This window comes from Embleya sp. AB8 (assembly GCF_049739465.1).
Lineage (GTDB): Bacteria > Actinomycetota > Actinomycetes > Streptomycetales > Streptomycetaceae > Embleya.
Map to the genome: position 1 here is coordinate 1 of NZ_JBMHHY010000029.1, position 115,343 is coordinate 115,343.

The window sequence follows — 115,343 nt, forward strand, 5'->3', positions numbered from 1 at the left end:
CAGCAGCCTCGGCTACCGCACGCCCGTCGAATACGAAGCCACACTCGCGGCCTGACCACCACAACGACGGTGTCCGTCAAAGCGGAGCAAGCTCAGGGGCCGGAACGCGGCGATTGGCCTGGGCACCGCCCCGAACGGGCGGGAGGTCTCTCGGCTGTTCTCCGGTGCGCAGCACGGTGCACGACGTTGGGCCGGACGCGCCGTCGGGGTGTGGTCAGTTCGCCCTGGTCGGCCATCCGTGCAGCGTGACGCCGGCCGTTCCGGCGAGGTAGCCGAGGATTCCGGCGGCCGGGTAGGGGATCAGGGCTTCGGGTAGGTCGTGAACGATGAACCAGTCGAGTCGGAGGCACTTGTCCGGCTCACGGTTGACCGGTTCGCCGATCCATCGGGTCGCCTCGAAGAAGAACCCGATCCGGTCGGCGGCCTCGCCGCCTTGGTGGTGGTGAACGGTGTGCACGAGTCGGATGTGATCGGGGTCCACCACGACGCCGGTCTCCTCGTGCGCCTCGCGGACGGCGGCGACGGTGAGGGGTTCACCCGGATCGAGCTTGCCGGAGGGCGAATCGTATCGACACTGTCCGAACGGCCTGGACCCCGCGCGACGGATACGGGCGGGCGGGCCGTCCCGCGCGGTCACAGCTGCCAGGTGGCCCCGTCAGGAGCGTCCAGCCAGACAATGTTGGACTCGGGGGTCACGGTGAGTCCGTAGCGATCCAGGCCGGGTCGGCCGTTCGACCGCCATTCGGACAGCGTTGCTTCCAGGCTGGTGCCGAGGTTGCGTGGGCCGCCCTCGCGGATCGTCCGCGAGCCGTCGCCGGCCTCCTCCAGTACGGCCCAGGAGCCGTCACGGTGGAGGAACCAGCGACCCAGGACGTCCTGTTCGACGTAGCGGAGTCGGATGGTCCCGGGCAGGGCCAGTTGTGCGGACCACAGGAACCCGGGGTCGTCGAAGGCGGCGGGGTCGACATCCGTGGCGACCCGAACGGCCTTCTCCCGCGCGCCGATCGCGGCTCGCATCAACGGGCCGACCTCTGGTCGGGCCGCCTCGCGCGAGGACATGAACGACACGTCGGAGTCGGTGAAGCGGCCGATCGCGCGGTCTTTGGCGGTCGCCCGGAGCTTGACGTACCCGTACGCGCCGAGGGTGCCGCCGAGCGCGAGCAGGATGACGGCGTTGTCGTCGGCCTGCGCCAACCAGTCGGCGGATACCGAGTCGGGTGAGTAGGTGGCGATGATGCGTTGGTAGGGGGCTCGCTCGGGATGCCCGAGGGCACCGTCCCCCACGACCAGGGTGGGGTGGTAGCCGAGTGCGGCCAGGCGCCGCCGATCGGCCGCCGAGAGGTCGGCGTCGTACTCCACGCTCGTCACCCGCTGATCGCCGAGCCGCGCGCAGAGCAGAGCCGTCGAGTATCCGGTGCCGGTGCCCAGTTCGAGGATGTTGGAATCGTCCTCGACATCCAGGTCTTCGAGCATCCGGACCACGGTGGCGGGAAGCGTCGATGAGCTTGTCGGCGACCCCTTGATCGCATTCGCGCCGGGTTCGGCAGCTGTTCCGTGGTCGAGCTGCGTTACCCACGTGCGATTTTGGTAGGCGAACCGGAGCCACTCCCCCGAGGCGGTGTCCTGGCTGATCGCCGTGTATTCGGTGATCCCATTCGCGTCGGGCTCGTCCACGTAGAAGGCCGGCAGCAAGACGTGTCGAGCCACGCCGAGGACCGCGTCTCGCCAGGGGGTCGTACGCAACGCCCCGTCGTTCTCCAACTCGCGCGCCAATTCTTCACGGAGCATCCGGGCCCGAGTGTCCACTCGCGTGGTCGAGTCAGTCATGGGTCGCGCCTTCCTTCAACAAGTCCGCGATGGCGCGCGAGATCGGCACGCCCGTCTCGTGTTCCAGCCAGGACCACTGGCCGTTCGGGTTCACCTCCAGGAACCGCCAGTAGCCCTCGGGGGTCACGATGAAGTCGAACGCGCCGAAGACCAGCCCGAAGTGGTTCATCAAGGCGGCCACGCGGTTGCGTACGGGTTCCGGCACGGTCGTGGGCTTGTAGATGAGGTTGGCGTAGTCCGTCCGCCAGTCGACCCTGGCGGCGTCCGAGTGGGCGTGGATCTCGATGGCGAAGTACTGGTGACCCGCCACCGTCAGGCGGACCTCGTGGCGCTTGTCGATCCACTCCTGGAAGAGGTGGGCGCACAGCCGGACCGAGTTGTCGAGGTCATCCGGATCGATGACGGCCGTGCTGACGGCCGCGCCCAGGCTTTTGGTGATCATCGGGCCTCCGATCTCGGCGGCGAATCTCCGTGCCGTGTCGGGATCGTTGGTGATGACCGTGCGCGGCGGGTCGAGCCCCAAGTCCCGTGCTGCCGCGAGTTGCCAGGGTTTGCGGTTGGCGTCCAGGTCACGCGAAGGGTGGTTCACCCATAGGCACGGAAGCGCGCCGACGACACCCAGAAAGCCGGCCCGCGACTGGGCGGCGGCGAACCGCCGCCCGGCCTCGGACATGCCGTCCGGCATACGGAACTCTTCGGGCCTGCGGAAGTACGCGGAGCGCACCGCAGACAGGTCGAGGGATCGAGAACCGTTGTCCAGGGTGCCCGCCCAGCCGTCCGCGAGAGTGCCCGACAACGCCAGTTCCGTCGGGAACTCGGCGGTGTCGCAACGGAATACGGGTACGCCTTCACGATTCAGGTGCTCGACGACCAGGTCTGCGGCGGGGTCGAGCCGGTTCGTCAGAACCAGCACCGTCCCGTTCGAGTGTTCCGTCGCTACACCCCTCCTACCAGAGGTCGGTGCCCTCGTCGTTGCGGCTGTCGGAGTTGGTCAAACTGCTCGTGTCCTGAGGGGTCTTGTGCGCCCACGGGTTGCCGTCCGCCGCCACGGCGATCTGCAACTCCCGGTCGTACGTGACGCCGTCCGCGTTGGCAGGCCGACCGGTCTGCGGCGGCGCGTAGCGCATGGCGAACGGGATGCGTTTGCTGCTCAGGGTGGTCATTTGCCCTCCTTGGTTCGTCGATACCGCTTGGTGCGGCCCTTACCTGGCGGTCTTCCCCCGGCACTGGGCGGGGCGATTGTGGGGGTCAGCGCGGCGGCCTGACCGGATACAACTCGGATGCGCGCAACAAGTACGGCATGCCGTCCGCGCCTGCCTGGACCATCACCAACTGGTCGTCCTTGAGCCCGTAGCACTCCTCGGCTCGTGTAACCCGGCCAGCGGCGCAGCCGTCGTGACCCTTGCCGGGCAGCGGTGCGACCCAGTCACCGGACGTATATCGCAGCGGAGCGGAGGGCTGCAGTTCGCGCGGCGGTAGTTCGCGCGCCTCTACGACCGGCGCCGCCACTCCGTCCGAACCGACGACGAAGCCCGCGTCGCGACTCACGACGGCCACCGCGTTCCACAAGGCCGCCGAGCAGCCAACCGGGGGTATCGGGCACGGGCCCGGCGGATGATCCATCCCCGCACGGCGTATTGATCCGGGCTCAACGTCCGCAGCACCCCGGGCAGATGCGTCGACTTCGCGTTACGCATTCGGATGCTCCTCCCTGAAGCCAGGCTTGTATATCCAAGCTCAGAGTAGGGCTGCATCACTTGTATATGCAAGTCTGATCGGTGCTTGGAGCGAAAGATCTCGCGATCGGCTTCAGGGAACGTCGATCACGTACTGGAAGACGTGGCGATCGCACGGGACTCGTGAGTCCAGGACTTCCAGCACCTCGCCGGAGCTGACGTAGGCAGTCCGGAACACTCGTGCGAGCGGAACGCCGGGTGGGATCACGAGGTCCGCCGTCTCCTCGGGGGTTGGCATCCGGATTTCCAGGTCTTCAACGAACTGGACGATCCGTTGTCCGATCGGCCCATGGGGGTCCTCGATCAATCGACTGACGCCTCCGCGAATCCGAGGCGACTTCGCGACCGCAGTCCCCGCAAATCGCTTGGCCGGGTAGTAGCCGTCGACGAGCTGCATCGGCTCTCCGTTCACGAGGAATCGGCGACGGCGGACGATGGAGGGAACACCGGGGTCGATCCCCAGACGCTGCGCGATCTCCGGTGGCGTCGGCACCGTCTCCACGGCAAGGATTCGCTGCTCTGCCCTCAGACCCTGCGCCGCCGCCTCGGCATTGAAGTTCGCGACCCCGCTATCCCTGCGACGGCGGAAGTTGGCTCCGGTCGTGAGCACTTGGACGTTCGGACGCGAGCGGACGAACGCGCCCTTTCCCTGGTTGCTGACCAGAAGGCCATCGGCTTTGAGCAGAGCAAGCGACTTGCGCACGGTGACCCGCGTCGTGCCGAAACGGTCCTTGAGGTCGTTCTCGGACGGCAATTGCGCACCGGGCGACAGCTCGCCGGAGAGAATCGATGCTCGAAGTTCCTCAGCGATTCTCCGGAACAGCGGAACAGCTTGATCGGACATGACAGCAAAACCTTCCACTTGGCTATGCAAGCAGGCTATGCCATCACACAGTAAGCTTCACGCGGCGAAGGACCAGCCGCTCAGAGTGTGCACCGTGATCGCCACCACAGGCCCCGTGGGCAGCTGCTCTCGGTACTGGGGGTACCGCTCTCGCAGCAGGTCCAAGGCCCTAGCGCGATCCGCGCCGTCATCCCAGATCTCCGCACTGCCATCGGCGCGGGCCCACCAGAGTTCGGACCAGTCGTCGGCGTACCGATCGACGAGAACCGACACGCGATTGTTCTCACGAATATTGCTCAGTCGCCGCAGGTTCGACGATGTCTTCGGCTTGTGATCGATCGCGAAGTACAAGGCATTTCCTGTCAATACGAATGTAATCGGCACCAGATGCGGCTCACCGCCGCCGGACACGGTGGCCAAGCGGGCGACACGTGACGTCTGGAAACGAATTCGCGCTTCGGCGGAACTCAATCGCATACCCCAACCGTACCGAGAAACCAGCACTCGGGCGTCAGATGCCCATTCGGGCGGCGATGCCGTCGAGGACTGCGTCCAGGCCGGTTTCGAATTGCCATTGGGGGTCGTCTTTGCGTTGGGCGTTGGTGATGTAGGCGGCGTAGGTCGGGTAGCGGCCCGTTGAGATGAGCCAGGTCATTTCCGGGGCCAACGACGTGCGCAGCGCGTTGCCGTCGGTGGCGCCTTCCGCGGCCATCAGGCAGCGGGTGGCCACCTCCGTCGCGGTTCGGCCGTGGACGTACGAGCCGACCGTGTCGACCACGGCCATCATGTCGTCGGCGGACAGGCCCACATCCGCCAGGGCGACCATCCCCCACTCGGCGATCGCCACCCGGTTCGGGGTCGGGGTGATCGCCGCGCGGGCCGACGGCAGTTGCACCAACCACGGGTGGCGCAAGGCCAGTTCGCGCAGGCTCAGCGCCGTCCCGCGCAGCGCCTGTCGCCACGGGGTGCCCGCGACCGGCGCGGTCAGTTCGCCGTACGTGCGATCGACCATCAGCTCCAACAGGTCGTCCTTGCCCGACACATACCGATAGGCCGCCATCGGCGCCACGCCCAGTTCGGTGGCCAACCGCCGCATCGTCACCGCGTCGATGCCCTCCGCGTCGGCGATCCTGACGGCGACTTCGGCGATCCGTTCGGAGGTCAGGACCGTACGTGGCGCCGGGGCCGGATTCTCCAGCCGTTCCCACAACGATTTCCTGGGCGCGTCCGGCTGCTCCTCGGCCGGGGACGGCTTCCTCTTCTGGCCGGCCATGAGTGGGGGCTCCTCCCGGATACGGATACAGATACGGATACAGATACGGATACGGCGTGCTGCGTACAACGTATCAAGAGTGGACGACGTACACGGTGGTGTGTACGTTGTATCTCAGTCGATACGTTGTACACAGATCCCTTCTGGAGCCCCCATGTCCACCACCCCCCTCCGCCTCGTGATCCTCGTCGGCAGCACCCGCGACGGCCGGTTCGCGCCCATCGTCGCCGAGTGGGTGCGCACCCGGGTCGCGGCCCACACCGACGAGTTCAGCGTCGACGTCGTCGACCTCGTCGAGACCCCGCTGCCCACCGAGCTCCCGGCCTTCGGGCAGCCGCCCGCGCCCGGCGCCATCGAACTGCTCACCGCCGTCTCCCCCCGCCTGGCCGCCGCCGACGCCTTCGTGGTCGTCACGCCCGAGTACAACCACAGCTTCCCGGCCGCGCTGAAGAACGCGATCGACTGGCACAACTCCGAATGGCACGCCAAGCCGGTCGGGTTCGTGTCCTACGGCGGGGTCGCCGGCGGGCTGCGGGCCGTGGAGCAGCTTCGGGTCGTGTTGGCCGAGCTGCACGCGGTCACCGTGCGGGACACGGTCAGCTTTCACGGGTGCTGGGACAAGTTCGACGGGGACGGCAACGCGGTCGACCCGGCCGCGGACAAAGCCGCCGAGGCAATGCTCGATCGGCTCGCGTGGTGGGCGCACGCCCTGCGCGACGCGAAGGCCGTCCGCCCGTACGCCGCCTGAGCCCCGGGGACACCGACACATGCGCACCAAGATCCCGTTCGGCGTGCTCGGCCTGGTCCTCGGCATGTTCCTGGGCATGCTCGACGGCACCATCGTGGGCACCGCCCTACCCACCATCGTCGGCGACCTCGGCGGCCTGGATCGGCTCTCCTGGGTGGTCACCGGCTACCTGCTCGCCGCCGCCGCGACCACTCCGCTCTGGGGCAAGCTCGGCGATCTGTACGGCCGCAAGGGCGTGTTCATGACCGCCATCGGGGTGTTCCTGGTCGGCTCGATGCTCTCCGGACTGGCCCAGGACATGAACCAGTTGATCGCCTTCCGGGCCATCCAGGGGCTGGGCGCGGGCGGGCTGATGGTCGGCGCGTTCGCGCTGCTCGGCGCGCTCGTCCAGCCCCGCGACAGCGGCCGCGTGCAGTCGTTGTTCGGCGCGATCATGCCGATCGCGCTCGTCGGCGGGCCGCTGCTCGGCGGGTTCCTGACCGATCACCTGGATTGGCGCTGGGCGTTCTATGTGAACGTGCCGGTCGGGTTGGTCGCGCTGGTGATCGTCGCGGTCGGCATCCGGCTGGAGCACGTACGGATCCGGGCCCGGATCGACTACGCCGGCGCCGCCCTCCTCACCACCGGGATCGTCGCCCTCACCCTGCTCGCCGGCTGGGCGGGCAGCACCTACGCCTGGACCTCCCCGCAGATCCTCGGCCTGGCCGCGCTCACCGTCGCCACGCTGGCCGCCTTCGTACCGGTCGAGCGCCGCGCCGCCGAACCGATCATCCCGCCAAGGCTGTTCGCCAACCGCAACTTCGCCGTCGCGCAGGTGCTCAGCTTCCTGGTCGGCGCGGTAATGCTCGCCGCGATGAACTACCTGCCGCAGTACATGCAGTTCGTCCGCGGCGCGTCGCCGACCGCGGGTGGTCTGCTGCTCCTGCCGTTGATGTTCGGCATGCTCGGCGTACAGATCACCACCGGGCGGCTGGTCAGCCGCAACGGCCGCTACCGGATCTATCCGATCCTGGGCGGCGCGGTGATGATCGTCGGCGCACTCGCCCTGCTCGGCCTGGGCGTACACACCCCGACCGCGCTCGCCTCGGCGCTCACCCTGGTGATCGGGATCGGGATCGGTTTCGTCATGCAGAGCACCATGTTGATCACCATGACCAGCGCCGATCCGCGCGATCTGGGCGCGGCGAGCGGTACCGCCACCCTCACCCGGACCATCGGCGGCTCGCTCGGCGTCGCGCTGTTGGGTGCCGTGTACGCCCGCCGCCTGGACGGCACCGGCAACGACGCCCACCTCACCCCCGCCGCCCTGCGCGACCTCCCCGCCGCCGCCCGGGACACCTTCCACACGGCGGTCACCGACGGCCTGCACGGTGTGACGATCGGGCTGGCGGCCCTGGCCGTACTGGCCTTCGCCCTGTCGTGGTTCGTCCGGGAGATCCCACTTCGCGCCGCACCCGAGGCCGGGTCCGACGTGGCCGCCGAAACGCGGGTCGGCTCGAACTAAGCTTCCGGGCGTGGACACCCCAGAACGTACTTCTCCCTGGTCACCCGGCAGCGCCACCGGGGTCGGTTCCATGCCGGGTGAGGACATCCGCGAGACCGTCAAGATGGTGCTCGGGCTGCTGCCCGACCTGCCGCACCTGCCCGAGTTGCCCGCCCGCGGGCCGGGCGCCGACCTGACCGGTCGCTCGGCCGGGATGTTGGTCGACCTCTATACCGACGTACAGCCGTCCGGGTGGCGCTTCGTGGACCGCCCGGGCCGCGACCACCGGCGGGCCCGCTCGTATCTGGGCGAGGACCTGGACGCCCTGGAGGAGTTCACCCAGGGCTACACCGGTCCGCTCAAGATCCAGGTGGCCGGCCCGTGGACGCTCGCCGCGACGATCGAACTGACGTACGGCGACAAGGCGTTGGCCGACCCGGGCGCCTGCCGGGACCTGGCCGACTCGCTCGCCGAGGGGATCCGACTGCACGTGGCCGAGGTGGCTCGCCGAATCCCGGGCGCCGCGCTGCTCCTGCAACTCGACGAGCCCGCGCTGCCCGGGGTGATCGGCGGCGACGTGCCGACCGCGAGCGGATTCGGCCGGCTGCGCGCGGTGGACAAGGCGGTGGTGCGCGACACGCTGCGTGACGTGATCGCCGCCGCCGGGGTCCCGACGATCGTGCACTGCTGCGCGCCCGGCACGCCGATCACCCTGCTTCGGCAGGCCGGCGCGGTGGGCGTGTCACTCGACTTCTCCCTCCTCCAGGAGGCCCAGGACGAATCGATCGGCGAGGCGGTCGAGGCGGGCTTCCGATTCCTCGCCGGCGTGGTGCCCAGCCTGGCGGTTCCCGAGCCGGAGGCGGCCGAGGTCAAGCCCGGTGTGGGAGCGCGGCCACTGTCCGACCCGCCCGGTACCGTCAGGTCTGTCGGAACGTTGTGGAACAGGCTCGGCTTCGCGCCGGAGTCGCTGGCCGAAGCCTTCGTGGTGACCCCCACGTGTGGCCTCGCCGGCGCCTCCCCCGCACATGCCCGAGCCGCTCTGTCACACAGCGTGGCGGCCGGCCGGGTGCTTCGGGACGATCCCGAACGGGCCATGCGGAAGTAGGCGGTCCGCAAGCGGAAGCGGCCGATCCGCATTCGACGAATGCCAAGAATTCGAACTGGTGGCGCTGGAGGGCGACGACGTGGCTGGTGCGACGACCGGAGTGGACGAGATCCCGGCCGAGGTGCGCGAACGCGCCGCGACCCTCGCCCGTGAACTGGAGGAGCACCGCTTCCGCTACTACGTGAAGGACGCGCCGACCGTCAGCGACGGCGAGTTCGACGCGCTGATGCGGGAGCTGGAGGCGATCGAGGCCGAATACCCGGCGCTGCGCACGCCGGACTCGCCGACCCAGAAGGTGGGCGGCACGTACTCGACCGACTTCACCTCGGTGGACCACCTGGAGCGCCTGCTCAGCCTCGACAACGCGATGAACGAGGAGGAGCTGGACGAGTGGGACGACCGGCTCACCCGTGAACTGGGCGCGGGGACGTTCCACTACCTGTGCGAGCTGAAGATCGACGGGCTGGCGATCAACCTCCTGTACGAGAACGGCCGGCTGGTGCGGGCGTTGACGCGCGGAGACGGGCGCACCGGCGAGGATGTCACGCCGAACATCCGGACCATCGCCGAGATCCCGACCCGGCTGCGCGACGACGGCGGGCACGACGTACCCGAACTGGTCGAGATCCGCGGCGAGGTGTTCTTCCCGATCGAGAAGTTCGAGGAGTTGAACGAGCGCCTGGTGGCGGCCGGCGACAAACCGTTCTCCAACCCCCGTAACGCCGCCGCCGGCTCGTTGCGGCAGAAGGACCCTCGGGTCACCGCGTCCCGCCCGCTGCACATGATCGTGCACGGCATCGGCGCCCGCCGGGGCTTCGACATCGACTGCCAGTCGCACGCGTACGAGCGCCTGCACGCCTGGGGGCTGCCCACCGCGCGGCACAACAAGGTGGTCGACACGATCGACGAGGTGAAGGCGTTCGTCCGGCACTTCGGCGAGCAGCGCAACTCGGTCGAGCACGAGATCGACGGCATCGTGATCAAGGTGGACGAGATCCCGATCCAGGGTCGGCTCGGCGCCACCTCGAAGGCGCCGCGCTGGGCGATCGCCTTCAAGTATCCGCCACAGGAGGTCAACACCAAGCTGCTCGACATCGAGGTGGGCATCGGCCGCACCGGGCGGGTGACGCCATTCGCGGTGATGGAGCCGGTCACCGTGGCCGGTTCGGTCGTCGCCCGCGCGACGTTGCACAACCAGCAGGTGGTCAAGGCCAAGGGGGTCCTGATCGGCGACACCATCGTGCTGCGCAAGGCCGGGGACGTGATCCCGGAGATCCTCGGCCCGGTGGCCGATCTGCGCGACGGCAGCGAACGCGAGTTCGTGATGCCCACGGCGTGTCCCGAGTGCGGGACCGAGCTGCGCGCGATGAAGGAGGGCGACATCGATCTGCGTTGCCCGAACGCACGTTCCTGCCCGGCCCAGTTGCGCGAGCGCATCTTCTACCTCGCCGGTCGCAAGGCGTTCGACATCGAGGCACTCGGCTACGAGACGGCGGTGGCACTGACCCGCCCCGACGCGGGTCCGTCCGTCCTGGACACCGAGGCCGACCTGTTCGCGCTGACCGCCGAACAACTGCGCGACGTACAGATGTTGCGCAAGGTCAACCGCAAGGGCGCGGCCGAGGACGAAAAGGAACTGGTCCCCTACTTCTGGTCGAAGGCCACCTACGACAAGGAGGGCAACGTCAAGAAGCCCTCCGAGCCGAAGGCCAACACGGTCAAGCTGATCGAGCAGTTGGCGATCGCGAAGAGCCAACCGCTCTGGCGGGTGCTCACCGCGCTGTGCATCCGGCACGTCAGCGACACCACGGCGCGCGCGATCACGACCGGCTTCCACGACCTGGACCGGCTCGGTGCCGCGTCCGAGGAGGAGATCGCGGCGGTGGACGGCGTCGGGCCGATCATCGCGGGCGCGGTGGTCGAGTGGTTCGCCGAGGACTGGCACCGGGAGATCATCGAGAAGTGGCGCGCGGCGGGCGTGCGGCTGGCCGAGGAGGGTGCGGACGAGAAGAAGGCGCCCGGCCCTCTTGACGGAATTGTGACGGTCGTCACCGGGACGCTGTCCGGCTACACCCGGGACAGCTCCAAGGAGGCACTGGAACGGCTCGGCGCCAAGGTGACCGGTTCGGTCTCGAAGAAGACGGACTTCGTCGTGGTCGGCGACAATCCCGGCTCCAAATACGACAAGGCCGTGCAACTGGGCCTGCCGATCCTGGACGACGAGGGCTTCGCCGTACTCCTGTCCGAAGGGCCCGACGCGGCCCGCGCGTGGGTGGCCGAGCGCGCCGGCTGATAACCCTCCCTCCGGGTGCCGGAACGACCTACCCTGGGCACGAGCTTGCCCGCACGGTGGGCTCGGTGCCCCACAGGCGTACCCGTCCCGGCGCCCGGGATGCCGCCCGACGAGGCCGCAGGGAGCAGGCGCATGGGTCGGATCGGCAGGACGGACCTGTCGCGACTGGCACGACCGCGCGCGTTCTTCATCCATACCGGGATCGTCGCGCTGGTCGGCCTGCTCGCACTCGTCGTACCACCGACGATCGAGCTGATCGACGGCCGCTCCCCGGTCCCGCTGACCCCCGGCGTGTGGATCATGCTCGGGCTCGTGTCGATCGACGGGGTGTACACGGCGCTGACCCGCCGGGGGTTGTACATCCCCGGCGCGATGCCCTCGATCGCCATCACGTTCGGCCTGTTGCTGGTGCACGGGTGGCAGGTCGCCGCGTTGTGGCAGGCCGTACCGGTGTTGGTGTCCGGGCTGCTCAGACGCGATTCGTGGTGGCGGATCGGCTACACGATGGGCCACTACGTACTGGCCTTTGTGGCCGCCGACCTGGTGCTCGAATTATTCGGGATGGACCCGGGACCGGATACCGCCCGGGCGCTGGATGTCGCCGACTTCCCGGTGGTCGTCCTCGCCGGATTCGCGATGGCGGTCGTGTCGCAGAGCTCGGGCTGGCTGGTCCGGGCGAGTTGGCGCGGGACCAGTGTGCTCACGCTGGTTCGGGACGAGATGCGAGTGCGCGCGGTGTCCCATGGCGCGCTGATCGGGTTGTCCCCGCTGATCGCCGTGGTCTGCGCCGAACAACCGTGGTTGCTGCCGCTGTTCGTGGTCCCGTTGCACACCCTCTACCGCAGCACGATGGTCCGCTTCGACCGTGAGCAGGAGTCCCGGCACGACGCGCTCACCGGGCTGCCGAATCGCCGGCTGCTGCTCGAACGCGGCGAGGAGGCACTGGGTCGCGCGGGTGGTCGGGGTGGCCGGGTCGCCCTGCTGCTGCTCGACCTGCATCGGTTCCACGAGGTCAACGACACGCTCGGGCATGTCGCGGGCGATCGCCTGTTGCAACAGGTCGGCGCGCGGCTGGCCACGCTGGTGCGGCCCGGGGACACCGTGGCCCGGCTCGGCGGGGACGAATTCGCGCTGCTGTTGCCGGGGTTGGACATGGGCGCCGATCGGCAGACCGCCCAGGAGGTGGTCCTGGGCCTGGCCCAGCGGATCGTGGACCGGCTCGGCGAGCCGTTCGATCTGGACGAATTGACGCTGGACGTGGAGGCCAGCGTCGGCGTGGCGATCTTCCCGGACCACGCGTCCGATGTCCTCGGGCTGTTGCAATTCGCCGACGTGGCCATGTACTTGGCCAAGCGTTCGCGCAGTGGCGTGGAACTGTACGACGATTCGCGGGACGTGAACACGCGCGACAAGCTGCTGCTGCTCGGCGATCTGCGCCGGGCGTTGGACAACCACGAGGTCGAGTTGCACTACCAGCCGAAGATTCGGCTCGCGGACGGCCGGGTGGACGGCTGCGAGGCGCTGGTGCGCTGGCGGCATCCGACCCGGGGGCAGGTCTCCCCCGAGGAGTTCGTGCTGCTCGCCGAGCAGACCGGGCTGATGCCTCGGCTCACCCGCTATGTGGTGGACGTCGCGCTGGACCAGGTCGCACGCTGGCACGCGGAGGGCATCGAGGTGCCGGTCGCGGTGAACATCTCCGCCCGGGACATCCATGTCCCCTCGTTCGCCGACTCGGTGGCCGCCGGGCTGCGCGAACACAACGTGGCGGCCGAGGCGTTGCAGTTGGAGATCACCGAACGGGTACTCCTGGAGGAACCCCAGCGGGCCGCCGAATCACTGGACGCACTGCGCCGGTTGGGGGTGCGGTTGTCCCTGGACGACTTCGGGACGGGCTATTCGTCGCTGGTGCATCTGCGCCACATCCCGGTGAGCGAGATCAAGATCGACCGCTCGTTCGTGGCCCGGCTGACGATGAACGAGGAGGACGCGGCAATCGTCTGCTCGATCGTTCAACTGGCGCACTCACTGGGCCTGCGGGTGGTCGCCGAAGGGGTCGAGGACGAGGCGACCTACCAACGATTGCGCGAGGTGGGCTGCGACGCCGCGCAGGGATGGCTGATGTCGAAGGCCCTACCAAGCGACGAGGCCACCGCATGGCTGTTGCGACACGGCGCCGGCCGCCACGGAACGAGCAGCCACGCAACGCCGGTGGGACCCACGGAAATCCACTCACACCGACGCGCGGACGTGAGCTGAGGGCGGCCGTTGGCCGTTCGCTGGTTCATGACCGAACCCCTATACTCCGTCCTCGGCTCAGTCGAGGGCGGCCAGGGCCGCCGCGATGAGCGACCGTGCCGAAGCACCGCGCACAGCTGCCTTGGACTGCCGTTCAAAGGCTCGGGCGTACAGCTCGATCTGGCTGGGCTGCATGAGGGTGGCAGCAGCATCCAAGGTATCCGTATGAACCCTGGTGTCATCAAAGATGGTGAAGGTCGACATCGGCCACACGTTCCGTTGTGCCGAGAACGGAATGATGCCCACGGCAACGTTCTGGAGGTCCATGACTCCGAGCAGATGGCCAAGCTGCGCCGCCATGGTCTCGGCGCCGCACAGCCGGTGCCGCAACACCGACTCCTCGAGCACGAACGCGAAGCGATGCATTCCGTTGTTCAGCACTGCGTTGCGTCGCATTCGGACCGCCACCGCATCGCCTACGTCGTCCGGAGTTCCCCGGAGGTTCGCGATGGTCGACAGCAAGGCCGTGGCGTATCCGGCCGTCTGGAGGAAGCCGGGGATGACGTCGGACACGTAGACCCTGAATACGCTCGTTTGTTGATATAGATCCCCTACGGACTCTTGCAGGCGGCGGAGGCCGGTCCGCTGGAGTTGCTTCCACTGCGGGTGCCACCAGGATTCGCGGTTCTCCCAGTCGATGCGCTCGCCCCGATGCCATGCCTCGAACCGGTCCGTGGGGGCGTAGGAGTCACGCAACTCCAAGTGGACAGCCGTGCGTTCGCACCGACCAAGCAGCTCGGCGAAGCCGACCACGCTCGACGGCATCACACGCCTCCCTGATCATCGGAATCATCCGGGCGGGGATCCTGACGATCGCCTCGCCGGCGGGCACCGGAGCGTTCGCAGGACTGGTTGCCTCGCACTCCGCCCGAGTCTCGGGGCTCACCTTCCACCCCTGCAACAAGATCTCTCGAGCTTCCACATCCGCCCAAGCGGTAGGGCAGTGGTCCCGGTCGGTATCAGGGTCGATTCCCACGAACTCTACGGCCACGGCCGGCTCGCCAATCCAGGTGCTTGCTCGGACTTGCATCAACCCTGCCGAGCTGTGGAGACGACGTCAATAGCGCCATCAGCCAGGCCGATTGGTGTGCAAGCTCAGGCAAGTTTGTGGAGTTCCGGGCCGGCGACTTCCTACGGTCGTTCCAGCTGGGGCGCACCACGAAGGCAGTCAGGTCCCGTACCGCACCGTAGGAGCGAGCGAAGGGAACAGCATGGCGACAGCGACGCCGTCCGGCCGAGGCGCGGCCGGGGGCATGGCGAGTGCGACCCGCACGGCGAAGCACAAGAAGCCCGCGCCATGCGCGATTTGCCGGGGCACGGGGAAGATCATCATCAATCACGATGGCAAGCAAGAGGAACGGGCTTGCGGGCGCTGCAACGGAACCGGGACGGTCGGATGAGCAACGCTTCGCGTGAGCTGCTGGGCAGGGATCGCACACCGTTTCTACCTGACGTCGTATGGCGGAGTGTCGCAGGGAACTTCGTTCGACTCGACCGACACGAAGACCCGGACGCGTGGCACGCGGCGGCGGACGCAGACTGCCCGCTTGTCACCCAATGGGACGACGGCGCGAGCGAGGACCCGGAAGGACTGCCGACCTGCTCCGCCTCCATGCCCTCACTGGTTCGGGCCATGCTCGACGAGTGCGACATCCTTCCCGGACATCGCGTCCTGGAAGTCGGCACCGGAACCGGCTACACGGCGGCACTGCTCAAAGATCGGGTCGGTAGCGCCGGCGTGGTCGTGTCGGTCGAAGTCGACGCCGGCATCGCGTCGGCGGCCCGGGAACGGCTTGCGGCGGCCGGGGTCGAGGTTGACGCCGTGTGCGCCGACGGGTTGGCCGGATGGAAGCAAGGCGCGCCCTTCGATCGGGTGCACATCACGTGCGGTATCCGGGCCATTCCCTCGGCGTGGTTGCGGCAGTGCCCGGACGGGAAGCTGGTGATGCCCTGGGGGCCGGCCAACGACGACGGCGCGGAGCGGCTGCTCAGCATTGACATGGCCGGCGGCATCGGAATCGGGCGGCTGGGCGAAAAGCTGTCGTTCATGAAAGCGCGCTCGCAACGGTCGACCCCTTGGTACGACTGGCCGGACACCGGGGAGGCCGGCAAGGCAGAACTGCCCGTCACATGGTCCGAGATCGAGGGACCCACCAGCCGCGACGACGAATTCGCCTTGGGACTTCTCAGCGGTACCACGTTCCGCCTGTCCGGCAGCCACGACGACGAGGATGGGCGTGTCCTGTGGTTGGAACGCGGCGGCGAATACGCGTCGATCGGGTTCGGCAAGCACCACGCAACCACGATCGCCGGTGACTCGACGGTCATCGGCGCGTACTGCCGAGGGTTGCGGTGGTGGCTCGACCACGGCCGCCCCCGGACCGCGCGACCTGGGACTACGCGTCACGCCGAACGGCGACCACGCCCGCCTCGAAGTGTGGGTCGGCTCTGCTGAGCACCTGGTCTCATTCGGCAACACGTAGCACCGGGCCGCGAGCCCGTACGGTAAGCGCGATCGAGATCGACATCGACCGCTGCGGGTCGACACCTGATCAGCCCGATTCGGCTGCCGCTGTCGCTGCCGCTGCCGCGCGGTCGGGGGCGCCGGCTTCTACGCAGAATTCGTTGCCGGCCGGGTCGGCGAGGACGACCCAGCCTCGGCCGTTGGGCTTGCGTTGGTCGGCGACGAGGGTCGCGCCGAGGGCGAGCACTCGGTCGACCTCGGCCTCGCGCGTGCCGTCCGGCTCCAGGTCGAGGTGGACCCGGTTCTTCGCCGACTTCGCGTCCGGTACGCGGACGAACAGCAGCGCCGGGCGGCCGTCGGGGGCAATCACGGCGGCCTCCTCGTCGCCGGGGAAGTCGTCGTCGCCGATCGGGAGTTCGAGCACCTTGCTCCAGAACATGGCCAGGTCGTAGGGCTCGTACGGCGGGGCGCAGTCGAAGGTGATGTGTCGGATGGAGGAACCCACGCGATCTCCTGACGAATGAAGTCGGTGTTGGGGTGGCCGTCGGCCGGGTCGGCAGTTTGTCAGGTCGGTCGGTGTGGTGCGTACATCGGGCGGGGCGGGTACGCGGGCGGTGGCGGGGGCGTGGGCGGGGTGGTCGGGCGGGTGCTGCGGCGGCGGAACCACAGGATGCCTGCGACGAGCAGTACGGCGGCGCTGCCCAGGACGGTGAGCAGCCAGACCGGGAAGCCGCCGACGGTGAGCAACTCGTCGTGGTAGATCGCCCGTTGGTAGCCGGTGTCGTGGGCGGCGGCGCGGAGTTCGTGGTCGGCGGCGATCCGGGCCGGGATCGGGAAGGACTGGTCGAGCGCGGTCAGGAACGGCGGTTTGCCCGCGATCGGGGCCAACTCGCCGGGTCCGGCGGGGGTTTGTGATTGCCGGCCGGCGTACAGCAGGTCCGGGGTCTCGCCGCCGATGTTCGAGACGGGCTCCATCCGATGCGCGGCGAGTACGTAGAGCCGGAGCCGTTGGGGCACCTTGGCCAGTTGGGACAGCCGCATCGGGTAGACGAGGTGGTCCGAGGCGAAGCTCAGGTGCAGCGGGTCCAGGCTGCCTCGGAGGGCGCCCGGTTGGGCGGGGGCGAGGCGGATCGCCACGTACTCCCAGTGTTGCCGGACGTAGGGCTCCAGGGCCGCAGCGAGGGCGGTGGGCAGGTGGAAGCCGTTTTGGCTGAGCCAGGTTTCGAGCGCCTGCGGGTCGGTCGCGGCAAGCCGGGCCACGTCGAACGCGCCCAACTGCTCACGCCCGACCACCTCGACGCCGGCGCCGGCGGCGTCCCCGGGCGGTCCGGCCGGGCGGGCGGCCCCCTTGTCGTGGCCGCCGCCGGAGAAGGGCCAGTCGCCCGACCTGGGCCAGAAGTAGTGCCGGGCCCGGCTGACCGGCTCCACCACCCGCTCCAGGTCGGCGAACAGCGCGTAGTTCCCGAGTGCGAGGGTGGCCCGCGAGGGCACCGGCATGATCCAGGCCGCCTGGTCCGCGTCCCCCGACACGGTCAGCCGCATGTCGATGTCCTCGACGCCCCCGTCCCAGCGCACCACGGAGGTCTCCTGGCCGACGGTCAACGTCCGCCCGCCAGCGGGGATGGCCGCACCACACCCACAGGCCCAGGCGGGTTGGGCCACCATCACGACCTGAACGGCCAATACGGCCAAGAGCAGCCGCAACGCCCTGGCCCACCAAGCGTTCCGCACATCCATCGCACACCATCCCCCGTCAACCACGGATCGAACAGCACTGCGACGCACGGCCTCGCGATCCGGTTCCGGCGGGGTGCGGGGTGCGAGACGCGGGCGGCGGGGTGCGGGGTGCGGGTGCGGGGTGCGGGTGCAGGCGGCGGAGTGCGGGGTGCGGGTGCGGGCAGCGGGGTGCGGGGTGCGGGCAGCGAAGTGCGGGGTGCGGAGTGCGGGGTGCGGGCAGCGAAGTGCGGGGTGCGGAGTGCGGGGTGCGGGCAGCGAAGTGCGGGGGGCGGGATGCGAGGCGCGGGATGCGGGCGACCAGGTGCGGGCAGCGGGGCCGCATGAGGCTGACCCGGCGCGCCTGGACGGCGGGTACACCCTCCCGAGCCGGGTGACGCGCAACTTTCGGGTCCGTACAGCCAACTTTCGTCGGTGTCGGGGGTGTTCCGTGGCCGGCATCGTTGCAAACGCGCGGATGTTCCCCGTGAGTGAAACCCATCCGCGCCAAGGTGATGTCCACGTCGAGTCGGCAACCGCCGCTGGTGGTGTGCGGCGGGGCCGTGCGGGCGTCACCCGGTCCCCGGGCCGCACACACACCCCGGCCCGGGGGCCTTTTACGTTGCACTTGGCTCGGGAGGGTGTACCCGCCCGCTCCACCGTTGCGTTCGGCTCGAGGGCTGCGGGATCAGCGGCTGCGGGGCGGCCAAGTCCGGCCTCGCGGCCCCCGGGGTGGCCGACCGGGATGTGCTGGATTGGCTGCGGTTTCGCGGCGGGCCTCCCCAAGTCGCCGACGGACGCCGCGGTTTGGCGCGTCAGCGCCCACGAGATGGGCCCGCCCAAGTGATCGACGCGCGAAGCGCGGAGAGCGGCGGAGCCGCAAGTTTGGGTGGGGTGGCCCGGAGCGAAGCGGAGGGACACACCACCCCGAGCGAGGTGCCGCTTTTTGCGGAGGAGCGAAGCGGGGGAGCAAAAAGCGGCACCTCGCGAGCCGGCGGCGAAGCCGCCCGACTAAGCAGTGCCGTCGATCGTGGCCGAGCCCACGACCCTGGTTCCGGCGTACAGGACCACTGCCTGGCCTCGAGCGATGCCTCTGATCGGTTCGGCCAGCCGTACTCGGACCTCGTCGCCGACCACCTCTGCGACCGCCGGGGTTTCCTCGCCGTGGGCGCGGACCTGTGCGGTGCAGGTCAGTTCGCCGATCGGGGCCGGGCCGCACCACCTGGGGCGGATGCCGACCAGGCGATCGACGTCGAGTGCCTCCAGCGGGCCCACCGTGACCGTGTTGCTCACCGGGGAGATGTCCAGGACGTAGCGGGGCTTCCCGTCGGCGGCCGGCCGGCCGATGCGCAGGCCCTTGCGCTGGCCGATCGTGTACGCGTACGCCCCGTCGTGTTCGCCGAGCTTGGTGCCCGTCGCGTCCACGATGTCGCCACGTTCGGTGCCCAGGTGCTTGGCCAGGAAGCCCTGGGTGTCGCCGTCGGCGATGAAGCAGATGTCGTGGCTGTCCGGCTTCTGCGCCACCGCCAGGTCGCGGCGCTCGGCCTCGAGGCGCACGTCGCCCTTGGTGTCGCCGCCGAGCGGGAACATCGCGTGGGCGAGCTGCTCGGTGTCCAGGACGCCCAGCACGTACGACTGGTCCTTGCCCATGTCCACCGACCGGTGCAACTCGCGCGAGCCGTCCGGGTGCTCGACGATCTGCGCGTAGTGCCCGGTGCACACCGCGTCGAAGCCGAGCCCGAGCGCCTTGTCCAACAGCGCGGCGAACTTGATCTTCTCGTTGCAGCGCAGGCACGGGTTCGGGGTGCGGCCCGCCTTGTACTCGGCGACGAAGTCGTCCATGACGTCCTCGCGGAACCGCTCGGCCATGTCCCACACATAGAACGGGATGCCGATCACGTCCGCGGCCCGCCGCGCGTCGCGGGAGTCCTCGATCGTGCAACAACCCCGGGCCCCCTCGCGCAGCGTCGCGGGTTTCGCGGAGAGGGCGAGGTGGACACCGACCACGTCGTGTCCGGCCTCGACCGCTCGCGCGGCGGCAACGGCGGAGTCGACCCCGCCGGACATGGCGGCGAGCACCCGGAGGCGGCGGCCGTTGGCGGGATGAAGCGTGTGATCAGACATAGCGCCTCAAGAGTACGTGGTCGACCCGGCGAGCCCCGAGGGGCCGGAAGAAAACCACTGCCCGCGCGGCACATGGCCACTATCGCCGCGCCGACACCGACCCCGCCGACCGGGCCCGGGTCACCACCGGCAGGATCGCCTCGCCCAGCTCGGCGACCTCGGCCTCCGTCGTGGTGTGGCCCAGGCTGAACCGCAACGACCCGCGCGCCCGCTCGCCGTCCGCGCCCATCGCGAGCAGCACGTGGCTCGGCTGTGCGACGCCCGCCGAGCAGGCCGAGCCGGTCGAACACTCGATCCCGCGCGCATCCAGGAGCAGCAGCAGCGAGTCGCCCTCGCAGCCGGGGAAGGAGAAGTGCGCGTTGCCCGGGAGGCGGTACCGGGGGTCGAGGCGTCGGTCGCCGTTGAGTTGGGCGTCCGGCACGGCCGCGATGATCCGCCGGACCAGCTCGTCCCGCAGCGCGCCCACCCGCCGGGCGTACTGCGCCTGTTCGCGGACCGACTCCTCCGCCGCCACCGCGAGCGCCGCGATCGCCGGGGTGTCCAGCGTGCCGGAGCGTACGTCGCGTTCCTGGCCGCCGCCGTGCAGCACCGGCACCGGGGTGATGCCGCGGCCGAGCACCAGCGCGCCGCAGTTGCCCGGGCCGCCCAGCTTGTGCCCGGTCACGGTCATCGCGTCCAGGCCGGTGGCGGCGAAGTCGACCGGGATCTGGCCGACCGCCTGGACCGCGTCGGAGTGGAACGGGATGCCGAACTCGTGTGCGATCTCGACCAGCTCGGCGATCGGTTCGACCGTGCCGACCTCGTTGTTCGCCCACATCACCGACACCAGCGCCACCGACGCCGGATCGCGCTCGATCGCGGCCCGCAGGGTGTCCGGTTGCACCCGCCCGTCGGCGTCCACGTCCAGCCACTCGACCACCGCGCCCTCGGCCGACTCCAGCCACAACACGGGGTCGAGCACCGCGTGGTGTTCGACCGGACTGACGAGTATCCGCCGCCGGGCCGGGTCGGCCGCGATCCGGGACCAGTAGATCCCCTTGACCGCGAGGTTGTCGGCCTCGGTCCCGCCCGCCGTGAAGACGATCTCGCTCGGTCGTGCGCCCAGCGCATGGGCCAGCGACTCGCGGGATTCCTCCACCGTGCGGCGCGCGCGTCGCCCGGACGCGTGCAACGAGGACGGGTTCCCGAGTTGGGCAAGCTGTACGGTCATCGCCCGGATTGCCGAAAGGCGCATCGGGGTGGTCGCCGCGTGATCGAAGTAGGCCATCGCACTGCGCAGCTTAGTCGGGTACGCGTGGACGCCGGCGCGGGCGGCCGTCCACCCGCCCGTCCACCCGCCCGCAGCGCGACCCGCCGCGGCCGGACCGGGAGGGCTTCAGTGCTCTTCGGCGCTGGTCCCGGAGTTGCGGCGCCACGCGCGTGGCGCGCGCCAGCCGCGCCGGAGCGCGAGTACGCGGAGCAGGAAGGCGAACATCACCGCCGCGGTGGCGGTCACCGGTCCGAACAGGTCGAACTCGATCAGTCCGGCGGTGATGCCCGCGCCGAGCAGCGCCGGGAAGGTGTAGATCTCCTTGTCCCAGCGCAGCAGCGTGGGTACCTCGCGCGCCAGCACATCGCGCAGCGCGCCGCCGCCGACCGCGGTGGTCACGCCGAGGGCGGCGGCCGGGATCGGATTCAGGCCGTACGCGTACGCCTTCGCGGTGCCGGTCACGCAGAACAGCCCGAGGCCGGCCGCGTCCAGGACGTCGATCGCGGACATGATCCGCTCGACCTGCGGGTGCAGGAAGAAGACCAGTCCCGCGGCCAGCAACGGGGTGGAGAAATAGCCGAGATCGGTGAACGCGGCGGGTGGCACCGAGCCGATGATGACGTCGCGGAGCACCCCGCCGCCGAGCGCGGTGACCTCGGCGAGCAGGGTGATCCCGATGACGTCGAAGTTCTTCCGGACGGCCATCAGCGCGCCCGCCGCCGCGAACACGAAGATGCCGATCAGGTCCAGCACCTGCTGGAGCGTGTGGTGGAAGATCTCGGGCGGCACCTGGGGCGACATAACGGATGTTCTACACCGCCGGGTGCGGCCTGTTACTCATGGGGCCGGTGTGTCCGGTGGGTCGGCTTTCGCATCGGCGTTCGCATCGGCCTTGGCCTCGGCCTTTACGTCGGACTTTGCCTCGGTCGCCTCGGCTGCGCCGGTAGCGGTCGCCGCCGCTTCGGCCGGCGCCTCGGGCGCCCGCTTCACCAGCTCGATCACCTCACCCGCCGGTGCCGATCCCGGCATGTTCTCCGGGAAGTGGCAGGCCACCTGGTGCCGTCCGGCCACCGCCGCCAGTGGCGGCTCCTGGGTCTTGCAGATGTCCTGCACCTTCCAGCACCGGGTGTGGAAGCGGCAGGCCGGCGGCGGGTCCATCGGGCTCGGTACGTCGCCCTTGAGCAGGATCCGGTCACGCGACTCGCGCCGGGCCGGGTCGGGCACCGGTACGGCGGACATCAGCGCGACCGTGTACGGATGCTTCGGCGCGGTGTACAGGTCCTCGCGGTCGGCGATCTCGACGATCTTGCCCAGGTACATCACCGCGACCCGGTCGCTGGTGTGCCGCACCACCGACAGGTCGTGCGCGATGATCAGGTAGGTCAGCCCGAACTCGCTCTGCAGGTCGTCGAGCAGGTTGACCACCTGCGCCTGGATCGACACGTCGAGGGCGGAGACCGGCTCGTCGGCGACCACCAGCTTGGGCCGCAGGGCCAGCGCGCGGGCGATGCCGATCCGCTGCCGCTGGCCGCCGGAGAACTCGTGCGGATAACGGTTGTAGTGCTCGGGGCTGAGCCCGACCAGTTCCAACAGTTCCTGGACGGCCTTCTTGATCCCGCCCTCGGGGGTGACCTTCTGCAACCGGAACGGCAGTCCGACGATGGTGCCGACGGTGTGCCGGGGGTTGAGCGAGGACTGGGGGTCCTGGAAGATCATCTGGAAGTCGCGGCGCAGCGGCCGCAGTTGCCCCCGGGACAGCGGGGTGAGGTCGCGTCCGCCGAACTCGATGGTGCCCTCGGTGGGGTCCAGGAGGCGCATCACCATCCGGCCGGTGGTCGACTTGCCGCAGCCCGATTCGCCGACCAGGCCCAGCGTCTCGCCCTGGTGGATGTCGAAGTCGAGCCCGTCCACGGCCTTGACCGCGCCGACCCGCCGCCGGGCCATGCCGGCCCGGATCGGGAAGTGCTTGCGCAGTCCGCGAACGCGTACCAGCACCTCGCGTTCGGCCTCCTTGGTCCCGGTGGACCCGGTGGACCCGGTGGTCCCGGTGGTCCCGGTGGTCCCGGCTGCCACGCCGCCCGCCTTCGCAGCCTTCACGTCGTCTCCTGCTCCGGCGCTCTCGGCCACTTCCGCGTTCCCGTTCCCGTTTCCGTTTGCGTCCGCGTTTGCGTCTGCGTTTCCGCCCACGTGCCCACTCGCGTTCACAGGCGCGGCCCGATCTCCTCGGTCCAGATCCGCTCGCGCTCCCCGAGATCGAGGTGGCACGCGGTGCGGTGGCCCGGTTCGATCTCGAGCAGTTGCGGGACCTCGGTCTTCTCGCGCCCGTCGTTGTGGTCCGCGTACGGGCAGCGGGTGCGGAACGCGCAGCCCGAGGGCAGCGAGATCAGGCTCGGCGGGCTGCCCTTGATCGGCATCAGCCGTTCCTGACGGTCCCGGTCGAGTCGGGTCAGCGAGCCCAACAGACCCCAGGTGTACGGGTGTCGGGGCTGTTCGAACAGGGTGCGCGCGGCGCCGTGCTCGACCGCCCGACCGGCGTACATCACCAGTACGTCGTCCGCGAGTTCGGCGACCACACCCAGGTCGTGGGTGATCATCACCACCGCGGAGTTGAACTCCCGTTGCAGGTCCCGGATCAGGTCCAGGATCTGGGCCTGCACGGTGACGTCCAGGGCGGTGGTCGGCTCGTCCGCGATCAACAGTTCGGGGTCGCAGCTGAGCGCCATCGCGATCATCGCGCGTTGTCGCATGCCGCCGGAGAACTGGTGCGGGTAGTCGTCCACGCGCCGGTCCGGGCGCGGGATGCCGACCCGGCCGAGCAGGTCGATCGCGTGCGCGTGGGCCTGCTTGCGGGTCTCCTGGTTGTGTACCTGGTAGGCCTCGATGATCTGGTGGCCGACCGTGTAGTACGGGTGCATCGAGGACATCGGGTCCTGGAAGATCATCGCCATTCGGCGACCGCGCATCAGCCGTACCTGCTCGGGCGTCGAGCGGACCAACTCGTGGCCGTCCAGCCAGATTTCGCCGCCGATTCGGGCGCTGGTGTTGCCGTGCAGGCCCATGATCGCCAGCGAGGTGACGCTCTTCCCGGAGCCGGACTCGCCGACGATGCCGAGGGTTCGGCCGCGTTGGAGCGCGAAGTCGACGCCGTCGACGCTGCGGACCAGGCCGTCGTCGGTGGGGAAGTGCACGGTCAGGCCGCGTACTTCGAGGAAGTTCTCGGCCTTCGGCGGCGGGCCGGCCGGGGCGAGTCGGGGCGTGTCGGCCGCGGTGTCCCGCTTGCGGCGCGGTAGCAGACGGGGCATCAGGTCCTCACCCGGGGATCGACGACCGCGTAGAGCAGGTCCACGACGAGGTTGGCCACGATCACGAAGATCGCGGCGATCATGGTCACGCCGAGCACTTCGGGCAGATCCTGCTGTCCGATCGCCTCGACGGCGAACTTGCCGATGCCGTCCAGCGAATAGACCTGTTCGGTCAGGATCGCGCCGCCGAGCAGCAGGCCGACGTCCAGGCCGAAGATGGTCAGGATCGGGGTCAGCGCCGCGCGCAGCCCGTGTTTGACGATGACGTCGCGTTCGCGCAATCCCTTGGCGCGCGCGGTGCGGATGTAGTCCTCGCTCATCGTTTCCAACATGCCGGCGCGGGTGAGTCTGGCGTAGAGCGCCGCGTACAGGAACGCCAGGGTCAACCAGGGCAACACCAGGTTCCAGGCCCAACTCCCGGGATTGTCCAGGAGGGACACGTAGTGCACGCCCTTGAAGATCGGCCATTGATAACTGAACAACGACAGTGCCAACAGGCCGGTGAAGAACGGTGGCAGGGATACCCCCGCGAGTGCGAAGCCCATCGAGAAGCGGTCCAGCAGGCTGCCGCGCTTGAGGGCGGAGATCACCCCGATCGCCACGCCGGAGGCCAGCCACAACACCGCGGCACCGGCGGCCAGCGACGCGGTGACCGGGATCCGGTCTTTGAGGCGTGGCCACACTTCCAGGTTGTTGCGGAAGGAGAAGCCCAGGCACGGCGGCGCGCAGTGCACCTTCCGCACTCCGGTGTCGTAGTCCTTTCCGGCGACGATGCCCTTGACGAACTTCCCGTACTGTTCGGGCACCGACTTGTCCAGGCCGAGGCTGTGCTTGACCTGTTCGATCGCGGCCGGGGTGGGTGACTTGCCGACGTAGCGCGCCGCGAGTTGGTCGCTTGTGGCGCCTCCCAGACGCGGAATCAGGAAGAAGATGGCGAAGACCGCCATGGTGACGATCAACAGGAGCACCACCGCTCCCGCCAGCCGCCTGAGCAGGTAGAAAATCATGAGCCGGCGACCCGGTCCGGTGCGGGGAGCGGGATCACCGCTCCCCGCACCGGAACTGACGGGCCTTCACCTCTCCTTCGGGCTACTGACCTCGTCGCAGGCTTATTGGATACCGATGTTGAGGTAGTCGTACATCCCGGAGTACGCGGGCGTGACGACCAGGTTGGTCACGTTCGTCGGGCGATACAGCAGCGACTTGGTCCAGCCGAACGGGACGATCACCGCCGACTCCATCACCTTCTGGTCCAACTGCTGCCAGATGGCCGCGCTCTGCGCCGGGTCGACGGTGCGGGTGGCCTGGTCGATCAGGCCGTTGACCGCGGGGTCGTTCAGCTCGGACAGGTTCGTGCCACCGGCGGGCTTGATCGCCCGGCCGTCCACGATCTGCTGGAAGAAGCCGAACTGGGTGGGGAAGTCGGGACCCCACTGCATGAACATGATGCCGACCTTGTTGTCCGCGACCCACTTGGGGACACCGGCGAACTGGGAGAAGTAGTCGCCCGAGGGGTACTGGCGGATCTCGATCTTGATGCCGACCTTTTCGAGCGCGTTCTGCACCGACGTGGCGCCCGCGACCTCCTTGGGCCGGTTGGAACGCGCGGTCAGCACGGTGGAGAAGCCGTCCGCCTTGCCGCACTGCTTGAGCTCGTCCTTGGCCTTGGCGACGTCACCGGTGTTCTTGGCACCGTTGGGGTACATGTCGGCGACCTTGGAACCGGTCAGCGTCGGCGGCATCAGGTTGGTGGCGATGTCCGAGCCGATCTCGCCACCCTGCGCGCGCTGCAGCTGCGACTTGTTGACCGCGTACTGCACGGCGCGCCGGCAGTGCACGTTGTCGAACGGCGGAGTCTTCGAGCTGATCGCCAGGTAGGCCAGCGCGCCGGAGACCGCGTCGTCCGCGTTCCCGGCCAGCTTCTGGTCGGTCAGGATCTTGTTCTGCGCCGGGGACTGCACGCCGGTGCCGACCACGTCGAGCTGCGCGGTGCCCGCGAAGAGCCGGTTGTCGACGTCGTTCGCGTCCTGCTTCTCCAGGAGCTCGATCCGGTCCGGCAGCGCCTTGCGCAGCGGGTCGGTGCTCGGGTCCCAGTGCGGGTTGCGGATCAGGTTGACGGCCTTGCCGGGCTCGTAGCTGCCGTCGACCATGTACGAGCCGGTCGCGATCGGGTGCTTGACGTACTCCTTGCCGGTGTCCTTGGCGGGCGGGACCGGCGCGGTCTGCGGGAGCGCGGCGAGGTAGTTGAAGTCCGCGAACGGTTCCTTCATCTTGAAGACGATCGTGTAGTCGTCCGGCGTCTCGATCGCGTTCAGGCCCAGCTTGTCCGGCGCGCTGTCCTTGTACGGGCCCTTGTAGGTGCCGTCCGGGTCCAGGTACTGGGCGAAGTACCCCGGGCCGTTGGGCAGGATCTCCTTGTCGAAGGTCCGCTCCACCGCGTACTTGACGTCGGAGGCCTTGACCTCGGTGCCGTCCTCGTACTTGACGCCCTTGCGCAGGTGGTACGTCCAGGTCTTGCCGCCGTCCTCGGTCTTGCCGACGTCGGTGGCCAGGTCCGGCTGGAACTCGTAGCTCGCGTTGCCCGGCGCCGGCTTGAAGGTCAGCAGCGGACGGGCCATCAGCCGGGAGAAGTTCCACGCGGACGCGTAGTACATGTCGCCCGGGTCGAGCGAGTCGAACTTGTCCGAGCTGACCAGCTTGACCGTGCCGCCCTTTTTGGTGGACGGGTTGACGATCTCGTTGATGGCCTTGTTGCTCGGGGTGTACTTCTTCGTCCCGCCACCGCCACCACCGCCGCACGCGGTGGCGGCCATCGCGGTGACCGCCACCATGCCGATCAGCGCTTGGGCCCTGCGCCTGCGAGTTACCGGGTGTTTCATCGCTGGTCGTGCCTCCTCGTGGGGACTTGCGGGATAGAGCGGGATGGAACCGGGGATGGAACGGTGTGGCTCAGTGGCTGCGCGGGTCGAGGGCGTCTCGGAGCCCGTCGCCCAGCAGGTTGAACGCGAGCACGGTGATGAAGATCGTGACGCCGGGGACGACCATGAACATCGGCGCGTCCTCGTAGTGCGGGACGGCGCGCGAGAGCATGCCGCCCCACGAGGCGGTGGGTTCCTGGACGCCGACCCCGAGGAAAGAAAGGGCGGCCTCGAACAGGATGTTGGTGGGGATCAGCAGCGTGGAGTAGACCAGGATCGGGCCGACCAGGTTCGGCATCAGCTCTTTGAAGATGATGTGCCGGTCGGTGGCCCCCAGGCTGCGCGCCGCCTCGACGAACTCGCGTTCGCGCAGCGACAGGGTCTGGCCGCGGACGATGCGGGCGATGTACGGCCAACTGAAGAAGCCGATCACGAAGACCAGCACGGTCACCCGGAGCGTGTCGCCCTTCAGGCCGAACGCCTCGCCCTGGAGGCTGCTGCCGATCGCGATCGCGAACAGGAGCAGCGGGAAGGCCAGGAAGACGTCCATCGCGCGGCTGATCAGGCCGTCGACCCAACCGCCGAAGTAGCCCGCCATGGTGCCCAGTACGACGCCGATCACCACCGAGAGCAGCGTGGCGAGGAAGGCCACGAGCATCGAGATCCGGGCGCCGTAACAGATGCGCGAGAACACGTCGCGCCCGTTGACCGGCTCCAGACCCAACGGATGGTCCCAACTCGCCCCGCCGAAGCTGCCGGTGGGGGTATTGAGCACCGGGTCGAGCAGGTCGTCGTGGTACTCGGTGGGTCCGCCGCCGATCAGGTCGGTGATCAGTGGCGCGAAGATCGCCACGAGCACCATGAAGATGATCACCACGCCACCGGCCATCGCGACCTTGTCGCGACGGAATCGGGCCCACGCGATCTGGCCGAGCGAACGACCCTCGATGCGCGCGCCGTTGGCCTCGGCGCTCGCTTCGGGGTGCGCCTCTCGGGCCACACCGGTGGTCTCGATCGGTGCCGTCATGGATCGACCCTCCCCGCTCACGGATGCGACGGCGGCTCGGGATCGCCGATCCCGTCGCCATACCCGGCATTGCGATCCCGATGATCTTCGGGATCTGTCGTCCGGGTGAGACTCCTCCGTGACGGGGGTCACCAACAGGGGTCGGCGAATACCTTTATTGAACCGTGATTAGGCGGACCCGATTCACCGGATGATCCGCGTAGATCGGTCACGAAATCACAACAAGGCAGCGGTTGATGACGTGACGTCAGTTTTTTGGGGGCATCAGTGTCTGATGTGGCGGTTGGCGCCGGGCGGGGCGCTCGGGCCGAGACGGCGCGGGTTGGTGTTGGTGGCGTGGGTTGGTGTTGGTGGCGCGGGTTGGTGTTGGTGGCCTGGGTTGGTGTTGGTGGCGTGGTGCGCGGATGGCCACGGGTGACGTGGTGCGGGTCACTGCGCGGGCACGGGTGGGCCTGGGCGGATTCGCCACGTGCGTCGGGGAGTTGGTCACCGCGTTCGGCGCGGTGGCGCGGGTCAGTGCGGCGGGAGTGGGGGTTGACCGAGGAGGTCCAGGCCGACGAACGGCCTTGTGTGGTCTCGGAGATACCCGGCGACCGGGTCGAAGGGGTCGTCCAGGGCCACCGAGGACAGAGTCAGGCCGGGTGGCGCGGCGGCCGATGCGCGGGCCATCGCGTCGCGCATCCGCTGCATCGTGGCCGGCTGATTGTCCGTCAGGCGCAGCCCGATGACCAGCCGTTCGGGTCCGACGGTGGGTCGCACCCAGGCCCGGTGCGCGGCGCGGACCACCTGCGTCCGGAACAGCTCGGCGCCCAGCATGGTGTGGAACGCCGGGTCCCACAAGGTTGGTTCGCCGACTTCGAGGGGGCCGGCCATCAGTCGGTCCAGGCCGCCGACGATCCGGCGCAGGTCGAGGTAGGGCACCCCGACGCCGCCGCCCTGGGCGTGCGGATTCAGCCACAGGCCCCAGCGGTCGGGGTAGAGCGAGCCGGCGATGTCGATGACCGGACAGATCTCGAACGAACGATCCCAGCCGCTGGCCCGCAGTTGCTCCTCGGACGTGAACGCCGGGGCGTAGCGCCACCCGGCCACGTCCATGTTCCCGTACTGTGCGTCGGGACTGCCCGGTTGCCCCTGCCACAGGAGCATCCACACGTGCGCCCCGGCGAGCGCCTGGAGCATCCGCTCGTAGGCGTCGTAGCGCCCGGGCGCCACCTGGCCCAACGCCTGCTCGACCTGGTTCACGACGACGTCCTCCCCGAACCCGCTGCCTGCCGCCCGCCACTCACTACCCGCCACCCGCCACCCGTACCGACGTCGCGCCGCGCGTGTGCTCAGCGCTGGTCGGCTCGCAGATAGAACGGCTCGGCCCGCTCCAGCATCCAGTCCCCCACAGGATCCTGCGCCACGTCGAGAAGCACCACGTTCACCGGCCACGGCGACCTGGCCCGGCCCAGCGCGCGCTCCAGGGCGCCGACCGCGGCCAGCCGGTCCTCCTCCTGCCAGCGGTCCAACTCGACGCCGATGAACAGGCACGGCGGATCGGACTCGATCACCCCGAGGCCGCGCCGGGCGCTGAGCACGACGGGTACGTGGGTGAACTCGGCGGCCGCGGCGATCAGGAAGTCCATCGGCTCCTCGTCCGGCTCGTACAGCCGTACCCGCGCGCCACGCGCCCCCACCCCGGGCAGCCGGGCCAGTTCCAGGACGCCCTGCGGCGGGATCGGGATGCCCACCTCGCCGCCCGGATTGACCGCGATCCCCACGTGCGCCGGCAACCCGCGCGCAAACTCGCGCATCGGCGCGACCGTGCACCCCATCGGTCCGGCCAGCCGGCGGAACTGCTCCTCGGAGGAGAACACCGGTACGTACGGCCGGCCGCCGATCTCGGTGGTCGGCAGCGTCAGTTCGGTGTCGGCGGGGCCGCCGCCCTCGGGCAGTGGCACCCACACGTCCGCCTCGGCCAGCGCCTCGAACAGGGCTTCGGCCCTGGACGGATCGTGCATCGCCGCGACGAGCGCGCTCTCCACGGGATTGGCCGGAAACGGCATGGTGGTGCTCCTCTGGTGTCCGCCGCAGTTTACGACCTGCCCGCCGGCCGCCGTCGGGACTGCGCTGGGACGGGATCTGCGAAAACGATTTGCCTGAGATGCCGCGCGGCGGTTCGGTCCAGCAGCACGCATGAGCCGAAGCCGTCGGGGGCCGCCGCGAGCGGGGGTCCGGCGGCCAACCACGGAGACAGTCGGGCGAGCAGTTCGCGCCATTCGCGGTGGTGCCGGGCGAACACCGACGTGGACACCCCGCGCCCGCGTTCGTGTTGGCCGGAAAGTGCCTGATGGGCCGGCACATCCAGGAGCAGGGCGTGCGCCGAACCGCCGCGCCGGCGGGCCGCGCGTACCAGTACCCGACGCAGGATCGGATTGCGCCCGCTGTCGTGCACGACCACCGCGCCGGCGCCGCGCAGCGCCCGGGCCACCTCGCCGTAGTGCGACAGGCGGACCAGCGGCCGATAGACCCGGTACGGAAGCCGGCCGGCCCGTCCCGCCCAGCGGGCCCGAACCACGTCCGCGTCCAGTACGGCGACCCGCGGCCCGGGGGCGATGGTGCGGGCCAGCAGCGTGCTCTTGCCCGCGCCCGGGAGACCGGTGACCACGAGCACGCAGGCGGCGGGATAGGCCAGCACGTCGACCACTGCGGTGGCCGCCGGAACTTCGCCCGATGTCGCCGGCCCGGGTCGCTCCGCCCGGAGATCGTGCACGGACCGGGGCACCAGCACGCCGCCCGTCGCGGCGCCGGTATGCGCCCCCGCCGAGTCCGTCCCCACGAATCCTCCCCCTGTACCGAATGCGCGCCGCACCCACGTGCCGTGCGCATGCTGCCGCACCGGGCGCACGAGCGGTCGCGAGCCGGCGCGAGCGGGCATCGCGAGGATCCCACCGGACCCGGCGGGGGATTGACGGCACGCGCTAGCATGCCGGGCACAACCTCATAACGGCCGTCGACCCCACGCGGAAGAGTCCTCGTCAGCGAGCGAGGCGCCGAAGGAGCAACTCCTCCCCGGAATCTCTCAGGCACCGATACCGCATGGGTCAGGCACTTCTGGAAAGCAGTCGCACCGTCGGTGCGGCTCACCCACGGTGCAAATCGCCTGCTTCCTCTTCTTTGTTTCGGGTCGCAGGCGGTGAAGCTCTCAGGTTCCGATGACAGAAGGGGAGGGCACCCACTTTTCGACCGATACCGGTCGAAAAGGGCCGAAAGCCATGGCAGGGAGCCCCCTTTGTCCTCGTATTCGTCGCAGTACTCGCACTCGTCGCGGTCCTCGTCTTCGCCGCAGTACTCGTACTCGTTGCAGTACTCGCACTCGTCGCGGTCCTCGTCTTCGCCGCGGCACGCGCCGCGCCGTCCGGCGCCGATCGCCGACCCCTGCGCCGCGCCGATCGAGTGCGCCCCCGACCGGCCCGCGCCCGCCGGGTGTTCGCGCCGGCGACCCCTCGAAGGAGTCTTCGCATGACCACCGACCGCCGGACCCCGCTCGACGCCGTACACGACGCGCTCGGGGCCACGATGACCGACTTCGCCGGCTGGCGGATGCCGCTGCGCTACGGCAGCGAGCGCGACGAGCACAACGCGGTGCGCACCACGGCCGGCCTGTTCGACCTCACCCACATGGGCGAGATCGAGGTCACCGGCCCGGAGGCGGCGCGCGCACTCGACCACGCGCTGGTCGGCTTCGTGTCGAAGATCGGTGTGGATCGTGCCCGGTACACGATGATCTGCACCGAAGAGGGCGGCATCGTCGACGACCTGATCGTGTACCGGCTGGGCGACGAGCACTTCGTGGTGGTGGCCAACGCGTCCAATGCCGACGTGGTCGCGGGCAGCCTGAAGTACCGCGCGCAGGGCTTCGAGGCGAGCGTGCGCGACGCGTCCGAGGAGTACACGCTGCTCGCGGTCCAGGGTCCCGCGTCGACCGAGATCGTCGGCTCGTTGACCGACGCCGATCTGCCCGCGCTCAAGTACTACGCGATCCTGCGTACCGAGGTGGCCGGCGTACCGGTGCTGCTCGCGCGTACCGGCTACACCGGCGAGGACGGCTTCGAGCTGTTCGCCGCGCCGGGCGACGCGGTCGCGCTGTGGGAGGCGCTGCTCGCCGCGGGCAAGCCGCACGGCCTGGTGCCGGCGGGCCTGTCCTGCCGGGACACGCTGCGCCTGGAGGCGGGCATGCCGCTGTACGGCCACGAACTGACCCGGGACACCACGCCGTACGAGGCCAATCTGGGCCGGGTCGTACGCCTGGACAAGCCGGCGGACTTCGTCGGGCGCGACGCGCTGGCGGCCGCTTCGGCGGACGTGCGTCGGACCCTGGTCGGGCTCACCTCGCCGGGCAAGCGGGTGCCGCGCGCGGGCTACCCGGTGGTGGACGCGGAGACCGGCGAGGCGCTGGGCGAGGTCACCTCCGGGGCACCTTCGCCGACGCTCGGCGTGCCGATCGCAATGGCGTACGTGACGTCGGAGCGGGCCGAGCCGGGCACGCGCGTGGCGGTGAACATCCGAGGCAAGCTCGAACCGGCCGAGGTGGTCGCACTGCCGTTCTACAAGCGCGGCTGAGCCGGGTTCGTCTCACTTACTCGTCTCACTTACTCGTCTCGCCTATCAGTACAAACAGCTACAAATCAACCTGAGCAACAGACCACCCGCATTCGAATGGAGAATGGACCCGTGCAAGCACCCCAGCACCTGCGCTACAGCAAGGAACACGAGTGGCTCGACGAGGCGGCCTCCCCCGCCGTCGTCGGCATCACCAAGCACGCCGCCGACGCGCTCGGTGACGTGGTGTTCGTCGAGCTTCCGGAGGTCGGCCGGGTGGTCGTCGCCGACGAGCCGTGTGGCGAACTGGAGTCCACCAAGTCGGTCAGCGACCTCTACTCGCCGGTCTCCGGCGAGGTGGTCGAGATCAACGACGCCGTCGCCGAGGACCCGGCCCTGGTGAACTCCGACCCCTTCGGCGAGGGCTGGCTGTTCAAGGTGCGCATCGACGGCGAGGCCGAGGGCCTGCTGTCGGCCGACGAATACGCCGCGTTCTGCGGCGAATGATCGAGATCGACCCGATCGAGGAGCTGACAACCGTGACGATCCTGGACCGTCCGCTGGGCGAGGTGGACCCGCAGGTCGCCGCCGCCGTCACCGACGAGCTGCACCGCCAGCAGAACACCCTGGAGATGATCGCCTCCGAGAACTTCGCCCCCGTGGCGGTGCTCGAGGCGCAGGGATCCGTGCTGACCAACAAGTACGCCGAGGGCTACCCCGGCCGGCGCTACTACGGCGGCTGCGAGCACGTCGACGTGGTCGAGCAGCTCGCCATCGACCGGGTCAAGGAGCTGTTCGGCGCCGAGGCGGCGAACGTACAGCCGCACTCGGGCGCGTCCGCCAACGCCGCCGCGATGGTCGCACTGCTCTCCCCCGGCGACACGATCCTCGGCCTGGACCTGGCCCACGGCGGCCACCTCACCCACGGCATGAAGATCAACTTCTCCGGCAAGCTCTACCACGTGGTCGCCTACCACGTGGACGAGAAGACCCACCGGGTCGACATGGAGGAGGTCGAGCGCCTGGCCAAGGAGCACCGGCCGAAGATGATCATCGCGGGCTGGTCGGCCTACCCGCGGCAGCTCGACTTCGCCGAGTTCCGCCGGATCGCCGACGAGGTCGGCGCGTACCTGATGGTCGACATGGCGCACTTCGCGGGCCTGGTCGCGGCGGGCCTGCACCCGAGCCCGGTGCCGTACGCGGACGTGGTCACCACCACGACCCACAAGACCCTGGGCGGCCCGCGCGGCGGGGTGATCCTCTCCCGGGCGGAGTACGCCAAGAAGATCAACTCGGCGGTCTTCCCGGGCCAGCAGGGCGGCCCCCTGGAGCACGTGATCGCGGGCAAGGCGGTGGCCTTCAAGATCGCCGCCTCCGACGACTTCAAGGACCGCCAGCGACGCACCCTGGCCGGCTCGGCCATCCTCGCCGAGCGGCTCACCCGCAAGGACGTCACCGACGCGGGCATCACCGTGCTCACCGGCGGCACCGACGTCCACCTGGTCCTGGTCGACCTGCGCGACTCGGAACTCAACGGCCAGGAGGGCGAGGACCGCCTCCACGAGATCGGCATCACGGTCAACCGCAACGCGGTGCCGTTCGACCCGAGGCCGGCCATGGTCACCAGCGGCCTGCGCATCGGCACGCCGGCGTTGGCCACGCGGGGCTTCGACGAGGCGGACTTCAAGGAGGTGGCCGACATCATCGCGGAAGCCCTCCTCCCCGGCTTCGACGACACCTGCAAGGCGACCCTGGCGGCGCGGGTGACGGCGCTGGCCGAGAAGCACCCGCTGTACCCGAACCTCTGATCGATCGGTCGGGTTCACCGCACCACCAACGACAACCGCAGGGCCGTCGGGGCCACCCCCCGCCGGCCCTGCGGCGTTGCGGGGTGGGGCTGCTCCGCAATGCCGCAGGGCCGGGCCGAAACGACGCCACACCGACCCTACGTGTGTCGTAGTATCGGAGGATGTTGTACGCGACCCCGCCCCTGACCCCCGACGACCTGCGGGTGATCCGCGAGATCGAGGCGTTCCGTACCGAATTCCGGCACCGCCTGGCCGAACCGCGGCGCTGGGAGGGGCAGTTGCGGCGGTCGCTCACCGCTGCGGCGGTGCGTGGGTCCACGCATATCGAGGGCTACACGATCACCGCCCAGGATGCCGAGACGTTGGTGGCGGGCGGGGAGATCTCGGCCGAGACGGACGATGCGACCCGGGGCGCGGTCACCGGATATCGCGACGCGCTCACCTATATCCAACGAGCGTCGGGCTTCCGGCTCTTCTCGTGGGATCACACGCTCCTCTCCGCCCTGCACTTCATGATGACCAGGACCGACGACGAGACCCGGCCCGGCGAGTACCGCACCGGCGGCGTGTGGGTCTCCGGCGGACCCAACCGCCCGCCGGTCTACACGGCCCCCGACCCGGACGAAGTCCCGGACCTGATGGACGAGTTCCTGGCGCGGGTGGGCAACGACGAGCCGGACGTCCCCGCTCTGGTCCGGGCCTCGATGGCCCACCTCAACCTGGTCTCCATCCACCCCTGGCGCGACGGCAACGGACGCATGTCCCGGGCCGTGCACACCCTCGTCCTGGCCCGGGACGGCGTCCTCGCCCCGGAGTTCTCCAGCATCGAGGAGTGGCTCGGCGCCGACGACTTCAACACCCGCGAGTACTACGCCGCGCTGCGCTCCGTCCAGGCCGGAACCTGGCAACCCGACCGCGACGCGCACTCGTGGATCAGGTTCTGCCTCACCGCCCACCACCTCCAGGCCCAGGAGGTACAACGCCGCTTCGAAACCGCCGCCCGCCTGTGGTTCCGCCTCGAAGCCCTCGCACGCCGGGAAGGCCTCGACGAACGCACCGTCTCCGCCCTGTACGCCGCAACCAACGGCACCCTGCGCCGCACGACCTACCAGACCGAGGAGGGCCTGACCAGGGATCAGGCGTTGGGCGACCTGCGCACCCTCCGCCGCCTGGACCTGATCGAGTCGATCGGACACGCACGGACCCAGCACTACCTGGCCGGCCCGGAAGTACGCCGGGCCCGCAACGAGATCCACAACGAGGTACACGCGGACCTCTACCGCGAGCCCTACCCCGACTGACAAACGGCCGGCCCCCGGCCCGCCCTCGACCCGATGTCCCGCCATGCCGAACAGGCGGCGGACCGCTGCTCGATCGAGGTCACACGACAACGTCGATCAGCACCAATCGCGACAACAACACCACCGACATCCAGTGCTTCGCCTACGACGCCAGGCGCCGCCTGGAGAAAGCCTGGGCCGACACTGCCGGCATCACCACCCACCCGTCACCGGCATCGGCGGCCGCGTCACCGCGAGGCCCGACCCCGACCCCGACCCCGACCAAGAACACCAACATTGCAGCCTCAAGCAATACGTGGATTGCCAGTAATGCAGTCGTCCATATGCCTTACGCAAAGAAGTAGGTCATGCAGATCAAGGTTGTTCAAAGGCATGGAATCGACCCCGAATTGGTGGCCTTCACATCCTCGGTGGGCGAGGGAGTCGGGGTCTGGTGCGGTGAATCCACCCCCGTTGTGGACGCTCATTACGATGTCGAGCTGGAGGTCTCTGATGACCTAATTGATTGGCGTTGACCCCCTGTGGGAGGGCCCACAGGCTTCGTGTATCGCCCGGATGGCGTGCTGGTCGTTTCAGGAGCCCTCGACAGCGTGGGCCGTGACTCGCTTCCCTGGGTAACGATGAGATTGGGACTGGGTATTCTCAGTTTCGAAGTGACTCGACGTGATGAGCTGCGGGTCGGTGACGTAATCAGTTTCGAGACTTCCTGGTTGTACCTATGGCCATTCGCGCTGTGAAGTTCATAGGCAATCGGCCGGCAATGGCGCTTGCAAGAATGTCTGGATGATGGCGTCATCGAGTCATGCTCTTCGATGTGCCCAGCCTGGACGATCGCGACGCGCGTGCCCTCCACGAGATCGAGGAGATGCGCACGCGACTGCTCCACATGCTTCGTCCGGAGTTGCGCTGGTCCGGGCAACTGCGTCGTAACCTGACCGCCCGCGCGATCGCCGGCTCGAACACGATCGAGGGATACGCGGCGTCCGTGGACGACGTGGAGGCTCTTCTCTCGGGAGCCGAACCCCTCCATGCGTCCGAGGAGACACGCGTGGAAGTCGAGGGGTATCAGCGCGCGACGACCTACATCCACGGCCTCTCCGACGCGGGCGACGACTTCCGCTACGACACCGGGCTCCTGAACGGCCTGCACTTCATGATGCAGGGCCACCACGTGACCAAGCGGCCGGGCCGGTGGCGCAAGGGCCCGGTCTACGTGACCTCCCCGGAGGACCCCACCGTCGCCGCCTACACCGCACCCGAGCCCGCCCAAGTCCCCGCACTCATGGGGGAATTGGTGGCGTGGCTCAACGACGGCGACCTCGACGCCCCCGTGCACGTACGGGCCTCCATGGCGCACTTGAACCTGGTGAGCATCCACCCGTGGCCGGACGGCAACGGCCGAATGTCGCGTGCGCTGTCCACGTTGGTCTTCTCGCGTGAAGCGCTGATGCCCGCCGAGTTCTCGTCCATCGAGGAGTGGCTGGGCTACGGCCAGAACACCTACGCCTACTACGGCGTCCTCCAGGAGGTCGGCGGCCCCTCCTGGGACCCCACCCGCGACGCGCACGCCTGGATCCGGTTCTGCCTGGGCGCGCACCACCGCCAGGCCCAGATGGCCGGCCGACGCGTGGACCTGTACGCCCGCATCTGGCGCGAGCTCACCGAACACGCCGAGCGCACGGGCCTGGACGAACGCGTCGCGTTCGCCCTGATGCCTGCGGCGTTCGGCACCAAGGTCCGCCGCCCGGTGTACCAACACGACGCCGACATCAGCGAGCAATCCGCCGTCCGAGACCTCCGCGAACTCGTCACCCAGGGCTGGCTCGAACCTCACGGCAACGCCCGAGCCAGGCACTACACCGCAGCACACCGCATGGCCCCGATCCTCGAGAACGTCACCAGGGCGATGCCCGCCTACGACGACCCCTACCGCCGCTGACGTCCGGGCGCGCGTCGCGAATCATGTTGCGGCGGGCGCGGTTCCGGCCATCACGTAAATGCGGGCGGTGTGCTCGGCGCAGTCGGCGGCCGGAGCCTCGGCGCCGGCTCCGGCCGCCGACGGCCGGTGCGTGCCCGGTGTCGTGCGCTTCGGGTCGGTGTCAGGGTGTGCCGAGCCAGCGCTGGGTGGCTGTGTGGAGTTGCTTCGTGGCGTCGTCGGCGGCGGTGGAGGCGGCGTCCTGGTCCGCGGCCCAGATGATGATGCCGTCGGGGCGTATGAGCAGGCTCGGCAGGTGCGGGTCCGTGGTGGGGTCGGCGGCGTGGGCGATGCGTTCGTCGAGATGCCGCACCGCGTCGGCGAATCGGCCGTCGGGTGTGCGGTCGACCAGGACGAAGCGGCCGTCGTGGGCGAAGTCGGCGAGTCGGCGGCCGGACGACAGGGCGATATCGCCGGTGATGGTTCCGACGGGTGGGATGGCATCGTCCGCGACGTCGTAGCGCTGCATGATGCCCTGGGACAGGGCGAGCATCCGGTTCGTCGCGCCCGGCACGGTGAACAACTCGTCGCCGACGACCTTGCGCAGCTGCTCGGTGCGTTCGTCCCCGCGCATGAGGGCGACCTGGGCGCGCGTCCAGTCGAGGACCCAGTCGGCGATCGGGGCGCGCTCCTCGTCATAGGTGTCCAGCAGTCCGGCCGGCGCCCAGCCGTGGACGGTCGCGGCGAGCTTCCAGCCGAGGTTCACGGCGTCCCCGAAGCCGAGGTTGAGGCCCTGCGCGCTGAACGGCGAGTGCACGTGGGCGGCATCGCCGGCGAAGAGCACCCGGCCGTGGCGGTAGCGCTCGACCCGGCGGGCGTTGTCCGACCAGCGCGTCGCCCGGCCGTGTATCGCGCTGAGGGTCACCTGCGTTTGGGTGACGTCGCGTACCGCCTCCTGTAGTTCGGCGAGGGTGACGGGAGCGTCGCGATCCTCGGGGCGGGGGCCGAAGCGGGCGACGAGGATCCGGCCGGGGACGGGGCCGTAGGCGTAGACGCCGCGGGGCGTCCAGTTCCAGCCGTGGCGCAGGCCGGTGGTGTCGTCGAAGTCGGCGATGGCCTGGTAGCCGACCAGTTCGGGGTCGGTGCCGACGAAGTCGACGCCGAGTTGCTTGCGGATGGGGCTGCGTCCGCCGTCGGCAGCCACGACCCAGCCGGCGGTCAGCTCACCCGCGTCGGTCTCGACCACGACTTCGGCGTCCGCGTGGAGGTCGGCGCCGGTGCCGCGTACGCCATTGACCGTGACGCCGCGGCGGATGTCGACGCCGAGCCGCGCGCAGTGGTCGGCGAGCAGTAGTTCCAGGTCGTACTGGGGTACCGCGACTCCGCCCGCCACCGCGGTGTGGGAGGCCAGTACCGGATCCTCCTGGTCGACCAGGTCGTTGCGGAACATGATCCCCGCGAAGTGGCCCATCACCGGGAAACGCGGGGACGTCTGCGCGAACCCGCCGACGACTCCGCGGGTGACGGCCGTACCGCCGCCGGCGGTGAACTTCCCGGCGGCGGTCATGCGGCGGTGCTGGATCTGCTCCGCGGCCGGCAGCAGGCCGCGCCGGTCGAGGATTTCGGCACTGGCCACGTTGATCGAACCGGCCTTGATGGTCGAGTCCGGCTCCCGGAGCCGTTCGAGCACGGTGACCCGCACACCCTGGAGTGCCAGTTCGCCGGCGAGGAGAAGCCCGGTGGGTCCGGCTCCGACGACGATCACATCGGTCCGCTGCATGGTGCACCCCTTACACTGGATCCATTGGTTAACCCGGTAGGCTTACCGGATAAGCCTTACCGGGTAAACGTAACACGAGAGAGGTGGGCCGTGCCGAACCGAGGAGACCGAGGTGGTGCGAAGACGCGCGCGCGGATCGCGGAGGTGGCCACGGAGCTGTTCCTGGAGCAGGGCTTCGACGAGGTCACGATCGCCCAGGTCGCGGCTGCGGTCGGGGTCTCGAAGGTGACGGTGTTCGCGCACTTCAAAAGCAAGGAGGACCTCCTGCTCGACCGACTGCCCGACGCGGTCGACATGTTGCGGACCGCGATCCGGGGGCGCGCCGAGGACGTCGGCCCGGCGCAGGCGTTCCGGACCCTCGCGCTCACCCTCGTGGACGAGCGGCACGTCCTGTCCGGAGTGGGTGACGGCGTCGAGCCGATGCTTCGTACGATCGCGGGCTCCCCCGCGCTCATCGCCCGACTCCGCGTGTTCGAGCACGAGGTCGAAGCGGCTCTGGCGGCGGATCTGCGCAACGACGCACGCTTCACGGGCGACCCGGACCTGGTCGCGGCGCTGCTGATCGCCGCCTACCGCACGGTCGCCGTGGCCGCGGCCCAGCGCCGACTCGCCGGGGACGACCTCGCCGAGATCACCGCCATCCACCGCGACCGCCTCAACCAGGCCTTCGACGCGGTCGAACACGGGATCTCGCCGGGCGGCACCACGCCGCCGCTCGGCTGACCCGCATCCATGGCGCCGGAGCGGCCGTCATGCCCACGCAAACGAGGCTCTCGCCTGGGGAGTCGACGACCCACCGACTACCCCCGGGGCAACTCCGGCGTGAAACACGGCACTTGGCGTCGGCGACCCGAAGTACCGGCACCGCAGAGGTTCGACGCGAGTACGCTGCCAATGAGGTCAACGGTGATCACATCGTGTCACCTTGATCGACAACCACGGGGGTGGCTTATGGCAGGCAACGACGTCAAGATCAATCCGGCGGATATTCGGGCGACGTTACCGAGGTTCGTCGCGGAGGCCGACCGACTGCGGATGGCCGCGGACGCGTTTCGATCCGAACTCGTCGCCTTGGGCGAGCCATGGGGCGACGACGAGAACGGGCGCAAGTTCGGGACCACCTTTGCGGCGAACCAGGCGGTGATCGTGCGGAGTTCCGACATCCTGGCGCAGGGGGTGGCGAGTATCGCGCCCACCTTGGAAGCCATGGTGGGCAACACGGTGGGGACGGACCAAGCCAACGCACAGCGCCTGAGCTGAGGTTCGCCGCATGGGACTCTTCGGAGACGCGGTCGATTTCGTCGAGGACGGCCTGGACAAGGCCGGGGACGTCGTCGAGGACGGCTTGGACAAGGCCGGCCAGGCAGTCGATTTCGTCGTCGACCTCGCGGAGGCCGGCCTCGACGAATGCATGAAGGTACTCAAGGGCCTGGTCACCCTGGGCGACGACGCGGTGGAACAGGTCATCCGGTTTCTGGGACTGCCCTGGCCCAAAGCGGACGAGGACAAGCTCCGACAGATGGCCGGCAGCTACGAACGGATGGCCGCCACCCTCGACCAGGTGAGCGCCGGCGCGGCGGGTCCGGCCCGGGCCATCATCGCCAACAACAGCGGCCTGCCGATCGACAACTTCGCCACGTTCTGGAATCGATACGAGGGCGGCGGCCAGAGCTGGCTGCCCGCGACCGCCGCTTCGTGCCGCGACCAGGCGACGTCACTGCGCAAGCTGGCCGACGCGGTCCAGACCCAGAAGACCGTGCTCAAGGCCGAGATCCTGGCGGTGGCCGCGACCATCCTGGTCGGCGCGGGACTGTTGATCGTGCCGGGCGTCAACATCATCTCCGGCGCGGCGATGTCCGCGGCGACGGCCGCCGCCGAGTCCGCCGCGACCGCGTGCGGCCTGGCGATCAGCGCCACCGTCCTGGAGATCATCGGCTCGATCGCGGGCAGTGCCGTCATCGGCGCGGTCACCTCCGTCGTGCTCGACCTCGCCGTGGCCCAGCCGATCAAGATCGCGATGGGCGCGCAGGACGGCCTGAAGACCGACCACCTCTTGGAGACCGCCGCCTACGGCGGGGCCGGCGGCGCGGTGGCCGGCGGGATGTCGGCAGGCGCCCAGCAGCTTCCCAAGCTGGCGTTGCCGACCCGCCTCAATGCCCTCACCACCTTGACCGCGAAGGCCCCGACGCTCCTGAACAGCATCCCGGGCCAGGTGGTCGCCGGCGGTGGCACGGCCGCCATGATCGACGCGGCCACCGGGCGACCGGTCACCCTTCTCGACGTACTGGCCGGTTCCGCGGGTGGTGCCGCCGGCGGCGGCGCGGCGAGAGTTGGGCCACGAGGCCGCCCGAGCATCACGGATACGCTCGCCGGCACCACACCCGAGAACCGAGGCGAGGGGAACTTCTGGACCGCCGACCTGAGCAACGTCACCGGCAAGACGACGCAGGCCCGAAATCGCGCCATCGAGATCGCGATCAGGGAGGACTTCCCGGATCTGAAATTCACGCACACCGCGCAATACAGCCCGTGGGTAAATACGGGTATCGCGAAACCGAACCACGGAACCCAAATCGGATTCAAGTCTTTCGAAAGTCGCCTGGAGCTCAGAAAGACGCTTGTGCACGAGGAACTGCATCACCGGTGGTTCGGGCAGGGCAATTTTACGAGCCATCACCCTCGCGACGGCTCCGGAACTTCTGACAAGTTCTATGAAATCGTCAACCGCTATCTGCGCATGAGAGGATGGCTGGAATGATCACCCAAGGTGCGCGGTTCACGGAACATTGCGGCGACTGCGGTGGCGTCGTCGAGGGGTGGTTCGGCCAGTTCATCGACCACGAAGCCCTGCGCTGGGCCGTGGATCGGCGCTGCGAGAGTTGTGGGCTCGTGATCGACGACGGAGGGGCGGGCCCGGCGCCGGACTTCGTCAGAGATCCCATTCTGGCCGAACACGGCGCCTGGCTTCTCCTGGTCGGGGATGCTCCCCGGGCAAAAGTCCAGTCGCTCAAGGCATTTCGCGAGGTATTCGAAGTCGATCTCAAGACGGCATCGACGATGACCGGCCAGGCAATGGCGTCCGGTTGGCCCGGGACGTATGTGGAGGTCGAGTTTCTCGCGGGCGTGTTGAGGAAGGCAGGCGTACCGGTGGAGATCGTCGCGCCGACCGCACCACCTGCGGCGATCGGGCCATCCGAATAGCATCGTCGGCCCGATATTCGACACCGCCGACCGGCGAAAATCGATCCCGCGCCCGGCCGAGATCGCCGTGATCGGACTTAATCGCCGTGATCGGACATATTCGGGAACTTGGCGCCGATGCGAGCGGGGGGTCCGGCAGTTGGCCGGCATGTGGGGTCGGCTGCGGGACGTGTGTGGGGGGCTGCGTGGGGGTGCTGTGTGGGGTGCGGTGGCACGCGGGCAACGTTCGCGGGGTCTGCGGATCCACCCGGCACCCGAACACCGCCGCGTCGAGATGTTCCCCAAGCGGATGTGGCGGAGCATGTCGAGAACGGCCCGGTGACTCCGTCCCAGGAGCGGCGGATCCAGCCACCGTGCCCGACCACGACCAGGAGACTCCCGGCATGGCTATCCAACGGATGGACAACGTTCTCGTCGTTGTCGAGGACCTAGACGCTGCCATCGCGTTCTTCGTCGAACTCGGCATGGAGCTGGAGGGCAGGGCCCCGATCGAGGGGCGTTGGGTCGAGAGGGTCATCGGGCTCGACGACGTCCGAGAGGAAATCGCAATGTTGCGGACCCCGGACGGCCATGGCCGAGTGGAACTGGCGCTGTTCCACTCGCCGAAGGCGACCAGCCCCGAGCCGAAGAACGCACCGGCGAACACGCCGGGCCTCCGTCGCATCATGTTCACCGTCGACGACATCGAGGATGTCGTCGCCCGCCTGCGCACCCACGGTGCCGAGCTCGTCGGCGAGGTGACGCGGTTCGAGGACGTCTACCGGCTCTGTTACGTCCGCGGCCCCGAGGGCATCATCGTCGGCCTGGCCGAGCAACTCGACTGAGGGAAGGCGGCCGAAGGGGCCGTGCGGCGAAGGGACCACTCGGCCGCCACCCCGGCGGGCGAGCCGCGCCGGGCCGCCGGTCGCATACGCACCCGCGAACTCCCGACATCACCCCTGCGCGCAGGGCCGTCGAGCGGGCGTCCATGCCTCGGATGCCGGGGCGCGCGGTGTACGGCGCCGAGTCGAAACCGCAATCGGTCCGGGCGTTCGGGTATTTGGGCCCTCCGGCCCTCGGCGTGGAGATCAGCGTGCGCCGCCCTGGCCGGCGCTGCCCATCGGGCCGACGGTGACCGGGGAGCCGGCGCCGGCGGTGACCGGCAGGGTGGCGGCGCCCGGCCAGGGGATGGTGGCCGACTTCGTCTCGTCCGGCGGGGTCACCACCAGCCCGGTGATCCGGACGCCGGAGCCGCCCGACCCGTTGAGCGGGTAGTGGACGCCGAAGGACACCGACGTGTTGGCCTTGAGGACCATCGGCGAGACCGGCTCGCTGGTGCGCTTCGCCGACAGCGGCCCCGCACTCGTCTTCAGGTCGACGCCCGCGAATCCGAACATCGTGCAGTCGCCGCCGAGGTTGTTCAGCGTCACCGCGACCGTACCCTCGCCGTCGCCGTCGATGGTGGCGTCCGACGCGAGGAAGCTCAGGTCGTCCGTGCGGCACTTGCCGATCGTGCCGTTGCCCCCGGAGCCGGTCCCGGCGGGCTTGTTCTGTCCACCGGAGCTCTTCCCGGTGGAGCTCTTCCCCGTCGAGTCCTTCCCGGCGGTGTCCTGCCCGGCGGAAACCTTCCCACTGCTCTGATCACTGCTCTGATTGCCGCCCGCGCCGCCCGACGAACCGGACGCGCCGGCCATGTTGTTGGCCGGAGCGACAGGCGAAATTCCTTGTGCAGCACCAGAGTTCGACTTCGAGTCCGAGTCCGAGCCCGTGGCTTGGCAGGCCGTCATCAGCATGGTGCCGGCGACGAGAGCGGCGGAGACGAGAAACGCCTTGCGACGGTTGCCGAACATGAGGAACCCCTTGGTATCCAGCGGTGGTTGACGCCGAGGCGGTTTCGGCCCCCGGTGCGCTTGCTCGATCACTATGTCGGGGCGGTGAGCCGAGGCGATACGGGAGTCGTCGGCCCACGACACCGCTGTCGCAGACCGGTGACATGGTCACGGAAAAGACCAAGGGTCGGCCCGGTACGCCCCGTTCCGCACCCTGGCAGCAACACGAATGCCCTGGTGACAGCCATCGCGCTGCGGCTCGGCGGACACTGTTACAGGAGCCCCACCGTCCCGCGACGCGGACATGGGTGGCCTCCGGATCCGGCCGAGGACCGGGCGCCCCCGCACCGGTCAGTGGGTGCTGGGTGCAGGGCGCGCAGTGTGCGGAGCGCGGCGATCAGAACCGGGGCGTTCATCGACGACTGGCACGAACTGGCGTTCCCCGCCCAGGTGTTGCGGTAGCCCTCGTCGGCCGACAGTACGGTGGCGCCTGGCCGACGCTACCGCCGCCAACCGGCACGCAGTCCCCGCGCAGGGCGGCTTCGACCCCGACGACTCCGGCCGGAACGGCGACTGCGATCCGGGCTGCGAGTGCCGGCCGACGCCGGAACTCGGCGAGTTCGTCAACCGACCCTGTCACCGCTTGTACCGACCGCCTCGGACCATCCGCCGTCACCGACAGCGACGGTCGGCCTCGCCTATCGGCCGGCGGCCGTCGGCACGGTCACGTTGGTGGCCATGAAGCAGTTCCTCAGCCGGTGGTCGGGGCCGATGCCGGAGCAGCCGGGCCGGCCGGGAGCGGGACGAGCAGTGCGGCCGTGCACTCCTCGGCGAGGGCCTCGGCGTGGGCCGGAAGGGGCGTGCCGGCCCGTAGATGGCGGCGGACCAGCGAGAGGGGGAGGTCGATCAGGGCGATGGCGACACGTTCGGTGGCCTGGGGACTCTCGCTGCCCAGGGCCGCGGTGAGGGATTCGAGGGCGGTGCGTACGCGGTGGTTGCCGCGCTCCGCGCGGTGCACGTATTCCTCGGACCAGTCGGCGCGCCCGAAGTCCTCGGCGCCGTAGAGGAGGACAGCGGCTTCCTGCGGGTGGGCGCGGCTCCAGGCGACGACATGGCGGGCCGCCGCGCGGCCCGCCCGCTGCGCGTCGATGTCGATGTCGGCTTCGAGGGCCTTGAAGTAGCCCTCCTGGAAGCTCTCGACCGTCCGCAGCCACACCTCGGCAAGCAGCGCGGTCCGTCCGGCGAACCGGTGGTACACCGAACCGCTGGGGGCTCCGACCTCCTTGGCAACCGCGGACATGGTCACCCCGGCCGGGCCCGACATCGCGGCCAGTCGCACGGCGGCGTCCAGAAGCTGGTTCGTATCGAAGCGAGGTGGTCTGGCCATGATCTGGAGAGTACTCTCTATAATATTAGAGAGGAACCTCTAATATGACTCCCGGGAGAACGCATGAGCGTCTACAACGTGCACGAGCGCCTGCTGGCCGCGAAGGAGAGCGAGGTGGGAGCGCTGATCGACACCCTGTCGAGCAGTGACGACCAACTCTGGGCGCAACGGGGTTGGCCGCAGATGAAGTTCGACCGCCCCTTGCAGCCCGGTGCGATCGGCGGGCACGGCCCGGTCCGCTACACCGTCGCCGCGTACGTCCCCTCGAAGTGGGTGCGTTTCACCTTCAGCGGACCGAGCGGCTTCCACGGATTCCACGAGTACGCCGCCCTGGCCGTCGACGAGGAGCACACGCTGCTGCGCCACACCCTCGCCATGAACGCCCGCGGCCCGGCCCGCCTCTCCTGGCCGATCATCTACCGGCGGCTCCACGACGCGTGCCTGGAGGACAGTCTCGACCGCGCCGAACTCGCCTGTACGGGCACGGTGGCGCGCCCGGCGCGGTGGAACCCGTACGTACGGCTGCTGCACGGCCTCAAGCATTGACCACCGGGTACACACGCTCGCGCTCGTGCCCGCGCCCGGACCGCGACGGGTCGACACGTTGCAAAGGGTCGCGGGCGGCCCGAGCGTAGGCGATTCGCAAACCCGAATGAGGACGCCCCCCAATCGGCGGGGGCGTCCTCGCGGGTGGTCGAACCGGTGCTCGTCAGCCCTTGATCGATGTCACCAGTGCGGTCCACGCCGGGGCGCCGAACAGGTGGACGGGGCTTTCGTCGCCCCGCTTGCTGTCGCGAACGGCCATGGCTTCGCCGCCGAACCACTTGGTCTCGACGCAGTTCTGCGCAGCGTCGCTACGGCTGCTCTTGACCCACCCGGAAGTTGCAGTCTTCGTGACGCTCATAGTTCCTCGATCACCTCTTGCTCGGAAGCCTTCCCGGTTTTCAGCTCTGCCCGCGCCGGACGGCGTCGAGCAGTGCGGTCCATCCGGTTCGCGGGTAGCGGTGGATGCCAAGTGCCCGATCCTTGCTGTCGCGCACCACCACTCCGTCCGCAAGCGGAGCTACTTCCACGCAGGCGCCTTGATCGCTGCTGCGGGAAGCAGTGCGCCAGGCGAGGAACGCGATGTGATCAGCGGCCGGGAGAGTGTCGTTCATTCGGTCCTCCTTAGCAGGCCGCCCGGAGACGAGCCGCGGTTTCCTGGGGATCGAGCGCAAGTGCCGTCAGACGGTTGAACATGTGCGCGAACGCGGCTACTTGCTTTTCGCGGTTGAGCAGCACGTTACCGCTCGGGCTGTCTACATAGATGGTGACCTCGTCGAGGCCGAAGCTCAAGATCGAGAATGGGCCACGCAAGCCGGGGTGCATGCCCTTGGCGAGGGGCAGTACTTGCAACGTTACGTTGGGACGTTCCGCCTGTGCGAGCAGATGAGCCACCTGTGCTCGCATGATGTCAACGTTGCCTACCGGGCGCAGAAGGACCGACTCATCGATGATTGCCCAGAGTTCCAGGCAGTCAGGGCCGTCGAGACGAGCTTGTCGCTTCTTGCGAACCGCCATCAGGGCATCGACTTCACTTGCCTGCTCCGAGCGCGCTTCGGATAGGACGGCGCGCATGTAGTCCTCGGTCTGGAGAAGACCGGGAACCCAGTTGACCTCCCACGTTTGCAGTTGGCCAACCTCATTCTCCAGTCCGACATACACACCGAGCCCGGCCGGTAGGACTTGGTCGTACTCCGTCTGTTCCCACCAACCTTCCTCGGTTGCCTTCCCGAGAGCGCCCAAGAGCCTGGCGCGATCCTGTTCGTCGGTGACGCCGTACTGGTCGAGCATCGCCCGGAGTTCGATTACGCGTGCCAGGCCCATGCCGTTCTCGATCCGGCTGACCTTGGAGCGCGAGCAGCCAAGCTCCGCCGCGACATCTTCCAGCCGTAGACCGGCGGTGTCCCGAAGTCGCTTGAGTTCGGCTCCCAGCACCTTTCGCTGACCGGTGGGGCCAAGAACTGCTTCCGGCATGCGGTCACTTCCTTTGCCACGTGAGCGCTGCGTGGATACCCGCAGCGAACTTGCCGTACGAGTCGAAGTCTCCGACACGTGGCATCTCTCGGTCGATCTCCCATCACTCGTTCGGGTTGAGATTCCCCATTCAGGTTGTGCCGTGAGATCTCGTGGCGGCATCGTGAAGCCAGTCAAGCCATGGATATGTGGCGGTATATGCGGATGCGCCCGAGTAGGGGCGCGGTTCGCTTCGGACGAGGTGGCGCCCACGGGCGCCCGTGAAGGTAGGACGCCATGACTCATGAGCGCGCGCCGAGTTCTCTTTCCCCGGCCGAACACGTAGCTCCGGCACCGTGCTTTCCGGCCCGCTGCCCCCACCTACGCACGACCACCTACGGGCCGGTTGCCACGTTCACGACGCGAGCCCGCCCCGAACACCTCAAGACGATCCGGGCCTGGGTCGCCGCCACCGGTGACGCATGGGCGATTACCGCTGATCAGACTGACCACCGGGCACACACGCTCGTGCCGGCGCCCGGACCACGACGGGTCGACACGTTGCAAAGGGTCGCGGGCTGCCCGAGCGTAGGCGATTCGCAAACCCGAATGAGGACGCCCCCCAATCGGCGGGGGCGTCCTCGCGTGTGGTCGAACCGGTGCTCGTCAGCCCTTGATGGACGTCACCAGCGCGGTCCACGCCGGGGCGCCGAACAGGTGGACGGGGCTTTCGTCGCCCCGCTTGCTGTCGCGAACGGCCATGGCTTCGCCGCCGAACCACTTGGTCTCGACGCAGTTCTGCGCGTTGTTGCTACGGCTGCTCTTGACCCACCCCGAAGTTGCAGCCTTCGTGACGCTCATAGTTCCTCGATCACCTCGTTGATCTTTGCCAGCGTCTCCTTGGGTGAGAGCGCTGCCATCCGGAGTTGTTCTCCGGCGGTCTCGTACCGCCCATACGTCGAAGGATCCTCGACAATCAAGGCCGACGACAAGCTCTCGATGATGACTACGGAGGGGTCGCCCTCGGTCGGGAAGGTCATCGTGGTGAATGCGCCGTTGTCGCCAGGATGTGGTCCCACCTTGAAGGGCAAAACCTGCATGGAAAGGTTGGGCAACCGCGCCATGTCCACCAGGTGCTCCAGCTGTTCCCGCTGAACGTCCGGATCGCTCGTTTGTCGAAGGGCGCGCTCACCCATCACCACCCAGACCTTCGGAGGCGGTGGGTCGGTGCGGGTAAGAACGGCTTGGCGTTCCATCCGCAGATCGACGAACTTCTCGACTTGCTGAGGGTCTTGCCACACCAAACCCCCTTCCACGATCTGGATGGCGTTTCGTCGGGTCTGTAGCAGGCCCGGGATCGTCTCGGTCCAGATTCCGATCGTGCCGGCGTCCTGCTCCAGGGACAGGTAGTCCGCGAATGTCCCGTCGACGATCACCTCGCCGTAGCGGGCCGCGTAGACGGGTTGGAGACTTCTGCGCACCAGGGTCAACAGATCGTCTCGTGTTGCCTCGTCGGTCACTTCGTAGACGGCGTAGTAGGCATGCAGGTCGCGCGGATAGACCCTGACCTGCCCGTTCTCAATCTTGCTGAGGCTGCCGGTGGTGCGGTCGAACAACTTCGCCGCCTCTTCGAGCGTGAGGCCGCGCGCCTGGCGCAGTTCCTTGAGTGCTCTCCCGACGCGCAACCTACGGATCGTTCGCGCTGCCATGTCCCCTCTCCCGCAGTTGGGTTCAGGCACAGTCTGGCCTGCTCGGGCCACCGCCGCCCAACGGATGGAAAGTTTCCATCGATGACTTGCGTCGAAGGCTGCGCGCATGCCATAAATTGTCTCAAGCACAGTGCGTTCCGCTTTCACTACGGACCGCAAGCAAGTTCGTTGAGCCACACCCCCCAACGCAAGGGGACAGATGTGCCTTCCGACGCTTCCGCCTGCTCGGCCTCTGCCATCAACGCCCAATCGACGGCCTGCTTTTGGGTCGTGACCAGTGATGCCATACCGGTCAAACGAGCACGCGAGCGCGCCCTCAGGCTCTGCGCCGAGTGGCGAGTGAATGGGGATGGACTCGCCCTTGTCCTGACGGAGCTCCTCACCAACGCGTTCGAGCACGGACGCCTGAAGGCGACCGACCGCGTGGTGGTGAGGATTTGCCGACGCCTGCGAGAGATCGAGTTGGTTGTCGTCGTCCCCCAGGCCGCCTATCGGATACCAGAACCAGCAGAAGACTTGAACGCGGAGGACGGTCGCGGCCTCACGATCGTCCACGCGTTGACTCGCGAGTTCGCGTGCATCGAGCGCTTTCCCGGCTACCAGACGCTGATCGCTGTCCTGGGCATCACATGACAGCCGAACGCAAGCCGCGCCCGCTCTTGGACTACGGAGTCAGGGTGGTGGACATCGCAACCGGCTTCATGGGCATCGTCGACGGATTCCGCGGTGAAGAAGCTCTCCTGCGACCCCTGCCCGGCAGTCGGACCCCATGTGGCTGCCCCACCACGAACGCCTTGATCACCAATCTCCGGGTGCAAGCTGCAACGAACGAGCGCCCGTGCACCCACAGAACTCTTTCCGGGCAAGCTTCCTGACGGTCCGTCATCGCATTGGCGGGCGGTCGGCAAGGGCGCGCGGCATGGGCCCTGGACGGCCTGACCGAAGCTCACTCCGCGCGGATACACCGCGATCTCGCCAAGCCTTCTGCATCCGGATCCGGCCCTGACCGGTCGCCGTGTGATGCCCCCTGCTTCCGTCCGCCCGAACTCGCATGTGGAGATGCAGTGTTGCCATCGCAAGATTCCGCGCCGATTTCACCCTCGGGTCCGGCCTGGCTTCCGGTACGCCCGCCCGCCGTAGGGCCGTTGCGGGCCCGGCATCCGCTCGATGGTGTCGTAGTCGCACGTGATGGGCCCGTTCGACCGCCCGGGTTGGCGTGGCGGAACCGGATCGACCTGTCGATGCGAGCGGCGTCTCCGGTGGGGGCGTTGGGATATGCGGTGGATCGGTGGGGTAATTCTCGGTTCGAGGCGCGGTGGGTGGATCGGGTCGTCGCGGCTGGGGTAGACGTCGCGGCGGGTGGGGCGCGGGTGGATGAGCCGCATGTAGCGCACCTGGGGTGGGTGCGCGAGGTGTTGGACGGTGGGGGCGGGCTGCAGCTTCCGATTGGCTTGCTGGGTCCGGATGTTGCGATCGAGTCGTCTCGGTTGCTGGTGCGTGGCGTTGGGGTGGTGGGGTGCGTGCCGGTGCATCAGGAGGGGCGCGGGCCGGGGTTGCTTTTGGATCCGCGTTACGCAATCACGGTGGTGTGTCTGCTTGCTCGGGATCCGGGGCTGCGGAGCGTGGAGTGGGCAGGGGTAGCCGAGCACACTCCGGGCGAGAGGTATCTCCGGCACGACTATCGCTATCCGTGCGGTGCGTTCGGGCCGTTGCCACGGTTGCGGCGGTCTTCGGTTCCGGCGCCGCGAGTACCGGGATCGGGCGTAAGTCTGCACCGTGCGGCGGAGCCGCGTTGGTACGGGACGCCGGTTGGTTTGGAACCCGGGCAGACGCTTGTGGTGGACGCTCGGACGTTGTGGGCGTGCGGAGCGGGCGAGCAGCCGTGGATGGCGTTGATTGTTCGGTTGATCGCGCCGGGGGCGGTGATCGCGCGGCCTGAGTGCGCTCCGCCGATCGTGCGGGTGAGCGGGGCATTCTCGTACTGGAACAGCCCGGGTCGGCACCTGCACCTGCGCGAGGCGCGGCGGCGGTCGGCTCGCGAGCTGGGGCCGTGAGCCGGCGTCGGGCGCAAATGGCGTGCGCTCGGCGGTAGTTGCTCTGCGCGTTCGGGCGGTGGTGACGACCGGCGGTGACTCCCGGTGGTGACTCCCGCCCGCGCTACCTGACGGTGCGGGCGGTTGGGCGGGGTCGGTCGGTCTGATCGCGGGGCGGCCCCGTTTCCTTCTTCTTTTGTCCATGGGTGAGGAGTGGTGTTGCCGATGATTGGGCCGGAACGCGATTCGACGGGGCCGCCGCCGTGGGTGGTGGAGACGGTGGCTGCCCTGATCGGGCCGATTCGGCGGTTGGAGCCGGTGCGTTTGCGGTTGCGGCCCGGGTCGGGGGTGTGGCGAGTGACGGGTACCCGGGGCGTCGTCGCGTTGAAGGTGGCCTCGGCGGGGGCGGATGGTGGGGTGCTGCGGGAAGGCGATGTTGTTGCCGCGCTGGATGCCGGGAGGTTGTTGCCTCGGTGGCTGTTGGCCGCGCGTGGGAGAGGCAACGACGTTGCGTGGATGGCGACTTGGTGGCAAGCGGGACGGCACCTGCTCGGGGCCTGGCGGTCGTTGGCCGCATCGGACAATTGGTCCCCCGATACGACGCGCGCCGTGTTGGCCGACGCGGCGGCCTGCGCCCGCGCGCTCGCGGATCTGCACCGGGCGGGAGTGCGGCATGGGGATTTGCGGCCGGAGCGGCTGGTGTGTGGGCTTGGTGGTCGTGCGGCAGCGATGATCGTGGGTTGGGCCTCGGGTGCATTCACTCGGCGGTCGGCGTCCGGGTTGGTCGCCCCGGCCTACACCGGCGGCTGCCCGCTGTACGCGGCTCCGGAGGTTGGTCGTGCGCTTGTCGAGGGGCGGGTGCCGGAGCGGTCCGAGGCTGCGGATGTGTGGGCGTTGGCGGAGTCGATCCGCGTCGCACTGGGTGGGCGGCCACTTCGGATCGGGTCGGGCGAGCGGCCGTGGGAGGTGGTTGCGGCGGGCCATCCGCGCCCCTTCGCGGCGGGAACTGCCCGCCGACTACCGGAACTTGCCGCATTGTTGGCCCGCGCGCTCGACCCGGACCCGCGGGCGCGGCCGTCCGCCGACGAGATCGCGTGCCTGCTCCAGGACGCCGTGTCGCATCGCGCTCGGGCGGAGCGGGGAGAGGCGACCACCCGCTCGTGGCACACCCGGGTCCGCTGGGCACCACTGCGGTGGGCGGTATGACGCCGCCGTACGAGGTGCAACCAAACCCCGACGCCGCTGCACCAGAAAGTCGACCCGCGTCACACCCGGCCGCCGCCGCCACCGAACTCATGCCCGACGGCATCGTCCGTGCCCTCACCGCAGGGTTCGGCCGCCTCCTGGCCCTCACCCACCTCAAACAGCGGCCCGGCGCATGGTCGGCGGTCGTCGACACCGAGGCCGGCAGGGTCTTCGTACGCGCCGCCGCCGGAGGCGGGATCGCCCGCGCGGCCGTCGAGGGACTACGCCGCGAAGCACTCGTGGCGCACGTCGTATCCGGCCTGACCCCGCCGCTCCTGGCCCGCTACTCCACCTCCGGCCGGCACGTACTGGTCTTCGGCCACGCCCCCGGCCGCCGCGCCGACCTACGCCCCGGCTCCGCCGACCTGGCCCTGGTATCCGCGGAACTCCACTGGATCGCCCGCACCTGGACGCAGGCGGGCGTACCACCCCTGGCACACCGATGGCGCGGCGACGAACCCCACGTCGGCCGCCCCCCGTTCGGCGGCGACGTACTCATCCACCCCGACCTCGCCACCAACCTCCGCGTACACCGAACCACGTCCCGGGTATGGGCCCTGAACTGGGGCAGCGTCCTGACCGGACCCGCCTGGGCCCAATTCGCCCTCCTGTACCCGCCGTTGCGGCGGGCCGGACACGAACCACACGAAGCCCGCGCCTGGTTGGCCCAGTTCGCCCCCTGGCACCAAGCACCACCCGAACGAGTACGCGCCCTGGCCACCGCACTACGCACCGGCACGACATCCACGCAGGAGGCCCGCTACTGGGACGAACTCCGGACGCCCTGACCGGCGCCCTGCCCCAAGAAGCGGCTCGGGACGTCATCCCCACTCCGCTCGGCGCACCATCGCCATCGCCAGGGTTGCGGCGGCCAGGATCGATCACGACCGGCGGCGCCGATGTCAGTGGCTGCAATTACGTTCGCGCTTCGACCGACTCGAATCCTGGGAGCAGCGCATGGGTGTGCAGTTCTATTGGCATCGCGTTCCGGAGACGGACCTGACCGTCCGATCGCCGAACGAGCTCGACGCCGCGATCTCGGCCGAGGCCGATCGGTACGAAGGCAGCGAGAAGCTCTTGATGCTGCAAAACCTCGACGTATACATGCACTTCGCGCTTGTCCACGGGCGCCCCGACGGCCCCGGGGAGGATCTCATCGTCTACAACGGCGAGCAGCGCACCGAGGGTGTCGAGGATCCCGACTACGGATTCGTCGGCGCGGAGGTCTTCGTCCAAACAGCCGCCGACGTCCGAACATCGGCCGAATCCGTACGCGGGTTGCCCTTCGATACGTGGATCCACGCCTGGGACGCCGAACTCATCGAGGCTGCCCGGTTTTTCGGCGCCGGAGGTGAGTGGGAAGCCGGCCGGTCGGAACGACTCGTCGAGGCGCTGAACGAACTCCGAGACTTCTATGAAGCGGCCACCGCCGCCGGTGAAGCGATCGTCACCAAAGCCGTGGCCTGACTCCCCTCATCTTCGCCACGGCCAAACTCTCGTCACATCGCCGACGTGCCCATACGATGCGGGCCTCGGATACGGCTGCGGGGGTGGCGGATGGGGTTGGTGGGGCGGAAGTTCGGGGAGTTACGGGGCGAGGTGGCGGGGACTCTCGGGATGCGGCGGCGGATTCGGCAGTGGGTCGGGATCGGGTTCGTCCTCGGGCTGCTGATCGGCGCCGGCTTGGCCGCGGGCGTGGCGGCGTTGTACTGGCCGGAGGAGGACAAGCCGCTGAAGATGACGATGCGTGAGTGGGAAATCCCGGTCAAGGACCCGGCCGTACTCAGCGGGCAGACCACGTTCACCGTGCAGGGACTCACCTGCGGCATCGAGTGGATCACCGGTACGCACGCCGAACACTTCGCCAAGGGCCGGCTGTGTCGGGTGAAGGTGTCCATCGCCAACAACTCGCTGGCCACCGTGCAGATCGCCAACCTGGAGCAGCGCCTGGTCCTGCCCGACGGCACCCAACTCGGCATGGACCTCGAATCGATGGAGATCAAGCGTCAGCTGCGCGACTTCACCCTCGGCGCCTCCGACACCCTGGTGGAGGACCTCTGGTTCGACATCCCGCCCGGCAGCTCCCCCGCCGCCATCCTCCTCCGCGCCAACCCCGACGCCCCGCAGGGTCGTGCGGAGCTGCCACAGAAGGACTGGTCGAAGAGGTAGTAGCAACCGGTCGGCGACGATAAGCAGGGCACACCCGATCCTCGCGTAACCGGAGCAGCCGTGAACCACCTTGCACTCGAGCGCATGTGCACGCCCGACGACCTGTTGGGCATCCGTACCGGCGGCCGGCGGGTCGAGTTGCTGGACGGTGCGCTCACGGTGGGCCCGGCCGTGTCCCGGCGACACCAGATGGTCTCCCGACGTCTGGCCATGCTGCTCGAAACCGCCGCTCGGGACGCCCGGGTCGACTGCGTCGTGTACGAGAGCATCAACGTGCGACGCGGCAACGACCTCACTCAGCCGGACGTCGTAGTCATCGACGGACCCACGGCGCGGGCCGGCGAGGACGACACCTGGCTCGATCCGGAACACGTGCTGCTCGCGGTCGAGATCGTCTCGCCCGGGCAGGCCGGGCGAGACGGGGTGGACAAGTTGAAGAAGTACGCGTCGTGGGGCATCGAGTACTACTGGGTCCTGGAGCCGAACGACTCCGTGCTGGAGGGGTTCGAACTGCGGGACGGGGCGTACACGTCCGTGACCCGGGTCGAGGGGACGCACGCCGCGATGCCGCCGGCGCCGTTCGAGGTGACGGTTCGGCCCGACGAGTTGCGCCGACTGCGCTAGCGCCCGCCCGAAATCGTCGTCGCCGCGCGTACCACGGCCTCGACCAGTCGATAGTTCTCCGGGCCCGCACCATACCCGGACGGGAAGCCGAAGCGGCGGCGCGTGTACGCGTAGGCCACCCCGCTGTCCGGGTCGGCGAGAGCGAGTGCACCTATCGCCCCGCTGTGGCCGAACGCATTCGGGCCCAGGACACGATAGCGGCCACTCATCTCCTCGAAGCCCAGGCCGAAGACGTCCTCATTCCCGGTGACCAGATCGGTTCCGCGATAGTGGACCCGGGCGAACTCGGCGGCCGTATCCGGCTTCAGCAGCGGCGCCCGGCCGTCCACCTCGCTGATGGCCGCGGCGTACATCCCGGCCACACCCCGCGCCGTACCGACCCCACCGGGCGAGGTGGGTCCGAGCACACGCACGGCTCGGGAGTTCGCGAAGGCCGCCAGATCGGTCGGCGGGGTCGCGTTCTGGTTGAACGCGACGCCGGTGACGCTCTCCGGGGCGGTGGGATTGGCGGCGAGTTGCTCGGCCTCTTCCGGCATCGGCACCATCGGCAGCACATCGGCACGGCGCGATTCGAGCGCCGTCGGCAGGCCCAGGTAGAAGTCGAGCCCGTACGGCGCCCGAATCCGCTCCTCGAAGATCTCCTGGATCGAGCGGCCGGTCACCCGCCGCACCACCTCGCCGGTGAGCGCGCCGATCACGAAAGCGTGGTAGCCATACGCCGTCCCCGGCTCCCAGAACGGCTGTTGACCGGCGAGTCGCGCGGCCATCAGTCGATCGTCGGCCAACTCCTCGGCGGTGAAACCGCCGTCGACGCCGACGACGCCGGAACGGTGCGCGAGCAGCTCGCGCAAGGTGAGCCGGCCCTTGCCCTTGGCTCCGAACTCCGGCCAGTACGAAGCCACTTCGCGGTCGAGGTCGAGGACACCTTCCTGGACCAGGAGCGCGACCACGAGATGGGCGGCGCCCTTGGTCATGGAGTAGACGCTGGTCAGCGTGTCGGCCGTGGTACCGGGCCCGGCCCACAGGTCGACCACCCGGCGGCCGTCGAGGTAGGCCACGAGCTGCGCCTCGGGCGGCGCGGCGCGCAGTTCGCCGACCACCGCGGCGAACTCCTCCCGTACGCCCTCGAACCCCGCCGCTACGGTGCCGTGCACCGTGCCGTCGTCGTACGCCGTGGTCGCCATGGTCTGTCCCCGTTCTTGATCATCTGCCGATCGGAAGGGCACAACAGCTGTCCGTGGGCGGTCATTCCTGCGGTGACGGAAGTTTGGCGACAGGATCGCGGGCGTTGCGGGCCGCGCTGCGGGATTGCGGGGGTTGCGGCGACTCCGGCGATTCCGGCGGTGGCGGCAGGTCCGGCAACCCCTAACATCGGGGCGAGTCGACGCCTGACGGGGGCGCGTCGTCGAGGAAGGCGTACTTGTGACGCATTCGCCCATCGAACGGAAGCCGATCCTCGCGTTCGGCTGGTTCCCGCTGCCGAAACGGGTGGCCGAGCGGTACTTCGTACCGGACTATCGGCTGATCGGCCGCGACACGAAGCTGGAGCGGGTACGGGCGATCCGGTCCTGGCTCGGCCTCGCCGTACTGGTGTGGATCGCGGTCACCTACGGCGGCGCCGACGAGGCCACCAAGGGCTGGATCAACGGCTTCTTCGTCTCGGTCGTCGTCGCGCTCGTCGCGTGCCCGATCGCGGTGGGCGTCCTGATCGCGCTGACCCGCCCGAACCTGCGGGCCGAGACGCGCAAGAGCCTGATGTTGCCGCTGCGTTCGCTCGGCCTGTTCGTGGTCGTCTCGGTGGCCACGCTCGGCGGCCTGGGCTCGCTGGCGTACGGGTCCCAGGGGATCAACGGCAGCGGCGGCGCGGCGGCGTTCTTCCTCACCCTGTTCGGTCTGATCGTTTCCGTGTGGGTGATGCGCTTTTGGTACCTGGCCGTCCGGGCCATCCCCCAGCACCTGTTCCGCGCCGTGGACGGCCACCCGCTGCTGCCCGCCGTGATCGCGCCGTGGCTGGCCTGGTGCGGCGCGCTGATCGACCTCGGCGACGACGGCGGCAAGGGCTCGGTGCCCACCGCCATCCGGCTGGCCGGGACGCTCGGCGGGCCGATCACGATCACCGCGATGTCGCTGTGGGAGATCCGCCGGGTGCGCAGCCGCTACGGGGTGACCTTCCGGGGTGGGCCGCACCCGACGCGGGCGCCTCAACCGCCGATGCCGCCGCCGATGCCGTTTCCGAACCAGGGCGGGCCGTGGCAGCAGCAGACGCCGAACCCCTACCAGCCCGGCCAACATCCGGCCTGGCAGCAGGGGCGACCGCAACAACCGCCCCCTCCCCCGCCTTGGGGACCCCCGCGCCGCTGAGTCGGCCGCCTCAGTCCGTCAACAACCGCTCCCGCAACCGCGCGATCTCCCCCTCGCTCACCCCGAGCCCCTCGCGCACGTACCCCTCGACCGACCCGTACCGTTCCTCGGCCGCGTCGAACGCCGTGTCCAGGTACTCCACGTGCACGTCGAACACCGGCTTGAGGTGCGCCGGGTCGAAGCCGCGCGCGGCGATGTGCTTGAGGATCTCGCTGTTCTTGCTCGCGAGGTACTGGGCGCTGGCCAGGTAGTCCTCGACGATCGTCGCCCTCGGCACGCCGAGCAGGGTGAGCAGCAGCGCCGAGGTCCAGCCCGTACGGTCCTTCCCCTGCGAGCAGTGGAACACCGTCGGCGCGTCCACGGCCGCCATCCGCCCGAACACCTCGCGGTAGGCGACCCGGGCGCCCTCGGAGGTGACGAACCGCCGGTACACCTCGCACATCAGGTCCCGCCCGGCCGTACCGCCGAGCAGTTCGCCCGCCCGGTCCGGATCGGCGAACACCTCGCCGAACAGCTCGTCGTTCTCCCGCCCCATCACATCCGCGATGAGCAGCTCGGCACCGGCCGGCACCCGGTCCGGCTCGCGGTCGCGCTCGGTCTCCGAGCGCAGGTCGATCACCAGGCCGATGCCGAGCCGGACCAGCGTCGCGGCGTCCGCGGCATCGACCTCGCCGAGGCCGTCGGAGCGGTACACGAGACCCGTACGCACCTTGCGCCCGGTCGCGGTGGCGTGCCCACCCGCGTCACGGAAGTTCGGGGCGGTGACCAGGATCGGCGTCGTCGGGGACGTCATGGTGCGCGGTCCTTCGCTTCGAGGAGATGCCGGGCAGCCGGCTACCGGGCGGCTGCCGGGCGGCTGCCGGGTGAGAACGGGTACCACCACCCTACGCGACCGTACGGCCTACCGACCGGCCACCCGCGCCCCACCCGGCCCCCACTACGTAGGCGCCCACACCGCGTGCTCGACCCGCAACAACATCGCCGACCGCCCGGCCAGCCGCAGTCCGCTGCCGCCCGCGACCGGCTCGCTGTACCGCGCCATCGGGTCCCCCTCCAACGCCGTGTCGAGCACCACCTCGTACGAGTGCGCCCACGGCTCGTCCGGCAGCGTGAACCGCATCGGCTGCGACGACGCGTGCAGGATGAACAGGAAACTGTCGTCCACGATCCGCTCACCGCGCGGGCCCCGGCGGTCGATGTCCAGGCCGGACAGGTACATCCCGAGCGTCGCGGTCGGCGCGAACCAGTCCCGGCGGGTCATCTCCCGCCCGCCCGGGGTGAACCAGGCCAGGTCGCGCAGCCCGTCCGGGGCCACCGGCTCGCCCGAGTAGAAGGCCCGCCGACACAACACCGGATGCGCGCGGCGCAGGTGGATCAGCCGCGCGGTCAGCTCGACCAGCGGCCGCCACTCCGGCGAGTCCAGCGCCGACCAGTCCACCCAGGACAGCTCGTTGTCCTGGCAATAGGCGTTGTTGTTGCCCGCCTGGGTACGGCCCATCTCGTCGCCCGAGGTGATCATCGGGACGCCCGTGGACAGGAGCAGCGTGGTCAGCAGATTGCGGATCTGCCGCTTGCGCAGCGAGACGACGTTGGCGTCCGCCGTCTCACCCTCGTAGCCGTGGTTCCAGGAGCGGTTGTTGTCGGTACCGTCCCGGTTGTCCTCGCCGTTGGCCTCGTTGCGCTTGCGCTCGTAGGTGACCAGGTCGCGCATCGTGAAGCCGTCGTGCGCGGTGACGAAGTTGATCGAGGCGTACGGGTTGCGGCCGTCGCGCTGGTAGAGGTCGGACGAGCCGGACAGCCGGTACGCCAGCCCGCGCACGTCCGGGCGGGCGCCGCGCCAGAAGTCCCGTACCGCGTCCCGGTATTGGTCGTTCCACTCGGTCCACAGCGGCGGGAACGCGCCCACCTGATAGCCGCCGGCCCCCAGGTCCCACGGCTCGGCGATCAGCTTGACCCGGGAGAGGACGGGATCCTGCGCGATCACGGTCAGGAACGAGGACAGCCGGTCCACCTCGTGCATGGACCGGGCCAGCGCCGCCGCGAGGTCGAACCGGAAGCCGTCCACGCCCATCTCCGTCACCCAGTAGCGCAGCGAGTCGGTGATCAGCTGGAGAACGTGCGGCTGGACCACATTGAGCGTGTTCCCGCAGCCGGTGTAGTCGGTGTAGTGCCGGCCGCCGTCGGCCAGCCGGTAGTAGCCGCCGTTGTCGATCCCCCGAAAGCACAACGTCGGCCCGCCCGGACCACCCTCGCCGGTGTGGTTGTAGACCACGTCCAGGATCACTTCGAGGCCGGCGGCGTGCAGTGCGTGCACCATGTCCCGGAACTCGTGCACTTGGCCGCCGCGGGTGCCGGGTCCGGGGTGGCCGTTGGGTCCGGGGTGGCCGCTGGGTCCGTTGGGTCCGCCGGGTCCGGGGTGTCGGCTGGGTCCGTTGAGTCCGCTGGGTCCGCCGCGTCTGGCCGCTGAGCTGTAGCCGGCGTGCGGCGCGAAGAAGCCGACCGTGTTGTAGCCCCAGTGGTTGGTCCGGCCGGCCCGCAACAGGTGTTCCTCGGACACGAACTGATGCACCGGCAGCAACTCGACGGCGGTCACCCCGAGCCGGACCAGGTGGTCGATCGCGGCCGGGTGGGCCAGGCCGGCGTAGGTGCCGCGCAGGTGGTCGGGTACGCCCGGGTGGCGCGCTGTGAAGCCCTTGACGTGCAGTTCGTAGATGACGGTCTCGGCCCACGGGATCTTCGGCCGCCGATCCTGCGACCAGTCGGCGTCGTCCGCGACGACCACCGACTTGGGTACGTAGGGCGCCGAGTCGCGGTCGTCGCGGATGGTGTCCGGGCCGCCGCGGACCTGGCCGAACACCGCGTCGTGCAGGGTGAATTCGCCGTCGATGGCGCGCGCGTACGGGTCGAGCAACAGCTTGGCCGGGTTCCACCGCGCACCGCGAACGGGGTCCCAGCGCCCGTGTACGCGGTAGCCGTACCGCTGGCCGGGGCGGACGCCGGGGACGAAGCCGTGCCAGACGCGGAAGGTCTGCTCGCGGAGGGGGAGGCGGGTCTCGCGGAGCGGCGTCCGGCCGGAGCCGTTGGGGCCGTTGGGGCCGTTGGGGCCGGTGGGCCCGTCCGAGTCGTCGTCGAACAGGCACAGTTCGACCGCGTCGGCGTCGCCCGCCCAGATGGCGAAGTTGGTGCCGGTGCCCTCGAAGCGGGCGCCGAGCGGGAGTCGGCGGCCGGGCCAGGGCGGGGGGACGTGGCCGTTGGTCGAGCCGAGGGCGCCCGGTGTGCCTACTCGTGCTTCGCTGTCGGTCGAACCCCAGTCGAGCGTCATGGCGCGCCTCCCCGTTCCGGTTTCCACCGGGATGTTCCCGCCGGGCCGGCACTCGTACACCCGCTATGCCTTTACATTCCTTTACCCCCGTCGTACCCCTGCCCGGGAACGCCGCTGCGGCGGCATCCCCCGAGGGATGCCGCCGCAGCGAAAACCACGATCGGCCGGGTCGGTGCAGCCGATCGGACCGGTCCGGTCAGAACAACGGACGCCCGTGGTGCGCCAGGTTCGCGCTGTGCGGGATGTTGACGTTGGGCTGGTAGATCACCACGACGCCGGAGTTGCCCTTGACGCCCGCGGTGTTGTTCTGGTTCGAGGCGCCGGAGCCGGTCGCGCTCTGCTGGGTGGCGTTGTAGTTGCCGTCGACGCCGCCGAGCACGTTCCCGCTGCCACTGTTGTTGGTGGCGGAGGTGTTGGTCGACGCGTTCGAGCCGTTGTCGGCGCCGGTGCCGATGCCACCGTCGGCGCACGCGGCCCCCGCGCCGAAGAAGAGCAGACCGGCGGCGAGCGGTGCCACAGCGAGGGTGCCGAGCTTGCGGTTCATGTGGATCCTCCGTAGGTACGACTCATCAGGTACTGCACGTACTGCACGTCCTGTACGTCGGGTACTACGACGTGCAGGGACGTTCAAGGACGTTCAGGCACTGCACGTCAGGTACGACGTACGACGCGAACCGTCACGAGGGGCGAACGATCCGATCCCCGCGGCGACTTCGTGTGACCAAGTTGTCGCAAGCGGTGAGCACAAATCCAGCGATACGGCCCGACTTCGCTCGGGAGAGTGACATGGAAGCCCCCAAACCCCCAACGAGCGCCGACACGGAGGGTTGCGGTTGCGGCAGGTTTTCCGCCGAATCGGCCTATTCGGCTGATGATTTCGGCCACTCTTCCGGTTTTGGTGACTTTGTCGACGCACGGTGAGTGACCGGATGATCGATCTCTTATCGATCTCTTCCGGCCGAGCGCGAAGTTGTGCCTCAAGTCGATGCGCGAGACCCCAACAGGGGGCGCATGCTTCCATCTTCACGCGAGCTTCACGAATACCGGGTTTAAGTTCCCGGGCGCGCCTTCTTCGGTTGGGTCGCCGGCGGGTACCAGTAGGTACCAGTAGGTACCAGCAAGTACCGATAACTGCCGGTCGGTTGCCGGTAGGTTGCCGGGATGCCAGTCGTCGTCACCGGAGCCGACCAACCACTCGGTCGTACTGTAGCGCTCGAACTCGCCCGATCGGGAGGGGTCCAATGCGATGGGACCCAATCCGACGGGGCGCAACCCGGTGGGGCCCAACCCAGCGTCGAGGTGCGGGCCACCGTTCGGGATCGGCACGCGGTCGGTGCGCTGCGCGCGGCCGGCATCCGGGTCGCGGTGAGCGACCTGTCCGACCCGCTGCGCCTGGGCGCGGTGTTCGAGGGCGCCCACACCGTGCTGCACCTCGATCGCGGCCCCGACGGCACCGGTTGGCCCGGCGACACGTGGGAGTGGTTGCTGGAGGCCGCGGAGGGTACGGATGTTCAGCGAATCGTCACGGTCTCGCCACAGCCGCCGACCCGAACGCTCGTACAGGGGTGCGAATTGATCATCTGTCAGCTGGCCGAGGAGGCTGCGGATCGGCCCGGATACCCGCAATGCCCGGAATACCCGGACCCGACGCTGGTCCGCGAACTGATCGAGGCGGATCGCCGGGCCGAATGAGCGACTCGGGCTCGGGGCAACCAACTGGGGGCGGTGGGCGGTTGTCCGGGAGAATGACCCCGATCACCCATTCACCTCTCATTTGCCCGCGCATGACCGTGATTCCGGAACCACGGCGGATGTTCGATTCGTCAAAATCGAATGAAACGTGAGGTATGGCCATGGCCCCGCCGGGTCGGTCGGTCGGTCGGCCCGTCCGTCCGTCGGTGGGTGGATCGGCCGGTCGGGACCCGGCACCGAGTGAAAGGACAGCCCGTACATGTCATCAGCAGGATCGAAGCGGCCGCTGCGTCCGATGCGGTCGCCGGCCCGGTGGCGCGCGCTGCCCGCACTCATACTCGGCGCACTCCTGCTCGTGTCGGGTTGTAGCTCCGACGGCGGCAGCGACAGCGGCGGCAAGAAGCCCGGCGGTACGAACAACACAACCACCAAGGATGACCCAAAGAAAAAGGGCGCCGACCCGGCCGCCATCACCCTCACCCCGGCTGACGGCGCAAACGCGATCGACCCGCAGGCCCCGCTCACCATCGTCGTGGGCGGCGGCAAGCTAGCCGAGGTCAAGGTACTCAACGCCCAGAACGAGCCGGTAGACGGCGCCCTCGACCCGGACGGCAAGACCTGGAAGCCCAAGGTCCCCTTCACCCTCGGCGGCAAGTACACGACCACCGCGACCGCCACCAACGCCGACAACGCACCGACCACGGCGCGGGCAACCTTCACCACCCTGTCCCCCGACAAGAAGGTAACCGCCCGCTTCAGCCCGGAGGACGGCGCGACGGTGGGCGTCGGCTATCCCGTGTCGCTGACCTTCGACTACCCAGTGAAGAACAAGGCCGCGGTGGAGAAGGCCCTGTCCGTCGACGTCGAACCGAAGGTGGAAGGCGCCTGGCACTGGTTCGACAACACCCGCGTGGACTATCGCCCGAAGGACTACTGGGCCCCCGGCACGAACGTGAAGGTCAACCTCAACCTACGCGGAGTCGACGTCGGCAACGGCGCGATCGCCAACCAATTCAAGAGCTACAGCTTCAAGATCGCCGCCACCAAGCGCATCGCGATGGTGGACGTGAAAGCCCACACCATGAAGGTGTACGAAAACGACCAACTGATCAAAACCATCCCGATCACGGCCGGCAAGTCGCCGAAGTACAGCACGTGGAACGGCAAGATGGCGATCACCGAAAAGTTCGAAAAGACCCGAATGAACTCCCAAACGGTGGGCCTGGGCAGCGAATACGACATCGACGACGTCCCCTACGCGATGCGCATCACCACGTCGGGCACCTTCGTACACGGCAACTACTGGGCCGACCCGAGCGTCTTCGGCAACGACAACACCAGCCACGGCTGCGTATCGATGACCAAGGACAACGCCAAGTGGCTGTACGACCGCGTCATCGCGGGCGACATGGTGGAGATCTCCGGCTCCGACGAACGCACGGTAGACGCGGACAACGGCCTGGCCGACTGGAACCTGAGCTGGGACAAGTGGACGGCAGGCGGCGCACCGGCAAGCACCCCAGGGACAACAACGCCGACGCACTGAGCGTCGTAGGGGTGAGCGGGGCCGGGGCCGGGGCCGCGAGGGTTGATGCGGCCCCGCTCACCCATCCCTCGGGGACCAACGCCTAAGGTCGGATCAGCACATCAGGGCCGACCAAGAGGAGACCGCCATGGGCGAGTTCGTAAACCTGGAAGCAGCCGACGGCGTAGGCACGATCCGCCTGACCCGCCCCCCGATGAACGCCCTGAACCTCCAACTCCAGGAGGAACTGAGGGCGGCGGCCCAGGAGGCAACCGAACGCCCCGACGTCCGAGCGGTAGTCCTCTACGGCGGCGAAAAGGTCTTCGCGGCAGGCGCGGACATCAAAGAAATGGCCAACATGTCCTACACCGACATGGCCGACCGCAGCACAGGCTTGCAATCCGCCTTCACAGCGGTAGCCAACATCCCCAAGCCGGTGGTCGCCGCAATCACCGGCTTCGCCCTGGGCGGCGGCTGCGAGCTGGCCCTGTGCGCGGACGTGCGCGTCTGCGCCGACACGGCAAAGCTCGGCCAGCCGGAAATCACGCTCGGCATCATCCCGGGCGCGGGCGGCACCCAGCGCCTGCCTCGCCTGATCGGCCCGGCAAAGGCCAAGGACTTGGTCTTCACGGGCCGCTTCGTGGGCGCGGAGGAGGCTCTGGCGATCGGCCTGGTGGACCGGGTGGTTCCGGCGGAGGAAGTGTACGCAGAGGCGGTGAAGTGGGCGGGCCAGTTCGTCAACGGCCCGGCTTACGCGCTGCGAGCGGCGAAGGAGGCCATCGACCGGGGGTTGGAGGTGGACCTGGCCACCGGCTTGGAGCTGGAACGCCTGCAGTTCACAGCGTTGTTTGCGACGGAGGACCGCACCACCGGGATGCGCGCGTTCGTAGCGAAGGAAAAGCCAAAGTTCTCAGGCCGTTGATCCGAAGAACACAGCCCCGCCTGCGTGAACCGAAACGATTGCGGGGCTGACGAGCGAGCATCTCGTTGGCTCGGCAGTCGCGGTGGTATCGGCGAACAGTCGATGAACGACCCGAGTGAACGCGGCGGTATCAGGTTTCTGCGCGCCTGGCCGTGTGCCTTGAGCAGGTCAGGGCGACGAGGACCGGCGCAACGAAACCGGCCATCCAGTCTCGGCCGCCGCAGCGACGCCGACTCAACCTCGCACTTGCCTGCATAAGAGATGGTCTCATTTGGCGTATCGCCGGTAGCAGATGAGTGCGGCTGCGATGCTGACGAAGGCGCCGAAGTGAGCGGCCTTGACCTCGTATCGGCGGTGGAGTCGGCGGAACGCGTTGAGCCAGGCCACCGTTCGCTCCACGACCCACCTGTGGCGGCCCAGGCGTCGGGAGGAGTCGACGCCACGGCGGCCGATGCGGTGGGCGATATGGCGTTTCCGCAGGTACGCGCGGATGAAGCGGTGGTCGTAGGCCTTGTCGCCGTGAAGCTTGGCGGGCTTTCGGCGCCGGGGTCCGCGGCGGGAGCGGATCGGCGGGATGCCCTCGACGAGCGGGATCAGGGCCTGACTGTCATGGGTGTCGGCGCCGGAGATCCCGATCGAGATCGGCAGACCGGTGCGTTCGGCCAGCAAGTGGATCTTCGACCCGTTCCTGCCCCGATCCACAGGATTCGGACCCGTCAGCTCCCCTTTTTCAAGGCCCGCATGTTCACCGAGTCCACCGCACACCGCGACCAGTCCAACTCGCCCCGCGCGCCGAGCTCGTCCAGGAGGACACGGTGGAGTCTCGCCCACACGCGGGCGCGACTCCATTCCGTGAATCTGCGGTGGATCGTCTGCCAGGAGGCGCCGAACACCGGCGGCAACTGCCGCCACGTGCAGCCGGACGTCGCCACGAACACGATCCCGGCCAACACCTCGCGATCCCCGTGCCGTCGCCGACCACCACCCTGCGGACGGGTCGGCCTCGACGGCACCACCCGCTCGAACAACTCCCACAACTCGTCCGGCACCAACCGCTCCACAAGCGTCACCGCATCAGACTACCGATCAATCCAAATGAGACGACTTCTAAGTAGGGGAGTCGCACACCGCCACGACGAACTCACCTTGGGTCAGCCTGAGCGGGGTACACGAGCAGCAGCCGACTTGGGCCACCTGCCGATTCCGTACAGGAAATCAGCGCAGGCGTCGGGGTCCTGGGCCGCCCCGTCCACGCCTCGACGCTCACCGCGTCCACCTCGCGCCACCCGGCGCTCTCCAGGACGCCGAGCCGGATAGAGGCGTCGTACGCTGGCGGTCTCCAGGCGCTCGGATCGTCATAGTCTTCCGCATCCTCCTCCGGCCCACTCCATCCTCCCGTCGCCCACGCCACGTAGAGCATGTCGTCGTGCACCGCCATCACCGGCCAACCGTGACCGGTGGCATGCCCAAGCACCACCGGCTCCGACCACGTGCCACCCTCCAGGACGGTGTGCATGATCGCGGCGGCGTCACGGCTCTCGTCGTCGTACCGGCGGAACACCCTGTGCAGCTGGCCCCGATGAAAAGCGAGGTCGAAGTCGAACCTGCCCACGACGGGCAGCGCCACTGCATCCGACCAGGACGTGCCGTCGAAGGTCAGGTGATACATGACATCGGTGTTGTCGTACTGGTACGCGGTGAGCACGAACTCGTCCGACAGCCGCGGGGAATATATCTCCCTGGCCCCTTCGCCAAGCTCGGCCGCCGGATCGAACCCGTGGAACGCAAGGTGCAGCAACCCTTCGTGGACCGTCAAGACCGGTTGTCCCTTGGCCGCGTGGCTGAACTCCCGTGACTCCCAGCTGCCGTCCGGGCGCAACGCGGCCAGCATCAACACAGGAAAGTCATCGGTGGAGCGCCTGGTCAGGTAGGCAAGGTAAAGCGTGTCACGGTACGAGGCGAGCGATACCGGACTCACGACAGGTGCAAGGCCGACCCGGCGACGTTCACTCCAAGAACCTCTACCCTCGTCGGCGGCAGGCGCGAAGACGGTCCACCAGAGATCGCCCCCGCACCACAACGAATCGTGATGCACACAATGCACCCCTCCATCATGCCGGGCCAACGCCCCGAACCCGCTCTCCGCCAGGCCGGACACTGCATCGCCCGGACCGAACCCCTTCCCGTTCTCGAACACCGACCACATCAGACCGAAGTCCACCGACATCCCCAACACTCCAATCCGTGAGCCCCTGAACGCCCCATCATCCAGCGGAAGGCACGGCGAAGCATGCTGTTGCCCACCACGTCGTAGTCGAAGGACTGCCAGTACGGGTCCGGGCCGCAGAAAGTGTTCTTGGACGGGGCCTGCGTGGTGCAGCCCCCGATGCCGGGGACGTTCGGGGCCGGGAGGGTGGTGACGCCGGCGGTGTCGGTCCAGGCTTCCTTCAGGCGACGGCGGGCGTCGTAGGCGAAGCACTGGGTGTCGGTCGAACTGCCGTCGCGGACGGTCCTGATGGAGGTGACGTCGCCGCTGGGCTTGTAGGTGTACGAGGTGACGTCGATGTTCGTGGTGGCGCCGGTCTCCTTGTCCCACTTCGTAGACAACAGACGGCCGGTGGCCGAGTCGTAGGCGATCGTCATCGCGGCCTGGCGCGGGGTCGAGCCCAGGACCGCGCGGACGTTGCGGCCGAAGACGTCGTAGTCGGCCCAGTTCAGGTACGAGTCCTTGGTGCTGCTGCCGAGCGAGCCGAGTTGTCCGGTCGGCTTGGAGACGTAGTTGAGGTTCTCCGCCGGGAGTCCGCCCTGGCGGGTAGGACGGTGTAGATGGGCCTGCCGGTGACCTGTTCGTAGTAGGTCTTGGTGTCGTAGATGCCCGCGAGCTTGACCTCGGTGGCGGGGATCGTCAGCCGAGTACCGGAAGGCCGGTAGGAGCCAGCTTCGAAACCGGTGATCTCCGAGACGTATCGGGCCCCCGAAGCGCCGTCGACGTAGCGGGTGGAGCCGTCCGGCCGGCCCTTGGCGAAGCAGTCGTAGGACCACGACGCGAGGAGGTTCTCCGGTGTTGCCGCCGGGCCCTTGTACATGCCGGTCTTGCGACCGAGGTCGTCGTAGGCGTAGGTGAGCTTTCGGCCGCGGGCGTCGGTGGTGCCGGTGATCCGGCCGACCTTGTCGTAAGTGGTGTCCGAGGGGCCCTTGTCGGGGTCGTCGGTGTGGGTCTTACGGCCGAGAAAGTCGTACTGGTAGGTCCAGGTGTTGCCGCCGCCGTCGGTGACCGTCTGGAGTTCCTCGCGCGGGCTGTACGCGTAGGTGATCCTGGAAAAGTCGGTGCCGGTGGGCGCTTCGCCGTTGTACTCGCGCAGTTCGCGTGGCTTGCCGCGGGCGTCGCTGATCGAGAGGGTGGCGGTGCCGCCGGTGGGAGGTGTGGTGGCGACCTGATCGGCGCCCGCGTAGGTGGTGCGCGGGTCTCCCACTGTTTGACCGACAGGGAGGAGAACGACTCGACGGTCTTGCGGCCCATGCCGTCGTAGACCACGGCGTTCTGCGCGGGGACCTCGTTGTCATTCGCGATGAAGACGGACGTCGCCGGTGCGAATTTGTCGTCGTAGTACGGCTGGTTGGTCTTGAGGGCCCGCCCGAGGCTGTCGTAGAAGGTGTCGGCGATCAGGCGGCCGGTGGCCTCGTTCCCGGTAGTGCTCTGGGTCTGGCGTTCCTGGAGGAATGCGCCCAGGAGTCGGTACGAGGTCGCGTAGCTCTTGTCGACGCGCTTCGTCTCGGTCTTTACCACGGACGGGGCGGTCTTGTTCACCGCGTAGGCGAACCGCACGTCGGCGTCACCGGACTTGGGGTGTCCGGGCTTCCAGGCCGCGAGCAGGCGGCCCAGGGCGTCGTACTCCTGCTCGACCACCAGGCCGTTGATGTCGACGACCTTGACGGGGAGGTTGCGCGAGCCGGCGACCTCGGTGGTGGTGGTCCAGCCCTTGGGGTTCGTGACGGTCGTCTTCGTCGGCAGCGCGCCGGTGGCTGGCTCGAACGCCGTGGTGGTGGTCTTGTTCTCCGCGTCGGTGACCTTGGTGGCTCGGCCGTAGGCGTCGTACTCGGCGGTGGCGGTGGTGAGCCACTCCGGGGTGCCGTCGACCTGGTAGGAGATCGCCGCACGGGTGGAGGTGGCGTCACCGACGGCACCGACCTGGCCCCAGGGCTGCGCGTCGTAGGAGGTGCGCGCCAGCGCGTACACCGTGTCCTTCGTCGCGGCGGTGGAGCAGTCGCCGACGACGGAGGTGGTCTCGGTGGGTTTGCCGATGATCCAGGCGGCGGTGTTGTGTGCATACAAGGGAATGGCCGATATGTCCTACACCGACATGGCCGACCGCAGCACAGGGTTGCAATCCTCCTTCACTGCGGTGGCCGAAATCCCCAAGCCGGTGGTGGCGGCAATCACGGGCTTCGCGCTGGGCGGCGGCTGCGAGTCGGCCCTGTGCGCCGACACCGCAAAGCTCGGCCAGCCGGAAATCACGCTCGGCATCATCCCGGGCGCAGGCGGCACCCAGCGCCTGCCGCGCCTGATCGGCCCGTCGAAGGCCAAGGACCTGATCTTCACAGGCCGCTTCGTCGGAGCGGAGGAGGCGCCGGCAATCAGCCTGGTGCACCGGTGGTCCCGACGGAGAAGGTGTACGCGGAGGCGGCGAAGTGGGCGGGGCAGTTCGCGAATGGCCCGGTGTACGCGCTGCGAGCGGCGAAAAGGAGGCGATCGACCGGGGGTTGGAGGTGGACCTGGCCACGGGCTTGGAGCTGGAACGCCTGCAGTTCACTGCGCTGTTCGCAACGAAGGACCGCGCAACGGGCATGCACGCCTTCGTAGCGAAGGAAGAACCAAAGTTCTCCAGTCACTGACCCAACGAACATGGCTGCCCCCGGCACGAGCCGAGCACCTGCGGAGCTGGCGAGCAGCCACCTCACCGGCTCTGCGGTCACGAAAATCTAGCGTTTGGCAAACTCGCACTCGCCGACGCTAAGAGGAAACTGCACACCACCACAGCGACTTCACACTCGGTCGGATAAGCCACACGGCCCGCGTGGCGGCCACGCGCGATCGGTCCGGGTCTCTCGAGGAGCTTGCAACTTCCTCGGGCCGGACCGCACACCACCGACCAACCTCACCAAGCGGCCCAGGAGTTCTTTGCTATCGGAGTAATGACACGCTCGTGCCAGGTGGCGACGGCCTCCTTGACCCGTCCCACGCGGACCAGCAACGAGGCCAGGGTTTCGACGTCCCACTCGCTCCTGCTCGGTGTCAGGATCTCGACGGCCTCGTCGAGGCGCCCGGTGAGCGTCAGGAGATTGACCAGATGGCCCCTCATGTTCGAGGTGTCGGCGTCCGGACGCGCGCGCACTTCGGCGATGGCCCGCTCGGCAAGGCCCAGCTCAGAGAGCAACCAGACATGCAGGGCGAACAGTTCGACCGACATGTCGCCGACTGCGGCCAACCCGTCGACGATCGCCAGGGCCTCCTGCGCCCGCCCGCGCTCGACCAGCCGGATGAACAGAGACTGCAGAACCCAGGCCTCGTAGTACGCCAACCCCGATTCCGGGCGCAGCAGTTCGACGGCCTCGTCGACGCGATCGTGCCGGAACAGTATCTCCGCCGTCTCCAGCGCGGGGTTCGGGTCACCGGTCGCGACGAACGGTCGCAGGGCGTCGACGGCGTCGTCCACGCGGCCCTGTTCCTCCAGGAGGATGGCCAGGCGCGAGGCCGCGCGTGCTCCGCGTGCTCCGCCGGCTCCGTCGGCGAAGTCCCGCAACTGCGCCTCCCGGCCGTGGCGCGCCAGGGTGTCGGCGTACTGCTCGACCACGTTGACCGACCCATTGGGGTGGTGGACGCGGGTGGCCAGCAGGGCCAGGGCCTCGTCGACGCGGCCCTGTCGCTCCAACACCTCGGCGGGCAGACCCACGACGCCGGGGAACTCCCCGAACGGCGGCTCGGCGGGCACCGCGGGCAGCAGGCCCAGCACCTTGTCGTCACGGCCGCGTCCGGCGGTCAGGTCGACCAACTCTCGGGCGCGGGACATGTCCGCGGTGTGCGGGGCCAACAACGCGATCACGTCGTCGATCCGGTCCTCGCCGGCCAGGAGCACCGCCAGCCGCTCGATCGCGAACCCCTCGCCGCGCTCCGCCGCCGGCCGGACCAGGGCGATGGCCTCGGCTCCTCGCCCCCACCCGACCAAGTGCTCCGCGACCGTTCGCACCGCCTCCCACCAACCGGTGTCGGCGAACGGGGCGAGCACTCCCAGCGCCGCGTCCCACTCACCCCGCGCAGCAAGCAACGACGCCCACTCCCGCGCACAACACCAGTCCCCTCCCCGCGCCTGGAAGCGGAGCTCGTCGAGGTGGTCGCACTCGACCAACGCCGACACCACCCCCGGCGGCAACCACGGGTCGAAGGCATGAAAACGTCGATCAAGCTCGGCAATGGTGTCCACACCGCGAAACCGTAACGGCCGACACCGACCGGTCCACATCGACATCCGCACTGGCGGCGTCACGTCCGTGCTCCATCGAGCCAGACGGCACGGGCATCGTCGCGCGCTGGCACGCCGTGGGAAAGCCGAGCCGAAGGCAGACGGCCTGGTGGACCGGGTGGTCCCAACGGAGGAGGTGTGCGCCGAAGCGGTGAAGTGGGCAGGCCAGTTCGCGAACGGCCCGGCGTACGCGCTGCGAGCGGCGGAGGAGGCAATCGACCGTGGCTTGGAGGTCGACCTGAACACCGGCCTGGAACTCGAACGCCTCCAGTTCACGGCGCTGTTCGCGACGGAGGATCGGGCAGCGGGGATGCGGGCGTTTATGGCGAAGGAGAAGCCGAAGTTTTCGGGGCGCTGATCCGGCCCACGGAGCCGAAACTCCTTGACCACGTGCACATCGGCGACACCGCCAGCGTGTACGTTCAGATACAGCCCCGCCTCCAGCGCCAGGCCGTCGACCGCTCCGTCAACCCCGCAAACACCATCGCCAACCTCCACGACGGCAGCGAATTCACCACTTCGTACAGCACCCGTCCGCCGACATTGCCGTCAACGCATCAGCAGTTCCTCCCGGATCACGCCGGGCGGGCCGTTGATGCGCCCGCGCGTCGTTGGAGGCGCTCGCACCGTGGCGCCGGTCCCGGGCGGCCCACGATCCAGGGAGGACCATTCTGGGTCGCGCGATGATGCTCGCGGTCGGCGGGGACTTTCACTCTGATGTCGGCGCCCTCCGGAAACAACCCAACGTGGTCAGTCCGGTGACGTCCCGCTCTCTTCTTCACTGGCTTCCCGGCAGTCTTGGCTGCGGTGACAGCGACTACCGGCTCCGCCGGTGGCGACGGTTAGCCTTGATGCTTCGTGACGGGTCGTCAGCCCGCCCACTGACGACCCGTCACGAAGCATCAAGGCTAGAAAGGCGATCCTGCACCACTCAACCGTTGAGCGTTGCATTAGAGGTCGGCAACCGCCGCATCAGCGATGCACCTACAGCCCTATCGATATAGAAACCGCCACAAAATACAGCCACCCGGACGACTAGTCATCCTTCTCCAGATTGAGACGGACGCTTCTTTAGCAAACCGGAATCCTTGCGCATATGCGGTGGCACCACAGACCTTGGACGATTGATCACGACAATCAAAGCCCCCAGGATCACAAATCCCGGCACACCGACCCCTATGCCAACCAGCGTAGTTATCGCCGAAATACTCGAGGGATCATCCCCACCGAGAATCGACGCTCCAAAGCCGATTAGAATGCACCAAAATATACCACAAAATGCCACTTGCGCCCTGACAATCCCCCTGCGAAGGCTGTCACGGAAACCAAAGATTCGATATGCCGCATCAACCGCCTTTTCACTTTCAGAATTACGCCAAAGCGAGTAGAGATTCCATGTAGAGAAGCCCGCAAACAATATTAGAACTATCAGAACGATCACGGCGGACCTTTCGTTCTCGCAAAAAGGAAAGCCATTCTGGCTCAGAAATTCCGAGAGTGTTCGAGAAAACTTCTTCCGGTACTCCTTGACCTGAAGCGCTCACACGATTTCTTTCATCACGAACATAACGAAGGAGAAGCGAGGCCAGCGTACCACTGGCCTCGCTCATCATTCCGAAGGTATTACTCAGCCAAACAGCTTGTGATAGGCATCCTTAAATCCGTTCTTAATTGTCGGCGACGTGATGGTTGCAAGCCCTGCTGCGACAAAGGCGCCGGCGCCCGCGCCAACAAAAGGCGCGGCAGGGCCGAAGACGGGGCTGAGCACCATACCTGCTCTCCCTCCCCAGACAGCACCTTGGATCGTAGCACCGCCAACATAGGCGAAGTCAAAACCGGTCTCGGTAGTTGCCGCCACAACGCCTCGCGTCGTCACACCGTCCTTATTGTTGGCTTCATAGTTGGACCAAGCCGTCAGGCCTAGCCCGACAACCCCGACACCTCTTCCCCATTTGGCTAGAGCCGGGGTTCCCGGTGCGCGTACTCTCGTTCCGTCCGGAGCAACCGACTTAATGTCCTGGATCATTCCTTGGGGTATGGCCACACCCATTGATCCAGCGGTAAGCAGGGCGTTCGACGAAGAGCATAGTGAATTCTCTGCCTGCGAATCCATCCCACAATTCGGAGTCCAATCGAGCACCCAGGGCTCTGGGGCATTGTCCGCAGCGAGTATCGCTGTTTGGGGAACTGGCTTGGTGAGCAAGCAAATCCCACACCAGCTAACTTCCTTGGGCGCCTGGGAAACTCGAGGACCGATGGGCGGAGGATTCTTCCCGCTTCCCTTCTTCCCGTTTGAGAGAACTGGCTGCTTGGGGTGAGAACTCGAGACTGGTGGCTCGTCATTGAACGTTCCGGCGGTGTCTGCCTTGGAGGGGCCGTTGCCGCTGTGTCGCTGTTCGTTGCTCCAGGTGTGGTCGATATCCGGGTCGCCCCAGATCTCGCCCATTCCTGAAGGATCGCTGGCGCTGAGGGGCGAGTTGCTGGCGTAGGTATAGCCGTGGATCTGTTGGGCGTCGGTCAGGTTGATCAGCGGGTCGACGCTGATGAAGCGGCCAAGGGTGGGGTCGTATTCGCGGGCACCGATGTGGGTCAGCCCGGTTGAGTCCATGGGCTTGCCGAGGAAGCCCTTGTCGTCGGGCCATTGGCCGTTGGCCTTGGTGGGCTGTGTGCCGCGGGGTTCGCCGAAGGGCTTGGATTGACGGCGCGTTGCCGTCAGGGTGGCGGCGTCGAGGGTGCTGACCGGGGTGCCGTGGTGGTCGGCCGCCATGTAGGTGAGTCCGGCAGTGCTGTTGCGGACGACGGTGGCGCCGCCGGCGGTGGGGTAATAGCGGGTGCCGATTACCGGGCCGGATTGGTCGGTGTTGGTGGTGAGTTCGTCGCCACCGAGGTACAGGGTCGTCTTGCCGGCCTCGCGGCGGATGATGCGGTTGCCGTCGGCGTCGTAGACGTAGTCGCTGTTGCCGGTCGCGGAGGCGACCTTGGTGAGCTTGTCCTCTTCGTTCCAGGTCAACGTCTGGAGGTTGGCGTCGGCGCCGGGGCGGGTCTTGGTGTTGCCGGACTGGTCGTAGGTCAGGCCCGTGGTGACCGCTTCGCGGGTGCCGGTCTTGACGGTGACCGTGTCCAGGCGGTGGGTGCGGTCCGTAGACGCGGCGCCCGCCCGGTAGCCGTACTCCGTGGTGACGTTCTTCGTCGGGTCATCCGTCGCGTCGTGCTCGACGAGCTTCGTGCGGTTGCCGACGACGTCGTAGTCGAAGGACTGCCAGTACGCATCCGGGCCGCCGACGGTGTTCTTGGACGGGGTCGGGGTGGTGCAGCCGCCGATGCCGGGGACGTTGGGCGCCGGGAGGGTGGTGGTGCCGGCGGTGTCGGTCCAGGCTTCCTTCAAACGGCGCTTGCCGTCGTAGGTGAAGCACTGGGTGTCGGTGGTGTTGTTGTCGCGCCTGGTGCTGATGGAGGTGACATCGCCGGACGGTTTGTAGGTGTAGGTGGTGGCGTCGACGCTCGTGGTGGTGGAGGTCTGCTTGTCCCAGTTGGTGGACAACAGGCGACCGGTCGAGGGGTCGTAGTCGCTGGTGAACGCGGCCTGCCGGGGCGCGTCGCCGAGGGTGGCGCGGATGTTGTGGCCGAAGGCGTCGTAGATGCCCCGGTTCAGATAGGCCCTTTCGCCACCGAACTTGGTCAGCAGTCCGCGAGTGTTGTAGGTGCTGCGCAGCGTCTCGGCGGGGAGGCCGCCCTGGGCGGGGGCGTCGGTGGCCACCGGCAGACCCAGGACCGGCTCGTAGGTGGTGGCGGTGGTGTAGATGCCGGCGAGTTTGCCCTCGGCGGCGGGGATGGTGGTACGGGTGCCGGTGGGGCGGTACGTGCCGGATTCGAAACCGGTGATCTCGTTCGTGTACTTGGCGCCGCTCCTGCCGCCGACGTAGCGGGAGGAGCCGTCCGCCTGGCCCTTCGCATAGCGGTCGTAGGTCCACTCGGCGAGGAGGTTCACGTCGGAGACGGAGTCCTTGTAGGAGGCGGTCTTTCGGCCGAGCGCGTCGTAGGTGTAGGCGAGCTTCTGACCGCGGGCGTCTGTGGTGCCGATCACCCGGCCGACGAGGTCGTAGCGGGTGTCGGACGGGCCCTTGTCCGGGTCCTCGACGTGGGTCTTGCGGCCCAGGAAGTCGTAGGTGTACGTCCAGGTGTTGCCGCCCGCGTCGGTGACCGACTTCAGTTCCTCGCGCGGGGTGTACGTGTAGGTGATCTTCGAGTAGTCGGTGCCCGTGGGGACTCCGCCGTTGTACTCGCGCAACTCACCGGGCTTGCCGCGGGCATCCGAGATGGACACGGTCGCGACACCGCCCGGCGGCGGGGTGACCCGGGTCTCGTCGGCGCCGGCGTAGGTGGTGGTGGTGCGCCACTGTTCGATGCCCTTGGAGGAGAACGTCTGGGCGGTGGTGCGGCCCATGCCGTCGTAGACGACGGCGTTCTGGCCGGAGATCTCGTTGTCGTTGCCGACGAAGACGGTCGTGTCCGGGTCCGAGGTTTCGTCCAGATAGGGCTGGTTGGTCTTGAACGGGCGGCCGAGGCTGTCGTGGAAGGTGTCGGTGATCAGCCGGCCGAAGCCGTCGTTGGCGGTGCTCGACTGGGTCTGGCGTTCCTGGAGGAAGCTGTTGAGGATCCGGTGCGAGACCGCGTACTTCTTGTCGGTTGTCAGGGTGCGGGTGGTGACCACCGAGGGGCCGGTCTTGCTGGGGGCGTACGCGAATTGCAGGTCCGCGTTGTCGGCCTTGGTGTGGCCCGGCTTCCATACGGCGATCAGCCGGCCGAGGGTGTCGTACTCCTGCTCCACCGTCAGGCCGTTGGCGTCGAGGGCCTTGACGGGGAGGTTGCGCGCCCCGGCATAGGTGGTCGAGGACGTCCAGCCGGTGGGGCCGGTGACGACCACCGTGGTGGGCAGGGTGCCCGCGGCGGGGGTGTAGGTGGTCGTGGTGACCTTGTTCTCGGCGTCGGTGGCCTTGGTGACACGGCCGTACGCGTCGAACTCCGACTTCGTGGTGGTCACCCAGTTCGGGGTGCCGTCCGCCTTGTAGTCGATCACCGCGTCGGCCGAGGTGACGTCGCCGACCGTACCGACCTCACCGAACGGTTTGTTGTCGTAGAGGGTGTGCGACCACGCGTACACGGTGTCCTTGGACGCTGTGGTTTCGCAGGTGCCGATCAGGGATCGGACCTCGGTGGGTTTGCCGATGATCCACGCGCTCGTGTTGTGCGCATACGTGGTCTTCGTGCAGTACTCGGGCAGGCCGTCGGCCCTGTCCGACACCGTCTCCGGAAGACCGTGGACCGCCTCGAACGTGGTCGTCTTGGAGGTCTCGCGCCAGGTGGTGCCGTCGGCGAGGAGGCTGCGGTTGCGGTTCTTGGAGGTGGCGGTGCGCTGCGCGGTGAGCGGGGGAAGGCCGCGGGCGCGGGTGTGGGTGGCGGTGGCCGCGGAGGAGAACGGGGTACTGAGGGACGTCGCTGCGACGGTGCCGCCGTCGCCGGTGAACGTCTGGGTCTCGTAGGCGAATCCGGCGTGCTGGTTCGCATCGACGAGGGTGGTGCCGGTGGAGTCGGTGAGGGTGACGGCGCGCTTGCTGCCGTCCTTCTTCACGTCGGCGTCCATGCCGCGCAGGTAGAACGTCGCCGACTGGGTGACGCGGGTCTCCGGCGCCACACCCGAGCGGGTGATCACCTGGCCGTAGCCGCGGAACTGGTTCCAGGTGCGGCGGTCCTTGCTCTTGGGCTTGCCCGCTTCCTTGTCCTCGGTCAGCTCGGAGTCGTCGCGGTGCCAGGCGGCGCCGCCGACGTACTCGTAGCGGGTCGAGCGGTCGGGGGTGGTGGTGGCGATGTCGTGTTCGGTGACCTCGGCGACGGTGTACTTGTGGAACCAGTGCAGGACCGGTTCCGCCTCTTGGTCGTAGTTCCACCAGATGGGGTAGCACGCCTTGGTGTTGGCGTCCTGGGTGGGCAGCGTGGCCGGGGTGCATTCGGCGTTGTTGTACTTGACGGTGGTCTGGCCGCCGGTCTCGTTGGTGATGCCGGTCAGGCGGCGGCGGTTCATCGGCGGGGCGAGGTCGCCGGCGGCGTCTACCCGGTTCTCCATGCCCTGGCCGGTGAAGTCGACGGAGGGGATGTCGATCTTCTTGGTGCCGTCCCAGGCGGTGCGGGTGATCGAGTTCAGCCACAGCGTCGGCGAGGAGCCGTCCAGGGGGTCCGGGTAGTCCTGGTCGAGCGCGTACTCGTCGACGGTCTGGTAGGCGGAGCCGACCAGGGACTGAGTGGTGATCCTGGTGAGGCGGCGGGTGGAGAAGAATGTCTGGCCGTACTCCTCGCACTTGCCCGACGTCGCGCACTGCTTGTCGACCGGCACATCCGGCCACTTCGACGCGTTGGCCTTGGTCATCTTGGCCGGGTCGCAGTCGAAGCCGTCCTTCTTCAGGCACCGCTCCGCCGTGTCGAAGACGACTTGGGCCGTGGGTTGCGTGGTGTCGGACTTCTTCGACCCGTAGGTGATCTTCGCGAGGGTGCCGCCCCGGGTGTACTCGGTCAGGGTGCCGGAGCCGACCAGGACCGCGCCGCGCGTGTACCGGTTCGTCTCCGCGTTGTACCAGTAGGTGACCATCCCACCGCGGGCGTCGACGACGTAGTCGAGGTTCCAGCGCCAGGCCTGTTGGCACCACGAGGCGTCGAAGCCGGATGCCTTGTTGCAGGGTTCGCCGGCGTTGTTGCCGTAGACGGGTGCGGACCACGTCGAATTGGTGGCGGGGTCGGTGTTGTCGCCGCCGGGCTTGTGGCCCACGCCGAAGTAGTACTGCACGCCGTCGCCGGTGGTCAGGCGCCAGTACTCGCCGTTGTCGTCACCGTTGACCGCGCCGGTCAACGGCTCGATACGGGAGTCGTCGTCGCCTTCCAGGCGCCACTTGGACTTGTCCGCGTCGTCCTGGACCAGGGTCGAGGACTTGCCGTTCAGGGACAGGGTCAGGGAGTTCTGGTTCGACCAGCACTTCTCCCCCGACTTGTCCTGGCCGTCGCGTGCGCAGGACTGGTAGGAGCGCTCGACGAAACCGGGCGAGTACTCCCAGCCCTCCCCGATCCACGACGCCTGGTTGTTCGTGGAGGTCGTACGACCGTCCACCGAGCCGGAGTTGTAGGACAGATTCACGGTCGGCGCGGTGCCACCGATCGCCGGTGGGACGCCGATGCCGTACGACCAGTTCATCGAACCGGAGTTGCCGCCCGCCGACCACTGGCCGGACGGGGACAGGGAGGTGGCCTTGTAGTCGCCGGACGGGCCCGAGGCGTCGGCGGTCGCCGCCAGCACCATCGCACCCGACCCGGTCGCCGACGGGGAGCCCGCGACGCCCGCGGGGAGGTCGACGTCGGCGATCACCCGCCGCTTCACACGGTCGTTGCGCGCGCCGGCCACGGGGGTCTTCACCCGGCAGGCGGCGATGTCGGGGGTGTTCAGTGCGCACTCGGGCATGGCGACCAGGCGCAGGCGGGAGGACCAGTCCGCGCCGAACGCGTCCTTGAACGCCGTGTAGTCGACGCCGACCGTGACCCTGCCGGAGGTGCCGGCGGTATCGGTCGGGCGGAGGGTGATCAGGACGCCGTCGACGCCGGCCTTCTGGGCGGTGTCGTGGTCGGCGACGGTGACCTTGACGCGCCCCGGGGTGTTCCCGGCGCCCGTCGCGGGGGCGGTGAGGGTGTTCGAGCGGAGGGGGCCGGGGGCGGTGGTGTCGGGGGTGGTGATCCATACCGGGGTGCCGGGGGCGTTCCCGCCGGTGGGGGCGGCCAGCAACGACGATCCTCCCCGCGCGACGAACGACGACGCGGGCGCGGGGGCGGTCTCGGCCTCGGCCTGCCTGGGCCAGGTGGTCGCGGTGGGTTTCCACGAGCGGTGGCCGTCGCCGGCAAGGGGGCGCGCGTCGGGCTTGGGTGCCTTCTTCCCGTGCACGGAGGGCGTCTTGGGCAGGTCGCGTGGGGACCATCCCTCGTCGGCGGGACGGGATTCGATCCAGTCGACGGCCTGGGCCGGGCCCACGCTCGCCGTCAACGCCAGGACCGTCGCGCCCGTCACGAACAGGCGCGCCGCGCTGGACCCTCGACCGCGCCGGGACCTCCTCGATCCCCACGACCAACCACGCATGACAACCAACCCCCACCCGGACGGATCCCGCCCCGAGCAGGCGAAAGATCACAGACGGAGCGCACCGTAGGCCGTAAATCCCGTGCGGGTAAAGGCAGTTCCCGAGAGTAGATGTGTGCTTCGTCACTACAACCTCAAGGGCCGTCCGAGAGTCCCCAGCAAGTCCAAATCGCCCGTTGGGAACCATAGTTCGGCATTCCATCCGCACTTACAGGCGACTTGCATCCTTGTCGATACATCCAATGAGTCGACGTGATCTGCGCCACACGGTGAGAGCTTGTGGCCAACCGGTAGGTTCCGCGCATCTATGCGCGTTCGCGCCCCGCAGCACCGACTCTTCGAGGAGCACCCTCCATGGGGCACCCGCCTCCCCCCGCACGCCCACACCCGCGACGCCTGTCGGCCCTGGTCTGCGGACTGGTCACCCTGTCGATGACCTGCGCGGCCGGCGCGGCCGGCGCCGCACCCCGCAACGCACCCATCGGCGCAGCTGCCGGCGCGGGCACAGCAGCACCGGCGGGCGCCCCCTCAGCCGAGGCGAAGGCTGCGGCCGAGACCGCCGCCACCACGCAGGCCGTGCGCAACGGGGTGCCGGTGCCGGTGCCGGAGGCGACGACCGAGACGGACACGGTCACCGCCGAGCCCGACGGCTCGCTCAAGCTCCGACGCACCGCGCAGCCCTCACGGACGAAGAAGACCGGGACCTGGCGCGATCTCGACCCCACCCTCGCCCGGGCCGCGGACGGCACTGTCCGACCCGCGAGCACCACCGGCGACCTCGTACTCGGCGGCGGTGGCACCACGCTGCTGGCGTCCATGGGCGAGGGAAACCGCAAAGTCACCTTCACCTGGCCCACACCGCTGCCCGCGCCCGTCGTCACCGCCGACGGGGCGCTGTACTCCTCGGTGTTGCCGGACGTCGACCTCAAGGTCACCGCCACCGCGCAGGGCGGGTTCTCGCACACCCTGATCGTCAAGAACGCTCAGGCCGCCGCCAACCCGCAACTGGCCACCCTCAGGCTCGGCATGAGCACCGAGGGCGTCACCGTCACCCGGGAAGACAACGGGGCTCTCGCCGCGAAATCCCCGGACGGTGCCACCGCCTTCCGCGCCCCCACCCCGATCATGTGGGACTCGCGCACCACCCCCAAGAGCGGCGCTGCGAGGACGAAGTCCACGCTCGCGGCCGGCGCACCGGACACCGGGTCGAGCCCCGGGGGCGACCTCGTCTCCACATCCGACGCTCCTGGAACCCTCGCCACCACCGTGCCCCTGGGCACCACCGTGACGGCCGGCTCCCTCACGTTGACTGCGGACCGGGGCGTGCTCGCCTCGCCCGACACCGTCTTCCCCGTCTACATCGACCCCGCCTGGGTTCCGACCCAGAAGACCCAGGCCGGCGAGTGGAACTGGGTCTGGGACGCCCCCGGTTACCGCGACACCCCCGGCAACACCAGCAACAAATACAAGCCCGGCGTCGGATACCAGGGTTGGGAAACCGAGAAGGGCATCGAAAAGACCTACTACAGCGTCGCCCTCAATCTCCCCGGCAAGCAGATCATCGACGCCAAGTTCTACGCCACCCAGGTCTCCTCCTCCGCGTGGTCGTGCGAGAACACCAGCACCTACCCCGTTCAACTCCACCAGGTCGCCAACACCCTCGACTCCCACACCACTTGGAACACCCGACCCGCCGACTGGGGCCTGTGGTCCACGATCCGGGTCCCCAACTCCAACACCAAGGGCGAATGCGGCCCGCGCCTGGCCGAGTTCGGCATCACCGACCAGGTCAGGGCCCGCGCGGGCGAGAGCATCCTCACCTTCGGCCTCTTCGGCGACGAGAATGATCCCGCGGCGTTCAAGCGCTTCTCCAACAACCCCGCCGACGCCTACCTGACCGTCAAGTACAACACCAAGCCGAACACCCCCTCCAACCTGCGGATGACGCCGGTACCCGTCAACGGCGCCGCCTCCGGGAACGCCGGATACATCGGTGCCGTCAACCCCGCCGTCGGCGGGGTCAGCCTCCACGCCACCCTCACCGACCCCGACGGACCGCAGAACGTCAAGGGCCAGTTCAATCTGCGCGAGGTCGGCAACGGCGATCCGCTGGTGTACGACAGCGGGTGGGTCTCGTGGGGTGCCAACGGCCACGAGGCCCGCGCGGACCTTCCGGCCGGCACCCTCGCCGACGGCAAGAGCTACCGGTGGTCCGTGCGCGCCGACGACGAGAGCATGTCCGGCGACTGGGCACCCGACACGACGTTCACCGTCGACGCCACACCACCGTCCACACCGACCGTCGCCAGCGTCGACTACCCCACGAACGGCGGCGGCAAGACCGCCGGCGACAAGGGCACCTTCGCCTTCACGGCCACCGACAACGCCTCCGGCGTCGACACCGTCGAATACGCGCTCAACGCCGTCATCCCCGTCGGCGGCGCCGCCCGCGCCACCTGGGACGACGTCAACAAACTCTGGCGAACCGACGCCCTGCCGGTGGTCAACTGGGGCACCAACACGCTCTACGCCCAGACCGTGGACAGGGCCGGCAACCGCTCCCAACCCACCATCTACAAGTTCTACGCGCCCTCCAACCCCAACGCCAAGACCACCCTCGGCGACATCACCGGCGACGGACGCATCGACCTGCTCACCGTCGACGACACCGGCGCACTGCGCATGTACTCCGCCGACACCGACCCCGCCGCCGGTGGCACCATCGCATCCCGTGCCGTCCAGGGACCACCCGGCCCCAATGGCAAACCCACGTGGACCGGGTCACTGATCACCCACCGCGGGGGCGCCGGCATCACCTACGACGACCTCTACGCCCACGCCGGCGGACAGCTCTATCGCTACGCCACCGCCGGCGCGGGAGCCCACGGCGAATACTTCACCCGCGCGGTCCGCGACGTCGTCACGCGGCCCACCATCTGCTTCGACCCCTCCCGCCCGAACGGCACCTGCGCCGCGTACACCACCGACTGGACCCGGGTGCGGCAGATCCTCGCCCCCGGCAACGTCGACAACGACCTCACCGGATCCGGCGTCGCGCGCCTGGACCTGCTCACCGTCGAGGACAACGGCAACGGCACCAGCGGCCTGTGGCTCTTCCACGGCGACACCAGCGGCGGCGCCTTCGACAAGGCCATCCCCCTCGGCGCCGCCGACTGGACCAACCTCGACCTCATCGCCCCCGGCGACACCACCGGCGACGCCCTCCCCGACCTGTGGGCACGCGACCGCACCACCGGACAACTCTTCCAGTACGCGTCGAGGAAGAACGCCGACGGCGGCGCCGACGTCACCGCGCTCGGCAACACCGCAGCTCGGACGGTGATCGGGACCGGATTCGACGCGGCCGCGTATCCGAAGCTCAACTCGGACGGGGACCTCGACGGGGACGGCCGGGCCGACCTCTGGGCGCAGGCCGCGGACGGGCGGTTGTACGTGGCGCTGGGGATCGCACCCGGCCCCGACGGCAACACCTTCGGTCCGATGCGACTGATCGCCGACAACCAGACGCCCTGGACCACCTGCGAGAAATACCCCTCCGCAGGCGACGCCAACGTCAAGCTCGACCTGTGCGGACCCATCCTCGCCAAATACAAGGCCACCGGCGGACCCACCGGGCCGCTGCGGCTGCCGACGAGTGGGGTGCAGGGCGACGGCGGCATCGGGAAATTCGCCGACTTCCAGGGCACCGGGAACGGCGCCCTCACCGACGCGCACATCAACTGGTCGCCCACCACCGGTGCCTGGTCCCAGCGCGGCGGCACGCGCACAAGGTGGCTGCAGAGCGGCGGCCTGAACGGGCCCCTCGGCTACCCCGTCTCCGACGAGGACGTCGTACGCGACGGCGCCGGAACCGACATCGGCCGCGTCACCCGCTACGCGGGCACCGCGAACACCGGGGCCGGCGCCGTCACCTGGACCCCGGACACCGGAGCGCACCTGATCAGCGGAGAGACCTACAACCGCTGGCAGGCCACCGGCGGCCCCCGCGGCCCCCTCGGCTTCCCCGCCACCGAACAGGCCAACACCCCGACCAAACCCGGCACCTACACCCACTTCCGCACCCCCGGCGCGGGCATCGACAACGGATCCGTCTACACCACACCGAGCGGCGGGGCCTGGGCCGTCTACGGCAACATCCGCAACCGGTGGGCCGCACTCGGCTGGGAACAGGGATATCTCGGGTTCCCCACGAGCAACGAATACGACGTCACCGGCGGACGCCGCAGCGACTTCCAGGGCGGCTACATCCGCTGGAACGCCACCACCGGAGCCACCCTCGACCACCTTCCGAACGACTCCACCAACGCCCAACGCAACGAATACTCCGGGGACTTCGACGGCGACCACCGCGCGGACATATTGACCGTCTACGACTACGGCCAGGCCACCACCGCGTTCTTCGTCTCCTCCGGCAACGCCGACGGCACCTTCGCCCCGCCCCGCCAGGTCTGGCTCAGCGCGGCCGGACACTGGGACACCACCCGCGTCAAGTACACGGTCGGCGACTTCGACGGCGACGGACGCGACGACATCGCCGCCCTGCACGTGTGGAACGACGGCAGCACATCCCTGTTCAAGTTCATGTCCCAGCCCGGCGGCGTCTTCTCCGGCCCGGTCCCCGGCTACGTCACACCCGCGGGCAACTGGGACTGGGCCAAGGCCAGCATCATGGCCGGCGACTTCAACGGCGACGGCAAGAAGGACGTCGCCATGATCTTCGCCCAGGTCCAGGACCCCGCCGGCGGCACCACCTCCGTCCGCACCTGGATCATCCGCAACGACGGCACGTTCGACACCCCCATCCCCGGCTGGCAGTCACCACCGGGCACCTGGAACGCGAACTCCGCCAAATACGCCGTCGGCGACTACAACGGCGACGGACGCGCCGACATCGCCGCCCTCTACGGCTGGTCCGACGGCAGCGTCACCCTCCACACCCTCCTCGCCCAACCCGACGGCACCCTCGCCGCACCCGTGCAATCCTGGCGCGCCGCCCCCGGAACCTGGGACTGGAACAAGGTCCAACTCACCTCCGGCGACTACAACGGCGACCACCACGCCGAAGTCGGCGCCATGTACGACCTCGGCGCTGGAGTCACCGAATTCCGCGTCTTCCCCACCGGCTCCGACGGCCGATTCACCAACCCCACCACCGCCTGGCGCTCCGCACCCGGCACCTGGGACACCACCTACGCCTACCCCGTCACCGGCGACTACAACGGCGACGGACGCGACGACATCGCCGCCATGTACGAATGGAACGACGGCAGCACCACACTGAACACACTGCTCGGCAACACCGACGGCACCCTCAAGCAACCCGTCCAAGGTTGGAGAGCCCCACCCGGCACCTGGTAACTCCACCTGATCGGCACACCACGGGATGGACCCGGCGCCCACGCGCCGGGTCCATCCCGTGGTTCGGACCGACACCGCTCCTCATACCGGATACGGGAGCCAAAGCCCCGGAACCAAACGCCGTGCAGGACAGGGAAAGGGAATGCGTCGACGCTCGGCAAGGGCACCCCACCGCAGGATCAACGACAGCGATGAGCCTGCTCGACGACGCCACGACGACCCGGACCCCCAACGCACCCCCACCGGGCCCTGGATGCCCTGAGCGCCACGCCGTCGCCCTCTCCGCGCTGCGCCGCTACGTAGCCCGCCCCGCCTGCACCAGCCCCGACTCGTAGGCGAATACGACCGCCTGCGCCCGGTCCCGGACGCCCAGCTTTGCGAACAAGCCTGTTGCGTGGTTTTTCACCGTCTGGACGCCGATGCTCATCGCTTGAGCGATCTCGGCGTTGTCCAGCCCCGCCGCGATCAGCCTCAGCACCTCGACCTCCCTCGGGGTCAGGTCGCGCAGGCCCGTCGTCGAGGTCTGTGGGGCCGATGGGGCCTTGACGAAGGACTCGATCAACCGCGTCAGCAAGCGCGGCGCCACCGCGGCCTCGCCCAAGTGGACCGTGTGGACCGCTGCGATCAGGTCCTCCGGCAGGACGTCCTTGGGCAGGAAGCCGATCGCGCCCGCGCGCAGGGCGCCGACCACGTACTCGTCCATGTCGAACGTGCTCAGGGCCAGCACTCGGCAATCGGGGAGTTCCTCGGCGAGTTGGGCCGTGGCCTTGACGCCGTCCAGGACCGGCATGCGGATGTCCATCAGGATCACGTTCGGGTGCAGTCGGTGGGCCGCCTCGACGGCCTGGGCGCCGTCGCCGACCTCGCCGATCACCTCGATGCCCGGGTCGGAGCGCAGGATCAGGGCCAAGCCCCGACGCACCAGCGGCTGATCGTCCGCGAGCAGCACGGTGACCGGGGATGCCGGGGATGCCGGGGATCCCGGAGATGCCGGGGATCCCGGCGATACCCGGGATGCGTCGTCCACGCCCATCAGTTCCAGTCCTCTCCTGGCTCCACCGGCGGCAGCGGTACGAGTGCCGCCACCCGGTAGCCGCCCTCGGCGCGCCTGCCCGTCTCGAGCGTGCCACCGTGCACGGCGACTCGTTCGCGCATGCCCAGGAGACCGTACCCGCCGCCCGCCATCCCGGTGCGCCCACCGCCCCCGCCACGCCCGTCGCCGTCGTCGCAGATCTCCACGGCGACCCGATCCGAGCGGTATTCGACCCGGACGAAGGCCCGCGCGTTGCCCGCGTGTTTGCGCGCGTTGGTCAGCGCCTCCTGCACGATCCGGTACAGGGTGAGCCCGATCGCCCTCGGCAGCGGCCGCGACTCGCCCAGTTCCTCGTACTCGACGGGCAGCCCGGCCGCGCGCGACTCGGCGAGCAGCCGGTCGATCTCGTGCATCCCCGGCTGGGGTTCGGCGGGCGCGTCCTCGGCGACGTCGGTGCTGCGCAGTACGCCGAGCAGTTGGCGCATCTCGCGCAGCGCGGTACGTCCCGACGACTCCAGCGTGATCAGCGCCTCGCGCGCGGTGTCCGGGTCGCGGTCCAGGGTGGCCCGCGCGCCGCCGGACATCAGGTACATCGTGGTGATGTGGTGCGCCACGATGTCGTGCAACTCGCGGGCGATCCGCCGGCGTTCGTCGGCCACCGCACGGTCGGCCAGCAGCCGCCGGTTCAGCTCCACCTGGTCGCGCCACCGGCCCACCCCGACGCCGGCCATGATCACCACGCCGATCGCCAACGCATCGGCGGGCAACATCCACGGGGTCGACTCGGTCTCCCGCACCAGGTGCACCGCCTGACCGGCCAGCATCGCACCGCCGGCGACGGCGATGGCGGGATAGGTGCCGGTGCGGGCCACCGCGTACAGCGCGACCACGAGCGACAAGGAGATGCTGTGCACGGTCATCGAGACGACCATGGACATCGCGACGTAGGCCGCGACCACCCCGAGCAGTACGTACAGCGGGTAGCGCCGACGCAGGATCAGCAGACCGCCGGCGAAGACGACCAACAGCGCGCCGACCACGGACATGTGCGGCCCGGCCCGATGGTCGGACGAGAGGTACGAGGCGAGGTCGGCCACCGTGCAGCCGAGCGCGATCAGCAGGTCGTTGCGCTTCCGGAGCCACGGAAAGGCCCGGATCCGCCGCCGGATCAGCCCCACGACACCCGTCGTCGGCGCCGGTTCGGGCACCGCCTCGACATCCGCCCCGGTCGGCGGTGCCGGGGCGGCCGGCCCGGGGACGGCCGCCGTGGCCGTCCCGACCGCTGAGGGGTGGTCGGCGCCCATCCGCGGGCCTCCTTCGTGATTCATGCCGTTCGATGCGATGCGATGCGATCGTCGTTCGATTGGATTCGATTCGATGCGATCGTCGATCGATTCGATGCGATCGGCGACGGGCGTCGCCGGCCAGGCGCCTCCCCCCGGGGTCGGTACACCGACGTCGCCCGCAAGTGTGCAGGTGCGCTGTGCCGTGCGCCCGCCGGCCCCGACCGGCTACCCGACGCCGACGCGCGGTTCGTGCATGCCATTCATGCCATGCCATTCATTGCATCCGCTCCATCCACTCCATCCATTCCATCCTCTCCCCTCCCGTTCTTGAACCGCTTCACGGGCGATCCCCGGCCCCGGACCCGAGTCCTGGTTGCCCGTCGGTCCCGGACCGAGGTCCCGGTCCGGTCCCCTTCCCCCGGTCGATGTCCGGAGGGGGTCGGCCGTGATGACCTTGAGTCAATCCGGAGATCCACGTTGCGTTCCCGCATCGAGCTCCTGCGTTTCGATCCGACGGCGGAGAAGGAAAATGATCCGTAGAACCACCGCATTCGCCACCCGTCATCGATGGCTGACGATCATTGTCTGGGCAGTTTTCGGCCTCGCCCTGACCGCCGTCGGAACCCCGTTGATGAACAGCGTCACCGATTCCTCGACCGGCAACTTCCTGCCGAAGAAATACGACTCGGCGGCGGCCATCCATATCGCCGAGAAGAAATTCGACGAGAAGCCCGACCCGAACGCGGTGACCGTCCTGGTGGCCCGCGCCGACGGCGCCAAGATCGGCCCGCAGGACCAGAAGAAGGTCGCCGAGACCGCGACCGCGCTGGCCAAGAAGCCGATCAAGGCGAAGCCGGAGCAGTTCGCCAAGGACTTCTCGCAGACCCCGACGTACACGCCCGGGGTGGTCGCCCCGGACGGGACCTTCCAATTGGTCTCGATGTCGCTGACCGGAAATATGAACGACACCGGTCTCCAGGACGTCTATCGCGATGCGCGTGATCTGGCGAAGACCGAATTCCAGACCTCCGGATTCCGGGTCGGTTTCACCGGCGGTATCGCCAACACCGTCGACAACACGGACGACGAGAAGGACACCCAGGCGCTGGTCGGCATGTTGACGATCGGTCTGATCGTGCTGCTCAACGTCCTGGTCTTCCGCAGCGTTCTGGCCGCCCTGCTCCCGCTGCTCGCGGTGACGCTGATCAGCGGCGTGGCGACGGGCGCGGTGGCGGGCACGGCGAAGTTGCTCGACATCAAGTTGGACTCGTCCGTACCGTCCCTGATCCCGGTCGTCCTGCTCGGCATCTGTGTCGACTACTTCCTGTTCCTGATGTTCCGCTTCCGTGAGCAATTGCGCGCCAATCCGAATCAGGACAAGCGCGAGGCCGCCGCGATCACCGCGGGCAAGGTGGGCAACGCGATCACCTGCGCGGCGCTGACCATCGTGGCGGCGTTCGCGACCCTCGGGGTGGCCAGCTTCGGCCAGTTCCGGGTGCTCGGCCCGTCGATCGCGGTCGCCGTACTGGTCGCGCTGCTCGGCAGCCTGACCCTGATGCCGGCGATGCTCGCGGTCTGCGGTCGTGGGATGTTCTGGCCGGCTCGGGCCTGGAAGAAGGAGCGTCCGGCGGGCTTCGCCGCCCGGTTGGGCGAGAAGGTGAGCATGCGGCCGGTGCGCTACCTGGTCGGCAGCGTGGCCCTGTTGGCCGCGCTCGGGGCCGGCGCGATCGGCGTCGCGATGAGCTATGACCAGGAGGGCCTGCCCAGGACCGACGCGATCAAGGTCAGCGAGGAGATCTCCCGTTCGCTGCCGGCGGGCGTGTCCGATCCGCACACCCTGTACGTGCAGAGCAAGGGCGGCGGCAAGCTCGACGAACGCGCGCTCACCGGGCTGACCGGTGCGCTGGGCAAGGTCCAGGGCGTCGGCCAGGTCGGCAAGCCGACGCTCAACCAGGACCACTCGGCCGCCCGGATCGACGTGTTCCTGGCCGAGAAGGCGGACACCCAGAAGGCCCGCGACCTGATCACCGGCCCGGTCCGGGGCACCATCTCGAAGAACACCCCGGAGGGCACCGAGGCGCACATCACCGGTACGGCGGCCATCTTCGCCGACGTCTCCAGCGCGGTGGGCAAGGACCTCAAGCTGGTCTTCCCGGTGGCCGCGATCCTGATCGCGCTGATCCTGTTCCTGCTGTTGCGCTCGCTGCTCGCGCCGATCGTGCTGATGCTCGCGGTCGGGCTCGGGTTCGTGGCCACGCTCGGCGCCGGGACGCTGGTCTTCCAGCACATGCTGGGCCGGGAAGGGGTGTCCTTCACGCTGCCGCTGGTGTTGTTCCTGTTCGTGGTCGCGCTGGGCACCGACTACAACATCCTGATGAGCGACCGGCTCCGGGAGGAGATGGAACGGCCGATCCCGGCCCGGAAGGCGGTGGCCGAGGCGGTCAAGCACACGGCGCCCGCGATCGCCACGGCCGGTCTGGTGCTCGCCGGTTCGTTCGCCAGCCTGGCGGCCAGCCCGGCGACGGCGGAGATCGGCTTCGCCACCGCGGTGGGCATCCTGCTCTCCTCGATGTTGTTGTCCATCGTGCTGGTACCCGCGATCGCGGCGATCCTGGGCCGCGGCCTGTGGTGGCCGCACCGGGGCACTGCTGCCGCCGGCAAAGGTGGTACGCAGGGCTCGGCGGAATCGGGCGGCGCGTACGACCCGAACGACCCCGGGGCGTCGGACCGTACGCTCGTGACCGAGCCGCAGATGGCGGGCGGGTACGGGGCGGGGCCGTACCAGGGACAGCCCCACCAGGGGCAGCCCTACCAGGGACAGCCGTACCAGGGGCAGCCGCAGCACAACGCCCCGTACCACCCGCTGCCGCAGCAGCAGCACCCGAACCAACAACAACCGCAACAGCCGTACCACTCGGGTCCGGACCAGCCGCGCGGCTGACCGAGCGCAACAGCGCAACCCGGGAAAGAAAGCCCGAAGGGGGCGGTGCCGACCACCGGCACCGCCCCCTTCGGGCGTACGCATCAAGGCACTTTACGCATCAAGGCACCTTACGTATCAAAGCACCTTACGTATCAAGGCACCTCAGGATGCCTGGAGTTCGCCGATCAGCTCGCCGTCCACCCGGCCCAGTCCATCGACCAGCCGCTCCAGCCGTTGTCCGGTGCGATCACCTTGTCCGGCGAGTGGATCACCTCGACCACGTCGCCGATCAGCGATTCCTTGTAGAACCAGGCGGCGTTCATGCTCGGGTCGCCGCCACCCTTGACGTCCTGCAGGCTTACGCAGCCGTGGCTGGTGTTCTCCTTGCCGAACGGCGGGGGGTCGCGCCAGTAGTTGCCGTGTACGTAGGTGCCGGTCACGCTCAGCCGCATGCCGTGCGGGACGTCCGGGATGTCGTACACGCCCTTGGCCAGGCCCACCGACTGCGACGTCATGTGCACCGTGGCTTCCTTGGACATGATCGTCATCTTGCCGTTGTACGTGGTGTTCTCGTCGTCGCCGAGACTGGCCGGCAGCTTCTTGAGCAGCGCACCGTCGCGGGTGACCGTCAGCGTGTGCGCGGAGTTGTCCGCGACGCTGGTCTGCGCGCGGCCGACGATGAAGGTGACGTCCTTCTTCTGCTGGCCGTAGACACCCGGGGACAGCTGCTTGCCGTCCAGGTTCAGGTGCAGGGTCACCTTGGTACCGGGCTTCCAGTACTGCTCGGGGCGGAAGTCCAGGCGCTGGTTGCCGAACCAGTGGCCCTTGACGTCGACGGCGGGGTCGGCGGTGACGGTGACCGACTGGTTCACCACGGTCTTGTCCTTGACCGGCTTGGTGAACTCGATGGAGACGATCATGCCGACGCCGTACGTTTCGTTCGCGTCGATGTTGAACACGCCGTAGTTGGTGTTGGCCGGGGTCAGTGTGGTGAACGAGGACTGCAACGCGGAGACCAGCCCGGCGGCGTCCGTCGCGGTCGCGGAGACCGAGTACTTCGTACCGGTCTGCAACGCGGCCGTGGGCGTCCAACCGGCCCCGTCCGGCGAGATGGTGCCCTCGACCGGCTTGCCGCCCTGCGAACCGGTCACGGTGACCTGGGTGAGCTTCCCGGCCGTCGCGCTCACCTTGAGCACACCCTCCGTGCGCACCTCGGTCGCGCCGTCCTTCGGTTCGACGGCGACCACGGCCTTGGAGGTCTTCGGTGCGTTGTCCTCGGGGGCGGTGGGCGCCTTGGTCTGGGCGACCGCCTCCACCTTGTCGTCCTTCTTCTTGACCTTCTTCTCGTCGCCCCCGCCACACGCACCCGCGCCCAGCAGCGCCACACACACGGCGAGCGCCGGCAGGGCCCTGCGTATCCGTCGTTTCGAGCGAGGTCTCCGGTCCCTCGAAGCGGATCCCCCACCCGATGCCCAATTCGGCATTGATCTCCCTAAGTCGCGGCGCTACCAGAGGAGATGACGACACTTGCCACCCGGACCGTTACGACGCCACGGTATGAGGTGGATCACCCTCCCCGAACCGGAACGGTACTCGACCTCACCGTCAGCCCCACCCGGGCCTCAGCCCTGGTTCCGCCGGAGGCACAGTACGAAGTCCGAGTACCGATAGCGCCCGGGTCGCGCGCCGGCCGCGTCCACCTCGTCGATCGCCCGCCGGATCGCGTGCAGCCGATCCACACTCATCTGCAGCGGCGGCTCATGCGGCTGATAGGTGGTGAGGATCGGGTAATCCACGCCCGGCTTGCGGGTCATCTCGATATGACAGCCCAGTACGTGGGAGGTCGGCCGGTCCGCCACGAAGGCGATCATCCGGTCGATGGTGGCCCGAAACGCGGCCCAGTCCACGATGTACAGCCGCCCCGGATAGACGGTGTCCCCGGTGAGCAGAAACCCGGTGTGCGCGTCGTGGAAGACCACCGCCTCCGGATGATGCCCGGGCCCGGCGAAGCACTCCAGCACCCGCCCACCCAGATCCACCCGAGCCAACCGATCCGGCTCGACGTCGAACCCGAAGTGGGCCCAGGTGTCCCCGGCCGGCACCACCTCGGTGTCCGCCCGATCCACGAACTGCCCATCGCCCGCCACGTGATCACCGTGTGGATGGGTATGCAGCACCAACAGCCGATAGTCGTCCCGTGGATGCTCCCGCAGCCAGTCCGCGATCAGCTCGTCCACCACCCGCCGTAGCGGAAAGAACTCGGCCGACTCGGTCGCGCCGGTGTCGATCAACACGGCCCGCTCGTTCCCGAACAGCAGGAACATGAACGGCGCCTCGTAGTTGATCGCCATGTTCTGCCGCAGGATCACCGTATGCGCGTCGTAGGCGTGCACCTGGATGTCCACATCGGCGTTGTGCTTGGCCGACTCCGACCCGTGAATCCAGGCGACGTCCAACCCACGCGCCACCGCCGTACCCACCCCGAACGCGACCACCGCAGCTCCCGCGTGCGTCGTCTTGGCGTGCCGGGTACGGCGCACATCTCGTCCGGGGCGCACCCTCGGGGGCCGCCATCTCGGAAGTTACCAGAGCCCCTCGGCCTCCCACGTCGGCCGTGGATCACGAATCGACAAGCCGGCCACGCCACTCGGACCCCGTCGCTAGAGTTGGCGCCTGCGTCACGACGGAACGCCACTCGGGGGAGACAACCAGTCATGTCCGGACAACGATCAGGCAAGATCATGTCGGCCCTCGACCCGGGGTCCACCGGCTCCTCCGGCTCCTCCGGCTCCTCCGGTTCTTCCGGGTCTTCCGGTTCTTCCGGCTCCTCCGGTTCTTCCGGTTCTTCCGGAACAGCGGGGTCCGCCGACTCCCCCGGCGACATACCCGGGCTCCAGCCGCGCAAGGAAATAGCCCCGAGCCGGGTGCCGCCCGAGTGCCAACCGGTCGCCCCGCGCCCGCCGAGCGGACAGGGCAGCCGCGACCGGGTACTCGTCGAGACCGCCAAGATCCGCAGCGCCGCCAACGAACTGGACACGGCCGGGGGCGACTTGATGTCGTCGGGGCAACGTGCCCTGGCCGCCGTCGACCCACTGGCCTCCCAACTCGGCGGCTGGGAACTGGGCAAGGCCGTGGCGCATGTCCGCGAGCGCTGGGACAAGAAGCTCCAGGCGGTCGGCAACGACATGAAGGGCCAGGCCGGCGGCTTGTTCGCGACCGCCGCCAACTGGGAGCTGGCCGAGGATCGGGCGTACCAGCTGATGAGTGGCGGAAAGGGCTGACGGACGGCATGCCGACCTTCGATCAGGTATTGAACTTCGACGTCGGATCCCTGAACGCGCTCGCCGACAACTGGCAGCGCTTGCAGCAATCCCTTCAAGGCAAGCGCGACCAAGCGAATCAGCAGGTCATCGCGCCGCTCACGAGCGCGGTGTGGTCCGGCCAGGACGCCAAGGCCGCCGCCGGCAAACTGCGCGGCCTGCTGGACCAGTTGGAGGCCGCGCACAACGAGGCGGGCGCGATCGCGTCGATCCTGCGGGATGCGGCAGGCGACATCGGAAGGGCGCAGACCGCGCTGCGCGGGCTGGTGGACGAGGCCCGCACCCAGGGCCTCCAGGTCAAGCCGGACGGGGGCCTGACCTGGACGGCAGGCACGGACGCGCTCGCGGCGAACATGGCGGCGACCCAAAAGGCCGCCGCCGAATCCCTCGGCCCACGCATCGCCGAAGCGCTCCGCTCGGCAACCGACGCCGACACCCGCGCGTCGGCCGCCCTCCGCGCGGACGTGGACTACGGCGCCGCCGACAAGTTCAACGCCTCCGCAGTCGGCGGCGGCCCCGCCGCCGACGCGGTCCGCGCCAACGATCTCTTCGGCCGCTTGCGGTCGTTGAACCCCAAGGAACTGGGCGAACTCGAAAACCTCGTCCACAACAACAAGAACGACCCGGCCTTCACCGAGCCCCTGATGATCAAGCTCGGCCCGGACGGCCTGCTCGACAAGACCTTGTCGTTGGCCGAGTTGACCTCGCACAGCACGCCGGGCGACCCACGGATCGCCGACATGCGCCTGCTGCAACAAGACCTCGGCACATCCCTCGCCTCGGCCAGCCCCAAGTTGATCGACAACAAGGACTGGATGACCCGCCTTCGGGAGGCATCCCGCAAGGAGATCCTGCTACCCGAGGCCAAGAACCAATCGATCGGCTCGAAGGTCACCGGCTTCCAGATGCTCGGCGTACTCCTCGAAAACGGCAACTACGACTCCCGGTTCCTGCGGACCGTCGCCGAGGACACGCTCTCCTACGAGCAGCAGAAGGGAAAGCCACCAATCTGGGGACGCGACACGAACACGCCGATGCAGTTCCCCCTGGACCTGAGCGGCACCCCGGGCGGCGGCGTCGACCCGATGATCGGCGTCATGAAGGCGGTGTCCCACGATCCGAAGGTCGCCCTCGATTTCTTCTCGGGCCGCGACCAAGGCCCCGACGGCCGCGTGTTCGCTCCCGGCGAGATGCACGACCGCCTGAACTACCTGCTCAACGAACGCGGTTTCCCGAGCGCCTCGGTGGGCGCGTACAAGGAAGCGATCACCGGCGCCTACCTCGACGCGGCGGGCAAGGCGCTTCAGGCCGGCGCGACGGGCATCCCCTACGGACAACCGCCCGACCCCGTCCACCCGGCCCCACCACACAGCGCAGCTTCGGCGGCGCTGGTCGGCGAAGTGGTGAAGATCTACGGGCAGGGCGACCATCAGGGCCAGATACTGGCCGAACTCCGGGGAAGTATCACCAATTCGCTGACGCCGTACATCGCGGATGTCCACGGCACGCTCAACGCACTGCCCGGCTCCCCGGTCGACCCGCCGGCCGGCGGGTGGAACGTCGGCTCCTCTGCCGTATTCCGGCGCAACGAGCTGAGCAATGTCCTCTACGGCCTGTCCGCCGACCCGAAGTCCGCCGCATTGCTCCTGAATGCCGAACAGGTGTACGGGATGTACACGATCAATGCACAGCCGTACGCCACGGAACCCAGGATGGTCGAAAACGCCTGGAAAGATACCGCCAATTCCCTATCCGTCATCAACGCCGCACGGAATCAAGCTGCGGCCGACCTCGCGGCGGGCGACGACGCCAAGTACAACCACGCCGTCCTCTGGGAGAGCAAAGCGCTTTATCACGGGCCGGGCTTTCTGCTCAATCTGGCCCCGGGCGTGTCGGGTGACCTCCTGCAACGAGGCATGAACCTGCTCTCCGATTTCTGGGCGGAGAAGGAGACGGTGGACAGCTCGGGCGCGGTGACGAATCAGGCCGCCGATAACAATCTGGACGTCGAGACGCGGATGAGTACCCTGTTCAACAAGTGGGCCGCACAAGAACAGTGGCCGGTGGGAGCCGACACCCACCAGATCCAGAAGGACTTGGGTAGGGAAGTCCACCGCATTCTGGTGGAGGGAACGTCCGACCTGAAGTTCACCCAGGGGCGGCAATGAGACGCTCTTTCGCGCAGCCGTTCGCGGCAGGCAAGTCGACCACGACACGGGCCGGTTGGGCTGTCGGCATGGTCATGGGTGTGGCGATCTCGATGGTTGCCGGGTGTACTGCGGAGAGCGGGCAGAAGAAAGCCACGTCGAGTGGGGTGTGTTGGGACCTGATCGACGGGGCGACGTTTCCGGTTCATCCGACCCCGGACAAGCGGGAAGCCAAGCCCCCGGTCGCCCTCAGGCGTGATCTTCCGATCTGCAACGCCTCGCTCGCAAAGCCGCCGATACCGGCCGTCGAGCTTCGACTGGACTGGACTTTCGCCGCGCTGAGTCCGGACGACGTGCGGCAATTCCCAACCGATCCGGTTCGGTATTTCTCCGGCGGTTCGGTGTCGCGTCGCGACAGTGGTGTTCGGGCATGGGCCTATCCCGCCCCATGCCCCGAAATCACGACTCCGGAGGGGCTGGATGGCCACCCCCTACGTCTTCGGATCGAGGTAACCGCGATCAGCAAAAACCCGGGGGTCGATCAGGAGCAGTGGACCGCCGACGCCGCCGTGACCGCAGCCAATCGCGCGTACGCACAAAACCACTGCTCGGCCCCGCCACTGGCGTCCCCGGCGGTGTTGCGATGATGACCGCCGCCCTGGGCAAACGCGTCGTGACCGCAGCGGTCGCCTTGGCTCTCGCGGGAGCCCTGACAGCCTGCGCGGACCCCCCGAAAAAAACCCATCAGGTGCACGAGACCAAGGCACCGCCGCCGAACGCGTATTGCGGGGAGTTGCTCCCCAAGGCCGAGGTCGCACGTTTGGTCGAAGCACCCGATATTCCCTGGATCACCGGCGAAGGCAATGTTCGCCCGCCGGCGCCGAAGGTGTTCTGCATCGCCGAATTCGAACACCGCGGCACCAAGATGGACTTGACGATCGATTGGGACACCGAACTCGTCACGACCGGAATGGTCGCACCCACCCGACTTGCCGCGCCACCTCGTGACTACCCCGGCGGGGTCGCCCTGGCCAACCTGGATGGAACGCTGTGGGCACGCGCGCTGGCGCCTGCATGCCCGGAGTTCCCGGGCGTGCAAGAACGAAACGGCAAACAGTTGCACGTCGTGCTGACCCTCTCCGTCACCGGCCCCGCACCCACCCTCGACGCCCTGCGCCAGACCGCCGCCCTCTCCGTCACCGCGACCAACAACCTCCTCGACGCCAACCACTGCACCGGCCCCCGCCTCACCGTGCCGACCGCTCTCTGAGCAGACGCCTCGGGCCCCGCCGTCCCGAAAGACGCCGGGGCCCGAGGGCTCGAGAAGCGAGCTACCGCAACGGCATCCCCTCCGCGAACCCCTCCCCCTCCGGCGGCGCCGCGATCAGACCGAGTTCCGCCGGTCCCGCCAACAGCGGGTGTGTCGGCATGACCCGCACCGTGTACCCGAACGGACCCGTCCGGTCCAGCGCCAATGAGCCCTCGTAGAACCAGCGGCCGTGTTCGTCGCGCCGGCCCGCCTTGAGCGGGGCCACCATCGCCGCCACGATCCGGTCCGCGTCGTCGACCCGGCCGTGCACGATCTGCACCTCGACGTCGGCGGGGGCCAGTTCGCCGAGCGAGACGAAGACCCGCAGGTTGAGCGTGTTGCCGACCTCGGGGGCGTCCCCTATCCCGCCCGACTCCACGTGGTCCACCCGTACCCCGGCCCAGGACCGCCGCACCTGGGCCTTCCACTCGGCCAACTCCCGCGCGGCCGACCCGGTGATCGCCCGCCCGGACAGCGCGGCCGGCGCGTACAGCACGTCGACGTAGTCCTTGACCATCCGGTCCGCGAGCACCTTCGGGCCGAGCGTGGCCAGCGTGTGTCGGACCATCTCCAGCCACCGGGTGGGCAGATCCTCCGGCCCCCGGTCGTAGAACCTGGCCGCGACCGAGTTCTCGATCAGGTCGTACAGCGCCGCCGCCTCCAGGTCGTCCCGGCGGTCGACATCCGTGATGCCGTCGGCGGTCGGGATCGCCCACCCGTTCGAGCCGTCGTACCACTCGTCCCACCACCCGTCCAGGATGGACAGGTTCAGGCAGCCGTTCAGCGCGGCCTTCATCCCGGACGTCCCGCATGCCTCCAGCGGACGCAGCGGGTTGTTCAGCCACACGTCGCACCCGGGATACAGGTGTTGCGCCATCGCGATGTCGTAGTCCGGCAGGAAGACGATCCGGTGCCGCACGTCCTCGCCGTCGGCGAACCTCACCAGCTCCTGGATCAGCTTCTTGCCGCCCTCGTCGGCCGGGTGCGCCTTGCCCGCGATGACGATCTGTACCGGCCGTTCGGGGTGCAGCAACAGCCCACGCAGCCGGGCCGGATCGCGCAACATCAGGGTGAGCCGCTTGTAGGACGGCACCCGGCGGGCGAAGCCGATGGTCAGCACGTCCGGATCGAGCACCCCCTCGATCCAGCCCAATTCCGCGTCGCCCGCGCCGCGTTGCTTCCACGACGCGCGCAGCCGCAGTCGCGCCTCGGCGACCAGCTTCGCGCGCAGGGCCCGGCGCAGTTCCCACAACGAGCCGGCCGAGAGCCGGTCGATGGCCGCCCACGCCGAGGCGTCCTCGGCGAGTTCGACGCCGGCTTCGCGCCCGGCGAGTTCGAGGACGTCGCCGTCCACCCACGTGGGCGCGTGTACGCCGTTCGTGATCGAGGTGATCGGTACCTCGGTGGTGTCGAAGCCCGGCCACAGGCCGTCGAACATGCCCCGGCTGACCCGTCCGTGCAACTTGCTCACGCCATTGGCCCGTTGGGCGAGCCGCAGACCCATCACGGCCATGTTGAACACGCCCGGATCGCCGTCCGGGTAGGTCTCCGCGCCGAGCGCGAGGACCCGGTCCACCGGAACCCCCGGACAAGCGAGGTCGCCGCCGAAATGCCGCTGGATCTGATCGCGCCCGAACCGGTCGATGCCGGCCGGAACCGGCGTATGTGTGGTGAACACCGTGCCCGCCCGGGCGGCTTCGAGCGCGGCGTCGAAGTCGAGCCCCTCGGTTTGGGTGAACTCGCGGATCCGCTCGATGCCCAGGAAGCCGGCGTGGCCCTCGTTGGTGTGGAAGACCTCGGGTGCCGGATGGCCGGTGATCTCGCAAAAAGCCCGCAAAGCCCGCACGCCGCCGATGCCCAGGAGCATCTCCTGATGCAAGCGATGTTCGCTCGTGCCGCCGTACAGCCGGTCGGTCACCTCACGTTCGGCGGGTTCGTTCTCCTCGATGTCCGAGTCGAGCAGGAGCAGCGGCACCCGACCGACCTGGGCCTTCCAGATCCGTGCGTGCAACTCACCCGTGGGGAGGCCGATGACCACCCGTGCGGGTGCACCGTCGGCACCCCGAAGGAGGGTCAGTGGCAACTCGTTGGGGTCCAGGAGCGGGTAGCGCTCCTGCTGCCAACCGTCGCGGGACAAGGACTGTCGGAAGTAGCCGTGACGGTACATCAGGCCGACCCCGACGATCGGTACACCCAGGTCGCTGGCGGCCTTGAGATGGTCGCCCGCGAGGATGCCCAACCCCCCGCTGTACTGCGGAAGTGCCGCGGTGATGCCGTACTCCGGCGAGAAGTACGCGATCGCCGCGGGTGGGGTGTCGGGGCTCGCGCCGGGCTGCGCCAGGGTTTGGTACCAGCGCGGTCCGGTCAGGTATTCGTGCAGGTCTTCGGCTGCGACCCGCAGGCGGGCAAGGAAGCGGCGGTCGTCGGCGAGGGCGCCGAGTTTGTCGTTCGGCACGGCGCCGAGCAGGCGGACGGGATCCCGGCCGACCGCGGCCCAGGTATCCGGATCGATCGACTCGAACAGGTCGCGGGTCTCCGCGTGCCAGGACCAGCGGAGGTTCATCGCCAGTTCACCCAGTGGCTCCAGCGGAGCGGGCAGAACCGTACGCACGGTGAATCTGCGGATTGCTCTCACGCTGCGACCCTAGCCGGAAGGCGGCAGAACTTGCGACAGTGGATGCAGCGTGCTTGCAAAGCCGGCAAGATCTTGCGGATGGGTCTGGGGGCGTTTTTACACCATATGGGCCGTGCCCCGAGCGACTCGATGATCGTTGAACAGCCGGGTCTTTCCGTCCCGCCGTACCGCGGACACACCAGATATCCGCCGTCCACGGTCGCGGGCCGGGCCCCACCCGGTCCCCGCCTGGTGGTCGCGTCACGAGCAATGGCCGCCGCGCAGCGGTGAGAGGTGGACCCGAGCGATCCCACCGGTCGCCGCCGGGTCGGTTTTTCGCCACTCCCGGGTCCGGCAATCGGGGTATCGAGTGGGTTTCCGTACGGGTGCATCGCGCGCGACGCGCACGGGATGCCCGTCCGTGGGTACAGGAGTTCGGCATGACCAGTTCGGCTGGGAAGGACCCCGGGGGCGACCGCGCACCCCGGGCGGGGCAGGTCGCGGCCGACAAGGCCGCGGCACGGAAGACGACCGCCGGGAAGTCGAGGGCCGCGAAGTCCTCGACCGAACCGGCCGGGCAGCCGGCCGGCGGCACGAACACGACCGAGGCGAGCAGGACCGATGCGAACACCGCCGCGCCCGGCGGGCCCGGCAGGCCCGGTGCCGGCAAGTCCGGGACGCGCACCGGCAGATCGGCCAAACCGCCCACGCCGCTGATCGGGCGTATCCCGATCCTCGACGTGGCACCGGCGATCGACGGCGGCGCCAGGCCCGCCCGGGCGATCCCGGGTGAGACGTTCCACGTGGCCGCCACGGTCTTTCGCGAGGGCCACGACGCGGTGGCCGCCAACGTGGTGCTGCGCGACCCGCGCGGCCGGCCCGGCCCGCTCACCCCGATGTTGCCGGGCGCGCCCGGTACCGACCGGGTACACGCGAGCATCACCCCGACCACCGAGGGCATGTGGTCGTACGCGGTCGAGGCGTGGGGCGACCCGATCGCCACCTGGCGGCACGCCGCCGGCATCAAGATCCCGGCCGGCCTGGAGGTCGGTCTGGTCCTGGAGGAGGGCGCCCAACTCCTGGAGCGGGCCGCCGTCGGCGTCCCCAAGAAGGACGGCCTGCGGGCGGTCGTGCTGGCCGCGGTGGACACGATCCGAGACGAACGGCGCACCCCCGCCGAGCGCTTGGCCGCGGCCCGGTCCGCCGCGCTGGACGAGGTGCTCGCCCGGCATCCGCTGCGCGAGCTGGTCACCACGTCGGCCCGCTATCCGCTGCGGGTCGAACGCGAACGCGCGCTGCACGGCGCCTGGTACGAGTTCTTCCCCCGCTCCGAGGGCGCCGTGGTCGATCCCACCGGCAAACGCCCCCCGCGCAGCGGCACCTTCCGGACCGCGCTGGAGCGCCTGCCGCAGATCGCGGCGATGGGCTTCGACGTGGTCTACCTGCCGCCGATCCACCCGATCGGCCGGGCGTTTCGCAAGGGGCCCAACAACGCCCTCGAAGCCGGCGAGCACGATCCCGGCTCGCCGTGGGCGATCGGCTCGCCCGAGGGCGGGCACGACACGATCCACCCGGACCTGGGCACGATCGAGGACTTCGACGCGTTCGTGGCCCGGGCCCGCGAGTTGCGGATGGAGGTGGCGCTCGACTTCGCGCTCCAGGTCTCCCCCGAGCACCCCTGGGTGGAGAAACACCCCGAGTGGTTCCGCCATCGCGCCGACGGCACCATCGCCTACGCGGAGAACCCGCCGAAGAAGTACCAGGACATCTACCCGATCGACTTCGACACCGACTTCGACGGCCTGGTCGCCGAGACACTGCGGGTGTTGCGGCACTGGATGGCGCACGGCGTCCGGATCTTCCGGGTGGACAACCCGCACACCAAGCCGGTGCAGTTCTGGGAGCAGGTGCTCGCCACGATCAACACGAGCGACCCGGACGTACTCTTCCTGGCCGAGGCGTTCACCCGTCCGGCGATGATGCGCACGCTGGCCAAGGTCGGCTTCCAGCAGTCGTACACGTACTTCACCTGGCGCACCGGCAAGCACGAACTTCAGGAGTACCTCACCGAGTTGACCACCGGTGACGCGTCCGCCTACATGCGGCCGAACTTCTTCGTGAACACGCCCGACATCCTGCACGCCTATCTCCAGTACGGCGGGCCCGCCGCGTTCAAGATCCGCGCCGTCCTGGCCGCCACGCTGTCCCCGTCGTGGGGGGTCTACTCGGGCTTCGAGCTGTTCGAGCACCTCGCGGTCAAGGCGGGCAGCGAGGAGTACCACGATTCGGAGAAGTACCAGCTCCGCCCACGCGACTGGGCCGGCGCCGAGCGTGCGGGGCGCTCGCTGGCGCCGTACCTCACCACGCTCAACCGGATGCGCCGACGCCACCCGAGTCTGCAACGTCTGCGCAACCTGACCTTCCATCATGTGGACGACGACGCGGTCATGGCCTTCTCCAAGCGCACCCGAGTGGGTGACGTCGACGACCTGGTCCTGGTCGTGGTGAACCTGGATCCGCAGCACCCGCGCGAGGCGACCGTCGCCGTGGACCTGCCCGCTCTCGGGTTGGACTGGCAGGACACCTTCGCGGTGCAGGACGAGTTCACCGGAGCCGGATATCGCTGGGGCCGGCACAACTACGTGCGCCTGGACCCCGCCCACGAGCCCGCGCATCTCTTCTCGATCCGGAGGAACAGCCCGTGATCGTCAACGAACCCGTCCGCGACACCTTCGACGACACCCCGTCGCGCGATCGTGATCCCCTGTGGTTCAAGCGCGCCGTCTTCTACGAGGTCCTGGTGCGGTCCTTCCAGGACAGCAACGGGGACGGGGTGGGCGACCTGAAGGGGTTGACCCAGAAGCTGGACTATCTCCAGTGGCTCGGCGTCGACTGCCTGTGGCTGCCGCCGTTCTTCGCGTCGCCGCTGCGCGACGGCGGCTACGACGTGGCCGACTACACCGCCGTGCTGCCCGAGTTCGGCGATCTCGCCGACTTCGTGGAGTTCGTCGACTCGGCACACAAACGCGGCATGCGGGTGGTGATCGACTTCGTGATGAACCACACCAGCGATCAGCACATGTGGTTCCAGGAGTCGCGGAACAACCCGGACGGGCCCTACGGCGATTACTACATGTGGGCCGACGACGACAAGGCCTACGACGAGGCGCGGATCATCTTCGTCGACACCGAGTCGTCCAACTGGACCTACGACCCGGTGCGCAAGCAGTACTTCTTCCACCGCTTCTTCGGCCACCAGCCGGATCTCAACTACGAGAACCCGCGCGTGCAGGAGGAGATGCTGGCCGGGTTGCGGTTCTGGCTGGACCTGGGCATCGACGGCTTCCGGCTCGACGCGGTGCCGTATCTGTTCGCGCAGGAGGGCACCAACTGCGAGAACCTGCCCGCCACCCACGAGTTCCTCAAGCGGGTGCGCAAGGAGATCGACGACAAGTATCCGGACACCGTGCTGCTGGCCGAGGCCAACCAGTGGCCCGAGGACGTGGTCGACTACTTCGGCGACGGCGACGAGTGCCACATGGCGTTCCACTTCCCGGTGATGCCGCGCATCTTCATGGCGGTGCGCCGCGAATCACGCTACCCGGTCTCGGAGATCCTGGCCGGCACGCCGTCCATCCCGGACAACTGCCAGTGGGGCATCTTCCTCCGCAACCACGACGAGCTCACCCTCGAGATGGTCACGGACGAGGAACGCGACTACATGTACAAGGAGTACGCGAAGGACCCGCGGATGCGGGCCAACGTGGGCATCCGCCGGCGCCTGGCGCCGCTGCTGGACAACGACCGCAACCAGATCGAACTGTTCACCGCACTGCTGCTGTCACTGCCGGGCTCGCCCGTCCTGTACTACGGCGACGAGATCGGCATGGGGGACAACATCTGGCTCGGCGACCGCGACGGAGTGCGCACGCCGATGCAGTGGACGCCGGATCGCAACGCGGGCTTCTCCACGTGCGACCCGGGTCGGCTGTACCTGCCGAACATCATGGACCCGGTCTACGGCTACCAGGTCACCAACGTCGAGGCGCAGATGTCCAACGCCTCCTCGCTGCTGCACTGGACCCGCCGGATGATCGAGGTGCGCAAGCAGAACCCGGCCTTCGGGCTCGGTGTGTACAACGAGCTGACCTCGTCCAATCCCAGCGTGCTGGCGTTCCTTCGCGAATACGAGGACGACATCGTGCTGTGTGTTCACAACTTCTCGCGCTTCGCCCAGCCGACCGAGCTGGATCTGCGGCAGTTCGAGACGTACGAACCGGTCGAGCTGCTCGGGGGGGTGACGTTCCCCGCGATCGGCGAGCTGCCGTATCTGCTCACCCTCGCGGGGCATGGTTTCTATTGGTTCCGCCTCACCCGTGGAGAAATGACGCTGTGACGGATTCCACCCGACCCCACGATCCCACTGCCTCCGCCGTGATCGCCCTGCTGCGCGACTGGCTGCCGCAGCAGAGATGGTTCGCCGGCAAGAGCCGGCCTCTTCGTGGGGTCGGCGTGGCGCACAGTCTCGAGGTGATCTCCGGCGATCCCGCACTGCACCACATGTTGCTTCGGGTCGAGCACGGCGGCGCGCCCGAGCACTACCAGTTGTTGCTCGGGGTGCGCGAGAGCCTGCCGGACCGGCTCGCGCACGCGGTGATCGGCCGACTGCCCAACGGCAACAGCCTCTACGACGCGGTGCACGACGCGGAACTGACCCGGTGGTTGCCGGAACGGTTCGGCGCCGCGGACTCCGTCGGCCCGCTGGCCTTCCATCGCCCCGGCGCGCAGATCCCCGATCCCGACCACGTCGGCCTGGTGATCGGCGCCGAGCAGTCCAACACCTCGATCATCTTCGGGGACGACGTCATCCTGAAACTTTTCCGGCGGGTGGTCCCCGGGGTCAATCCGGACCTGGAGGTCTCGCTCGCCTTGGCCGGCGCGGGCTCGCGGCGGATCCCGGCGCCGATCGCCTGGTTCGACATGCCCTTCCCGGGCCCGAACGCCGAACCGACCACGCTGGGCCTGCTCCAGGAGTATCTGCGCACCGGCACCGACGGCTGGGAGCTGGCCAAGACCTCGGTGCGCGACCTCTACGCCGGCCAGGAGGTACGCGGCGCCGGTCCGCACGCGCACGAGACCGGCGGCGACTTCGCCGGCGAGTCCTTCCGCCTGGGCGCGGCCACCGCCGAGGTGCACGCCGACCTGGCCCGTTCGTTGCCCACCGCGATCGCCCGCGAGCCGGAGTTGGCCGCGATCGCCAAGGACATGGCCCGCCGCCTCGACGCGGCGGCCGAGGCGGTGCCGGAGCTGGCGCCGTTCACCGATCGGCTGCGCGAGGCCTATCGGGATCTGGAGACGCTGGGCCGAGCGGGGCATCCGGTGCCGCTCCAGCGCATCCACGGCGACTTCCATCTGGGCCAGGTGTTGCGTACCGCCACCCGGTGGGTGCTGCTCGACTTCGAGGGGGAGCCCGCCCGGCCGCTGAGCGAGCGGCGCTCGCTGCACTCGCCGGTGCGCGACATCGCGGCGATGTTGCGCTCGTTCGACTACGCGGCCCGACATCTGCTGGCCGGCGGCGGCGGGTTCTGGGGTCGCGGGGCGCCCGCGCCGCACCTGGTGCGCCGCGCGGAGGAGTGGGCAACGCGCAATCGGGAAGCCTTCTGTGCGGGATACGCCGATGCCGGCTCGTTCGACCCGCACTCCGAACCCGTGTTGTTGCGGGCCTTCGAGACGGACAAGGCCGTATACGAGGTGATGTACGAGTCGGGCAACCGACCCTCTTGGTTGCCGGTGCCGATGTCGGCGATCCGGCGGCTGGCCGAGCGTGCCCCGCAGCCGCACTGACGACCCGTCGATTCCCGCTCCGCACCAACGGCACAGGAGGTCCCATCCGTGACGGCTCGTCAGCACGGCCCCGCGCCCGCCACGTCCAGCACGCCCACCGGGGAGGGCGGGAACGGCGCCCGGCCCGGCCCGCCGCGCGGCGCCCGCGAGCACACCCGCCCGGCCGGCACGCCGGGGGTGCCGCCGCTGGCCGCCGAGGAGTTGCGCCGACTGGTGGACGGCGGCCATCACGATCCGCACGGGCTGCTCGGCCCGCACCCGGACGTACCCGGCGTGGACGGCGTGGTGTTGCGGGTGTTGCGACCGTGGGCCCGCGAGGTGATCGTGGTCGCCGGGGAGCGCCGGGTGCCGCTGACCCACGAGGCCGAGGGCCTGTTCACCGGGCTGCTGCCGGGCCGCGAGGTACCGGACTACCGCCTGGAGGTGCACTACGAGGGCGCCGAACTGCACACGGACGATCCGTACCGGTTCCTGCCCACCCTCGGCGAGCTCGACCTGCACCTGATCACCGAGGGCCGGCACGAGCGGTTGTGGGACGTGCTCGGCGCGCATGTGCGCTCCTTCGAGACCGCGAACGGGCCGGTCACCGGCACCTCGTTCGCGGTCTGGGCGCCGAACGCGCGCGGCGTGCGGGTGGTCGGCGACTTCAACTACTGGGACGGCGTCGGCCATCCGATGCGCTCGCTCGGCTCCTCCGGCGTCTGGGAGCTGTTCGTGCCGGACGTCGGCGACGGCACCAAGTACAAGTACGAGATCCTCGGCCGGGACGGGGTCGCCCGGCAAAAGGCCGACCCGCTGGCCTTCGCCACCGAGTTGCCCCCCTCCACCGCGTCGGTCGTACACACCCCGACCTACACATGGTCGGACAAGGAGTGGTTGGCCAAGCGCGCCGACACCACCCACCACGTCGCGCCGATGAGCGTGTACGAGGTCCATCTCGGCTCCTGGCGGCCCGGGCTGAGCTACCGCCAACTGGCCGAGCAGCTACCCGCCTACGTCACCGACATGGGCTTCACCCACGTGGAGCTGCTGCCGGTGGCCGAGCACCCGTACGGCCCATCGTGGGGCTATCAGGTGTCCTCCTACTACGCGCCGACCTCGCGGTTCGGCGATCCGGACGAATTCCGCCACCTCGTCGACGCGCTGCACCGCGCCGGGATCGGCGTGCTGGTGGACTGGGTGCCGGCGCACTTTCCCAAGGACGAATGGGCGCTGGCCCGGTTCGACGGGACACCGCTGTACGAGCACCCGGATCCGCGCCGCGGCGAGCATCCGGACTGGGGCACGCTGGTCTTCGACTACGGGCGCCACGAGGTGCGCAACTTCCTGGTGGCCAACGCGGTGTATTGGTGCGAGGAGTTCCACATCGACGGACTGCGGGTGGACGCGGTCGCCTCGATGCTCTACCTGGACTACTCGCGCGAGCACGGCGAATGGGCGCCCAATCAGTTCGGCGGCCGGGAGAACCTGGACGCGGTGAGTTTCCTCCAGGAGATGAACGCGACGTTGTATCGGCGGGTGCCGGGCGTGTTGACCATCGCCGAGGAGTCCACCGCGTGGGACGGGGTCACCCGGGCCACCGACGGCGGCGGGCTCGGCTTCGGCTTCAAGTGGAACATGGGCTGGATGCACGACTCGCTGGAGTACATCCAGAAGGAGCCGATCCACCGCCAGTACCACCACAACGAGATCACCTTCTCGCTGATGTACGCGTGGAGCGAGAACTACATCCTGCCGATCAGCCACGACGAGGTGGTGCACGGCAAGCGCTCGCTGGTGGACAAGATGCCGGGCGACCGGTGGCAGCAGATGGCCAACGTCCGCGCCTACCTGGCCTTCATGTGGGCCCATCCGGGCAAGCAGTTGTTGTTCATGGGCACCGAGTTCGGCCACGGCGCGGAGTGGTCCGAGGCGCGCGGCCTGGACTGGTGGCTGCTCGACCACGCCGAACACCAGGGCATCCAGCGGCTGGTCCGCGACCTCAACACGGTCTATCGCGGCCGATCGGCGCTGTGGACCCAGGACACCAAACCGGAGGGCTTCTCCTGGATCGACGGCGGCGACGCCGCGTCCAACGTGCTGTCCTTCATCCGGATCGGCGCGGCGGGCGAGCAGTTGGTCTGTGTCTGCAACTTCTCCCCCGTGGTCCGCGAGGGCTTCCGGATCGGCCTGCCGCACGCGGGTCGCTGGCGTGAGGTACTCGACACCGACGCCGGCATCTACGGCGGCGCCGGCGTGGGCAACCGGGACGAGATCCACGGCGAGGACGTGACCTGGCAGGGCCGACCGGCCTCCGCGTTGATGACATTGCCGCCACTGGCCACCGTCTGGTTCGTCCCCGAATAGCCGCCGACACACCTTTCGGGGGTCGACGTTGCGGGACCGAAGTCGTCCCCGTGTCGACCCCCGGAAACGTGACACTCCGCCGAAACGTGAATTAGTGTCTTGCCTTCATGCCCCCGGAAGATGTCCTGTCCGGAAACGACCGGGGAACGTGCGGGAACGAAGCGAGACAGGGACACGGGGGTGTTCTCACATGACGGCGGACGCGGGTACGGGGTACAAGGCCCTTCCCTCGGACTTCACGGCGGCGGGCAAGTCCTTCACCGACGCGGGACGGCGCGTCGCGGAGATCAGGACCACGCTCAAGACCACCATCGAGGGCCTCGGCGAGTGCTGGGGTGACGACGATCTGGGGCACGAGTTCGCCAAGGAGTACACGCCGGCCCGGGACAAGGTGCTCGAAGCGCTCGAAGCGCTCGCCAAGGGTCTCGACAAGATCGGCAAGGGGCTGGACAAGTCCGCGACCGACTACCAGACCACCGAGGACGGCAACAAGCAGAAGTTCGCGGGCACTGCCTGATGGCCGTCGAAGCGGGGGAGATAGTCGAGAAGGTCCTCGAACTCCTGGTCGGCGTCGACTGGCCGGAGGGCGACGAGGACAAGTGCGAGGCGCTGGGCAAGGCCTGGGCGAGCGCCGCCACCGAACTCGGCAAGGTCGCGGGGGACCTTGCCACCGCGGTCAACAAGCTCAACACCGCCAACGAGGGCAAGGGCATGGAAGCCTTCCTTCGGGTGTGGGACAAGCTGAACAAGGGCGAAAAGGCGTTCTTCCCGGCCATGGAGGCCGCGGCCAAAGCGCTCGGCGGCGCGGCCGGCGACACGAGTGACACGATCTACGCCACCAAGATCGAGTTCGTCTCGATGGCCACCATCCAGGGCGCGTCCATCCTGGCCCAGATCGCCGCCGCGCCACTCACGCTCGGCATCACCGCCGGCACCGCCGTGGCCGAGACCGCCGCACTGCGATTCGCCTTCATCCAGCTGCTGCGCCGGATGTTGGCCCGGATCGAGGCGTCGATGGTCCGCCGGCTGCTCAAGAACGTGGCCTTCCAGGCGCTGTCCGGAGTGCGCGACGACATCATCCACCAGTTCATCCAGATGACCTGGGGCTCGCAGAAGGGCTTCTCGTTCACCGAGACGGCGCTGGCCGGCGGCGGTGGCGCGGCCGGCGGACTGGCCGCGATCGGCGTCCACGGGGTCGGCAAGAAGTTCTTCGGCGAGGCCGCCGACGTCGGCGTCAAGGGTGTCGCCACGTCGTTCGCCTCGAACGTGAGCGCCTCGGTCGTGGGTTCCGTGGCGACCGGCGGCCCGGTGGACTTGAAGACCATCGAGAGCGGCGGCGTGGGCGGCGTGGTCTACCACGGCGCGGGCAAGGCCGGCGAGCGGGTGAACCACGCGTTCAGCAGCCCCGACCTCACCGTGCCGCACGTCGGCGGCGGGCCGGAGGGGGGACCGCAGGTCCCGCACACCAACCACATCGACACGACGCTCAACCCGAGCGGCGGATCCAACAGCGGCGGCAACGTCGGCGGACCGGCCGGGTCGAATGGGTCGCACGGCTCCAACGAGTCGAGCGGCTCCAACGGGTCGAGTGGGTCGAACGGGTCGAACGGGTCGAACGGGAGTCACAACGCAGGGTCGTCCGGGAACGACAGCCCGCCGCACACCCGGTCGGCGAGCTCGGGTGGGAACTCGGACGGGAACTCCGCCGGGAACTCGGGGAGTCCTGCCACGCACTCCGGCAACTCGAGCAACTCCGGTAACTCCGCAGGGAATTCCGGCGCGAACTCGGCCGGGAACTCCGGCGGCGACAACCGACCCTCGCACACTCCGGTCGCGACGCAGACCGCGTCCACGGTCGCGCCTCCCGAGTCGAACACGCCGACGGCGCCGGCCGGGCACGGCGGCGACGCGGCGCGCGGGGTGCCGACGCACGACGGCGGTCCGGTACAGAACACCACATACGTCCAGGCGCCGCCGAGCGGTGGGGCGCAGCCGGGTGGGATACCCGGCGGTACACATGCCGGGGGCGGCGCAGGCGGCGTACCGACGACAAGTGCCGGTACGGCCACCCCACACGCCACCGGCGGCCCGGCTGCGGCCTGCCCGACCTCGTCGGCGGCGCCCTCGACGTCGGCGCCAAGCCACACCTCCAACGTGTCGACGCCGAGTTCGCCGAGCGGAACCGGCCCCTCCGGATCCGGTACGACGGCCAACTCCGGTGCGCACAACGGGACTTCACCCGCCGCCAACTCGTCGGCCACGCCTACGGCAACCCGGCCGACGGGCGGTACGACGCCGACGACCGGCGGCCCGACCCCGAGCGGCACCGGTTCGCCGAGTGCGGCCACACCCCACTCGGGAGCATCCACCCCGACCCACCCGAGCACCGGCACCCCGGCCAACCCGGCATCCACACAAGGGACTTCGCCGTCCCACGGCACGCCGAGCACGCCCGCCTCCGCCGAGCCGAACCGCGGCTCGACGCAGCGCCCGGACGCCACCGGCACCGGCACCGGCACGCCGAGTCGCCCGACCGACCCGACCACCGGCAAGCCGAACCACCGGCCGGAATCGACGACCGACGCCGCCACGCCCAACGGCGCGGCGCACACCGACCACCACGCGGGCCCGACCCCGGACTCGGCCGGCACTCCGCCGACCCGGGACCACACGACCGACCCGACACCGGATCGCAACGCGAACTCGGCCCCCGGGCACGAGACAACCCCGGACCGGGCCCACGACACCCGGCCGGAACACCACGGGGACCCGGCCGCCGAGCCGACGCGGGACACCCAACCGGACCGGACCACCACCGACCCGGCCCGGGACCATCGACGCGATCCGGCGACCGACGCCACGCCGAACCCCGGCCACGACTCGCGGCCGGAGCACTCACCGGACCACACAGCGGACCAAATACCGGAGCATCACCGGGACTCGGCCGCCGACCCGGCCGGCAACCCGACCCACGACCCGGCCCGGGACGCCAAGCCGGAACACCACCGGGACGCGGACTCAGAACCGACCCGAGACCCCCACCCGGACCGCACCACCGACCCCGCACCGGACCACCGACCCGGCGCCGAGCCGAACCCCGGCCACGACTCCCGGTCCGATCACACACCCGACGCCGCTCCGGAGCATCACCGGGACTCGGCCGCCGACCCGGCCGGCAACCCGGCCCACGACACCAAGCCGGAACACCACCGGGACGCGGACTCAGAGCCGACCCGGGACCCCCACCAGGAGCGGACCGCCGACCCGGCCCCGGAGCACCGACGCGCCCCCGCGACCGACGCCACGCCGAACCCCGGCCACGACTCGCGGCCGGAGCACGCGCCGGAGCACCGACCGGACTCCGAGCCGAACCCGCACCGGGATCCGGCCACCGACCCGGCGCCGGCACATCCGCACGACGGCCGGGCCGAACCGGCGCACGATGCGCCGGCGGACCCGCATCCGGAGTCGCGACCGGACGGCGCGGCCGACCCGCATCGGGACACCGACCTCACTGCTCGGCCGACCGACGCCACCCCGGTCTCGGACACCACGCCGCGCCCGGGACACGACGCCACGCCGACCCGGGACCACGGCGGCGACAGCGTGCCGCCGGCCCCGATCGGTCCGCCGCACGGCGTCCCGATCCATCCGGAGCCGACCGGCCGGTTCCGCGACGCGCTGAGCGGGCTCGGCGACCTGATCCGCAATCGATTGGGCCACGGTTCCGACGGCACGCCGACCGTCGACCCGAACTCGGCCGCACCGCACCGTGGTTCCGAGGGGGGATCCACCTACGACGGCACCCCGTACGCGAATTCGCCCAACACCCCCGACGCGCATCCGCGCCCGGACCGGGACCCGACGTCGGAGAATCCGGCCAGTCCGATCGCCGGACGGCCGCCGCTCAACGACGGCCGTCCGCTGTACGAACCAGGCGGCCTGATGCCGCCGAGCGCGAGCGACCAGTCCGCACTCAACGCCGCCGTCCCGCACAACGCCGACGGCTCGCCCAAGATGCACCCCGACCCACGCGACGACAACTGGCTCGGGGTACAGAACGACGGCGGCATCCAGGTACCCGGCCGCGCCAACAACTGTATGGACGCCGTACTGTCCTTCGGACACACCTGGTTCGGCCGCCCCGAGGTGGCGGCCGCGCGCTACCCCGGCGAGACCAACAGCGGCGAGACCGGCGCGGCGAATCGAGCCCAGCGCGAGATCGGCGGCGACTGGGCGCGGATCGCCCGGAACGCGGACGGCACCACGGACACCGCTCGGGCCTACAGCCAGATCGAAGCCGGACTGCGGGCCGCGGGGCCGGGGTCGATGACGTACATCGTCACGTCCAGGCCGCCCGAGCCGGGCAACGAGCACGGGGGCCAGGTCTCGCACGCGTGGGCCGCGGTCAACGTGAAGGGCGAGGTCGTCTGGGTCGACCCACAGTCGGGCGAGGTGCTGCCCGGCCCGCACCCGAACCAGAAGCACGTATACGCGATCACTGTCGACGCCAACGCACGACCGCTCGACATGTCGCTGCCGCCGACCACGCCGGCCCACACCGACCCCACCAACTCGGCGCCCCAGCACCCCGATTCGCCCACCACGCGTCCCGACACCACGCCGCACCCGGACCCGACACCGGACCCGACCGGTCCCGCCCCGGACCGGCCCGCCGACCCGGCGCCGAACCACGCCGAACCCACGAACTCGGCGCCACAGCACGCCGATTCGCCCCCCGCACAGCACAACACCACGCCCCACCCGGACTCGACACCCGACGCGACCACTCCCGCACCGGACCACCGCACCCACCCGGGGCCGAACCACACCGAACCCACGAACTCAGCGCCACACCACGCCGATTCGCCCCCCGCACAGCACGACACCACGCCCCACCCGGACTCGACACCCGACACGACCGCTCCCGCACCGGACCACCACGCCCAGCCGGCGCCGAACCACACCGAACCCACGAACTCGGCGCCACAACACGCCGATTCGCCCCCCGTACAGCACAACACCACATCCCACCCGGACTCGACGCCCGACAGGACCGCTCCCGCGCCGGACCACCGCGCCGACCCGGCGCCTGACCACCACGCGGAGCCGACTCCCGACGCGGGATCCGCCCGGCACCCGGATCAGACTCCCGAGCACCACGCCGATCCGACGTCGGACCGGCACACCGAGCCCGCGCCGAACCACGACGCGACCCCGCCGGTGGACCACGCCGGCCGGCCGGACCCGTCCACCCACCCGGACCAGGACACGACACCCGCCCGGCATCCGGAACCGGCCCACGACCGGACCACCGACCAGGCTCCGGAGCACCACCCGGACCACGCTCCGGACCGGCATCCCGACCAGACCACCGACCCCACGCCGCACCGGGAGCACCACCCGGCGCCCGAGCACGAGTCGGGCCCGACGCCCGATCGGCAGCACACCGATCCGGCCGCCGCCGACCCCGCGCCGAACCACCACCCGGACACCGCGCCCGAGCACGATCCCGGTCCGAGGCCGGACCACCACGCTGATCCGGTGCCCGAACACCGCCCCGACCCGCGGCCCGAACAGGCACCCGACGCGGGCCCCACGCGGCACCCGGACCGGGCCCCCGAGCCGCACACCGACCCCGCGCCGGAGCACCACGCCGACCCCACCCCGGCTCGCGACACGACCCCGCACCCCGACCGGCCCGACCACACCGGCGGGCCGGACCGGGCGACCCACCCGGCCCACGAACCGACGCCCACCACGCCCCGGGACCCCCACACCGATCCCGCAAGCCCCGAGCCCCACGGCCCGTTCGGCGCCGCGCTACAGGGCCTCGCCGACCGGATGCCCGGCCGATTCGGCCACGACCCGAGCACCTCGACCGCCCCGAACCACCACGCAGACCCGACGACCACCCCGCACCACCAGGCTCCGGAGCACCAGGGCCCCGACGCCCCGACCGCGCCACACAGTGGGCCGCACAACGGGCCGGAACCCGGGAGCACTCCGCCCCCGCACGCCCCGAACGGGCAGCCGCTACCGCCGCACGCCGCGCCGCCCGGTCCGACCAACCCGATCGCGCACCACCCGCCGCTGTCCGACGGCCGCCGGTTCAACGAGCCCGGTGGCCTGGTCCCGCCGAACTGGAGCGACGTCGCCGCGCTGCACAACGCGGTCCCGCGCCACCCCGACGGCACGCCGGTCGTACACCCGGACCCACGCCAGGGCCGCTGGTTCCGGCTGCAGAACGACGGCGGCCTACAGGTCCCCGGTCGCGGCGTCAACTGCCTGGACGGCGTACTGTCCCTCGGCCGCACCTGGTTCGGCCGCCCGGAGGTCTCCGCGGCGCGCGTCCCCGGCGAGAACTTCGGCGAGGCCGGCGGCATGGCCCGCGCGGAGCGGGAGACGGGCGCGGCCTGGACCCCGCTGGGGGTCAACCCGGACGGCTCGCACAACCCCGGTGCCGCCTTCAGCCACTTGGACGCGGCGCTGCGGGCCTCGGGCCCCGGCTCGATGGCCTACATCGTCACGGAGTGGCCGCCGCAACACGTGGTCCAGCCGGACGGCTCGACCCAGGTCGTACGTTCCTCGCACGCGTGGGCCGCGCTCAACGTCGGCGGCGACATCGTGTGGGTCGACCCGCAGACCAACCAGGTGATGCACCTGCCGCACCCG

Annotated in this window: 89 protein-coding genes, 1 pseudogene and 3 riboswitches (1 of these 93 running past the window's edge); of the genes and pseudogenes, 43 read left to right on the top strand and 47 right to left on the bottom strand. The window is 69.0% G+C overall.

Features of this window, described 5'->3' with window-relative positions; genetic code table 11:
• Positions 1 to 214: 214 nt before the first annotated feature.
• The 8 genes from ABIA38_RS35030 to ABIA38_RS35065 all read right to left on the bottom strand — a co-directional run bounded on the left by ABIA38_RS35030 (position 215) and on the right by ABIA38_RS35065 (position 5,680).
• Positions 215 to 637, bottom strand: a complete 423-nt coding sequence (locus ABIA38_RS35030) for an NUDIX domain-containing protein (protein WP_424642973.1) — start codon at positions 635 to 637, stop codon at positions 215 to 217.
• The gene (locus ABIA38_RS35035; RefSeq protein ID WP_424642974.1) at positions 634 to 1,827 is read right to left on the bottom strand and encodes a methyltransferase; all 1,194 of its coding nucleotides are present in this window, start codon (positions 1,825 to 1,827) and stop codon (positions 634 to 636) included. The genes ABIA38_RS35030 and ABIA38_RS35035 overlap by 4 nt, the downstream gene beginning before the upstream one ends.
• Complete coding sequence (gene tgmB / locus ABIA38_RS35040) at positions 1,820 to 2,740, bottom strand: ATP-grasp ribosomal peptide maturase (protein WP_424642975.1); 921 nt, start codon at positions 2,738 to 2,740, stop codon at positions 1,820 to 1,822. The genes ABIA38_RS35035 and tgmB overlap by 8 nt, the downstream gene beginning before the upstream one ends.
• Positions 2,741 to 2,774: 34 nt before the next feature.
• Entirely contained in the window at positions 2,775 to 2,990 is a 216-nt protein-coding gene (gene tgmA, locus ABIA38_RS35045) for a putative ATP-grasp-modified RiPP (RefSeq protein ID WP_424642976.1), read from the bottom strand.
• An 85-nt stretch (positions 2,991 to 3,075) separates the two neighbouring features.
• Complete coding sequence (locus ABIA38_RS35050) at positions 3,076 to 3,375, bottom strand: hypothetical protein (protein ID WP_424642977.1); 300 nt, start codon at positions 3,373 to 3,375, stop codon at positions 3,076 to 3,078.
• A gap of 261 nt (positions 3,376 to 3,636) precedes the next feature.
• Positions 3,637 to 4,407 (bottom strand): GntR family transcriptional regulator, encoded by a 771-nt coding sequence (locus ABIA38_RS35055; RefSeq protein WP_424642978.1) that lies wholly within the window; start codon positions 4,405 to 4,407, stop codon positions 3,637 to 3,639.
• A gap of 57 nt (positions 4,408 to 4,464) precedes the next feature.
• The gene (locus tag ABIA38_RS35060; RefSeq protein ID WP_424642979.1) at positions 4,465 to 4,884 is read right to left on the bottom strand and encodes a TIGR03668 family PPOX class F420-dependent oxidoreductase; all 420 of its coding nucleotides are present in this window, start codon (positions 4,882 to 4,884) and stop codon (positions 4,465 to 4,467) included.
• A gap of 34 nt (positions 4,885 to 4,918) precedes the next feature.
• Positions 4,919 to 5,680, bottom strand: a complete 762-nt coding sequence (locus tag ABIA38_RS35065; protein WP_424642980.1) for a TetR/AcrR family transcriptional regulator — start codon at positions 5,678 to 5,680, stop codon at positions 4,919 to 4,921.
• A 154-nt stretch (positions 5,681 to 5,834) separates the two neighbouring features.
• On the opposite strand from ABIA38_RS35065, the gene ABIA38_RS35070 reads away from it, so the two are divergent.
• The 5 genes from ABIA38_RS35070 (at position 5,835) to ABIA38_RS35090 (ending at position 13,565) form a co-directional block, all read left to right on the top strand.
• Positions 5,835 to 6,428 (top strand): NADPH-dependent FMN reductase, encoded by a 594-nt coding sequence (locus tag ABIA38_RS35070; protein ID WP_424642981.1) that lies wholly within the window; start codon positions 5,835 to 5,837, stop codon positions 6,426 to 6,428.
• Between the two features lie 19 nt (positions 6,429 to 6,447).
• Complete coding sequence (locus ABIA38_RS35075) at positions 6,448 to 7,932, top strand: MDR family MFS transporter (RefSeq protein WP_424642982.1); 1,485 nt, start codon at positions 6,448 to 6,450, stop codon at positions 7,930 to 7,932.
• A gap of 70 nt (positions 7,933 to 8,002) precedes the next feature.
• On the top strand, positions 8,003 to 9,016 hold the full coding sequence (locus ABIA38_RS35080; RefSeq protein ID WP_424643087.1) for a methionine synthase: 1,014 nt from the start codon (positions 8,003 to 8,005) through the stop codon (positions 9,014 to 9,016).
• Positions 9,017 to 9,095: 79 nt separating this feature from the next.
• Complete coding sequence (gene ligA / locus ABIA38_RS35085) at positions 9,096 to 11,309, top strand: NAD-dependent DNA ligase LigA (RefSeq protein ID WP_424642983.1); 2,214 nt, start codon at positions 9,096 to 9,098, stop codon at positions 11,307 to 11,309.
• Between the two features lie 132 nt (positions 11,310 to 11,441).
• Complete coding sequence (locus tag ABIA38_RS35090; RefSeq protein WP_424642984.1) at positions 11,442 to 13,565, top strand: putative bifunctional diguanylate cyclase/phosphodiesterase; 2,124 nt, start codon at positions 11,442 to 11,444, stop codon at positions 13,563 to 13,565.
• A 57-nt stretch (positions 13,566 to 13,622) separates the two neighbouring features.
• Here ABIA38_RS35090 and ABIA38_RS35095 read toward each other — a convergent pair whose 3' ends face one another.
• Both ABIA38_RS35095 and ABIA38_RS35100 read right to left on the bottom strand, forming a co-directional pair.
• Complete coding sequence (locus ABIA38_RS35095) at positions 13,623 to 14,369, bottom strand: DUF5753 domain-containing protein (RefSeq protein ID WP_424642985.1); 747 nt, start codon at positions 14,367 to 14,369, stop codon at positions 13,623 to 13,625.
• Complete coding sequence (locus ABIA38_RS35100; RefSeq protein ID WP_424642986.1) at positions 14,293 to 14,595, bottom strand: hypothetical protein; 303 nt, start codon at positions 14,593 to 14,595, stop codon at positions 14,293 to 14,295. Before ABIA38_RS35100 ends, ABIA38_RS35095 begins: the two co-directional genes overlap by 77 nt.
• A 306-nt stretch (positions 14,596 to 14,901) precedes the next feature.
• Here ABIA38_RS35100 and ABIA38_RS35105 point away from each other — a divergent pair, with 306 nt between their 5' ends.
• Complete coding sequence (locus ABIA38_RS35105) at positions 14,902 to 16,059, top strand: methyltransferase domain-containing protein (RefSeq protein ID WP_424642987.1); 1,158 nt, start codon at positions 14,902 to 14,904, stop codon at positions 16,057 to 16,059.
• Between the two features lie 97 nt (positions 16,060 to 16,156).
• Here the strand turns inward: ABIA38_RS35105 and ABIA38_RS35110 are convergent, their stop codons facing one another.
• The 13 genes from ABIA38_RS35110 to ABIA38_RS35170 form a co-directional block, all read right to left on the bottom strand.
• Positions 16,157 to 16,573, bottom strand: a complete 417-nt coding sequence (locus ABIA38_RS35110) for a VOC family protein (RefSeq protein ID WP_424642988.1) — start codon at positions 16,571 to 16,573, stop codon at positions 16,157 to 16,159.
• Between the two features lie 59 nt (positions 16,574 to 16,632).
• Entirely contained in the window at positions 16,633 to 17,805 is a 1,173-nt protein-coding gene (locus ABIA38_RS35115) for a DUF2330 domain-containing protein (protein WP_424642989.1), read from the bottom strand.
• Positions 17,806 to 18,792: 987 nt separating this feature from the next.
• Entirely contained in the window at positions 18,793 to 19,905 is a 1,113-nt protein-coding gene (gene mnmA / locus ABIA38_RS35120; protein WP_424642990.1) for a tRNA 2-thiouridine(34) synthase MnmA, read from the bottom strand.
• Positions 19,906 to 19,984: 79 nt separating this feature from the next.
• Positions 19,985 to 21,172 (bottom strand): cysteine desulfurase family protein, encoded by a 1,188-nt coding sequence (locus ABIA38_RS35125; RefSeq protein ID WP_424642991.1) that lies wholly within the window; start codon positions 21,170 to 21,172, stop codon positions 19,985 to 19,987.
• Between the two features lie 108 nt (positions 21,173 to 21,280).
• Positions 21,281 to 21,955 carry a trimeric intracellular cation channel family protein gene (locus ABIA38_RS35130; RefSeq protein WP_424642992.1) on the bottom strand — a complete coding sequence of 225 codons (675 nt, stop codon included), beginning with the start codon at positions 21,953 to 21,955 and terminating at the stop codon, positions 21,281 to 21,283.
• Positions 21,956 to 21,991: 36 nt separating this feature from the next.
• The gene (locus tag ABIA38_RS35135; RefSeq protein WP_424642993.1) at positions 21,992 to 23,251 is read right to left on the bottom strand and encodes an ABC transporter ATP-binding protein; all 1,260 of its coding nucleotides are present in this window, start codon (positions 23,249 to 23,251) and stop codon (positions 21,992 to 21,994) included.
• 104 nt (positions 23,252 to 23,355) lie between these two features.
• On the bottom strand, positions 23,356 to 24,456 hold the full coding sequence (locus ABIA38_RS35140) for an ABC transporter ATP-binding protein (protein ID WP_424642994.1): 1,101 nt from the start codon (positions 24,454 to 24,456) through the stop codon (positions 23,356 to 23,358).
• Positions 24,456 to 25,463: an ABC transporter permease gene (locus tag ABIA38_RS35145; protein ID WP_424642995.1), complete on the bottom strand. Its 1,008-nt coding sequence runs from the start codon at positions 25,461 to 25,463 to the stop codon at positions 24,456 to 24,458. Before ABIA38_RS35145 ends, ABIA38_RS35140 begins: the two co-directional genes overlap by 1 nt.
• Positions 25,464 to 25,565: 102 nt before the next feature.
• Positions 25,566 to 27,335: an ABC transporter substrate-binding protein gene (locus tag ABIA38_RS35150; protein WP_424642996.1), complete on the bottom strand. Its 1,770-nt coding sequence runs from the start codon at positions 27,333 to 27,335 to the stop codon at positions 25,566 to 25,568.
• Positions 27,336 to 27,405: 70 nt separating this feature from the next.
• A complete protein-coding gene (locus ABIA38_RS35155) occupies positions 27,406 to 28,401 on the bottom strand; it encodes an ABC transporter permease (protein WP_424642997.1) in 996 nt (331 codons plus the stop codon).
• Between the two features lie 513 nt (positions 28,402 to 28,914).
• Positions 28,915 to 29,643: an enhanced serine sensitivity protein SseB C-terminal domain-containing protein gene (locus tag ABIA38_RS35160; RefSeq protein ID WP_424642998.1), complete on the bottom strand. Its 729-nt coding sequence runs from the start codon at positions 29,641 to 29,643 to the stop codon at positions 28,915 to 28,917.
• A gap of 89 nt (positions 29,644 to 29,732) precedes the next feature.
• Positions 29,733 to 30,449: an enhanced serine sensitivity protein SseB gene (locus ABIA38_RS35165; protein WP_424642999.1), complete on the bottom strand. Its 717-nt coding sequence runs from the start codon at positions 30,447 to 30,449 to the stop codon at positions 29,733 to 29,735.
• A 29-nt stretch (positions 30,450 to 30,478) separates the two neighbouring features.
• Positions 30,479 to 31,222 carry an AAA family ATPase gene (locus tag ABIA38_RS35170; RefSeq protein WP_424643000.1) on the bottom strand — a complete coding sequence of 248 codons (744 nt, stop codon included), beginning with the start codon at positions 31,220 to 31,222 and terminating at the stop codon, positions 30,479 to 30,481.
• Between the two features lie 175 nt (positions 31,223 to 31,397).
• A riboswitch (glycine riboswitch) is annotated at positions 31,398 to 31,491 on the top strand.
• Positions 31,492 to 31,615, top strand: a riboswitch (glycine riboswitch).
• 290 nt (positions 31,616 to 31,905) lie between these two features.
• Here ABIA38_RS35170 and gcvT point away from each other — a divergent pair.
• The 6 genes from gcvT to ABIA38_RS35200 all read left to right on the top strand — a co-directional run bounded on the left by gcvT (position 31,906) and on the right by ABIA38_RS35200 (position 38,033).
• Positions 31,906 to 33,006 (top strand): glycine cleavage system aminomethyltransferase GcvT, encoded by a 1,101-nt coding sequence (gene gcvT / locus ABIA38_RS35175; RefSeq protein WP_424643001.1) that lies wholly within the window; start codon positions 31,906 to 31,908, stop codon positions 33,004 to 33,006.
• A 111-nt stretch (positions 33,007 to 33,117) separates the two neighbouring features.
• A complete protein-coding gene (gcvH, locus tag ABIA38_RS35180; protein WP_424643002.1) occupies positions 33,118 to 33,492 on the top strand; it encodes a glycine cleavage system protein GcvH in 375 nt (124 codons plus the stop codon).
• Positions 33,489 to 34,793: a serine hydroxymethyltransferase gene (gene glyA / locus ABIA38_RS35185; protein ID WP_424643003.1), complete on the top strand. Its 1,305-nt coding sequence runs from the start codon at positions 33,489 to 33,491 to the stop codon at positions 34,791 to 34,793. Before gcvH ends, glyA begins: the two co-directional genes overlap by 4 nt.
• Before the next feature lie 161 nt (positions 34,794 to 34,954).
• On the top strand, positions 34,955 to 36,094 hold the full coding sequence (locus ABIA38_RS35190; protein WP_424643004.1) for a Fic family protein: 1,140 nt from the start codon (positions 34,955 to 34,957) through the stop codon (positions 36,092 to 36,094).
• A 347-nt stretch (positions 36,095 to 36,441) separates the two neighbouring features.
• Complete coding sequence (locus tag ABIA38_RS35195; protein ID WP_424643005.1) at positions 36,442 to 36,609, top strand: hypothetical protein; 168 nt, start codon at positions 36,442 to 36,444, stop codon at positions 36,607 to 36,609.
• Between the two features lie 287 nt (positions 36,610 to 36,896).
• Positions 36,897 to 38,033 (top strand): Fic family protein, encoded by a 1,137-nt coding sequence (locus ABIA38_RS35200; RefSeq protein WP_424643006.1) that lies wholly within the window; start codon positions 36,897 to 36,899, stop codon positions 38,031 to 38,033.
• Positions 38,034 to 38,193: 160 nt separating this feature from the next.
• On the opposite strand, the gene ABIA38_RS35205 is transcribed toward ABIA38_RS35200, so the two are convergent.
• Positions 38,194 to 39,789, bottom strand: coding sequence for an FAD-dependent oxidoreductase (locus ABIA38_RS35205; protein WP_424643007.1), 1,596 nt, complete (start codon positions 39,787 to 39,789; stop codon positions 38,194 to 38,196).
• A gap of 144 nt (positions 39,790 to 39,933) precedes the next feature.
• Here ABIA38_RS35205 and ABIA38_RS35210 point away from each other — a divergent pair, with 144 nt between their 5' ends.
• The 5 genes from ABIA38_RS35210 to ABIA38_RS35230 all read left to right on the top strand — a co-directional run bounded on the left by ABIA38_RS35210 (position 39,934) and on the right by ABIA38_RS35230 (position 43,814).
• Entirely contained in the window at positions 39,934 to 40,512 is a 579-nt protein-coding gene (locus ABIA38_RS35210) for a TetR/AcrR family transcriptional regulator (protein WP_424643008.1), read from the top strand.
• A 228-nt stretch (positions 40,513 to 40,740) separates the two neighbouring features.
• Positions 40,741 to 41,049, top strand: coding sequence for a WXG100 family type VII secretion target (locus ABIA38_RS35215; protein ID WP_424643009.1), 309 nt, complete (start codon positions 40,741 to 40,743; stop codon positions 41,047 to 41,049).
• Between the two features lie 85 nt (positions 41,050 to 41,134).
• Positions 41,135 to 42,547: a hypothetical protein gene (locus ABIA38_RS35220; protein WP_424643010.1), complete on the top strand. Its 1,413-nt coding sequence runs from the start codon at positions 41,135 to 41,137 to the stop codon at positions 42,545 to 42,547.
• Complete coding sequence (locus ABIA38_RS35225) at positions 42,544 to 42,990, top strand: hypothetical protein (RefSeq protein WP_424643011.1); 447 nt, start codon at positions 42,544 to 42,546, stop codon at positions 42,988 to 42,990. The genes ABIA38_RS35220 and ABIA38_RS35225 overlap by 4 nt, the downstream gene beginning before the upstream one ends.
• A gap of 383 nt (positions 42,991 to 43,373) precedes the next feature.
• Entirely contained in the window at positions 43,374 to 43,814 is a 441-nt protein-coding gene (locus ABIA38_RS35230) for a VOC family protein (RefSeq protein ID WP_424643088.1), read from the top strand.
• Between the two features lie 243 nt (positions 43,815 to 44,057).
• On the opposite strand, the gene ABIA38_RS35235 is transcribed toward ABIA38_RS35230, so the two are convergent.
• Together ABIA38_RS35235 and ABIA38_RS35240 are read right to left on the bottom strand one after the other, a co-directional pair.
• Entirely contained in the window at positions 44,058 to 44,663 is a 606-nt protein-coding gene (locus ABIA38_RS35235) for a DUF4232 domain-containing protein (RefSeq protein WP_424643012.1), read from the bottom strand.
• 886 nt (positions 44,664 to 45,549) lie between these two features.
• Entirely contained in the window at positions 45,550 to 46,185 is a 636-nt protein-coding gene (locus tag ABIA38_RS35240; RefSeq protein ID WP_424643013.1) for a TetR/AcrR family transcriptional regulator, read from the bottom strand.
• Positions 46,186 to 46,248: 63 nt separating this feature from the next.
• Between ABIA38_RS35240 and ABIA38_RS35245 the strand changes: the two genes are divergently transcribed.
• Positions 46,249 to 46,731 carry an SRPBCC family protein gene (locus tag ABIA38_RS35245; protein ID WP_424643014.1) on the top strand — a complete coding sequence of 161 codons (483 nt, stop codon included), beginning with the start codon at positions 46,249 to 46,251 and terminating at the stop codon, positions 46,729 to 46,731.
• A gap of 163 nt (positions 46,732 to 46,894) precedes the next feature.
• On the opposite strand, the gene ABIA38_RS35250 is transcribed toward ABIA38_RS35245, so the two are convergent.
• The 5 genes from ABIA38_RS35250 to ABIA38_RS35270 all read right to left on the bottom strand — a co-directional run bounded on the left by ABIA38_RS35250 (position 46,895) and on the right by ABIA38_RS35270 (position 49,889).
• A complete protein-coding gene (locus ABIA38_RS35250; protein WP_424643015.1) occupies positions 46,895 to 47,089 on the bottom strand; it encodes a DUF397 domain-containing protein in 195 nt (64 codons plus the stop codon).
• Between the two features lie 40 nt (positions 47,090 to 47,129).
• The gene (locus ABIA38_RS35255) at positions 47,130 to 47,342 is read right to left on the bottom strand and encodes a DUF397 domain-containing protein (protein WP_424643016.1); all 213 of its coding nucleotides are present in this window, start codon (positions 47,340 to 47,342) and stop codon (positions 47,130 to 47,132) included.
• Between the two features lie 10 nt (positions 47,343 to 47,352).
• Complete coding sequence (locus ABIA38_RS35260) at positions 47,353 to 48,201, bottom strand: helix-turn-helix domain-containing protein (protein WP_424643017.1); 849 nt, start codon at positions 48,199 to 48,201, stop codon at positions 47,353 to 47,355.
• A 645-nt stretch (positions 48,202 to 48,846) separates the two neighbouring features.
• On the bottom strand, positions 48,847 to 49,041 hold the full coding sequence (locus ABIA38_RS35265; RefSeq protein WP_424643018.1) for a DUF397 domain-containing protein: 195 nt from the start codon (positions 49,039 to 49,041) through the stop codon (positions 48,847 to 48,849).
• A complete protein-coding gene (locus ABIA38_RS35270) occupies positions 49,038 to 49,889 on the bottom strand; it encodes a helix-turn-helix domain-containing protein (protein ID WP_424643019.1) in 852 nt (283 codons plus the stop codon). Before ABIA38_RS35270 ends, ABIA38_RS35265 begins: the two co-directional genes overlap by 4 nt.
• 201 nt (positions 49,890 to 50,090) lie before the next feature.
• Here ABIA38_RS35270 and ABIA38_RS35275 point away from each other — a divergent pair, with 201 nt between their 5' ends.
• The 6 genes from ABIA38_RS35275 to ABIA38_RS35300 all read left to right on the top strand — a co-directional run bounded on the left by ABIA38_RS35275 (position 50,091) and on the right by ABIA38_RS35300 (position 55,960).
• Positions 50,091 to 50,522 carry an ATP-binding protein gene (locus ABIA38_RS35275; protein ID WP_424643020.1) on the top strand — a complete coding sequence of 144 codons (432 nt, stop codon included), beginning with the start codon at positions 50,091 to 50,093 and terminating at the stop codon, positions 50,520 to 50,522.
• 1,916 nt (positions 50,523 to 52,438) lie between these two features.
• On the top strand, positions 52,439 to 53,128 hold the full coding sequence (locus tag ABIA38_RS35280) for a hypothetical protein (protein WP_424643021.1): 690 nt from the start codon (positions 52,439 to 52,441) through the stop codon (positions 53,126 to 53,128).
• Positions 53,129 to 53,217: 89 nt separating this feature from the next.
• Positions 53,218 to 53,955, top strand: a complete 738-nt coding sequence (locus ABIA38_RS35285; RefSeq protein WP_424643022.1) for a hypothetical protein — start codon at positions 53,218 to 53,220, stop codon at positions 53,953 to 53,955.
• A gap of 169 nt (positions 53,956 to 54,124) precedes the next feature.
• Positions 54,125 to 54,634: a DUF1877 family protein gene (locus ABIA38_RS35290; protein ID WP_424643023.1), complete on the top strand. Its 510-nt coding sequence runs from the start codon at positions 54,125 to 54,127 to the stop codon at positions 54,632 to 54,634.
• A gap of 132 nt (positions 54,635 to 54,766) precedes the next feature.
• A complete protein-coding gene (locus tag ABIA38_RS35295) occupies positions 54,767 to 55,336 on the top strand; it encodes a hypothetical protein (protein ID WP_424643024.1) in 570 nt (189 codons plus the stop codon).
• 84 nt (positions 55,337 to 55,420) lie between these two features.
• Positions 55,421 to 55,960, top strand: coding sequence for a Uma2 family endonuclease (locus tag ABIA38_RS35300; RefSeq protein ID WP_424643025.1), 540 nt, complete (start codon positions 55,421 to 55,423; stop codon positions 55,958 to 55,960).
• Here ABIA38_RS35300 and ABIA38_RS35305 read toward each other — a convergent pair.
• Positions 55,957 to 57,144 (bottom strand): serine hydrolase domain-containing protein, encoded by a 1,188-nt coding sequence (locus ABIA38_RS35305; RefSeq protein WP_424643026.1) that lies wholly within the window; start codon positions 57,142 to 57,144, stop codon positions 55,957 to 55,959. The two genes, ABIA38_RS35300 and ABIA38_RS35305, sit on opposite strands and share 4 nt — an antisense overlap.
• 238 nt (positions 57,145 to 57,382) lie before the next feature.
• Between ABIA38_RS35305 and ABIA38_RS35310 the strand changes: the two genes are divergently transcribed.
• Entirely contained in the window at positions 57,383 to 58,321 is a 939-nt protein-coding gene (locus ABIA38_RS35310) for a hypothetical protein (protein ID WP_424643027.1), read from the top strand.
• A 10-nt stretch (positions 58,322 to 58,331) separates the two neighbouring features.
• On the opposite strand, the gene ABIA38_RS35315 is transcribed toward ABIA38_RS35310, so the two are convergent.
• The 3 genes from ABIA38_RS35315 to ABIA38_RS35325 form a co-directional block, all read right to left on the bottom strand.
• Positions 58,332 to 59,114, bottom strand: coding sequence for a tyrosine-protein phosphatase (locus ABIA38_RS35315; RefSeq protein ID WP_424643028.1), 783 nt, complete (start codon positions 59,112 to 59,114; stop codon positions 58,332 to 58,334).
• A 144-nt stretch (positions 59,115 to 59,258) separates the two neighbouring features.
• Positions 59,259 to 61,643 (bottom strand): glycogen debranching protein GlgX, encoded by a 2,385-nt coding sequence (gene glgX, locus ABIA38_RS35320; RefSeq protein WP_424643029.1) that lies wholly within the window; start codon positions 61,641 to 61,643, stop codon positions 59,259 to 59,261.
• A 196-nt stretch (positions 61,644 to 61,839) separates the two neighbouring features.
• Complete coding sequence (locus ABIA38_RS35325) at positions 61,840 to 62,187, bottom strand: hypothetical protein (RefSeq protein ID WP_424643030.1); 348 nt, start codon at positions 62,185 to 62,187, stop codon at positions 61,840 to 61,842.
• A gap of 755 nt (positions 62,188 to 62,942) precedes the next feature.
• On the opposite strand from ABIA38_RS35325, the gene ABIA38_RS35330 reads away from it, so the two are divergent.
• The 3 genes from ABIA38_RS35330 (at position 62,943) to ABIA38_RS35340 (ending at position 65,782) form a co-directional block, all read left to right on the top strand.
• On the top strand, positions 62,943 to 63,335 hold the full coding sequence (locus tag ABIA38_RS35330; protein ID WP_424643031.1) for a hypothetical protein: 393 nt from the start codon (positions 62,943 to 62,945) through the stop codon (positions 63,333 to 63,335).
• 259 nt (positions 63,336 to 63,594) lie between these two features.
• Positions 63,595 to 64,881 (top strand): Ig-like domain-containing protein, encoded by a 1,287-nt coding sequence (locus ABIA38_RS35335; protein WP_424643032.1) that lies wholly within the window; start codon positions 63,595 to 63,597, stop codon positions 64,879 to 64,881.
• Positions 64,882 to 65,008: 127 nt separating this feature from the next.
• Positions 65,009 to 65,782: an enoyl-CoA hydratase/isomerase family protein gene (locus ABIA38_RS35340; RefSeq protein WP_424643033.1), complete on the top strand. Its 774-nt coding sequence runs from the start codon at positions 65,009 to 65,011 to the stop codon at positions 65,780 to 65,782.
• 267 nt (positions 65,783 to 66,049) lie between these two features.
• Here the strand turns inward: ABIA38_RS35340 and ABIA38_RS35345 are convergent.
• The 4 genes from ABIA38_RS35345 to ABIA38_RS35360 all read right to left on the bottom strand — a co-directional run bounded on the left by ABIA38_RS35345 (position 66,050) and on the right by ABIA38_RS35360 (position 69,255).
• Positions 66,050 to 66,843 (bottom strand): IS5 family transposase gene (locus tag ABIA38_RS35345; RefSeq protein WP_424643089.1). Its coding sequence is split into 2 segments (ribosomal slippage): positions 66,050 to 66,501 and positions 66,501 to 66,843, totalling 795 coding nucleotides; the frame shifts between segments, so codons are not numbered across the junction.
• A gap of 80 nt (positions 66,844 to 66,923) precedes the next feature.
• Entirely contained in the window at positions 66,924 to 68,009 is a 1,086-nt protein-coding gene (locus ABIA38_RS35350) for a hypothetical protein (protein WP_424643034.1), read from the bottom strand.
• The gene (locus ABIA38_RS35355) at positions 67,988 to 68,425 is read right to left on the bottom strand and encodes a hypothetical protein (RefSeq protein WP_424643035.1); all 438 of its coding nucleotides are present in this window, start codon (positions 68,423 to 68,425) and stop codon (positions 67,988 to 67,990) included. The genes ABIA38_RS35350 and ABIA38_RS35355 overlap by 22 nt, the downstream gene beginning before the upstream one ends.
• Positions 68,426 to 68,496: 71 nt before the next feature.
• On the bottom strand, positions 68,497 to 69,255 hold the full coding sequence (locus ABIA38_RS35360; protein WP_424643036.1) for an RHS repeat domain-containing protein: 759 nt from the start codon (positions 69,253 to 69,255) through the stop codon (positions 68,497 to 68,499).
• Between the two features lie 444 nt (positions 69,256 to 69,699).
• Here ABIA38_RS35360 and ABIA38_RS35365 point away from each other — a divergent pair, with 444 nt between their 5' ends.
• Both ABIA38_RS35365 and ABIA38_RS35370 read left to right on the top strand, forming a co-directional pair.
• Complete coding sequence (locus ABIA38_RS35365; protein WP_424643037.1) at positions 69,700 to 69,870, top strand: hypothetical protein; 171 nt, start codon at positions 69,700 to 69,702, stop codon at positions 69,868 to 69,870.
• Between the two features lie 243 nt (positions 69,871 to 70,113).
• Positions 70,114 to 70,675, top strand: a pseudogene (locus ABIA38_RS35370) (enoyl-CoA hydratase/isomerase family protein); the annotation flags it as partial.
• A 263-nt stretch (positions 70,676 to 70,938) separates the two neighbouring features.
• Here the strand turns inward: ABIA38_RS35370 and ABIA38_RS35375 are convergent.
• Positions 70,939 to 72,261, bottom strand: coding sequence for a hypothetical protein (locus ABIA38_RS35375; RefSeq protein ID WP_424643038.1), 1,323 nt, complete (start codon positions 72,259 to 72,261; stop codon positions 70,939 to 70,941).
• Between ABIA38_RS35375 and ABIA38_RS35380 the strand changes: the two genes are divergently transcribed.
• The gene (locus ABIA38_RS35380; protein ID WP_424643039.1) at positions 72,251 to 72,658 is read left to right on the top strand and encodes an enoyl-CoA hydratase-related protein; all 408 of its coding nucleotides are present in this window, start codon (positions 72,251 to 72,253) and stop codon (positions 72,656 to 72,658) included. The genes ABIA38_RS35375 and ABIA38_RS35380 overlap by 11 nt on opposite strands.
• A gap of 681 nt (positions 72,659 to 73,339) precedes the next feature.
• Here the strand turns inward: ABIA38_RS35380 and ABIA38_RS35385 are convergent.
• Both ABIA38_RS35385 and ABIA38_RS35390 read right to left on the bottom strand, forming a co-directional pair.
• Positions 73,340 to 73,741, bottom strand: coding sequence for a hypothetical protein (locus ABIA38_RS35385; protein WP_424643040.1), 402 nt, complete (start codon positions 73,739 to 73,741; stop codon positions 73,340 to 73,342).
• Between the two features lie 186 nt (positions 73,742 to 73,927).
• Positions 73,928 to 80,398, bottom strand: a complete 6,471-nt coding sequence (locus tag ABIA38_RS35390; protein WP_424643041.1) for an RHS repeat domain-containing protein — start codon at positions 80,396 to 80,398, stop codon at positions 73,928 to 73,930.
• A 423-nt stretch (positions 80,399 to 80,821) separates the two neighbouring features.
• Here ABIA38_RS35390 and ABIA38_RS35395 point away from each other — a divergent pair, with 423 nt between their 5' ends.
• Positions 80,822 to 85,846: an FG-GAP-like repeat-containing protein gene (locus ABIA38_RS35395; protein WP_424643042.1), complete on the top strand. Its 5,025-nt coding sequence runs from the start codon at positions 80,822 to 80,824 to the stop codon at positions 85,844 to 85,846.
• 295 nt (positions 85,847 to 86,141) lie between these two features.
• Here the strand turns inward: ABIA38_RS35395 and ABIA38_RS35400 are convergent, their stop codons facing one another.
• Both ABIA38_RS35400 and ABIA38_RS35405 read right to left on the bottom strand, forming a co-directional pair.
• A complete protein-coding gene (locus ABIA38_RS35400) occupies positions 86,142 to 86,879 on the bottom strand; it encodes a response regulator (RefSeq protein ID WP_424643043.1) in 738 nt (245 codons plus the stop codon).
• The gene (locus ABIA38_RS35405; RefSeq protein ID WP_424643044.1) at positions 86,879 to 88,183 is read right to left on the bottom strand and encodes a sensor histidine kinase; all 1,305 of its coding nucleotides are present in this window, start codon (positions 88,181 to 88,183) and stop codon (positions 86,879 to 86,881) included. Before ABIA38_RS35405 ends, ABIA38_RS35400 begins: the two co-directional genes overlap by 1 nt.
• 511 nt (positions 88,184 to 88,694) lie before the next feature.
• Here ABIA38_RS35405 and ABIA38_RS35410 point away from each other — a divergent pair.
• Positions 88,695 to 91,106, top strand: coding sequence for an MMPL family transporter (locus tag ABIA38_RS35410; protein ID WP_424643045.1), 2,412 nt, complete (start codon positions 88,695 to 88,697; stop codon positions 91,104 to 91,106).
• Between the two features lie 167 nt (positions 91,107 to 91,273).
• Here ABIA38_RS35410 and ABIA38_RS35415 read toward each other — a convergent pair whose 3' ends face one another.
• Both ABIA38_RS35415 and ABIA38_RS35420 read right to left on the bottom strand, forming a co-directional pair.
• A complete protein-coding gene (locus ABIA38_RS35415; protein WP_424643046.1) occupies positions 91,274 to 92,479 on the bottom strand; it encodes a L,D-transpeptidase in 1,206 nt (401 codons plus the stop codon).
• 231 nt (positions 92,480 to 92,710) lie between these two features.
• Complete coding sequence (locus ABIA38_RS35420) at positions 92,711 to 93,583, bottom strand: MBL fold metallo-hydrolase (protein WP_424643047.1); 873 nt, start codon at positions 93,581 to 93,583, stop codon at positions 92,711 to 92,713.
• 11 nt (positions 93,584 to 93,594) lie between these two features.
• Positions 93,595 to 93,661: riboswitch (guanidine-III (ykkC-III) riboswitch) on the bottom strand.
• A gap of 141 nt (positions 93,662 to 93,802) precedes the next feature.
• On the opposite strand from ABIA38_RS35420, the gene ABIA38_RS35425 reads away from it, so the two are divergent.
• From ABIA38_RS35425 to ABIA38_RS35440, 4 genes are read left to right on the top strand one after another with little or no spacing between them, the layout of a single operon-like run.
• Positions 93,803 to 94,369 carry a hypothetical protein gene (locus ABIA38_RS35425; RefSeq protein WP_424643048.1) on the top strand — a complete coding sequence of 189 codons (567 nt, stop codon included), beginning with the start codon at positions 93,803 to 93,805 and terminating at the stop codon, positions 94,367 to 94,369.
• A gap of 8 nt (positions 94,370 to 94,377) precedes the next feature.
• A complete protein-coding gene (locus ABIA38_RS35430; protein WP_424643049.1) occupies positions 94,378 to 96,576 on the top strand; it encodes a hypothetical protein in 2,199 nt (732 codons plus the stop codon).
• Entirely contained in the window at positions 96,573 to 97,202 is a 630-nt protein-coding gene (locus tag ABIA38_RS35435; protein ID WP_424643050.1) for a hypothetical protein, read from the top strand. Before ABIA38_RS35430 ends, ABIA38_RS35435 begins: the two co-directional genes overlap by 4 nt.
• Positions 97,199 to 97,825 (top strand): hypothetical protein, encoded by a 627-nt coding sequence (locus ABIA38_RS35440; RefSeq protein ID WP_424643051.1) that lies wholly within the window; start codon positions 97,199 to 97,201, stop codon positions 97,823 to 97,825. The genes ABIA38_RS35435 and ABIA38_RS35440 overlap by 4 nt, the downstream gene beginning before the upstream one ends.
• Positions 97,826 to 97,886: 61 nt before the next feature.
• On the opposite strand, the gene glgP is transcribed toward ABIA38_RS35440, so the two are convergent.
• Entirely contained in the window at positions 97,887 to 100,499 is a 2,613-nt protein-coding gene (gene glgP / locus ABIA38_RS35445; protein ID WP_424643052.1) for an alpha-glucan family phosphorylase, read from the bottom strand.
• A gap of 692 nt (positions 100,500 to 101,191) precedes the next feature.
• On the opposite strand from glgP, the gene ABIA38_RS35450 reads away from it, so the two are divergent.
• The 6 genes from ABIA38_RS35450 to ABIA38_RS35475 form a co-directional block, all read left to right on the top strand.
• Positions 101,192 to 103,183, top strand: a complete 1,992-nt coding sequence (locus ABIA38_RS35450; RefSeq protein ID WP_424643090.1) for an alpha-1,4-glucan--maltose-1-phosphate maltosyltransferase — start codon at positions 101,192 to 101,194, stop codon at positions 103,181 to 103,183.
• Positions 103,180 to 104,874 carry a maltose alpha-D-glucosyltransferase gene (gene treS / locus ABIA38_RS35455; protein WP_424643053.1) on the top strand — a complete coding sequence of 565 codons (1,695 nt, stop codon included), beginning with the start codon at positions 103,180 to 103,182 and terminating at the stop codon, positions 104,872 to 104,874. Before ABIA38_RS35450 ends, treS begins: the two co-directional genes overlap by 4 nt.
• Positions 104,871 to 106,322, top strand: coding sequence for a maltokinase N-terminal cap-like domain-containing protein (locus tag ABIA38_RS35460; RefSeq protein WP_424643054.1), 1,452 nt, complete (start codon positions 104,871 to 104,873; stop codon positions 106,320 to 106,322). The genes treS and ABIA38_RS35460 overlap by 4 nt, the downstream gene beginning before the upstream one ends.
• A gap of 48 nt (positions 106,323 to 106,370) precedes the next feature.
• Positions 106,371 to 108,668 (top strand): 1,4-alpha-glucan branching protein GlgB, encoded by a 2,298-nt coding sequence (gene glgB / locus ABIA38_RS35465; RefSeq protein ID WP_424643055.1) that lies wholly within the window; start codon positions 106,371 to 106,373, stop codon positions 108,666 to 108,668.
• 190 nt (positions 108,669 to 108,858) lie between these two features.
• Complete coding sequence (locus tag ABIA38_RS35470; RefSeq protein ID WP_424643056.1) at positions 108,859 to 109,185, top strand: WXG100 family type VII secretion target; 327 nt, start codon at positions 108,859 to 108,861, stop codon at positions 109,183 to 109,185.
• Positions 109,185 to 115,343: the 5' portion of a toxin glutamine deamidase domain-containing protein gene (locus tag ABIA38_RS35475; RefSeq protein WP_424643057.1), read on the top strand. The gene runs 2,169 nt beyond the window's last position; only the first 6,159 of its 8,328 coding nucleotides appear in the window; the start codon lies at positions 109,185 to 109,187; its stop codon lies off the right edge, out of view. The genes ABIA38_RS35470 and ABIA38_RS35475 overlap by 1 nt, the downstream gene beginning before the upstream one ends.

Coding starts and splice junctions, on each gene's coding strand:
- ABIA38_RS35105 (WP_424642987.1), top strand. CDS start 14,902: ATGCGCGATTTGCCGGGGCACGGGGAAGATCATCATCAATCACGATGG.
- mnmA (WP_424642990.1), bottom strand. CDS start 19,905: ATGTCTGATCACACGCTTCATCCCGCCAACGGCCGCCGCCTCCGGGTG.
- ABIA38_RS35195 (WP_424643005.1), top strand. CDS start 36,442: ATGCAGATCAAGGTTGTTCAAAGGCATGGAATCGACCCCGAATTGGTG.
- ABIA38_RS35190 (WP_424643004.1), top strand. CDS start 34,955: ATGTTGTACGCGACCCCGCCCCTGACCCCCGACGACCTGCGGGTGATC.
- ABIA38_RS35400 (WP_424643043.1), bottom strand. CDS start 86,879: ATGGGCGTGGACGACGCATCCCGGGTATCGCCGGGATCCCCGGCATCT.
- glyA (WP_424643003.1), top strand. CDS start 33,489: ATGATCGAGATCGACCCGATCGAGGAGCTGACAACCGTGACGATCCTG.
- ABIA38_RS35285 (WP_424643022.1), top strand. CDS start 53,218: ATGCCCGACGGCATCGTCCGTGCCCTCACCGCAGGGTTCGGCCGCCTC.
- ABIA38_RS35150 (WP_424642996.1), bottom strand. CDS start 27,335: ATGAAACACCCGGTAACTCGCAGGCGCAGGGCCCAAGCGCTGATCGGC.
- glgX (WP_424643029.1), bottom strand. CDS start 61,643: ATGACGCTCGACTGGGGTTCGACCGACAGCGAAGCACGAGTAGGCACA.
- ABIA38_RS35075 (WP_424642982.1), top strand. CDS start 6,448: ATGCGCACCAAGATCCCGTTCGGCGTGCTCGGCCTGGTCCTCGGCATG.
- gcvT (WP_424643001.1), top strand. CDS start 31,906: ATGACCACCGACCGCCGGACCCCGCTCGACGCCGTACACGACGCGCTC.
- ABIA38_RS35155 (WP_424642997.1), bottom strand. CDS start 28,401: ATGACGGCACCGATCGAGACCACCGGTGTGGCCCGAGAGGCGCACCCC.
- ABIA38_RS35355 (WP_424643035.1), bottom strand. CDS start 68,425: ATGACGATCGCCTACGACTCGGCCACCGGCCGTCTGTTGTCTACGAAG.
- ABIA38_RS35395 (WP_424643042.1), top strand. CDS start 80,822: ATGGGGCACCCGCCTCCCCCCGCACGCCCACACCCGCGACGCCTGTCG.
- ABIA38_RS35230 (WP_424643088.1), top strand. CDS start 43,374: ATGGCTATCCAACGGATGGACAACGTTCTCGTCGTTGTCGAGGACCTA.
- ABIA38_RS35280 (WP_424643021.1), top strand. CDS start 52,439: ATGGCGACTTGGTGGCAAGCGGGACGGCACCTGCTCGGGGCCTGGCGG.
- ABIA38_RS35035 (WP_424642974.1), bottom strand. CDS start 1,827: ATGACTGACTCGACCACGCGAGTGGACACTCGGGCCCGGATGCTCCGT.
- ABIA38_RS35140 (WP_424642994.1), bottom strand. CDS start 24,456: ATGCCCCGTCTGCTACCGCGCCGCAAGCGGGACACCGCGGCCGACACG.
- ABIA38_RS35225 (WP_424643011.1), top strand. CDS start 42,544: ATGATCACCCAAGGTGCGCGGTTCACGGAACATTGCGGCGACTGCGGT.
- ABIA38_RS35440 (WP_424643051.1), top strand. CDS start 97,199: ATGATGACCGCCGCCCTGGGCAAACGCGTCGTGACCGCAGCGGTCGCC.
- ABIA38_RS35060 (WP_424642979.1), bottom strand. CDS start 4,884: ATGCGATTGAGTTCCGCCGAAGCGCGAATTCGTTTCCAGACGTCACGT.
- ABIA38_RS35090 (WP_424642984.1), top strand. CDS start 11,442: ATGGGTCGGATCGGCAGGACGGACCTGTCGCGACTGGCACGACCGCGC.
- ABIA38_RS35065 (WP_424642980.1), bottom strand. CDS start 5,680: ATGGCCGGCCAGAAGAGGAAGCCGTCCCCGGCCGAGGAGCAGCCGGAC.
- ABIA38_RS35255 (WP_424643016.1), bottom strand. CDS start 47,342: ATGAACGACACTCTCCCGGCCGCTGATCACATCGCGTTCCTCGCCTGG.
- ABIA38_RS35470 (WP_424643056.1), top strand. CDS start 108,859: ATGACGGCGGACGCGGGTACGGGGTACAAGGCCCTTCCCTCGGACTTC.
- ABIA38_RS35205 (WP_424643007.1), bottom strand. CDS start 39,789: ATGCAGCGGACCGATGTGATCGTCGTCGGAGCCGGACCCACCGGGCTT.
- ABIA38_RS35350 (WP_424643034.1), bottom strand. CDS start 68,009: ATGTCGGTGGACTTCGGTCTGATGTGGTCGGTGTTCGAGAACGGGAAG.
- ABIA38_RS35240 (WP_424643013.1), bottom strand. CDS start 46,185: ATGGCCAGACCACCTCGCTTCGATACGAACCAGCTTCTGGACGCCGCC.
- ABIA38_RS35265 (WP_424643018.1), bottom strand. CDS start 49,041: ATGAGCGTCACGAAGGCTGCAACTTCGGGGTGGGTCAAGAGCAGCCGT.
- ABIA38_RS35095 (WP_424642985.1), bottom strand. CDS start 14,369: ATGCCGTCGAGCGTGGTCGGCTTCGCCGAGCTGCTTGGTCGGTGCGAA.
- ABIA38_RS35235 (WP_424643012.1), bottom strand. CDS start 44,663: ATGGCCGGCGCGTCCGGTTCGTCGGGCGGCGCGGGCGGCAATCAGAGC.
- ABIA38_RS35405 (WP_424643044.1), bottom strand. CDS start 88,183: ATGGGCGCCGACCACCCCTCAGCGGTCGGGACGGCCACGGCGGCCGTC.
- ABIA38_RS35215 (WP_424643009.1), top strand. CDS start 40,741: ATGGCAGGCAACGACGTCAAGATCAATCCGGCGGATATTCGGGCGACG.
- ABIA38_RS35130 (WP_424642992.1), bottom strand. CDS start 21,955: ATGTCGCCCCAGGTGCCGCCCGAGATCTTCCACCACACGCTCCAGCAG.
- ABIA38_RS35200 (WP_424643006.1), top strand. CDS start 36,897: ATGCTCTTCGATGTGCCCAGCCTGGACGATCGCGACGCGCGTGCCCTC.
- ABIA38_RS35250 (WP_424643015.1), bottom strand. CDS start 47,089: ATGAGCGTCACGAAGACTGCAACTTCCGGGTGGGTCAAGAGCAGCCGT.
- ABIA38_RS35245 (WP_424643014.1), top strand. CDS start 46,249: ATGAGCGTCTACAACGTGCACGAGCGCCTGCTGGCCGCGAAGGAGAGC.
- ABIA38_RS35340 (WP_424643033.1), top strand. CDS start 65,009: ATGGGCGAGTTCGTAAACCTGGAAGCAGCCGACGGCGTAGGCACGATC.
- ABIA38_RS35435 (WP_424643050.1), top strand. CDS start 96,573: ATGAGACGCTCTTTCGCGCAGCCGTTCGCGGCAGGCAAGTCGACCACG.
- tgmA (WP_424642976.1), bottom strand. CDS start 2,990: ATGACCACCCTGAGCAGCAAACGCATCCCGTTCGCCATGCGCTACGCG.
- ABIA38_RS35125 (WP_424642991.1), bottom strand. CDS start 21,172: ATGGCCTACTTCGATCACGCGGCGACCACCCCGATGCGCCTTTCGGCA.
- ABIA38_RS35165 (WP_424642999.1), bottom strand. CDS start 30,449: ATGCCGTTTCCGGCCAATCCCGTGGAGAGCGCGCTCGTCGCGGCGATG.
- ABIA38_RS35290 (WP_424643023.1), top strand. CDS start 54,125: ATGGGTGTGCAGTTCTATTGGCATCGCGTTCCGGAGACGGACCTGACC.
- ABIA38_RS35425 (WP_424643048.1), top strand. CDS start 93,803: ATGTCCGGACAACGATCAGGCAAGATCATGTCGGCCCTCGACCCGGGG.
- ABIA38_RS35430 (WP_424643049.1), top strand. CDS start 94,378: ATGCCGACCTTCGATCAGGTATTGAACTTCGACGTCGGATCCCTGAAC.
- ABIA38_RS35260 (WP_424643017.1), bottom strand. CDS start 48,201: ATGCCGGAAGCAGTTCTTGGCCCCACCGGTCAGCGAAAGGTGCTGGGA.
- ABIA38_RS35365 (WP_424643037.1), top strand. CDS start 69,700: ATGTCGACGACCTTGACGGGGAGGTTGCGCGAGCCGGCGACCTCGGTG.
- ABIA38_RS35055 (WP_424642978.1), bottom strand. CDS start 4,407: ATGTCCGATCAAGCTGTTCCGCTGTTCCGGAGAATCGCTGAGGAACTT.
- ABIA38_RS35145 (WP_424642995.1), bottom strand. CDS start 25,463: ATGATTTTCTACCTGCTCAGGCGGCTGGCGGGAGCGGTGGTGCTCCTG.
- ABIA38_RS35410 (WP_424643045.1), top strand. CDS start 88,695: ATGATCCGTAGAACCACCGCATTCGCCACCCGTCATCGATGGCTGACG.
- ABIA38_RS35080 (WP_424643087.1), top strand. CDS start 8,003: ATGCCGGGTGAGGACATCCGCGAGACCGTCAAGATGGTGCTCGGGCTG.
- ABIA38_RS35270 (WP_424643019.1), bottom strand. CDS start 49,889: ATGGCAGCGCGAACGATCCGTAGGTTGCGCGTCGGGAGAGCACTCAAG.
- ABIA38_RS35115 (WP_424642989.1), bottom strand. CDS start 17,805: ATGGATGTGCGGAACGCTTGGTGGGCCAGGGCGTTGCGGCTGCTCTTG.
- ABIA38_RS35300 (WP_424643025.1), top strand. CDS start 55,421: ATGTGCACGCCCGACGACCTGTTGGGCATCCGTACCGGCGGCCGGCGG.
- ABIA38_RS35325 (WP_424643030.1), bottom strand. CDS start 62,187: ATGAACCGCAAGCTCGGCACCCTCGCTGTGGCACCGCTCGCCGCCGGT.
- ABIA38_RS35305 (WP_424643026.1), bottom strand. CDS start 57,144: ATGGCGACCACGGCGTACGACGACGGCACGGTGCACGGCACCGTAGCG.
- ABIA38_RS35070 (WP_424642981.1), top strand. CDS start 5,835: ATGTCCACCACCCCCCTCCGCCTCGTGATCCTCGTCGGCAGCACCCGC.
- ABIA38_RS35380 (WP_424643039.1), top strand. CDS start 72,251: ATGGTGTCCACACCGCGAAACCGTAACGGCCGACACCGACCGGTCCAC.
- ABIA38_RS35315 (WP_424643028.1), bottom strand. CDS start 59,114: ATGACGTCCCCGACGACGCCGATCCTGGTCACCGCCCCGAACTTCCGT.
- ABIA38_RS35335 (WP_424643032.1), top strand. CDS start 63,595: ATGTCATCAGCAGGATCGAAGCGGCCGCTGCGTCCGATGCGGTCGCCG.